The organism is Nocardiopsis sp. N85 (assembly GCF_028882275.1).
Lineage (GTDB): Bacteria > Actinomycetota > Actinomycetes > Streptosporangiales > Streptosporangiaceae > Nocardiopsis > Nocardiopsis lambiniae.
In genome coordinates this window covers 1-115,343 of the sequence record NZ_JARBUT010000017.1, presented here as the reverse complement: position 1 = coordinate 115,343, position 115,343 = coordinate 1, and the positions used below count along the sequence as shown (strand labels likewise).

96 protein-coding genes, 1 tRNA gene and 2 pseudogenes (1 of these 99 running past the window's edge) are annotated in these 115,343 nt (G+C 70.3%); 51 read left to right on the top strand and 48 right to left on the bottom strand.

The window, feature by feature from the left end:
- Together PWG71_RS21615 and PWG71_RS21610 are read left to right on the top strand one after the other, a co-directional pair.
- On the top strand, positions 1–815 hold the 3' portion of the coding sequence (locus PWG71_RS21615; RefSeq protein WP_274811755.1) for an amidase. It extends 640 nt beyond the left edge of the window; 815 of the gene's 1,455 nt are visible here — the last part of the coding sequence; its start codon lies off the left edge, out of view; it ends in the stop codon at positions 813–815.
- A 182-nt stretch (positions 816–997) separates the two neighbouring features.
- Positions 998–1,669, top strand: coding sequence for a response regulator (locus PWG71_RS21610; RefSeq protein WP_274811754.1), 672 nt, complete (start codon positions 998–1,000; stop codon positions 1,667–1,669).
- Between the two features lie 162 nt (positions 1,670–1,831).
- On the opposite strand, the gene PWG71_RS21605 is transcribed toward PWG71_RS21610, so the two are convergent.
- Positions 1,832–3,580 (bottom strand): sensor histidine kinase, encoded by a 1,749-nt coding sequence (locus PWG71_RS21605; RefSeq protein WP_274811753.1) that lies wholly within the window; start codon positions 3,578–3,580, stop codon positions 1,832–1,834.
- A gap of 324 nt (positions 3,581–3,904) precedes the next feature.
- On the opposite strand from PWG71_RS21605, the gene PWG71_RS21600 reads away from it, so the two are divergent.
- Positions 3,905–4,735 (top strand): hypothetical protein, encoded by an 831-nt coding sequence (locus PWG71_RS21600; protein WP_274811752.1) that lies wholly within the window; start codon positions 3,905–3,907, stop codon positions 4,733–4,735.
- A gap of 300 nt (positions 4,736–5,035) precedes the next feature.
- Positions 5,036–6,469, top strand: coding sequence for a hypothetical protein (locus PWG71_RS21595; RefSeq protein ID WP_274811751.1), 1,434 nt, complete (start codon positions 5,036–5,038; stop codon positions 6,467–6,469).
- A 195-nt stretch (positions 6,470–6,664) separates the two neighbouring features.
- On the opposite strand, the gene PWG71_RS21590 is transcribed toward PWG71_RS21595, so the two are convergent.
- The 3 genes from PWG71_RS21590 to PWG71_RS21580 form a co-directional block, all read right to left on the bottom strand.
- Entirely contained in the window at positions 6,665–8,422 is a 1,758-nt protein-coding gene (locus PWG71_RS21590; protein WP_274811750.1) for an LCP family protein, read from the bottom strand.
- Positions 8,423–8,872: 450 nt separating this feature from the next.
- Positions 8,873–9,583, bottom strand: a complete 711-nt coding sequence (locus PWG71_RS21585) for a hypothetical protein (RefSeq protein WP_274811749.1) — start codon at positions 9,581–9,583, stop codon at positions 8,873–8,875.
- Between the two features lie 245 nt (positions 9,584–9,828).
- On the bottom strand, positions 9,829–11,019 hold the full coding sequence (locus PWG71_RS21580) for an ROK family transcriptional regulator (protein WP_274811748.1): 1,191 nt from the start codon (positions 11,017–11,019) through the stop codon (positions 9,829–9,831).
- Positions 11,020–11,233: 214 nt separating this feature from the next.
- Between PWG71_RS21580 and zwf the strand changes: the two genes are divergently transcribed.
- Genes zwf through PWG71_RS21565 form a run of 3 tightly spaced genes read left to right on the top strand, consistent with a single transcriptional unit; the run spans position 11,234 to position 15,185 of the window.
- Positions 11,234–12,706, top strand: coding sequence for a glucose-6-phosphate dehydrogenase (gene zwf / locus PWG71_RS21575; protein WP_274811747.1), 1,473 nt, complete (start codon positions 11,234–11,236; stop codon positions 12,704–12,706).
- Entirely contained in the window at positions 12,706–14,526 is a 1,821-nt protein-coding gene (edd, locus tag PWG71_RS21570; RefSeq protein ID WP_274811746.1) for a phosphogluconate dehydratase, read from the top strand. The genes zwf and edd overlap by 1 nt, the downstream gene beginning before the upstream one ends.
- A 26-nt stretch (positions 14,527–14,552) precedes the next feature.
- Positions 14,553–15,185: a bifunctional 4-hydroxy-2-oxoglutarate aldolase/2-dehydro-3-deoxy-phosphogluconate aldolase gene (locus tag PWG71_RS21565; protein ID WP_274811745.1), complete on the top strand. Its 633-nt coding sequence runs from the start codon at positions 14,553–14,555 to the stop codon at positions 15,183–15,185.
- A gap of 37 nt (positions 15,186–15,222) precedes the next feature.
- Here the strand turns inward: PWG71_RS21565 and PWG71_RS21560 are convergent, their stop codons facing one another.
- The 3 genes from PWG71_RS21560 to PWG71_RS21550 all read right to left on the bottom strand — a co-directional run bounded on the left by PWG71_RS21560 (position 15,223) and on the right by PWG71_RS21550 (position 17,562).
- On the bottom strand, positions 15,223–15,927 hold the full coding sequence (locus tag PWG71_RS21560) for a class I SAM-dependent methyltransferase (protein ID WP_274811744.1): 705 nt from the start codon (positions 15,925–15,927) through the stop codon (positions 15,223–15,225).
- Positions 15,928–16,207: 280 nt separating this feature from the next.
- The gene (locus PWG71_RS21555; protein WP_274811743.1) at positions 16,208–16,834 is read right to left on the bottom strand and encodes a DNA-3-methyladenine glycosylase I; all 627 of its coding nucleotides are present in this window, start codon (positions 16,832–16,834) and stop codon (positions 16,208–16,210) included.
- A gap of 272 nt (positions 16,835–17,106) precedes the next feature.
- A complete protein-coding gene (locus PWG71_RS21550; protein WP_274811742.1) occupies positions 17,107–17,562 on the bottom strand; it encodes a nuclear transport factor 2 family protein in 456 nt (151 codons plus the stop codon).
- Between the two features lie 158 nt (positions 17,563–17,720).
- On the opposite strand from PWG71_RS21550, the gene PWG71_RS21545 reads away from it, so the two are divergent.
- Positions 17,721–18,734 carry a GlxA family transcriptional regulator gene (locus PWG71_RS21545; RefSeq protein WP_274811741.1) on the top strand — a complete coding sequence of 338 codons (1,014 nt, stop codon included), beginning with the start codon at positions 17,721–17,723 and terminating at the stop codon, positions 18,732–18,734.
- 279 nt (positions 18,735–19,013) lie between these two features.
- Here PWG71_RS21545 and PWG71_RS21540 read toward each other — a convergent pair whose 3' ends face one another.
- The 6 genes from PWG71_RS21540 to PWG71_RS21515 all read right to left on the bottom strand — a co-directional run bounded on the left by PWG71_RS21540 (position 19,014) and on the right by PWG71_RS21515 (position 26,921).
- Positions 19,014–20,753, bottom strand: coding sequence for an ABC transporter ATP-binding protein (locus PWG71_RS21540; RefSeq protein ID WP_274811740.1), 1,740 nt, complete (start codon positions 20,751–20,753; stop codon positions 19,014–19,016).
- 205 nt (positions 20,754–20,958) lie between these two features.
- Positions 20,959–22,650, bottom strand: a complete 1,692-nt coding sequence (locus tag PWG71_RS21535) for an ABC transporter ATP-binding protein (protein WP_274811739.1) — start codon at positions 22,648–22,650, stop codon at positions 20,959–20,961.
- Positions 22,651–23,002: 352 nt separating this feature from the next.
- On the bottom strand, positions 23,003–24,205 hold the full coding sequence (locus PWG71_RS21530) for an MFS transporter (RefSeq protein WP_274811738.1): 1,203 nt from the start codon (positions 24,203–24,205) through the stop codon (positions 23,003–23,005).
- Positions 24,206–24,344: 139 nt separating this feature from the next.
- Complete coding sequence (locus tag PWG71_RS21525) at positions 24,345–25,004, bottom strand: hypothetical protein (RefSeq protein ID WP_274811737.1); 660 nt, start codon at positions 25,002–25,004, stop codon at positions 24,345–24,347.
- 16 nt (positions 25,005–25,020) lie between these two features.
- A complete protein-coding gene (locus tag PWG71_RS21520) occupies positions 25,021–25,626 on the bottom strand; it encodes a hypothetical protein (RefSeq protein WP_274811736.1) in 606 nt (201 codons plus the stop codon).
- Between the two features lie 713 nt (positions 25,627–26,339).
- The gene (locus PWG71_RS21515) at positions 26,340–26,921 is read right to left on the bottom strand and encodes a TetR/AcrR family transcriptional regulator (protein WP_274811735.1); all 582 of its coding nucleotides are present in this window, start codon (positions 26,919–26,921) and stop codon (positions 26,340–26,342) included.
- Positions 26,922–27,023: 102 nt separating this feature from the next.
- Between PWG71_RS21515 and PWG71_RS21510 the strand changes: the two genes are divergently transcribed.
- Positions 27,024–27,461, top strand: coding sequence for a DoxX family protein (locus PWG71_RS21510; RefSeq protein WP_274811734.1), 438 nt, complete (start codon positions 27,024–27,026; stop codon positions 27,459–27,461).
- A gap of 8 nt (positions 27,462–27,469) precedes the next feature.
- Here PWG71_RS21510 and PWG71_RS21505 read toward each other — a convergent pair whose 3' ends face one another.
- Positions 27,470–27,904, bottom strand: a complete 435-nt coding sequence (locus PWG71_RS21505) for a MarR family winged helix-turn-helix transcriptional regulator (RefSeq protein WP_274811733.1) — start codon at positions 27,902–27,904, stop codon at positions 27,470–27,472.
- Between the two features lie 53 nt (positions 27,905–27,957).
- On the opposite strand from PWG71_RS21505, the pseudogene PWG71_RS28860 reads away from it, so the two are divergent.
- Positions 27,958–28,524, top strand: a pseudogene (locus PWG71_RS28860) (MFS transporter); the annotation flags it as partial.
- A gap of 64 nt (positions 28,525–28,588) precedes the next feature.
- On the top strand, positions 28,589–29,452 hold the full coding sequence (locus PWG71_RS21500; RefSeq protein WP_274811732.1) for an MFS transporter: 864 nt from the start codon (positions 28,589–28,591) through the stop codon (positions 29,450–29,452).
- Positions 29,453–30,021: 569 nt separating this feature from the next.
- Here PWG71_RS21500 and PWG71_RS21495 read toward each other — a convergent pair.
- Entirely contained in the window at positions 30,022–30,714 is a 693-nt protein-coding gene (locus PWG71_RS21495) for a hypothetical protein (RefSeq protein ID WP_274811731.1), read from the bottom strand.
- A gap of 169 nt (positions 30,715–30,883) precedes the next feature.
- Here PWG71_RS21495 and PWG71_RS21490 point away from each other — a divergent pair, with 169 nt between their 5' ends.
- Positions 30,884–31,696, top strand: coding sequence for a CPBP family intramembrane glutamic endopeptidase (locus tag PWG71_RS21490; protein WP_274811730.1), 813 nt, complete (start codon positions 30,884–30,886; stop codon positions 31,694–31,696).
- 96 nt (positions 31,697–31,792) lie between these two features.
- Here PWG71_RS21490 and PWG71_RS21485 read toward each other — a convergent pair whose 3' ends face one another.
- Positions 31,793–32,938, bottom strand: a complete 1,146-nt coding sequence (locus tag PWG71_RS21485; RefSeq protein WP_274811729.1) for a DUF418 domain-containing protein — start codon at positions 32,936–32,938, stop codon at positions 31,793–31,795.
- 275 nt (positions 32,939–33,213) lie between these two features.
- Between PWG71_RS21485 and PWG71_RS21480 the strand changes: the two genes are divergently transcribed.
- Positions 33,214–33,822 (top strand): hypothetical protein, encoded by a 609-nt coding sequence (locus tag PWG71_RS21480; RefSeq protein ID WP_274811728.1) that lies wholly within the window; start codon positions 33,214–33,216, stop codon positions 33,820–33,822.
- A gap of 934 nt (positions 33,823–34,756) precedes the next feature.
- Here the strand turns inward: PWG71_RS21480 and PWG71_RS28855 are convergent.
- Both PWG71_RS28855 and PWG71_RS21475 read right to left on the bottom strand, forming a co-directional pair.
- Positions 34,757–35,485 (bottom strand): annotated as a pseudogene (locus tag PWG71_RS28855) (zeta toxin family protein); the annotation flags it as partial.
- Complete coding sequence (locus PWG71_RS21475; protein WP_274811727.1) at positions 35,418–35,711, bottom strand: hypothetical protein; 294 nt, start codon at positions 35,709–35,711, stop codon at positions 35,418–35,420. The pseudogene PWG71_RS28855 and the gene PWG71_RS21475, both read right to left, overlap by 68 nt.
- A gap of 693 nt (positions 35,712–36,404) precedes the next feature.
- Here PWG71_RS21475 and PWG71_RS21470 point away from each other — a divergent pair.
- The 19 genes from PWG71_RS21470 (at position 36,405) to PWG71_RS21375 (ending at position 63,909) form a co-directional block, all read left to right on the top strand.
- Entirely contained in the window at positions 36,405–37,271 is an 867-nt protein-coding gene (locus tag PWG71_RS21470; protein WP_274811726.1) for a hypothetical protein, read from the top strand.
- A 112-nt stretch (positions 37,272–37,383) separates the two neighbouring features.
- Positions 37,384–39,738 (top strand): hypothetical protein, encoded by a 2,355-nt coding sequence (locus PWG71_RS21465; RefSeq protein ID WP_274811725.1) that lies wholly within the window; start codon positions 37,384–37,386, stop codon positions 39,736–39,738.
- A gap of 89 nt (positions 39,739–39,827) precedes the next feature.
- On the top strand, positions 39,828–42,959 hold the full coding sequence (locus PWG71_RS21460) for a hypothetical protein (protein WP_274811724.1): 3,132 nt from the start codon (positions 39,828–39,830) through the stop codon (positions 42,957–42,959).
- Between the two features lie 251 nt (positions 42,960–43,210).
- Complete coding sequence (locus PWG71_RS21455; RefSeq protein ID WP_274811723.1) at positions 43,211–43,534, top strand: hypothetical protein; 324 nt, start codon at positions 43,211–43,213, stop codon at positions 43,532–43,534.
- Between the two features lie 166 nt (positions 43,535–43,700).
- Entirely contained in the window at positions 43,701–44,996 is a 1,296-nt protein-coding gene (locus PWG71_RS21450; RefSeq protein ID WP_274811722.1) for a hypothetical protein, read from the top strand.
- Between the two features lie 339 nt (positions 44,997–45,335).
- Positions 45,336–46,886: a phage tail tip lysozyme gene (locus PWG71_RS21445; RefSeq protein WP_274811721.1), complete on the top strand. Its 1,551-nt coding sequence runs from the start codon at positions 45,336–45,338 to the stop codon at positions 46,884–46,886.
- Between the two features lie 98 nt (positions 46,887–46,984).
- Positions 46,985–47,974: a hypothetical protein gene (locus PWG71_RS21440; protein ID WP_274811720.1), complete on the top strand. Its 990-nt coding sequence runs from the start codon at positions 46,985–46,987 to the stop codon at positions 47,972–47,974.
- Positions 47,974–48,624 (top strand): hypothetical protein, encoded by a 651-nt coding sequence (locus PWG71_RS21435; RefSeq protein WP_274811719.1) that lies wholly within the window; start codon positions 47,974–47,976, stop codon positions 48,622–48,624. Before PWG71_RS21440 ends, PWG71_RS21435 begins: the two co-directional genes overlap by 1 nt.
- 139 nt (positions 48,625–48,763) lie before the next feature.
- On the top strand, positions 48,764–49,744 hold the full coding sequence (locus tag PWG71_RS21430) for a hypothetical protein (RefSeq protein ID WP_274811718.1): 981 nt from the start codon (positions 48,764–48,766) through the stop codon (positions 49,742–49,744).
- Positions 49,744–50,385 (top strand): hypothetical protein, encoded by a 642-nt coding sequence (locus PWG71_RS21425; protein ID WP_274811717.1) that lies wholly within the window; start codon positions 49,744–49,746, stop codon positions 50,383–50,385. The genes PWG71_RS21430 and PWG71_RS21425 overlap by 1 nt, the downstream gene beginning before the upstream one ends.
- A 41-nt stretch (positions 50,386–50,426) precedes the next feature.
- Positions 50,427–50,933 (top strand): hypothetical protein, encoded by a 507-nt coding sequence (locus PWG71_RS21420; RefSeq protein WP_274811716.1) that lies wholly within the window; start codon positions 50,427–50,429, stop codon positions 50,931–50,933.
- A gap of 40 nt (positions 50,934–50,973) precedes the next feature.
- Positions 50,974–52,017: an AAA family ATPase gene (locus tag PWG71_RS21415; RefSeq protein WP_274811715.1), complete on the top strand. Its 1,044-nt coding sequence runs from the start codon at positions 50,974–50,976 to the stop codon at positions 52,015–52,017.
- A 198-nt stretch (positions 52,018–52,215) separates the two neighbouring features.
- Positions 52,216–54,000 carry an AAA family ATPase gene (locus PWG71_RS21410; protein ID WP_274811714.1) on the top strand — a complete coding sequence of 595 codons (1,785 nt, stop codon included), beginning with the start codon at positions 52,216–52,218 and terminating at the stop codon, positions 53,998–54,000.
- 104 nt (positions 54,001–54,104) lie between these two features.
- Positions 54,105–56,384, top strand: coding sequence for a hypothetical protein (locus tag PWG71_RS21405; protein WP_274811713.1), 2,280 nt, complete (start codon positions 54,105–54,107; stop codon positions 56,382–56,384).
- A 164-nt stretch (positions 56,385–56,548) separates the two neighbouring features.
- Positions 56,549–60,550: a type IV secretory system conjugative DNA transfer family protein gene (locus PWG71_RS21400; protein ID WP_274811712.1), complete on the top strand. Its 4,002-nt coding sequence runs from the start codon at positions 56,549–56,551 to the stop codon at positions 60,548–60,550.
- A 264-nt stretch (positions 60,551–60,814) separates the two neighbouring features.
- Positions 60,815–62,407: a hypothetical protein gene (locus PWG71_RS21395; RefSeq protein WP_274811711.1), complete on the top strand. Its 1,593-nt coding sequence runs from the start codon at positions 60,815–60,817 to the stop codon at positions 62,405–62,407.
- A 49-nt stretch (positions 62,408–62,456) separates the two neighbouring features.
- Entirely contained in the window at positions 62,457–62,744 is a 288-nt protein-coding gene (locus PWG71_RS21390) for a hypothetical protein (RefSeq protein ID WP_274811710.1), read from the top strand.
- A gap of 110 nt (positions 62,745–62,854) precedes the next feature.
- Positions 62,855–63,169, top strand: coding sequence for an HU family DNA-binding protein (locus PWG71_RS21385; protein ID WP_274811709.1), 315 nt, complete (start codon positions 62,855–62,857; stop codon positions 63,167–63,169).
- A gap of 560 nt (positions 63,170–63,729) precedes the next feature.
- Positions 63,730–63,909, top strand: coding sequence for a hypothetical protein (locus PWG71_RS21375; RefSeq protein WP_274811708.1), 180 nt, complete (start codon positions 63,730–63,732; stop codon positions 63,907–63,909).
- On the opposite strand, the gene PWG71_RS21370 is transcribed toward PWG71_RS21375, so the two are convergent.
- Complete coding sequence (locus PWG71_RS21370) at positions 63,891–64,865, bottom strand: helix-turn-helix transcriptional regulator (protein ID WP_274811707.1); 975 nt, start codon at positions 64,863–64,865, stop codon at positions 63,891–63,893. The two genes, PWG71_RS21375 and PWG71_RS21370, sit on opposite strands and share 19 nt — an antisense overlap.
- 228 nt (positions 64,866–65,093) lie before the next feature.
- Here PWG71_RS21370 and PWG71_RS21365 point away from each other — a divergent pair, with 228 nt between their 5' ends.
- From PWG71_RS21365 to PWG71_RS21355, 3 genes are all read left to right on the top strand, one after another.
- Positions 65,094–65,501: a VOC family protein gene (locus tag PWG71_RS21365; protein WP_274811706.1), complete on the top strand. Its 408-nt coding sequence runs from the start codon at positions 65,094–65,096 to the stop codon at positions 65,499–65,501.
- A 594-nt stretch (positions 65,502–66,095) separates the two neighbouring features.
- On the top strand, positions 66,096–66,269 hold the full coding sequence (locus PWG71_RS21360) for a hypothetical protein (protein WP_274811705.1): 174 nt from the start codon (positions 66,096–66,098) through the stop codon (positions 66,267–66,269).
- Positions 66,270–66,395: 126 nt separating this feature from the next.
- Positions 66,396–67,160, top strand: coding sequence for a transposase family protein (locus PWG71_RS21355; protein WP_274811704.1), 765 nt, complete (start codon positions 66,396–66,398; stop codon positions 67,158–67,160).
- 148 nt (positions 67,161–67,308) lie between these two features.
- On the opposite strand, the gene PWG71_RS21350 is transcribed toward PWG71_RS21355, so the two are convergent.
- From PWG71_RS21350 to PWG71_RS21330, 6 genes are all read right to left on the bottom strand, one after another.
- The gene (locus tag PWG71_RS21350) at positions 67,309–67,662 is read right to left on the bottom strand and encodes a hypothetical protein (RefSeq protein WP_274811703.1); all 354 of its coding nucleotides are present in this window, start codon (positions 67,660–67,662) and stop codon (positions 67,309–67,311) included.
- Positions 67,659–68,129, bottom strand: coding sequence for a hypothetical protein (locus tag PWG71_RS21345; RefSeq protein ID WP_274811702.1), 471 nt, complete (start codon positions 68,127–68,129; stop codon positions 67,659–67,661). Before PWG71_RS21345 ends, PWG71_RS21350 begins: the two co-directional genes overlap by 4 nt.
- A gap of 905 nt (positions 68,130–69,034) precedes the next feature.
- Positions 69,035–69,123 (bottom strand) — tRNA-Ser (locus tag PWG71_RS21340).
- 75 nt (positions 69,124–69,198) lie between these two features.
- Complete coding sequence (locus tag PWG71_RS28850; RefSeq protein ID WP_446725073.1) at positions 69,199–69,504, bottom strand: MmyB family transcriptional regulator; 306 nt, start codon at positions 69,502–69,504, stop codon at positions 69,199–69,201.
- 8 nt (positions 69,505–69,512) lie between these two features.
- The gene (locus PWG71_RS21335; RefSeq protein ID WP_274811701.1) at positions 69,513–70,031 is read right to left on the bottom strand and encodes a SigE family RNA polymerase sigma factor; all 519 of its coding nucleotides are present in this window, start codon (positions 70,029–70,031) and stop codon (positions 69,513–69,515) included.
- 163 nt (positions 70,032–70,194) lie between these two features.
- Positions 70,195–70,317 (bottom strand): hypothetical protein, encoded by a 123-nt coding sequence (locus tag PWG71_RS21330; RefSeq protein WP_274811700.1) that lies wholly within the window; start codon positions 70,315–70,317, stop codon positions 70,195–70,197.
- Positions 70,318–70,651: 334 nt separating this feature from the next.
- Between PWG71_RS21330 and PWG71_RS21325 the strand changes: the two genes are divergently transcribed.
- Together PWG71_RS21325 and PWG71_RS21320 are read left to right on the top strand one after the other, a co-directional pair.
- Positions 70,652–71,623, top strand: coding sequence for a hypothetical protein (locus tag PWG71_RS21325; protein ID WP_274811699.1), 972 nt, complete (start codon positions 70,652–70,654; stop codon positions 71,621–71,623).
- 1 nt (position 71,624) lies between these two features.
- The gene (locus tag PWG71_RS21320) at positions 71,625–72,620 is read left to right on the top strand and encodes a MauE/DoxX family redox-associated membrane protein (RefSeq protein WP_274811698.1); all 996 of its coding nucleotides are present in this window, start codon (positions 71,625–71,627) and stop codon (positions 72,618–72,620) included.
- A 19-nt stretch (positions 72,621–72,639) separates the two neighbouring features.
- Here PWG71_RS21320 and PWG71_RS21315 read toward each other — a convergent pair whose 3' ends face one another.
- Entirely contained in the window at positions 72,640–73,407 is a 768-nt protein-coding gene (locus PWG71_RS21315; protein WP_274811697.1) for a hypothetical protein, read from the bottom strand.
- 108 nt (positions 73,408–73,515) lie between these two features.
- Here PWG71_RS21315 and hisC point away from each other — a divergent pair, with 108 nt between their 5' ends.
- Positions 73,516–74,598, top strand: a complete 1,083-nt coding sequence (gene hisC / locus PWG71_RS21310) for a histidinol-phosphate transaminase (RefSeq protein WP_274811696.1) — start codon at positions 73,516–73,518, stop codon at positions 74,596–74,598.
- An 82-nt stretch (positions 74,599–74,680) separates the two neighbouring features.
- Here the strand turns inward: hisC and PWG71_RS21305 are convergent, their stop codons facing one another.
- The 8 genes from PWG71_RS21305 to fbaA all read right to left on the bottom strand — a co-directional run bounded on the left by PWG71_RS21305 (position 74,681) and on the right by fbaA (position 83,934).
- A complete protein-coding gene (locus tag PWG71_RS21305) occupies positions 74,681–75,163 on the bottom strand; it encodes a hypothetical protein (RefSeq protein ID WP_274811695.1) in 483 nt (160 codons plus the stop codon).
- Between the two features lie 162 nt (positions 75,164–75,325).
- Positions 75,326–76,591: a transcriptional regulator gene (locus PWG71_RS21300; RefSeq protein ID WP_073380156.1), complete on the bottom strand. Its 1,266-nt coding sequence runs from the start codon at positions 76,589–76,591 to the stop codon at positions 75,326–75,328.
- A 251-nt stretch (positions 76,592–76,842) separates the two neighbouring features.
- On the bottom strand, positions 76,843–78,138 hold the full coding sequence (gene murA, locus PWG71_RS21295) for a UDP-N-acetylglucosamine 1-carboxyvinyltransferase (protein WP_274811694.1): 1,296 nt from the start codon (positions 78,136–78,138) through the stop codon (positions 76,843–76,845).
- Positions 78,139–78,522: 384 nt separating this feature from the next.
- On the bottom strand, positions 78,523–79,428 hold the full coding sequence (locus tag PWG71_RS21290) for a phosphoribosylaminoimidazolesuccinocarboxamide synthase (RefSeq protein WP_274811693.1): 906 nt from the start codon (positions 79,426–79,428) through the stop codon (positions 78,523–78,525).
- 42 nt (positions 79,429–79,470) lie between these two features.
- Positions 79,471–80,721 carry a phosphoribosylamine--glycine ligase gene (purD, locus tag PWG71_RS21285; RefSeq protein ID WP_274811692.1) on the bottom strand — a complete coding sequence of 417 codons (1,251 nt, stop codon included), beginning with the start codon at positions 80,719–80,721 and terminating at the stop codon, positions 79,471–79,473.
- Positions 80,722–80,773: 52 nt separating this feature from the next.
- Positions 80,774–82,057: an adenylosuccinate synthase gene (locus PWG71_RS21280; RefSeq protein WP_274811691.1), complete on the bottom strand. Its 1,284-nt coding sequence runs from the start codon at positions 82,055–82,057 to the stop codon at positions 80,774–80,776.
- A 200-nt stretch (positions 82,058–82,257) separates the two neighbouring features.
- A complete protein-coding gene (locus PWG71_RS21275; RefSeq protein ID WP_274811690.1) occupies positions 82,258–82,674 on the bottom strand; it encodes a DUF3151 domain-containing protein in 417 nt (138 codons plus the stop codon).
- Positions 82,675–82,911: 237 nt separating this feature from the next.
- A complete protein-coding gene (gene fbaA / locus PWG71_RS21270; protein WP_274811689.1) occupies positions 82,912–83,934 on the bottom strand; it encodes a class II fructose-bisphosphate aldolase in 1,023 nt (340 codons plus the stop codon).
- A 447-nt stretch (positions 83,935–84,381) separates the two neighbouring features.
- Here fbaA and PWG71_RS21265 point away from each other — a divergent pair, with 447 nt between their 5' ends.
- Positions 84,382–84,729 carry a RodZ domain-containing protein gene (locus PWG71_RS21265; protein WP_274811778.1) on the top strand — a complete coding sequence of 116 codons (348 nt, stop codon included), beginning with the start codon at positions 84,382–84,384 and terminating at the stop codon, positions 84,727–84,729.
- A gap of 113 nt (positions 84,730–84,842) precedes the next feature.
- On the opposite strand, the gene pyrE is transcribed toward PWG71_RS21265, so the two are convergent.
- Positions 84,843–85,376, bottom strand: a complete 534-nt coding sequence (pyrE, locus tag PWG71_RS21260) for an orotate phosphoribosyltransferase (protein WP_274811688.1) — start codon at positions 85,374–85,376, stop codon at positions 84,843–84,845.
- 67 nt (positions 85,377–85,443) lie between these two features.
- On the opposite strand from pyrE, the gene cutA reads away from it, so the two are divergent.
- The 3 genes from cutA (at position 85,444) to PWG71_RS21245 (ending at position 87,180) form a co-directional block, all read left to right on the top strand.
- Positions 85,444–85,824 (top strand): divalent-cation tolerance protein CutA, encoded by a 381-nt coding sequence (gene cutA, locus PWG71_RS21255; protein ID WP_274811687.1) that lies wholly within the window; start codon positions 85,444–85,446, stop codon positions 85,822–85,824.
- Positions 85,821–86,408 (top strand): hypothetical protein, encoded by a 588-nt coding sequence (locus PWG71_RS21250; protein WP_274811686.1) that lies wholly within the window; start codon positions 85,821–85,823, stop codon positions 86,406–86,408. Before cutA ends, PWG71_RS21250 begins: the two co-directional genes overlap by 4 nt.
- A gap of 112 nt (positions 86,409–86,520) precedes the next feature.
- Positions 86,521–87,180, top strand: coding sequence for a GNAT family N-acetyltransferase (locus PWG71_RS21245; protein ID WP_274811685.1), 660 nt, complete (start codon positions 86,521–86,523; stop codon positions 87,178–87,180).
- A 563-nt stretch (positions 87,181–87,743) separates the two neighbouring features.
- On the opposite strand, the gene PWG71_RS21240 is transcribed toward PWG71_RS21245, so the two are convergent.
- The 5 genes from PWG71_RS21240 to PWG71_RS21220 form a co-directional block, all read right to left on the bottom strand.
- Positions 87,744–88,346, bottom strand: a complete 603-nt coding sequence (locus PWG71_RS21240) for a hypothetical protein (protein ID WP_274811684.1) — start codon at positions 88,344–88,346, stop codon at positions 87,744–87,746.
- 76 nt (positions 88,347–88,422) lie between these two features.
- On the bottom strand, positions 88,423–89,961 hold the full coding sequence (locus PWG71_RS21235; RefSeq protein ID WP_274811683.1) for an RDD family protein: 1,539 nt from the start codon (positions 89,959–89,961) through the stop codon (positions 88,423–88,425).
- A gap of 256 nt (positions 89,962–90,217) precedes the next feature.
- A complete protein-coding gene (gene eccCa / locus PWG71_RS21230) occupies positions 90,218–94,195 on the bottom strand; it encodes a type VII secretion protein EccCa (RefSeq protein ID WP_274811682.1) in 3,978 nt (1,325 codons plus the stop codon).
- Between the two features lie 118 nt (positions 94,196–94,313).
- Positions 94,314–95,738, bottom strand: a complete 1,425-nt coding sequence (locus PWG71_RS21225) for a DUF6177 family protein (RefSeq protein ID WP_274811681.1) — start codon at positions 95,736–95,738, stop codon at positions 94,314–94,316.
- A gap of 120 nt (positions 95,739–95,858) precedes the next feature.
- The gene (locus PWG71_RS21220; RefSeq protein WP_446725072.1) at positions 95,859–96,209 is read right to left on the bottom strand and encodes a hypothetical protein; all 351 of its coding nucleotides are present in this window, start codon (positions 96,207–96,209) and stop codon (positions 95,859–95,861) included.
- 31 nt (positions 96,210–96,240) lie between these two features.
- Between PWG71_RS21220 and PWG71_RS21215 the strand changes: the two genes are divergently transcribed.
- A complete protein-coding gene (locus tag PWG71_RS21215) occupies positions 96,241–96,381 on the top strand; it encodes a hypothetical protein (RefSeq protein ID WP_274811680.1) in 141 nt (46 codons plus the stop codon).
- Between the two features lie 75 nt (positions 96,382–96,456).
- Here PWG71_RS21215 and PWG71_RS21210 read toward each other — a convergent pair whose 3' ends face one another.
- From PWG71_RS21210 to PWG71_RS21180, 7 genes are all read right to left on the bottom strand, one after another.
- Positions 96,457–96,903, bottom strand: coding sequence for an immunity protein YezG family protein (locus PWG71_RS21210; protein ID WP_274811679.1), 447 nt, complete (start codon positions 96,901–96,903; stop codon positions 96,457–96,459).
- A 3-nt stretch (positions 96,904–96,906) separates the two neighbouring features.
- On the bottom strand, positions 96,907–99,882 hold the full coding sequence (locus PWG71_RS21205) for a DNA/RNA non-specific endonuclease (RefSeq protein WP_274811678.1): 2,976 nt from the start codon (positions 99,880–99,882) through the stop codon (positions 96,907–96,909).
- Positions 99,883–100,386: 504 nt separating this feature from the next.
- Positions 100,387–100,758, bottom strand: coding sequence for a DUF6507 family protein (locus PWG71_RS21200; protein ID WP_274811677.1), 372 nt, complete (start codon positions 100,756–100,758; stop codon positions 100,387–100,389).
- Between the two features lie 127 nt (positions 100,759–100,885).
- On the bottom strand, positions 100,886–101,167 hold the full coding sequence (locus PWG71_RS21195) for a hypothetical protein (protein WP_274811676.1): 282 nt from the start codon (positions 101,165–101,167) through the stop codon (positions 100,886–100,888).
- A gap of 339 nt (positions 101,168–101,506) precedes the next feature.
- Complete coding sequence (locus tag PWG71_RS21190; RefSeq protein ID WP_274811675.1) at positions 101,507–101,833, bottom strand: hypothetical protein; 327 nt, start codon at positions 101,831–101,833, stop codon at positions 101,507–101,509.
- Positions 101,830–102,042: a hypothetical protein gene (locus PWG71_RS21185; protein ID WP_274811674.1), complete on the bottom strand. Its 213-nt coding sequence runs from the start codon at positions 102,040–102,042 to the stop codon at positions 101,830–101,832. The genes PWG71_RS21190 and PWG71_RS21185 overlap by 4 nt, the downstream gene beginning before the upstream one ends.
- Positions 102,043–102,948: 906 nt before the next feature.
- Complete coding sequence (locus tag PWG71_RS21180) at positions 102,949–103,302, bottom strand: hypothetical protein (protein WP_274811673.1); 354 nt, start codon at positions 103,300–103,302, stop codon at positions 102,949–102,951.
- A 209-nt stretch (positions 103,303–103,511) separates the two neighbouring features.
- Here PWG71_RS21180 and PWG71_RS21175 point away from each other — a divergent pair, with 209 nt between their 5' ends.
- The 6 genes from PWG71_RS21175 (at position 103,512) to PWG71_RS21150 (ending at position 109,930) form a co-directional block, all read left to right on the top strand.
- Positions 103,512–103,841, top strand: coding sequence for a hypothetical protein (locus PWG71_RS21175; RefSeq protein ID WP_274811672.1), 330 nt, complete (start codon positions 103,512–103,514; stop codon positions 103,839–103,841).
- Positions 103,842–103,860: 19 nt separating this feature from the next.
- Entirely contained in the window at positions 103,861–104,154 is a 294-nt protein-coding gene (locus tag PWG71_RS21170; RefSeq protein ID WP_274811671.1) for a pore-forming ESAT-6 family protein, read from the top strand.
- 49 nt (positions 104,155–104,203) lie between these two features.
- Positions 104,204–105,181, top strand: a complete 978-nt coding sequence (locus tag PWG71_RS21165; RefSeq protein ID WP_274811670.1) for a TNT domain-containing protein — start codon at positions 104,204–104,206, stop codon at positions 105,179–105,181.
- Between the two features lie 53 nt (positions 105,182–105,234).
- Complete coding sequence (eccD, locus tag PWG71_RS21160) at positions 105,235–106,560, top strand: type VII secretion integral membrane protein EccD (protein ID WP_274811669.1); 1,326 nt, start codon at positions 105,235–105,237, stop codon at positions 106,558–106,560.
- Between the two features lie 11 nt (positions 106,561–106,571).
- The gene (locus tag PWG71_RS21155; RefSeq protein WP_274811668.1) at positions 106,572–107,450 is read left to right on the top strand and encodes an ATPase; all 879 of its coding nucleotides are present in this window, start codon (positions 106,572–106,574) and stop codon (positions 107,448–107,450) included.
- 1,403 nt (positions 107,451–108,853) lie between these two features.
- Positions 108,854–109,930 carry a hypothetical protein gene (locus tag PWG71_RS21150; protein ID WP_274811667.1) on the top strand — a complete coding sequence of 359 codons (1,077 nt, stop codon included), beginning with the start codon at positions 108,854–108,856 and terminating at the stop codon, positions 109,928–109,930.
- Between the two features lie 265 nt (positions 109,931–110,195).
- On the opposite strand, the gene PWG71_RS21145 is transcribed toward PWG71_RS21150, so the two are convergent.
- The gene (locus PWG71_RS21145) at positions 110,196–110,906 is read right to left on the bottom strand and encodes a hypothetical protein (protein WP_274811666.1); all 711 of its coding nucleotides are present in this window, start codon (positions 110,904–110,906) and stop codon (positions 110,196–110,198) included.
- A 198-nt stretch (positions 110,907–111,104) separates the two neighbouring features.
- Here PWG71_RS21145 and PWG71_RS21140 point away from each other — a divergent pair, with 198 nt between their 5' ends.
- A complete protein-coding gene (locus PWG71_RS21140) occupies positions 111,105–113,906 on the top strand; it encodes a sigma-70 family RNA polymerase sigma factor (RefSeq protein ID WP_274811665.1) in 2,802 nt (933 codons plus the stop codon).
- 194 nt (positions 113,907–114,100) lie between these two features.
- Positions 114,101–115,343: NYN domain-containing protein (locus PWG71_RS21135; RefSeq protein WP_274811664.1), on the top strand; the 1,243-nt coding region annotated here is incomplete at its 3' end.

Here is a 115,343-nt window from a genome sequence, read left to right as displayed (position 1 = left end):
GGCTGGTCCCGCACTATCCGGCCAGTCCCTTCGGCTCGCTCGCCCACACCGGGCCGATGACCCGTACCGTCGGCGACACCGCTCTCATGCTGGAGGTCATGACCGGATCCGACCACCGGGACTGGGCCGCGCTGGCCCCGCCGGGGCCGGGCCTGGGCGATGTGCGCCTGCGCACCGAACCCGGGGACCTGGTCCGGGGGACGCGGATCGCGCTGGCCCCCACCCTGGGCGGGCTCGCCGTCGATCCGGAGGTGACGGCGGCGGTCCTCGCGGCCGCCGACGTCCTGTCCGACCTGGGCGCGCACGTGGTGGAGGCCGACCCGGGGCTGCCCGACGCCCGGTGGGAGTTCCACGTGCTGTGGTACGCGGGCGCGGCCAAGGCCACCGAGCGCGTCACCGGCCCCGACCGCGAGCTGCTGGACCCGGGGCTGCGGGAGATCATCGAGGAGGGGCTCGCCTTCTCGGCGCAGGACTACCTGACCGCGATGGCGTCGCGCATGGAGATGGGCGCCCGGATGGGACGCTTCCACACGGAGCACGACCTGCTGCTCACCCCGGCGACCCCGTTCCCGGCGTTCGAGGCCGGTCGGGAGTGCCCGCCGGAACTCGCGGGGGAGCGGTGGACGGCGTGGGCGGGGTTCAGCCACCCGTTCAACATGACCCAGCAACCGGCGGCGAGCGTGCCGTGCGGGTTCACGTCGGCGGGACTGCCGGTGGGGCTCCAGGTGGTGGGTCCGCGTCACGCGGACGCCCGGGTCCTGGCGGCCTGTCGCGCGCTGGAACTCGCGCGACCGTGGTCGGAGCGCCGCCCCTGAGACCGGACCGCTTCGGAGTTTTCGCCCTCATCTTGGGTGATATGTCCGCGTGCAGGACCTTTGTCGGAGGAGTTCTGTGTCATAAGGCCCCCGCGTGGCCCCGCGTACGTACTACCGTCTATCCCGGAGACGTGTCCGAGGCGCGGTGATGCGGGGATGGCACAGGAATGAGGATGAACGGGATGACGGGCGGTGCACCCGAGAACGCTCGGAAGCCGATCAGGGTGTTCCTCGTGGACGACCACGAGGTGGTCCGACGCGGGGTCGCGGCCCTGCTGGAGACCGAGGAGGACATGACCGTCGTCGGTGAGGCCGGCACCGCCGAACAGGCGTTGGCCCGCATCCCCGTCGTGGTACCCGACGTCGCCGTCCTCGACGTGCGCCTGCCCGGCGGTTCGGGCGTCCAGGTGTGCCGGGAGATCCGCTCCGACCACCCCGAGATCGCCTGCCTCATGCTCACCTCGTTCGCCGACGAGGACGCCCTGTACGACGCCGTCATGGCCGGGGCCGCGGGGTACGTGCTCAAGCAGATCCACGGCGCCGACCTCGTGGGCGCCGTGCGCACCGTCGCCTCCGGCGGCTCCCTGCTCGACTCCGGCAGCACCGGCGCCATGATGGAGCGGCTGCGCGGCGCCCAGGCCGAACCCGACCCGTTGGCCGAGCTCACTCCGCAGGAGCGCCAGATCCTCGACCTCATCGGCGAGGGCATGACCAATCGTCAGATCGGCGAACGCCTCTATCTGGCGGAGAAGACCGTCAAGAACTACGTGTCGGCCCTGCTGTCCAAGCTCGACCTCAAGCGTCGCACCCAGGCCGCCGTCCTGGTCGCCGAGCTGCGGGGCCGTCGCTACTGAGTCGTGCGCCCGCCCGCCGCCCCCACGGGAGGCCGCGGCCTGCGGCGCTACCGCGATCGGGCTCCCGGAGAACGGGGGTCGGGTTCGAGGCACGGTCGCCGCCGGTGCGGCCTCCTCGTCCGCCCGTCGTCCCCACGGCCCTCCGCGGACGGCCTTCGACCGTCAATGGAACGTGTCGAACGGCGGTGTCCCGTCGTCGGGCACCGGCACCTTCCAGGTGAGCACCGTGCCGCCGGTCTCCCCGCGCCGCGCGGAGAAACCACCGCCCAACGCCCGGGCCCGTTCGTCCATGTTGCGCAGTCCGCTGCGCCGCCCCTCCTCGGGCAGCCCCACCCCGTTGTCGGTCACGGTGAGCGTCAGCGTGGTGGGCCGACCGGTCGTCGCGGTCTCCTCCACCGTGACCGAGACGTGCACCTCCGTGGCCCGCGCGTGTCGGGCGACGTTGCTGAGCGACTCCCCGAGGACCGCCAGCAACTGCTCTCCGACCTCGTCCGGTACCGAGGCGTCGATCGGCCCGTCCAGGCTCACCCCGGGGTGGCACCCCAGGCTGTAGGCGGTGTTCTCGGCGAGTTTGAGGATGCGTCCGCGCAACGAGGTGTCCTGCCGGCTCGGCGGGTTCTGGAGCGCGAAGATCGTCGACCGGATCTCCCTGATCGTGGCGTCGAGTTCGTCTATGGTGCGCTGCACCCGTTCTCCCGCCTCCTGGGAAGAGATCAGCCGCATCGTGCTCATCAGCGTCATCGCCGACGCGAACAACCGCTGGATGACCACGTCGTGCAGGTCCTTGGCGATCCGGTCGCGCTCCTCCAGCACCACCAGCCGTTCGGTGTCCTGACGGGCCTCGGCCAGTTCGAGCGCGATGCCCGCCTGGACCGAGAAGGAGTGCAGCATCCGGCGTACCGTCGAGGGGAACGGCGCCCGCTCCGACAGTTTCCCGAGCAGCAGGACCCCCCGCGTGTTCCCGGGGGTGCCCAACGGCACCAGCAGCCCCGGGCCGTAACCGCGCTGGGTGAGCATCGGGCAGTCGACCAGCCGCAGGTCGGGGATGCTCATCGGCTCTCCCGACTCGTAGACCCGACCGCACCCGGTTCCGTGGATCTCCACGGGGGTGCCCAGGATCTCCTGCGCGATGGGGCCGTCGGCGATCTCCGCGAACAGGTGGTCCCGGGCACGAGGGTCCGGCAGCAGGATCACGGCGGTGTCCGCGCCTCCGATCTCGCGCGCCTGCGCGGCCATGTAGGTCAGTACCTCTCCGGTGGCGGCCCCGGAGAGCAGACGCGTGGTGATCTCGGTGGAGGCGGCCAACCACCGTTCGCGCAGCCGCGCCTCCTCGTACAGGCGGGCGTTCTCGATGGCCACCCCCGCGGCCGTGGCGAGTGCGAGGACGACCGACTCGTCGTCCTCGTCGAACTCGCCGCCGTCGGCCTTCTCGGTCAGGTACAGGTTTCCGAAGATCTCGTCCCGCACCTGGATGGGCACCCCGAGGAAACTCGACATGGGCGGGTGCCCGTCGGGAAAACCCCCGAAATCGGGGTGATCGCGCAGGTCCGCCAGGCGCAACGGGGAACGGTCGTGCAGGGGTGCGCCCAGGACGCCTTTGCCGTGGGGGAACCGGGAGATCCGTTCGGCCTGTTCCCGGCCGATCCCCACCGGGATGAACTCACTGAAACCACCGTCCCCGTCGATCACCCCCAGCCCGGCGTAACGGGCGCCGACCAGTTGGGCGGCCATCTCGGTGAGCCGGCGCAGCACGGTCGCCAGATCGAGGTCGCCCCCGATGGTGAGCACCGCTTGGAGCAGGGAGCGCATTCTGGCCTGGTCGGACATGTCCCGATGCCGGCCGTGCGCATCGGTGAGGAGGTCTTCCAGGTGGCCGGGGGACAGCCGGGGACTCTGGGGGAGTTCGGTCATGTTTGGGTCAACCTCCGCAGAGCCGATCGGGCGGTCTCGCAATGCGTGCTTTTCCTCGGACGTATATAGATGAATTGTCGTTGTTTTTTTCCCGGTTTGCCACATCTGTCCGTACAGACGCCATCTCACCTGGGCGGGAATTGCCGCGGAATCGAACCACGGCCTCCCCAATTCATGCTAACGTCGCCGTCAGTCGACGTAGGAAGGGTCTCCCAGACCCCGCGTCCGACCCCCGACGAGCCCGCGATGCCCAGGTGTCCACGACACCGGAGGCCCGGCCCCCATCGCGCTCCCGGATCCCCGTCCACGGTGGAAGGAACCCCGGTGTTCACAGCCCACGGCATCGCGAGCGCTCACGGCGCCCGCTCCGTCGTGTGCCCCGCACCGGTGCGTCGGGCACTACTGCTCGCCGCTCTGGTGGCGGGCGTGCTGTGCGCCCTGTGGCTGGCCGGCGCCGAGTCGGCCGGGGCCGCGGAGGGACCGGGCACCGATGTCACGGTACCCGTCGGGGTCGTCGATCCGCGCCACGGTGCGGCCGTCGCCGAACTCGGACGACCGCTGACCGAGACCGTCTCCACGGTCGGCGCCGAGGTCGAACGGACCAGGGCGGTCCTGGAGGAGTCCGCGGCCGCGACGCCGCAGGCGCCCGCCGGAACCGAGGACGTCGCCCGCCACCTCGACGAGGCCGTGCGACAGGTCGTCACCGCGCCCATCGCGGAGGTCCCGATCGCCGGATCGCCCGAGGTCGTCCCGTCGGACACCGCCGTGGAGACCGTGCCGTCCGCAGAACGGGACGACGTCCCGGCGCCGGAACGCGTCACCGACACCGGAGCCACCGAGATCACCGAGGTCGCGCCGGACGTTCCGGTCGTCCAGGTCACCGCCGTACCGCCCTTCGTCCAGGGCGACACCCCGGTGCGGACCGCCGACGCCGGCGGCACGGTCGCCTCGGCTCCGCTCGGCGTCACCGGCGGCACCACCTCCGCCGCCTCGGCCACCCCCTCCGGGGTCACCCAGGGCGGCGCGTTCTTCGCGGGCTACCTGCCCGCCTCCGGGGCTCCGGCCCCGGCTCCCGGCCTCGTCCAGGCCGCCTGGCACGTCCTGCGCTCGGTTCCGGCCGAGGACGCCGACGAGCCCACCTTCTCGCCCGACTAGAGCGGCGTTCCCGGTCGCACGTCGACCATCCCTGGCACACCCTTCCCAGCCGCGGAACGCCCATGGTCCCTCACGTCGAGTGATCTCCTCCGCACCCTTCTGGGGATTGATGTGAGCCGCGCGTCCTCGCGAGGTTCACATCAGTCGACGGCCCGCCAGGTCGATCACTGAGAAACCGAGCACCTCCTTCTTGGCCAGGGGAGGGGCTCTCCCCGGGCGGTGGGAACCGACACCCGCCCACCGCCCACTCGACAGGACACATCACGAGCCGCACCACGCGGCCACCTCGGAAGGACACTCATGTACACCACCGCCCGCACTTCAGCCAAGACCCTGCTGGTGGCCGCCGGCGCGGCGGGATTCATCGCCTTCGGCTCCGGCATCGCCGGCGCCGACACCCTCGGCGGTGTCACCGACGGCCTTCCCCTGAACGACCTGGGCGGGCAGTTGCCCGCCGTCCTCACCGAGGGCATCGGCTCTCCGGTCGGCGACCTGGCCAAGGTGCAGCCCGGAACCATCTCCGCGGCCCCCGACGTCCAGCACAACTCCGCCCCGGTGACCGGCTCGCCCCTGGGCGCCTCCACGTCCGAGCTCGCCCCCGTGTTCGACGCCGTCGAGGGCTCGGGGGTCACCGACGCCCTGCCCGCGGGCGTTCCCACCGTGCCCCAGAGCGGCGCCGTCACCCCCGTGACCGACTCGCTCACCGACGCCCTGCCCGCCGACGCCCCCGTCGCCCTCGACGGCAACAGCACCGACCTCGGGCTGGACGCGGTCACCGGATCCCTGCCCGTGGACGTTCCGACCGTTCCGCAGAGTGACCCGTTGGGTGGTGCGGTCGGTGGGCTGGGCCTGCTCGACGGGCTCGGGGGGCTCGGCCTGGGTACCGGTGGTCTGCTGCCGTTGTCCGCGCCGACCGTTCCGCAGAGTGACCCGTTGGGTGGTGCGGTCGGTGGGCTGGGCCTGCTCGACGGGCTCGGGGGGCTCGGCCTGGGTACCGGTGGTCTGCTGCCGTTGTCCGCGCCGACCGTTCCGCAGAGTGACCCGTTGGGTGGTGCGGTCGGTGGGCTGGGCCTGCTCGACGGGCTCGGGGGGCTCGGCCTGCTCGACGCGGTCGGCCCGAACACCGGCGGCACGCTGCCGCTGAGCCACCCCGCCCAGAGCCCGCTGTCCATGGAGGGCACGGTCGGGCAGCTCGACGGCACCGTGAACGAGCTGGGCGCGGCCGTCGGCCAGGGCACCCACGAGGCCGGTGCCGGGTTGACCGACCTGGACGCCGCCGACCTGGGCGCGGTCGTCCCGATGAACGGCCCGGTCCTGCCCGTCACCGGCCAGAACACCGACATCAGCGGCGGCGCCGCGGACATCGTCTCCGATCTGGTCCTGGGCTCCGACGCCGTCACCCTGCCCCAGGCCGCGCCCGTCGGCGGTCTGCCCGAGCTGTACCTCACCGACGACCTTCCCATCGCCGGCACCCTGCCGGTCGACGGCGTGCTGCCCCAGGCCGCCCCCGACGACACGCTGTCGGAGCTGCCCGCCGTGGTCCTCGGGGACGACGCCTCCGTGCTGGTCGAGGACGCCGGTGCGAACGACCTGCTCGCCCTGGCCTCGCCGACCGACCTGCCCGCGACCCTGCCCGCCACCGACTCCGTCGGCGGCGACCTGGTCGGCGTGAACGGCCTGCCCGCCCTGGGTGAGCCCACCGTGGCCGACACCCCGATCGGCGACCTCGTCTGAAGCCTCACCGGATAGTGCGCCCGCAGGTCGTGGCGGGCGCACACCGTCCGGGGCGATGAGCGGGATCCGTCCGCGCAGGTGACACCGAAGGACTGTGGGGGTTCCTCGGCGCACGACGCGGGAGCGGGATCACCGCCGCCCCGGGCGCACCGCGGCCCCGGACGCCCATGGGCGTCCGGGGCCGCTTCTCGTCGTCTACTCGAACTCGTCGCTCGTACCGAAACCCAGACCGTCGGAACACGGGTCGGAGGTGGCGTCGCGCCCCTCGCCGGCGCGGGCGGCCGGAAGGTCCGGCGACGGCGAGGCCACGGCACTGGGGGAGTCCACCGCGCTCGGCGAGGCGCCCGGCGGCTCCAACGGCACGGGCGCGTCGTCGGCCGCCACGAGCGACGGCAGCGGCCGGTCCTCGCGCACCGCCTCGAACAGTTCCGCGGCCCGGTCCTCGTACCAGAGGATGCGGTTGGGGTCGAAGGGCGCCTGGTACCAGGGCACGGTGTGGAACTCGATGTCGCTCAGGTCGACGTCGGACAGCGACACCGCGATCGACAGCATCCGGTCCAGGGTGAGCTGCTCGTCGGTCGCGCTGTGCTGGGCCACCGCCGTCAGAATGCCGTGCAGCCTGCTCGGGTTGCCCAGGACCTCGCCCCGCATGGCCTGGTCGGCCAGCGCGGCCATGAACATCTGCTGGCGGTCGATCCGGCCGATGTCGCCGCCGTCGCCGATCTCGTAACGGGCCCGGACGAACGACAGCGCCTGGTCCCCGTCGAGGGTCTGTTCCCCGGCGTCCAGGTCGAGCTTGGAGCGTTCGTCTTCGATCGGTTCGGGGATGCAGATGTCGACTCCGCCGATGGCGTCCACCACGTCGCGGAAGCTCATGAAGCTCAGGTGCACGAAGTGGTCGACACGGATGTCGGTGAGCGTTTCGATGGTGCGGACCACGCACGGCGGGCCGCCGTGGTACATGGCGGCGTTGATCATCCCGAAGTAGCCGTAGGTCCCCTGCGCGGTGCCGTAGGGGTCGCACTGCGGCAGATCCACCAGGGAGTCCCTGGGGAAGCTGATCACCGAGACGCGGTCGTCCGGCGAGATGTGCGCCAGCATGATCGAGTCCGAACGCTCGCCCTCGAACTCGCTGTTGTAGGCGGTGCTGCCCTCCTCGTACCCGTCCGATCCCATGAAGAGGATGTTGACCGCGTCGTTGATCTTCTCCGGGCGTTCGCCCTCGTCGAGGGCGGCCTCCAGGTCGTGCCGCACCATGCCGGAACGCAGCGAGTGATAGTAGCCGTAGGCGGTGGCGACCCCGGCGGTCAGCACCACGGCCAGCCCGGCCGCGGTCCACGCCACGGCCCGCCGCAGGCGTCGTCGGCGGCGTCCGTCCCCTCCTCCGCCCCCGGGGGCGGCCGGGACGGGGGCGCCCGGAGGGCCTTCGCCGCCGGACCCGCCGGGCCCGCCCGGCCCCGCGGGCGGGACCGGTTCCCCGTGCCCGGCGGCCCGACCGGTCGCCTGTGCCGAGGAGGACGCGTCGGCCTTCGCGTCATCGGTGCCGCCGTTCTCGGACGCGTGCTTCGGTCCGGACGCGTGCTTCAGCCCGGGGGCGTCGTTCCCGGCTCGCGCGTCGGTGGTCGCGGTGGCGTTGACGAGGGCCATCACGTCGTCCTCGTCGTAGCCGTCGTCCGGTGCGTCCCCGACCCGCTCCAGCCGGCCGGAGCGGCCGATCCGCCAGACCGGCTCGGCGCGCTTCGGGCCTTGCGCGGGTTCCGGACCGGGCGCGGGCTCCGGGTCCTGCCGGGGTCCGGTCTCGGCGGTGGGGTCGACCCCACCGCCGGACTCCGTCACGGACGGTTCCGGGTCGGGGGGTTCCCCGGCCCGTTCGGTGGTGTGCGCCGGATCCTTCTCGGGTTCCGGCAGGGTGTCCGCTCCTGCTGTGGCGGAGACGTTCTCGTCAGCGGTCATCGTGCAATCTCGGTGAGTTCGGACGGCGGGACGTGCCAACGGTCGGACGTCGGCCCCAGGGGAGGGCCGTGAGTCCGTGTCCGGGGAGGGTGGAGGTCGCGCGTGATCTGATCGCGGGATGCCATGGGCGGTGGCGGTGCGACGTGCGGTGGCCTCGGGGGACGAGGGTGCGCCGAAGGGAGGGCACGGCCGTCGACGGGGGAACCCGCTTGTGGTGGTGATCCTAGGTGAAGTTCTCGCGGAGTGCGCGCTCAAGATGTCCGAGCGCGGGGCTGGTGACCACAATTGCGCCGCACAATTCCTTCGCCGGTATGCGCCGTCGGTCGACGCTCGCATGCCCGACTTTCTCACCGATGCCCGCAAAGAGCACTTCCGACCCGCCTCCCTGACCAAGCCTTGGCACGGGCGGCGGGTCGGGAGGGTTCGGTACGAACGATCCGTGCGCCGGGATCAGTCGTCCCAGAACGCGCTGTCCTTGCCGGGCTGCTCGTCGGTCGCGGCGGTGGTCTTGGCCGCGGACTTGGCGGTGCTCCGGCCGGTCGTCTTGGTGCTCTTGCGGGGGGTCCCGGAGGTACCCGAGGCACCGGACGCACCCGAAGCACTCGGGGCCTTGGCCCCGGTGTGCCGGGGGCGCGGGGTGACCTGGCTCTTGGTGATGGGTTCGGCGGGGGCGACCGGGAGCGCCTTGTCACCCGAGCGGATGTTGAGCGCCTCCTCCTCCACGCGCAGCATCTGCTTGACCTCGGCGGGCGTCTCGGGCAGTCGCTCGGAACGCAGGTGGGCGCCCAGCACCTCCAGGGCGTGCTCGCACAGCAGCAGGCGCGCCCGGTCGGCCCGGACACCGCTCAGCTCCTCCAGTTCGGGCATCGCACGCTCGCGCAGGAGGCGCAGGATGGAGGTGAGCCGCTCCCGCGTCTTGCGTTCGGTCATCGACATGACCGTCATCTCGGCCTCGGCGAGGAAACCGTCCGTGGGGTCGGAGGAGTCGCGTTCGGCGATGAAGGTGCTGGTGAGCCGGCGGGCCGAGGCCCGGGAGGCCTCGCGGACATCGTTCCGGCGCAGCAGACGGGCCTGGAAGCCGGTCACGACGACGCTGGTGACCAGGCTGATCACGGCGCCGAGCAGGATCAGGACGATCGGGTTCGCTAGGACGTCTGGCACGGGTTCGGAGACCTTTCCGGGCGGGGATCCGCACGGTGGGGGGCGGGGAGGCGTGCGGTAGCGGGGCCGGGTGGTGGGTGACTATTCGGCACGCAGGGGGTGCTTGTCAAGTGCCGTCGCGGGCACGCGGCACGGAGGCGACGGCGTCGTCGCAGGTGGAGGGGCGGGGCGCGAGGGCGCCGTCGGTCACGGTCGGTGGGCTCGGTGCGGGACCACCGAGAGGGGTCTTCCCCTCGGTGTGGGATCTATCCCGCCAGGAATTTGTTCACCGCTTCGGGGGAGAGGATCTCCTCGGCCACCATGGCCGCGCAGCCACGCACCCCCGCGTCGTCCCACAGACTGCTGGCCACCACCCGCAACTGCCGGGTGGCCAGCGCGGTGCACCGTTGGAACACCATCTCCCGCACTCCCGCGACCAGGTGATCGTAGGCCTCGGACAGGTCGCCGCCGAGCACGACGACCTCGGGGTTGAGCAGGTTGACGGCCCCGGCGAGGGCCTCGCCGAGTCGTCGGCCGGCCTCGCGGACGAGCGTCACCGCGACCGGATCCCCCGCCGCGGCCAAGGCGACCAACTCCTTGATGCTGTCGAGTTCCCGGCCCTCCTCCGCGGCGCGCTCCAGCAGACGGGGACCGCCCGCGACGGCCTCCAGACAGTCGGTGTTGCCGCAGCGGCAGGGCAGTCCCTGGCCGTCGCGGACGGGGATGTGGCCGATCTCTCCCGCCGCGCCGAGGGCGCCGCGCAGTAGTCGGCCGCCGGAGATCAGGCCGGCGCCGATACCGGTGGAGACCTTGACGAAGACCATGTCGCCGGGGTGACCGTGACCGCCGGCGAGGTGTTCGCCCAGGGCCATCACGTTCACGTCGTTGTCGACCATGACGGGCACGGGGAAGCGTTCGGCGATGAGCGGGGCCAGCGGTACTCCGGCCCATTTGCCGAGAAGGGGTCGGTCGTCGGCGCGTCCGGCGTGGAACTCGACGGTGCCGGGCAGGCCGATGCCGGCGCCGCGCACCTCGGCGCGGTCCCGGCCCAGGGAGGTGAGCTGCTCGGACCAGGTTTCGAGCAGCCAGGGGACGGTGGCGTCGGGGCCCGAGGCCATGTGGGGGGAACCGGGCGTGCGGACGAGGATCTCACCGTTGAGGTCGCAGACGGCGGCCTGGCTGCGCGCCATGCCCAGGGCCGCGGTGAGCAGCAGTCCGCTGTCGGCGTTGAACTCCAGGAGCGACGGGGGGCGACCGCCGCTGGACACGGTGCCGCTGCCCTCGATCACCAGGCCGCTGTCGATGAGCTCGGTCAGGCGGAGGGCGACGGAGGGACGGGAGAGCCCGGTCGCGCGGGAGAGCTCGGACCGGTTGGTCGCCGCGCCGGTGCGGATGAGCTCCAGGAGGTGACCGCTCGTCGTGGCAGCGGAGGACAGGCGTCCCGGGGTTCTGGCCATATCTCATTCAACCACTCGGTCAGGTTTCCGAACATGGGATCTTCTGTAAAGAAGTGTTCTGAAGTGTGCTTGGTTTTTTACCATATCGAGGATTAAGGTCGAAAGGGACGAACGGACCACGCCGCTCGGAGGACCTCCCGCGTCTCCCGCTCGGCGAACCCCGCACGCTTTCCGTCCCTTCCGTCACCTCATCCCCACGCTGGAGCACCTCGACATGCCGCAGCAGTCCGCGCCCCGCCCCACCGATCTGGTGGTCTTCGGTGGCACCGGTGACCTGTCCATGCGCAAACTCCTGCCCTCCCTGTACCTGCTGGACCGCGACGGCCACCTCCACCCGAGCACCCGCGTCATCGCGGTCTCCCGCGACGGGCTCACCGACGCCGATCTGCGGCACAAGGCCGACGCCGCGGTTCAGGGCCACCACGCCGTCCAGGTCCCCGAAACCGCCGTACTGCGCCGGTTCCTGGATCGGCTCTCCCACATCACCGTCGACGTCGGCGGCGACCCCACCGGCTGGACCGAGCTGACCGACACCCTCGACCCCGACCGCGACCGCGTCTTCTATCTCGCGGTCCCGCCGATGATCTCCGGTGCCATCTGCCGGGGCCTGGCCGACGCCGGCCTGGTCACCGTCGACTCCCGGGTCGTCATGGAAAAGCCCCTGGGTCGCGACCTCGCCTCCGCGCAGGCCGTCAACGCCGAGGTCGGCGCGATCTTCACCGAGGAGCAGACCTACCGGATCGACCACTACCTGGGGAAGGAGACGGTGCAGAACCTCCTGGTGCTGCGTTTCGCCAACGTCTTCCTCGAACCCCTGTGGAACTCCCGGTGGATCGACCACGTGCAGATCACCGCGGCCGAGACCGTCGGCGTCGGTGGCCGCAAGGGGTACTACGACACCGCCGGGGCCATGCGCGACATGGTCCAGAACCACCTGCTGCAACTGCTGTGCCTGACCGCCATGGAGCCCCCGGCGAGCTATGACCGCGAGGCCGTGCGCGACGAGAAGCTCAAGGTCCTCCAAGCCCTCAAGCCCCTCGCCGGCGAGAACGTCCGCGAGGACACCGTGCGGGGCCGCTACGGAAGCGGTGTCCTGCACGGCACCGAGGTGCTCGGCTACCTCGACGAGCCCGGCGGCCCCACCGACAGCACCACCGAGACCTACGTGGCGTTGCGCGCCGAGATCGCCAACTGGCGCTGGGCCGGCGTGCCCTTCTACCTGCGCACCGGCAAGCGCATGGACCGCGCCCGCTCGGAGATCGTCATCCGGTTCCGGGACGTGCCGCACACGATCTTCCCCGGCGCCGCGACCGGCGGCGGCAGTCTCGTCATCCGCCTCCAGCCGGACGAGGGCATACACCTCACCATGCTGGCCAAGACCCCCGGCGCGGGCGCGCTGCGGTTGCGGTCGGTCCCGCTGGAGCTCAGCTTCGCCGACACGTTCGCCACCCGCTCTCCCGAGGCCTACGAGCGGTTGCTCATGGACGTGCTGACCGGCGATTCCACCCTGTTCATGCGCCGCGACGAGGTCGAGGCCGCCTGGCGGTGGACGGATCCCGTCATCGCCGCCTGGGCCGACCTGGACCTCGTCCCCGAGACCTATCCGGCCGGGAGCGCCGGCCCCGCGGGCGCCGACCGGCTCATCGGCCGTACCGGCCGTACGTGGTACGAAGAGGAGCAAGCCTGATGACCGCGCACATCCCCACCGTCCACCCTGTCGTCGCCGAGGTCACCCGTCGCCTCGCCGACCGCAGCACCGAATCCCGATCCGCCTACCTGGCCAAGATCGCCGGTGCCGCCGGACAGGGACCCGCCCGCACCGCGCTGGGCTGCGCCAACCTCGCCCACGGATTCGCCGCCTGCGGAGTCTCCGACAAACTCGCCCTCGCCGGGGACGTCACCCCGAACCTGGCGATCGTCTCCTCCTACAACGACATGCTCTCCGCGCACCAGCCGCTGGAGACCTACCCGGCGACCATCAAGGCCGCCGTGGCCGAGGCGGGCGGCGTCGCCCAGTTCGCCGGTGGCGTGCCCGCCATGTGCGACGGCGTCACCCAGGGCCGCGCCGGGATGGAACTGTCCCTGTTCAGCCGCGACGTCATCGCCATGTCCACCGCCGTCGCCCTGTCCCACGACATGTTCGACGGCGCCCTCATGCTCGGTGTGTGCGACAAGATCGTGCCCGGCCTGCTCATCGGTTCCCTGGCCTTCGGACACCTGCCGGTGGCGTTCGTGCCGGCCGGACCGATGCCCTCCGGTCTGCCCAACAAGGACAAGGCGCGGGTGCGCCAGCGCTTCGCCGAGGGCAAGGCCGACCGGCGCGAACTCCTCCAGGCCGAGTCGGCCGCCTACCACTCGCCCGGCACCTGCACGTTCTACGGCACCGCCAACTCCAACCAGATGCTCATGGAGGTCATGGGCCTGCACCTGCCCGGCGCGAGCTTCGAGCAGCCGGGCACCCCGCTGCGGGAGGCGCTCACCGCCGAGGTGGGACGCCGGGTCCTGGCCCGCACCGCCGTCGGAGACGGGTACACGCCGCTCGGCGAGCAGATCGACGAGCGCGCCATCGTCAACGCCGTGGTCTCCCTGCTGGCCACCGGCGGCTCCACCAACCACACCCTGCACCTGGTGGCCATCGCCCGTGCCGCCGGTATCGAGCTGAACTGGGACGACTTCGCCGCACTGTCGGAGATCGTGCCGCTGCTCACCCGTATGTACCCCAACGGCGCCGCCGACGTGAACGCCTTCCACGAGGCCGGCGGCATGGCCTTCCTCATCGGCACCCTGCTCGACGCCGGGCTGCTCCACGAGGACGTGCGCACCGTCATGGGCGCGGGACTGGGCGCCTACCGCCAGGTCCCCGAACTCCGGGACGGCGTTCTGACCTGGGTCGACGGGCCCAAGGAGAGCGGCGACACCTCGGTGCTGCGCAGCGCCGACGACCCCTTCGCCTCCGACGGCGGCCTGCGGATGCTCGACGGCAACCTCGGGCGCGCCGTCATCAAGGTGTCCGCCGTGGACCCGTCCCGGCACGTGGTGGAGGCCCCCGCCCGGGTCTTCGCCGACCAGGCCGAACTCCAGACCGCCTTCTCCGCCGGCGAGCTGACCGGTGACTTCGTCGCGGTGGTGCGTTTCCAGGGACCGCGCGCCAACGGCATGCCCGAACTGCACAAGCTCACCCCGCCGCTGGCCGTCCTCCAGGACCGGGGCCAGAAGGTGGCCCTGGTCACCGACGGCCGCATGTCCGGCGCCTCGGGCAAGGTGCCCGCCGCCATCCACGTCTCCCCGGAGGCCGAGGCGGGCGGCCCGCTCGCCTACGTCCGCGACGGCGACATCGTCCGCCTCGACGCCCGGACCGGCACCCTGGAGGTGCTCGCCGACCTGAGCGGTCGCGAGCCCGCCCGCCCGAGCGTGGACTCCTCCACCGGCACCGGTCGGGAGCTGTTCACCGCCCTGCGCGCGGCCGTCGGCCCCGCCGAGGCCGGTGCCGGGGTCTTCGGCCACTGACCGCGATCGAACAGGAGAACCCTTCCATGACGACGACGCCCCGATCGGGCGGCGACATCCTCGCCCTCGCCCCGGTGATGCCGGTGGTGGTCCTGCACGACGTCGAGACGGCCGTGCCGATCGCCCGCGCGCTGGTCGCCGGCGGCCTGCCCGGGATCGAGGTGACGTTGCGGACCCCCGCCGCGCTCGGTGCCATCGAGCGGATCGCCGCCGAGGTCCCCGAGGCCGTGGTGGGGGCCGGCACCGTGGTCACCCCCGACCAGGCGCGGGCGGCCGAGAAGGCCGGATCCCGGTTCCTGGTCAGCCCCGGCTGCACCGACACCCTGGCCTCCGCGATGACCGACACGGGATTGCCGTTCCTGGCCGGTGTCGGCACCGTCTCCGAGGCCATGGCGCTGCTGGAGCGCGGTCTCACGGAACTGAAGTTCTTCCCGGCCGAGGCCGCGGGCGGAGCCGCCTTCCTCAAGTCCCTGTCCGGGCCGCTGCCGCAGGTGCGGTTCTGCCCGACCGGTGGCATCACGTCCGCCTCCGCCCCCACCTACCTGGCCCTGCCCAACGTGGGCTGCGTGGGCGGCAGCTGGCTGACCCCCGCCGACGCGGTCGCCACCGCCGACTGGGACCGGATCACCGAGCTGGCCCGCCAGGCCGCCGCCCTGTGACCCGCACCGCCCCGGCCGCGTGGGCCGGGGCGGGCGGTCAGGGCTTGGGCATGCGGAAGAAGATCATGGGGTTGCGGGTGCGGTCGCGCACCGGCTCGCCGAGGCCCAGCTCCTCGCGCAGTTCCATGAGCGCCGTGTAGGGAGCGGGCGCGCGCCGGCGCGAGACGGTCAGGTGGTCCGTGTCGGTGCGCCGCAGCCACGACAACACGACGGCCCCCTCGGTGAAGGGCAGGGCCCATCGGCCGTGGAACACGTCGTGGACGCTCACCGGGGTGCCGGGGGCCACCTTGGGGAAGAGCTCGGACAGGTACCAGCGGGCGAACCGGCCATTGTGCGCGGCGTCCACGAACAGGTGGCCGATGTCCGTCGGCACCCGGTCCAGGGACTCCCTGATGTCGCCCTGGTGGAAGTGCCAGCGACCCTCGGCGAGCTCTTTCGGCACATTCGAGACCACATGGTCGACGATGTCGAAGGAGTGCAGGGTCCCGGTGCCGTTGTCACGCAGCGCCGACAGGATCCACGTGGTGGACCAACCGTGGAAGGTGCCCAGCTCCATCACCGTCTGGGGCCGGTTCTCGCGCAACAGCAGGTAGGTGATCTCCGCTTCGAGGTCGTCCAGCTGCGGTGTCATCCTCCCCGCCGTCGCGCGCAGGAACGCGCGCTGCTCGTCGCGGACCTTCGCCAGCGGTGTGCGGTACCTGCGGTACAGGTCGCCGACCAGTGACAGATCGATGTCCTCCACGGGCGGCCCTTTCGGTCGTGCGTCGTGATCCGTTCCCCTGCACCGTACTCCCGGGAGTGCCCCCAGGAACCGCCCGCAGCGCTGTCGCGGGTGTTTTTCCCCGCCCCCTCCGAAGCCGGGCCGACCTGCGAGGGCGTGTTCGTTCCGAGGGGCGCGCCGACGCCGCGCTCGGCTTCCTCCGCGATCCGGCGGACGGGGCGGGGCGCTGAGGCGGTCACCGTCCCGCGCCGACGGTTCCGGCCGGCGGCGGTTCAGCCCCGGGTGACGAAGGCCCCGTCGCTCACCCGCCGGACGGTACGGTCTCGACCGGTGCCCCGGTCGAGGCCGCGGAGGCCTCGGGGTCTCCGGCGGGTTTGGCCGGGCAGCCCACCAGGTGATCGTCCACCACCCCCGTGGACTGGAGGTAGGAGTAGACGATGGTGGTGCCCACGAACGTGAACCCGCGCTTCTTGAGGTCCTTGCTCACCCGGTCGGACAGCGGGGTGCTCGCCGGTACCTCGGCCTGGTCGGCGAACCGGCCGATCAGGGGGGTACCGTCCACCCAGGACCACAGGTAGGCGGAGAAGGTGCCGTGTTCCTCGCGCACCCGCAGGAACGCCCGAGCGTTGCGGGCCAGGGAGGCGACCTTGAGCCGGTTGCGGATGATGCCGGGCTCGGCCAGCAGGGCCCGTTCGCGGTCCTCGTCGTATTCGGCGATCCGCGTGTAGTCGAACCCGTCCAGGAACGCGCGGTAGTTCTCGCGTTTGTTCAGTACCGTGGCCCAGGACAATCCGGCCTGCGCGCCCTCCAGCACCAGCATCTCGAACAGGTGCGTGTCGTCGTGCGAGGGGCGTCCCCACTCCTCGTCGTGATAGGCGGTCATCAGGTCCGGCGCGTTACGCGCCCAGGCGCAGCGCTGCTCGGTCATGGGAACTCCTCGGTGCCGGTGGTGCCTGAGGGTCATTGTGCCCGCCCGCCCCGACGAACGGCCGGAAGCGGTGACGGCGTACCTCCATCCCCTCGAAGCCGCGGTGGTCGGGGGAGACGGGGCCCACGATCCGGGGAGCGCCGCCGCCGGGTACGCCGTCACCCGCGACGATCCGTCCGTTCTCCGGCCACCGGCGCCTCCACTCCCGCGACCCCCGGACGATCGGCCGGGGGCCTCCCTCCCGGCGACACCCGACCCCGAGCCGAGAACCGCTACGCCAGGGGGAAGGGGACGCCGTGCTCGTCCCGGGGGCGCGGGCCGAGGATGCGGCGCTCCCGCGCGGTGATGGACACGTCGTTGATGGAGGCCTCGCGGCGCCGCATCAGCCCCTGGGCGTCGAACTCCCACAGCTCGTTGCCGTAACTGCGCCACCAGCGCTCCCGGTCGTCGTGCCACTCGTACTGGAAGCGGACGGCGATGCGGTCCGCGCCGAAGGCCCACAGCTCCTTGCGCAGGGCGTAGTCGAGTTCGCGCTTCCACTTGTCGGTCAAGAAGTCCCGGATCCGGTCCCGCCCGGTGAGGAAGCGGTCGCGGTTGCGCCAGACGGAGTCGGGTGTGTAGGCCAGGGACACCTTGTGGGGGTCACGGGTGTTCCAGGCGTCCTCGGCGGCCTGGACCTTGGCTCGTGCGTCGGCCTCGGTGAAGGGCGGCAGGGGCGGGCGGGTCATCGCGGTCTCCTCGTGGGTGGTGGTCGTGGTCGGCGTCCGGGGCCGTACCGGCGCCTGTGGGACGTGTCCGAGCCTGCCGGTCCGGGACGGTCCGCCGCCATGTCCTCTGGGACGACGACCCCACACATTCGGACACGCCCGACCCTTAGTCTCGGGTCATGACCAGACGCGCCATCGTGATGGTGGCCTATGACGGTGTCCGGCTGCTGGACGTGACCGCCCCCGTGGAGGTGTTCACCACGGCGGCCGGGCAGGGTGGGGAGTACACGGTGTCCCTCTGCTCGCCCACCGGTCGGGACGTGCTCACCTCCGCGGGCACCCGCCTGGGGGTCGACACCGCCGTCCACCGGGTGCGGGAAGCGCACACCCTGATCGTGCCCGGTTCCCCCGACCTGCCCCGCCGTCCCCGGCCCGAGGGACTGTCGGAGGCGGTCGACGCGTTGGCGGGGCGCAGCGAGCGCGTGGCCTCGGTGTGCACGGGGGCCTTCGTTCTGGCCGACGCGGGGCTCCTGGACGGCCGCCGGGCGACCACGCACTGGCGCCACACGGCCCTGCTCGCACGCACCTTCCCACGGGTCCGGGTCGAACCGGACGCGATCTACGTCCGTGACGGTCGGATACTGACCTCGGCGGGGGTCAGCGCGGGCCTGGACCTGTCGTTGGCGCTGGTGGAGGAGGACGAGGGGTCCGCCCTGGCCCGCGAGGTCGCCCGCGACCTGGTGGTCTTCCTCCAGCGGCCGGGCGGGCAGTCGCAGTTCTCGGTCACCGCACGGACCTCGCGCCCGCGCCAGGACGTGCTGCGCCCGGTCCTGGACGCGGTGGCGGCCGATCCGGCGGGCGACCACTCGGTGCCGGCCATGGCCGGCCGGGCGGGGATGAGCACCCGTCACCTGAGCCGGCTCTTCCGCGAGCGCCTAGGCGGTACGCCCGCCGCCCACGTGGAGTCGGTGCGGCTGGAGGCGGCGTGCGCGCTGCTGGAGGCCGGGGAGAGCGTCACGGGGGCGGCCGAGCGCTCGGGCCTGGGCAGCGACGAGTCGCTGCGCCGGGTGTTCTGGCGGCGCCTGGGCCTGACGCCCTCGGCCTACCGGGACCGTTTCCGTACCGCCCGGCGCGAGCCGAGGCCCCCGGAGCAGGACCGCGCTTCCTGGACGGTACGCGGGAAGGGTTCGTGAAGGGCCGGGGCTGCGGCACGGACGCGACGGGGGCGAGTGTTCTTCACCCGTCGGCGCCGATCAGCGCCGCACCCTTGCCGTGAAGCCTCTGCGTATCGGGTGTTCTGTCCTGAGAGGTCGGGGGACACGGGAGGCGGAGGGGCCGCCGATCGCGATGTGGGACCGGTGCCGATCGTGGTGGCGCGACTCCCGTGAACGCCTTCCGTGGTCCGCCCTCGGAACGCCTCCTCCGGACCGGCGGAGGGGGCCGGTCCCCTCCGGGCTTCCGCCGCTCTCCGTTCAGACGCCGTGCCAGGACCGCCACAACGCCGCGTAGGGGCCGCCCGCGTCGACGAGCGCGGCGTGGGACCCCTGTTCGGTGATCCGGCCGTCCTCCACCACCGCGATCCGGTCGGCGTCGTGCGCGGTGTGCAACCGGTGCGCGATCGCGATCACCGTCCGCCCCTCCAGCACCGCCGCCAGCGAGCGTTCCGCGTGCCGGGCCGTCGTCGGATCCAGCAGCGAGGTCGCCTCGTCCAGGATCACCGTGCGCGGATCGGCCAGCACCACCCGCGCCAGTGCCACCCGCTGCGCCCGGGCCGGGTCCAGAGCCACCCCGCCCGGACCCAGTGGGGTGTCCAGACCCCCGGGCAGCGCCACCGCCCAATCGGGGTCCACCACCGTCAACGCCGCCGCCAGGGTCGCGTCGTCGGCCTCCTCGGCCGCGATCGCCAGGTTCTCCCGCAGCGTTCCCGCGAACACGTGCTGCTCCTGGCTCACCATCACGATCCGCTCGCGCGACTCCCGTGGGCCCAGATCGGCGACGGGGACCCCGCCCACCAGCACCCGGCCCGAACGCGGTGCGTCCGACCCCGCCAACAACCGGCCCAGGGTGGTCTTGCCCGCCCCGGAGGGCCCCACGATCGCCCACCGCTCACCCGGACGCACCGTCAGATCGATCCCGCGCAGCACGTCCCGGCCGTCCACATAGGCGTAGTGGACGTCGCGGACCTCGATCCGATCGTCCACCGGAGCCGGGCCCTCCGGCCGTGGCCCCCCGGCGACCTCGCCCACCCCGAACACCCGGGCGAACGACGCCCCGCTGCGCTGGAGCTGCTCGATCCAGAGCATGATCCAGCCGGCGGCGTCCTGCAACCGGAGCATGTACAGGCAGCAGGTGACCACCACACCGAGCGCCACCCGGCCGTCCAGGTACAGCAGCCCGCCCACCAGGAGGGCGACCACCGCTGGTACGGAGAACGCCAGATCGGTGACCGGGTACAGCACCGACCTCAGGCGCAGCGTGCGCCGCCGGGCCCGGTACACCTCCACCGCGTCCCGGTCGGCCCGCGCGACCCGCCGGCCGCCCAGAGCGAACGCCTCCACCGTGCGTGCGCCACGCACGGTCTCCGTGACCCCCTCGACCGCCGTCGAACCGGCAGCGCCCTCCGCCAGATAGGCGTCCCGGGACCGGCGCAGGTACCAGCGCACCGCGAGCCAGGTCGGTGGCACCCCGATGAGCACCGCCGCCCCCATCAGCGGACTGAGCCAGAACACCCCGGCGAGCAGGAACAGGATCCGCAGCGACGCCGGGACGATGTCGGGCACCGCCGTCCGCAGTGTCGTCCCCACGGCGGCGATGTCCGCCGTCACCCGTGTCGTGAGGTCTCCGGTCCCGGACCGCTCCACCACCCGGGCGGGCAGTGCCAGCACCCGGTCCACGAAGTCCTCGCGGAGCCCGGCCAGCGCCCGCTCCCCGAACCGGAAGGCGCTCAGCTTCGCGTACCGGTTGAGCACCAGGTGCGCCATCGCGCACACCACGGCCACCACCGCCAACCCGTCCACCGCCGACACCGTCGCGGTGCCCGCCTCCAGGAGGTCGACGATCCGCCCCACCAGGTACGGGCCCGCCAACCCGATCCCGGAGGCCGCGCAGGTGACGAGCAGCATGCGCAGCAACGGGCCGCGCTCGGCCTCCATCAGCCGACGCAGCTCACCCCGCACGACCTCGCGCGAGGCCACCGGCAACGCCGCCGTCATCGTCTCTCCTCCCGGCCCCCGCCGCCCGGCCTCGGGCGGGCCGGCCCGCCCGAGCGCGGCGCGGCGCCGTCCGCGTTCGTGCCGCGCGACACCGGGTTCACCGACGTCCCCGCTCCGGTCCCGTCCTTGACGGTCATCGACCCTTCTCCTCCGTGCGCGCCGCGGGGCATGGGAGCCCTCGGTGCCGCCGCCGTGTCCCCGCCGGTCATCGGGTGTCCTCCTCGTCCGCGCCCCGCAGCACCAACGCCCGGTAGTCGGCGCGGTCCGCGACCAGTTCCCCGTGCGAACCCTCCGCCGCCACCCGACCTTCGACCAGGAGGACCACCCGATCGGCGCGGTCCGCCACCAACGGTGAGGTACCGACGATCACCGTGGTGGCACCCCGGCGTTCCGCCCACAGCCGACCGGCGATGGTGGCCTCGGTGTGCGCGTCCACCGCCGACGTCGGCTCCACCAGGATCAGCACCTCCGGATCGGCCAGCACCGCACGGGCCAGCCGTACCCGTTGTCGTTGCCCGCCCGACAGATCGCGCCCCTGCGCCTCCACCGGCGAGTCGAGCCCGTTCGGCAGCGCCTCCACCACGTCCGTCACCGCCGCCGTGCGCAACGCCGGACCGATCTCGGCCTCCTCCCGGTCGCCGTGCACGTCGACGACCTCCCGCAACGACCCGGCGAACAGGTGGGCGTCGTTGTCGGACACCAGGATCCGTCGACGCACCACGGCCCGGTCCACGTCGCGCAGGGGAACCCCGTCCCAGGTCACCGACGAGTCGACGTAGCCGCCCAGCCGATCCGCCACCTCGGCCGCCACCGCCGGATCGGCGCTCACCAGCGCGACCATCGACCCCACCGGCACCCGCACCCCCGACTCCGGGTCGACCAGCTCGCCGGGGCCCTCCGGCGCCGGTGCCGAGCCGTCGCCGAACCTTTCCGGCTCCACCCGCAGCAGCCGCAGCACCCGTGTCAGCGACACCTGGCCCCGACTGGCGTCCGTGGCCGTCTCGACCAGGGAGAACACGGGAACGATCAGCACCGCGGCGTACCCGTACACCGCGACGGTCTCGCCCACGGTGATCTCCCCGGCCACCGCCAGCCGGGCGGCGACCCAGGTGATCACGGCCGTGAACACCACCGGAGCGCACCCGCTGATCTCCTCGAACCAGCTCGTCGCCGATCCCAGCCGGTACCCGGTGCCCACCAGTTCCCCGGACCCCTCCCGGTACCGCCGGGCGAACCGCTCCTTCCCGCCGATCCCGCACAGGACCCGCAGCCCGCCCACGATGTCCCCGGCCAGAGTGGTGAGCGCGCCCTCCCGTTCCCGGTGTTCGTTCTGCCGCGTGTGCATCCGTCGCAGGAACGGCGCCAGCACCGCCGCCGTGAGCGGCAACCCGACGATCACCACCAGTGCCACCAGTGGCGAGAAGCCCCACAGGATGACCGGTACGACCACGCAGGCCACGACGCTGCCGACGCCCGGCCCGAACAGGGTGAGGATCTGCCCGATCCGGCCCGCGTCCAACGACTGCGCCACCGACAGGTCACCGGAGGAGGTCCTCCGCGACAACGGCGCGCCCACCCGGACGGCGTGCCGGGCCAACGCCCGTGTGGTGTGCAGGGAGGCGTGCGTCCGGACCATCGTCATGGTGCGGTGCCGCATGATCGAGGTGATCGCGGTGACGACCAGGACTCCGGTGAAGGCGCCGGTCCACCACAGCAGCGCCGCCCGGTCGCCGGCCCGCAGCCCCTCGTCCACGGCCCGGGAGATCAGATAGGGCGGTGCCAACAGGCTGAACGTCCACACGATGCCCCAGAAGGACCCCAGCGCCACCCGCCCGGGTTGCGCCCTGGTCAACCACCACAGGTAGCGCACGGGTCCGCGTGTGTCGGGGTCGCTCACCTCCGCCAGCGGAGACCGACCCGGCGGGGACCGGTCGGGCACGGCCGACCGGGGGGCTCGGGTGTCGGTTCCCGTCACGGTCCCACCTCTTTCCCGGAGATCCCTTTCATGGAACCAGTGCCGTCCGTTCACCGGAAGACGCCCCCGGCTCCTGTGGATGAAGCCCGTCGAACCCATCCCGGTGTTCTCTCGGGAGTCACACCCTCACCAGGGGATGGTCGAATTCGCATCCGAGACCCGGGAACCCGCCCCGAACCTTCGAGATCTCGCGGAAGGGCACGCGCCCGATTCCGTTTCCGGAAGACCGTGAAGACCTCACCGTAGGGCCCGCATGACGAGATCGCCGTCCGCGTCACGGACCGGACGGTTCTGAAACCGCGGTGGACCCCCCTCGGAACCGGGCCATCGCGATCGCGCCGATGATCGGTCCCGGAACGAGCGCCAGGAAGGCGTACCGCCAGTGCGTCGCTTCGGCGACCAGCGGCACCAGCTGGATGCTGAACACGGTGAGCGCGAAGCCGATGGCGGTCTGCGCACTCAGCGCGGTGCCGACCATGGACCGGTCCGCGACCTCGGACAGCGCGGTGGAGAACACGCCGGAATCGGCGATCACCGATGCGCCCCACAGGGCGCAGAACACCGCGAGCACCGGGGCGGGTGAACCGAACGCCAACGGTGACAGGACACAGCAGGCGCCGCTGACGGCGAGCGCGGTGACGGCCGCCCGGCTCCGCCCGTAGCGGTCCGCCGCCCACCCGCCGACCAGACACCCCGCGAACCCGAACACCCCCATCGCCACGAACACCATGACCTGCTGGTATCCGGCGAACGAGGCGGAGGCCGGGGCGTGGAGCACGAAGACGGGAATCCACGTCCACAGCGCGTAGAGCTCCCACATGTGCCCGAAGTAGCCCAGGTTCACGAGCCGGGTCTCCCGTTCGGACAGCATGCGCAACGCGTAGCGGGGGCGCAGGACGACCGCCCGGCTCGCGAAGTGGGGGCCGGCGCGCACGGCGGTGAGCGCGATGACCGCCCCCACGCCGCCCACGACCGCGGTGGCCTGGAGGACCTCCCGCCATGGCAGCACCGCGAGGCCGCCGATGAGGTGCGGTAGTGCCGAACCGAGGGTCAGGGCACCGATGAGCAGACCCATGGACAGGCCCCGGCTGGAGGAACCGGCCCAGGAGGCCATCAGCTTCATGCCCGTGGGGTACACGCCCGCCAGGAACACGCCGGTGAGGAACCGCAGCGCGATCATGGACGGCAGGTCCTGGGCGAAGAGCGCCACCACGGACGTGCAGGCCGCCGCCAGGGCCGCGCTGGTGCCGAGCAGCAGGTGCACCGGCATGCGGTCGGCCAGGTTCAGCGCCGTCGAGGCGAGTGCCCCCGTCACGAAGCCGAGCTGTACCGACCCGGTCAGCCACACCGACGCCGTACTGGAGATCCCCAGATCGTGCTGCACGCTCGGCACGACCGCCGACACCGAGAACCACACGGCGAGCGCGAGCACCTGCGTGACCGCGATCAACCCCCGCTGCGCGCCTGACGTCCTCATCGAATCCCCTCGCTCGGTCCGCGAGCCGTACGGACACGGCGGCCTTGGGACACCGTCTCAAACCCGGCCGGAGGACCCCCGGACCCGGCTCGTACGAGCGCCCCGTGTCCCGGCCGGGGCCCGGTCGTGGACCGGCCCGCTACCGACCCGTCCCGGGGGCCGGCCGCTCCCGTTCCGCCTCGCCCAGAGCGTCGAGGAAGAGGCGCGCGTCCTTCCTGCCCCGAGCCGTCAGCGGCAGGGCCACGGTCAGCAGGGAAGCGAAGAGCACGAAGCCGAGGAGGTTGCCCCACGGGACCGCGAGGATTCCCTCCGGCCAGGGGAACCGGTCGAGGATCGACCACGCGTTCGTACCGAAGCCGACGAGGAAGACGATGAGGGGAAGACGCAGGGTGAGCCAGGGCGACCGCCGGAGAACGTTCTCCGCGGCGACCCGGGCGGTTCCGTCCACCGGTGTGTCCCCGGTGGGCCGATGCCGCCTCACCGCCCGTGCGGCGGCCCGCCGCGTCGCCGTGGTCGCGCCCGGTGGCGGGAACCCGGCCTGACCGCCCATGGCGTGCCACATGAACAGGCCGAACCCCATCCCGCAGAAAAGCCCCGTCAGCAGGAAGACCACCACCACCCACACCAGGGGCACACCCTCACCCGTCAGGGAGCCGGATCCGAGGAAGACCATGGTCACCGCGAACGTCACGCCCATGGCGAGGCCGAACCCGCCCGAGCAGATCCACAGGACGAGCATCCGCCCGCGCCGTGCCGAGGCCACCCGGTCCGGTGCGGGAGGAGAGGGAGCGGGGGTCAACGGTCCTCCTGGAGGTTCAAGGGCTCGACGAGAAAAGGAAGAGCAGGGCGCGGGCCCGCCTCCTGCGGTGCGCGATCAGCGGAAACGCCACGACCAGGTACGACGCGCACACGGCGGCTGAGGTCAGGTAGGTGGTGGCGAACCCGAACGACCCCTCGCCGATCCGGGCCACACCCAGAAGGGTGAAGAGCGGTACGGCGAAGCCACAGAGCACGCCCTGCCAGGGGTGCCCCACCGGTGCGCTCATGACCGATCGCGCGTACCGCGCCGCCGCCCGATCGACCTCCGCGTCGCCTCCGAGGCGGCCCAGGCGGACCAGGCGCTGAGCCTCCCGGAACCGCTCGCGGTCCCCGTCGAAGATCGCCCGCCGCACGTCCGATTCCGTGCTCCAGACCCCGATCACCACGGACGACACCGCGCAGAGGGCACCGACCAGCCACGGCACCGCGTCAGGCAGCCCGAATCGATCCTCGGTCGATATCGGCACGGTCAACAGAACCGTCACCAGCCCCGTGACGGTTCCGATGATCGCCCCGTACGAGCGCGGGTGGTCCTGGGCGAACCACTGCACCGCCGGCGGCATCAGGTGCCCGGGCAGGAGCCGGGACGGAGCGCCGCTCATCGGCCGGACCCCCTCATCGCGTCTCCGGCCCGCACTCGGGCCATCGCCGCCCCCACTCACGCAGTGGTCCCGCCCTCGGGCAGGTCCCGCGGTCGAAGGAACGAGGACACGAGACGGAGGAACAGCAGGGCTTGGAGGACCAGCGGTCCGCCCGCGAGGAGCCCACTCGGGTATTCCGCGGATGCCACGACCTCTGGCCCCGGCGTTCCCACACCGAACCGGGCCGGGGTTTCCGGGACGCTCGGGTGGAACTTCGCCAGGAAGGGGAGGACCGCAGTGCTCGCCGCCGCGCCGATGAGGTGATAAAGGGGGATCGACCTGCGGAGACGCCATTTCTCACAGCTCTCGGAAGCCACCACGGGCACGGTCGTGGGCTGGGGCAAAGGGGGTTTCCCTCCGGGCCCGGAAGGGGGATGCGGGGCGGTCGGGCCGTCACCGCGCCGCCGTCCATTCCAGGGAACGCGGAAAGCGAGTCCCACGACGTACTCCCTCGCGGATGATCGAACCCTCGTATCACGACTCCCCGTTTTCGGTTGACCGGGTCAACGGTCATCGTCGTGCCTTTTCGTGCGGATCCGGTGCGGCCCGATCGGCGTCACCGAACCGTCGTCGACCCCGGTCGCACGTCCGTCGCCGGCGTTCTCGTCGTCCCGGTGGTGCCCTCGGCCGGTCCTTCGGCCGTTCCCTCGGCCGGTTCGGCACCGCGTGGTCCCTTATCGGTCCGCTTCCCCGTCCCTGTCGAAGAGGACCCCGATCACCGAACGCGCGAGGAACTCGGGGTCCCCGTCCGCGCTCTCCGGAAGAGAGCCGCTCAGCCAGAGTTCGGCGAAGCCGTGCGCGAACGACCACGCGGCGATCGTGGTCGCCCGGACCCGTTCGGGATCGGGCGACAGCGCTCCGGCACTGGCGGCGAGCGCGGCGGCGGCGCGTTCGCGGGCCGGCCGCATGCTCTCGTCGTCCATTCGGTAGAGCTCGGGGCGGAACATCACCTCGAAGTGGGAACGGTGGTCGATGGCGAAGCGGATGTAGGCCAGGCCGACCTCCACAGGTTCCCCGGCCGCCGCTTCCAGGGCGTCCGCGAACAGCGCGAAGCCCTCGGCGGCCACGGCCGTCAGCAGTCCCGTCTTGTCGCCGAAGTGATGAGCGGGGGCGGCGTGCGAGACACCCGCGCGGCGGGCCAGTTCGCGCAGGCTCCACCCGGTCGGGCCGACTTCCCCGGTCGCCGCCAAGGCGGCGTCGATGATGGTGCGCCGCAGGTCACCGTGATGGTAGGTCCGCTGGGCGATCCTTCCCACCTCCCCGTTCCGAAGGTCGCGCTAGCGGATCCACCCTATCTTGCCATTGACAAGATTCAAGCGTGGCGGCAATCTTGTCACTGGAAAGATTGGAGGCCGCACATGGCTCCCCTCATCGCCTTGATAGGTGGTACCGCGTTCCTGTGGCTGCTCGGCCTGGCCGGAGTGGAGGCGCTGGACTGGCAGACCGCGTTGCGCGGCGGTCTGGCCCTCATGTTCGTCCTGACGGGGGTGGTGCACTTCCTGCCCTCGTGGCGCCGCGATTTCGTCGCCATGATCCCGCCGACGCTTCCGTATCCGTCCTTGCTGGTCACCGTCACCGGTGTCCTGGAGCTGGTCGGAGCCGCCGCCCTGCTGTTCCCGCCCACCGCCCGGTTCGCGGCGATCGGTCTCGCGCTGCTGCTGCTCGCCATGTTCCCGGCCAACGTCTCGGCGGCCCGCCGGGGTGTGTCCCTGGCGGGAAAGCCGGCGACCCCGCTGCCGGCCCGCACGGTCATGCAGGTCGTCTTCGTCGGCGCGGCGGTGCTCGCCGCCGTGTGAGTCACGGCTCAGGCGGTGCGCGCGCCCAGCAGTCGGGTGACCGGGGAGTCCTCGCGCGCCGCCCGGTCCAGGACCTCGACGAGGGTCACCGAGGCGGCGGCGTGGACCTCCCGGCCCCGGGGGGTGAGGCGGATGCGGAACGCGCGGCCGTCGCCGTCGACCCGGGCGCGGTCGACGAGCCCCTCATCCTGCATCTGGGTGACCAGGCGGGAGATGCGGGGCTGGGAGCGGTCGACGGCCCGGCACACCTCCGCCAGGGGGGTCCACCCGCCGTCGTCGGACAGCAGGCGCATGATCTCGTAGGCGGTCAGGCAGATCGCGTGGTGCTCCCCGAGGGCGGACTCCAGGGCGGCACCGATCGCCTCGACGGGGCGGGCGATGCCGAGCCAGGAATCGAGGGCGCGCCCTGCGGCCTCGGTGTCGGGGGCGTCGTGCGAGGTCACAGCCGGTTCCTTTCGCTGTCCTGGTGTCGCCGGGGCAAACAATATGCGCGGGCATGTACTCTAGCGGACGCAGAAATATGCCCGCGCATATAAATGTGCCGGGTGCCCTGTCTCCGACCCGAAAGGTCACCCCCATGACGGAGCCGACCCCCGCCGAGACCTCCCCGGTCCACCCACCCTCACCCACGTCCCCGGCCTCGCCCGCCTCCCCGCCCCCGGCACCCCCGAACTGGTCGGCCCTGGCGATCGCGGGCATCGCACAGATGCTCATCATGCTCGACTCGACCGTCGTCAACGTCGCCCTGCCCTCGATCGGCCGCGATCTCGGCGCCGGGGCCTCCGCGCTCCAGTGGACGGTCGGCGGCTACGTCCTCACCTACGGCGCGCTGCTGTTGTTCGGCGGCAGGCTGGCCGACACCATCGGGCGGCGCAACGCCTTCCTCATCGGCCTCGCCGTGTTCGGTGCCGCCTCCCTGGCCTGCGGCGTCGCCGGGAGCGCACCGGTCCTCGTCGCCGCTCGCCTGGGCCAGGGCGCGGGCGCCGCGATGCTGTCGGCCGCGGCGCTGTCCATCATCGTGGCCGACTACGGGCGCTTCCCCGCCCGCCCGGGAACCGCCCTGACCGTGTGGAGCGGGCTGGGGGTCGTCGGCGCGACCGTCGGGGTCATCCTGGGCGGGGCTCATCGTGCAGTCTCTCTCCTGGCGGTGGGCGTTCCTCATCAACGTCCCGATCCTCCTGGCCGTCCTCGTCGCCGCGCTCGCTCGGCTCGCCCCGATGCCGGGAGCCGCGGGAACACGGTTGCGCCTGCCGACCGCCGTCGTCGCCACCCTCGGGATCGGGCTGCTGTGCTTCGGGCTCACCCGTCTGCACGAGGGGCCCGCGGAACCGTGGCCCTGGCTCGCCCTCGCCGCCTCGGCCGTGGTTCTCACCCTGCTCGTGCGGCATCAGAACCGCGCAGACGATCCACTGCTGCCGGTGTCCCTGCTGCGGGTGCGGGCCTACGCCTGGGCCGGGTTCGGGCTGCTCCTGGCCGCGACGCTCATGCTCGGAACCCTCTACCTGGCCAGCGACCACCTCCAGAACACCCGCGGCCTGTCCCCGCTGGAGACCGGGCTGGCCCTGCTACCGCTGTGTCTGGGTTCCCTGGTCGCGGCCATCGCGATCCCCTGTCTTGTGGACCGCGTCGGGATGGCCCGGGTCCACCTGAGCGGCGTGGTCGTGCAACTGGCCGCTATCCTCGCGATCGTCGCCGCCACCTCCGAGGGGGACACCGCAGTCCTCATCGCCGCGTTGGGGGTGTTCGGCCTGGGCCTGCCGACGATGTTCGTGCCGCTGTACACCGCCGGGTCCACGCCGATCCCCCCGGAGCGGGCCGGTGTCGGGTCGGGACTGCTCAACACCTTCAACGAAGCCGGTGCCGCCGTCGGCCTCGCGGTCGTCGCCCCGGTCGCGGCCGCCTCCGGGACGCACGCGGGCTTTCTGGCGCTGGCGGTGGTCGCCCTGCTCGCCGGTGTGACCGCGATCGCGCTGGGACGAACCGAGACCTGACTTTCGTCGGATGTCCGCGGGGGTGCGGTGGGCTACCGTCCCCGGTATGCGCACTCCCCGGATTCCGCCCGGCCACGCGGTCCTGATCTGCGCGGCCGTGGTCGCTCCTGCTGCTCACCGGCCGCCTGTCCACGGACCCGCGCCTCGCGGCCGTCGTGTACACGACCGGGGCGACGGCCGGGGCGGTGTGACTGCTGTGGTCGGGCCGGCCCGCGTGCATGGGGATCACCGGTGGCGTCCTGGTGCTGTTCGCCGTGCCGCTGCCCTGGTCGGCGGGCCGCTACCTGCGCAGCAGAGCCTCTCCGGAGAAGGCGGGCTGGAAGTGGGCGCGCATCCTGGAGAGTGAGGCCGGGCTGGTCGCCGAACGCGTCCGGCTGCGCGAACACTCCCGGATCGCCGGGGAGCCGCACGACGTCGTCGGCCACGAGCCGGGCCTGCTGTCTCCGCGCGCGGGCGTCCTGAAGCCGATGGTCGACCTGCCCGACCTGCCCGACCTGCCCGACCACCGCCGCGCCGACCGACGGGCTGCCACCCGGACGATCGACAGGGTCGGCACGGCGTCCGATCCCCTACTCCAGGTTCTCGTTCACGAGGGGGAGGCACGCCAGCACGTCGTCGCCGACCGCCTGTTGGAGGTCTTCCGCGTGGGCGGCGTGCTCGTCCGCGTCGTGGTCGGCGAACGAGACCAGGTACTGCGCGTAGTCCCCGTAGACCCGGGCGTTCGGGGTGTCGGTCTGCCCCAGCACGCCGTAGCCTTCGACCATCGCGCCGTTGATCTGCTCCGGGCCGGTGACGAACCCGGTGGCGGGCGCCGTCTCGGCGACCTCGCCCAACACCCGGCAGAACTCCTCGTCGACGAGCCCCAGGCTGGGGCTCTCGGCGATCGCCTGGCGCACCTGCTCCCGGGTCTGCTCCTCGGCGACCGCCAGCGCCTCGATCCGGGCCACCTCCTCCCGGTGGGACAGGTAGAGGAGCACTCCGCAGGCGCTCAACGCGGTCATGGTCCACCCGGCCGCGATCGCCAGCCGTGACAGGCCCAGCCGCCAATAGGTGCGCCGCACCGCGAAGTGGCCCAGCACCGCTCCCACCGGCGGGGCGAGGAACGCCAACACCGCGGCGAGCGCCGGCAGCCCCGTGGGCCTCAGGTCCTCGGCGAGTTCCCCGGCGTCGCCGGTGCCGTCCTCGGGCGCGGGGCCCTCACCGGGGTTCTCCGCGGTCCGCTCACCTGAGTCCTGGTCCGTCTCGTCGCCCCTGTCCGACATCGCCATCCCCTCGTGCTCTTCCCCGTGCGCTGCACCACGAGCGAACGATGGGAGCCATCATGGCACCTGGGAAATAGGGCGGAAAGCGGCCGACGCAGGCCCCGGACGCGCCGGCGACGTACCGGTGAGTGGAGGACGAACTGCCGTGGTGAACCGAAGACCCCCATCGGTGACGCGATCCACCTGGTGGCCGAAGACCTGGACCAGTGCCCACAGTGGCCGATCCCGCTCCTGGGCGGCGATCATCGCCCAGTGCGCCGCCGGACTCGTCCTCTACGTCACCGTGTCGTTCACGGTCGGGCTGCTCTCGGGTTCGCCGGTGCTCGGCGCGGCCGTCTCAGGCCCCGTGGTACTCGGCGCGGTCGCGATCTGGCGACGCCGGACCTTCGGCTCGGGGGCGTCCCGGCCCGTTTCGGAGCAGGCGCGGGAGGCCGGGTTCTGGGTGTTCGCCCTCGCCGGTCTGATGCTGTGCTTCCTCGGGGGCCAGTCACTGGCCGTGTGGCTCTACGCCGAGTACGGTTCGCCCGTCTTCGACGCCGCCCAGAGCGCCCAGAGCGCGGTGCCGGTGGCGCTGCTGCTGTTCGCCCTGGTCGTGGCGGCCCCGGCGGGCGAGGAAGCGCTCATGCGCGGCCTGGTCTACCCGCTGCTGCGGCGCCGCTGGCCGGTGGTCGTTTCGGCGCTGGTCAGCTCGGTGGTGTTCGCCGCTCTGCACGGCAATCCCGTGCAGATCGCCGTGGCACTGCCGTTGGGGATGCTGCTGGCCTTCGTCTACGAGCACGTGGGCAGGCTCTGGCCGGTGATCGCCCTGCACGCGCTGTTCAACCTCGCCTCGGTTCTGGTGCCCGTGCACCTGGTCGAAGCGATGGCGACCCCCGTGGTGTTCTCCACCATGCTGGTGGGCGCGGCCGCGGCCCTGATGATGCTGTACCCGGCCCGCAGCGACGGCGAGCGCGAAAAGAAGACCTCTTCTCCGCAGACATGAAGAAGGGAAAGGAGGCGAACGCCACACCGTTCCTATGGCGATTGGCCGGTATCGGCCACACCATTCGCACCGGTCCGGTCATTCCCCGAAAGGCCGTCATCGGCGCACGCCCGCGGCCACCAGGCCGCGCAACGCCCGCTCGGCGGGCCCCTGGACCCCGTGGCGCTCCATGAGGGAGCAGGCGAGCACCGAGACCGACCAGACGGAGGCCGCGACGAACATCTGCCATGCCAGGGCCAGTGCCTCGACACCGCAGACGCGCAGCGCTCCGGCCGCCAGTGCCAGGAGCACGGTCTGCGACAGGTAGGCCGACAGGGAACGCTTCCCGGTGGCCGCCAGCGCCCGGCCGAGCACTCCCGTGCCCGCTGCGCGGTACGAGGCGGCCAAGGTGACGAGCGCCAGGAGACCGGCTCCGGCCAGCAGCCCCGCCACGCCCTGGTGCCAGGCGATCAGGACCCGCGCGAGGACGCCGGTGCCCTCCACGCCCACCCAGAGCACCGCGAGGGCCGCGGTGGGCACGACGAGTCCGGCCAGGACCGCACCGGCCAGTCCTCGCCGGTGCCGGTGCGGCTGCTCGATCGGCCCCCGGCCCGCCAGCCACGCCCCCAGCAGCGCGCCGGGCAGCACCATCGAGGTCAGGACCGTCGCCGGGGTCGCGACGGTCCAGATCACCAGGTTGGCCGCGATCCCGGCGAGGCCCTCGTCGAACAGGGCCTGAGCCGCCAGACCGTGGCTGCGGGCCAGGACCGCCTCGGGTCCGGCCACCGCCAGGAAGGACGTCGACAGCGCACAGATGAGGGCGGCCGATATCAGTGCGGCCCGTCGGCGGCGGGAGACCATGACACCGGCGATCACCACCGTGACGAGCCCGTAGGCGCCCGGGATGTCCTGGGCGAAGACGAGGGCGTGCACGGAGCCGAAGGCCAGCAGGCACAGGCCCCGCTTGCGCAGCAGCGCCGTGGCCCGTCGCTCGGCCTGCTCACGGTCCAGGCCCGCGGCCAGACCCGCGCGGATGGACCCGTGCGCGCTCCGCGCCAGGCCGAAGCCGAGCAGCAGCGCGAAGACCGGGTAGGCCCGCCCGTCGACCAGCAGGTGCAGCAGGTCCGAGACGAGGTTCTCGTAGGTCCGGGACGCGTTCGGGTCCTGTCGGAACCAGTAATGGGCGTTGGCCGCGGCGATGAGGAGCAACGCCGCCCCTCGTGCCAGGTCCGGCACGAGCAGGCGTCCTCTGGATTCGTCCATCGTGCCCGGTACGGGTGTTTCTGCTCGTTTACCAGAGCACATGGCATGAAATTATCAAATGTGCCCGCCCTGGGTCCGGGCCTGGGGCGGGCGTGCGGCAGGACAAAGGCCGAAGAGCGTCCCCAGCGAGGAAATCCCCGGCCCTCGTGAAGCCTCCGAGTCCGGTGTGGCATATTCGATGCGCCATGTCCACATTGCCGAGAGTGCTTCGGTGCGACGAACCGGGCAGTGTTGAGAACCCCTGGATTGCCGGTCGAATCAAGGAGACCCCCAGCGTGACCTCCCTCAAGACCCCTACCAAGTCGCTCGCGGTCGCGAGTGGTGCGGCTCTGCTGACCCTGACCGCGTGCTCGGGTGGCGCTGCCGCCTACGAGTTCGCCGAGCCCTTGACGGAGCCGACCCAAAGGATCGAGTTCCGCGTCCCCGAAGAGTTGGTCGAGCTGAACGAGGAGTACGCCGAGACGCGCGTGCTCGAGTCCGTCACCGTTTCTTCGACCGAGTCCGAGGAGCCCGGGCGGTGCTCTGTGGAGTTCCGGTTCGAGTATGTCGACGGCGGTCCGGAGCGTCTGCTCACGTTCCTGGAGGAGACGTCCGAGGGTTCCGCTCCGGAGGAAGACCGTATGGCGAGCCGACTGACCGGCTCGGGGCCGGACTCGATCGAGTTCGGTGAGAATTACGGTTCCGCGGTGGTGTCCCGGGGGTGTGCCACCTCGCCGACCGATGACGAGACCACCGTGGAGGTGAACTTCCCCATGCTTGAAGACGGTTCGTTGGACAACTTCGCTCAAGCCGAGGTTTCCGTTATGCAGGGCGGCGAGCTGTTCATCCACGAGCCGGAGATCGACGACTGGCAGCTCGACTCCAACGGCAACTGGATCCAGTAGGACCAGTTCGTACGGGTTTCTCTACCTTCGAAAGATCGCCTGGCCGCCTCCCGGGGCGCAAGAACGTGGACGTGTGCGATGCGGGAGCACGGCCGGTTGTTCCGTTCGGTGGGAACGCCTCCGCGACCTCAGGTCGCGGAGGCGCCAGGGTCCACGGGGACGTGCACGATCGCCTATGGGGCGTTATTCGCCGTATCCCCGGTCGCCCGACTCGGCTTGGTACTGGTCGCGTTCGTAGGTCGTGCCCGTGTCCGGGTGCAGCAGCTTCTGGTAGATGCCGGGCGCCTTGGACGGCGTCTTCACCGTGATGAGCGGCTGAAGCCTCGCGTAACCGTGCGGGTCGTCGTAGAGCGCCTACTGGGTGCGGTGCTCGGCCATCGACGCGGTCGGCGGCTTCGGTGTCTCCCAGATCTTGCTGGAAGTCCTCTCCGCCGTCCGGGTGTCCGTGTCCCGGTGGCGTTCCGAGGCTTTGTCGGGTGTGGTGATCGGTGACCCGGGCTCCCGGGCGGGCTCCGGGCTTGCGGTCGGCTCCCGCACCTTCTCCCGGGCGGCCTCGGGCGTGATCGGTCGGGCTCCGATGCGAGCCTCCCGTTCCCGTGCGGTCTCGGGTTTGCCCAGTGCCTCCCATGCGAAGATCGAACAGGATCACCCGTTCGGCCGGCTCACGATCCGGCTCCTGTCCACGCGGTGAAGCGACAGCGATCGGTCCGAGTGCCTGAGTGGCTCGTTCGTCCAACGCGGTGAGTGTGGTGTACCAGTCCGGGCCGAGCTTGGCCGCGACCTCCGGTGTGGGCGGGTTCCTCATCTCGTCCTGCATCTGCACGAACGCGGTGGCCGTCTCTGGAGTCCAAGGCCGTTCCTCGCGTTCGTAGGCCAGTGTGGCGGCCAGGCGCGGCTCCTGGACCCACCGCCCGTTCTTCACCGCGTTGTCGTAACAGGGAACGCCCTTCCTGCGGCGGAAGAGCCGGGCCCTATCGACCAGGTCGGGTTGCTCGTCGATGAGACGGCTCACCCCGGTGACTCCCTCATAGGTCTGGTCGGCGTTGGCCTGCACGGTCAACCGGCCGGCCCCGCGGTCGCGAACCTGTTCGAAGTAGCGGTACTGAATGCCCTGGTCGCTGATCACCTTGGGGACCGCCATCCCCACGGATTCGACCTCATATCCCGCCCCACGGAAGTCACGCATCATCGTGGCGCTGTGCCCGGGATCTTGGGAGGTGTCCTGCACGATGACGTTGATGCGGTTCTCGATCGCGTATTCCCGCGCCTTGGCCATCCATTCGCGGCCGTCGGTACGCGTGGCCGCGGTCATGAGTTTGTCGTCGCGCTGCATCAGCTCGTCGTATTTGTCGTGGTAGGGCTTGTACAGATCGCTGTCGAGGTCGATGTGGCCGCCGCTGTCATTTGGCTCGGGGTCGATCTCCTTCTGTACACGGCTCTTGCCCGAGCCCGGTTGGGAGATGAGGAAAACCGCCCGAGGGCGCTCCTGCGGCTCCCGCCCCGTTAGAAACTGGGGACGATTCGCTTCCGGAAGATGTAGTCGTTTCTCTCGGGCTTGAGCTTGAACTGTGCGGGGTCGAAGCCGGCGTCGCCGCTCACTGGTGTGTCCGCCTGACCTTCTCTGCCAACTCGGTGAACTCGGCACGGACCTGCGCGACCTCATCGGCGTCCGCGGGGTCGAGTTCTTCACGTCGGCGGACGCACGCACGTTGGCCTTCTTCGGCCTGTTCGATCACCTGCTGGTCGGGATTCTCCGTGGCCTCCTCCCGGGCGATCACGGCGCTATAGGCGCCCACGGCGCCGTTGACAGCCTCCAAAGCGGCTTCGTATCGACCGGCCTCGGCTCCGGTCCATGAGCGCCACTCCCTGCTGGAAGAGGTGCCATTCATGTTGTCCGCCTTTCTGGTACGGCTTCTGAAAGGTTGGAGAGGACGTAGGCGACCGGGGTTTCGTCACGGTTTTCGGTCGATGTCAGCCTTGCAGATATTTCCAGATGGTGCGTGTGGGGTTCGCGTCTTCTTCGACGGGGCGATGCCCGTGCCTTGGGCAGGGGAAGGCGTCTCGGAACCGGGAACGGAAAAGGTCATCTCGGCTCATGGAGGAGGAACTCCTCGGCCTGGTCGCGGTTGTCCTCCTCCCGGTCGCCGGGCTACTGGGAGGAGACGAAGGCCTCGTCAGCGGCCGCGGCCGGTTCGATCTTGTGGAGCGTCGGACCAAGCCGTTCCATGAGTTCGGTCAAGATCGGATCTCCGTTTCGTTCCCTTTCGCCGAACTATCGCGCAGACTTCGGCATCTTCCTTGGAGCAACCCGATAGTCCCTACCTCCACCCCCCTGTCCCCCGAATCGCCGTAGGAGACACCCGTGCCTCCCCGGGAACGTGAACCAGAGACGCGAACTGTTCCGATGTCCGGACCATGTGGCCCCATCCGCCGTAGCGGCTGATCAGCCCGCTGATCGGCCTGGGACAGGCCGCCGGACGGTCGGATATGCCCCTGGCGCACACGTTGGTGAGCATCTGTCACTGTCCGACCGCAACTGTAAGGTGTTGCTCGTAGACGAGCAGAAGTGGAGTATCCGAACGATGGCCAAGAGCGTCTTCAAGATCCCCACCAGCCTGGATCGGTCGTTCCTGGACCACGAGGTCGCGCTGGCGGGTGGCGGCTGGCAGATGCGGCCGCTGCCGATGAAGGTGATCCTGTTCTGGGCCGGTTCCCTGATGCTGCTGTTCTGGGTCACCACCTCCACGTTCGTCTCCAGCGCCGACTGGTGGCTCATCCTCCTGGTGGTCATCTGGTGGCTGGCGGCCACCGCCTTCTTCGGCCAGTACTCCAAGACCAAGGAGATGCGCTTCTCGTCCCTGCCCGCGCTCCTGGAATACCTGCCGCGGCCCGCACGCCGCGTCATCACCCGGCGCGGATCCAACCCCAGCGGCTTCTACTCGGTGCTGGGCGTCAAGAGCGTCGACGAGACCGGCTACATCGAGTGGCTGGACGGCACCGTCGGCCAGGCCTACCTCGTCGTCGGGTCCGCCTCGGTCCTGGTCTTCGACGAGGACAAGAAGGCGATCCTCAACCGGGTCGACGCCTTCTGGCGCAAGGTCGACACCAACGCCGAGTTCATCTGGGTCACCACCAAGGAGCCCCAGCGGGTCTACCGGCAGCTCGGCAACCTGGAACTGCTCAACCGCGACCTCGAAATCCGCGACCCCGAGCTGTTCGACCTGCTCGACGAGCGGTACTCGATCCTCAAGGACTACGTGGGCGGGCAGTTCACCTCCATCCACCAGTACCTGGTGATCAAGGGCGACAACCTGGAGGCGCTGCGCCGGGCGCACGCCCTGGTACGGGCCGAGGTCGAGGGTTCCAGTCTCATGATCAAACAGGCCGTGATGCTCAGCGCCGACGACCTCTACGACATGCTGCGGACCGTCTACACCGCCGTGCGGTAGAGCGGTCCCGGCGACGCACGGGCGCCGGGACACCCCTGCGGTCGCGACGGGGTCGTGGGCCTGTGGAGTGCCAAATATCTGCTGGTATATGAGGAGAAAGCGAAGGGCACGGATGACCGGCTCACCGTACCGAAGCAGCGCGACCGGAACCTCGCAGGGGCACCTACCCGGTGCGCTCTCGCAGAACGCCCGCGCATCGGCCCAGGCGGACGGTGCCGGCTCCGATGCGTATGAGAACGAAGACAGTGCCGCGATCGCCCCGCTCCCCGGCACCCTGTTCTCCAGGTTGAAGGAGAGCGGGAGGCCGGCGTCCGAACAAGAGGACACCGAGGACGAGCAGGACGAGGACCCGTACGCGGGGATGAGCGCCGCCGAGCGCCGTGCCGAGCGGAAGAAGGAGCGCCAGCTCGGCGGCACCTTCGACGACCACCCGCACCTGCTCGCCCTCAAACCGCGTGAGCGCTACGTCTTCCGCAGCGACTACTTCGAGATCGACGACCACCACGCGTGCGTCCTCGGCTTCTTCCACGACGATGGGGCCCGCGACGACTTCGGCGCGTTCTGGGGCATCAACCGCATCCCCACCGGGCTGCCCGAGGACGTCACCGTCGTGGTGCTCGAACAGGTCCGCCGCATGGGTGAGAAGTGGATCGAGGAGCGGCTCAAGACCGCGGAGAAGCTCGACCGCCTGGAGGAGGGCGAACAGGCCCAGTCGGGCACCATGAGCTCGCGGCGCAAGGCCGCCAAGGTCAGCGACGACATCGAGATCGTCGCCGGTGAGCTCCAGGACGGCGCCAGCTACCTGCACGTGCACGACCGCCTCCTGGTCAAGGCCCCCGACCTGGAGGTCCTCGACGACGCCGTCGAACGGATCGGACGCCTGTACATCGACCGGTTCGGCACCCTCAAGGTCGCCGCCTACCCCGGCGAACAGCGCCAGGAGCTCACCAACCTTCTCGGCAAGAACGAACGCAAGCGCGGCAAGGGCTTCCACTTCACCAGCGTGGAGTTCGCCGGATCCCACTCGCTGGTCACCAACGGGCTCAACGACCCCGCGGGCGAGTACGTCGGCTTCATGGTCGGCGACGTCAACAACTCCGCGGTGCTCTTCGACGTCAACGCCTACGACCACCACGTGGTCGTCGCCGACAACACCGTCAACCCGGTGCTGGACCGGGCGCACGTGCCCGACATGTGGGGATCGAAGATCTCCCAGGCGGCCCTGCTGTCCAACGCCCGCACCGTACACGTCGTCCTGGACGGGGCCCGCCTGGACGACCTGGGACCGCGCCTGGACGCCCTCACCGCCCGGTTGGACATGAACTCCGGCGACATCAACATGTTCGAGATGTTCGGAGACCAGGAGAACGAGCTCAGCATCTTCCCGGCGCACCTGGAGAAGGTCGTCCTCATGGCCGAGCAGGCCTACGAGACGACCGATCAGGACCGCTCCATCATCCGCGGTTCGCTCAAGGAGACGCTGACGCAGTTCTACATCGACAAGGGCATGTGGGCGCGCAACGCCAAGCACAACCGGAACCGGCTGCGGGTGGTGGGCGTGCCGCACACCCAGGTGCCGCGCCTCCAGGACATCGTCACCTACTTCGACACCCAGTACCGCGCGCTGGCCAACTCCACAGCCCGTGACGACGAGGCGCTGCACGCCTACAACATCCTGCGGCTGGTCTTCAAGGACCTGCTCGACAACAACGGCGACCTGTTCAACACCCACACCAACGACGAGATCGACGGGGTGGCCGACGCCCGCCGCGTGCTCTACGACTTCTCCCGGCTGCTCAAGCGCGGCAAGGGGGTGGCGATGGCCCAGCTGGTCAACGTCATCGGCTTCGCCGTCGACAACCTGGGCCTGGGCGACACGGTCATCATCCACGGCGCCGAGAACATCGACGACCGCGTCAAGACCTACCTCACCGAACAGTTCGAGCACCTGTTCCTGCGCGGCGGCCGGGTCGCCTACCTGTACAACGACGTCGACAGGATGCTCGCCGACTCGGCGTTCAACCGCTTCGACGCCGCCGACTGGACGGTGCTGGGGCCGATGCGCGACGCGACGGTCACCGAGTACCAGCGCCAGTTGCACCAGGACATCCCACCCGACCTGGAGCGCCTGGTGACCACCCGCGGTGAGAACCTCGCCTACCTGCGGCGGGGGCACACCAACGTCGTGTTCCACCTGGACCTGGCACTGGGCGTCAACCCGGCCCGTGCCGAGCGGCGCGCCGAGCTCTTGGAGGCCGGCCGGCGCGGGCGGGCCGAGCGGGAGCAGTCGTCGGCGGTCATGGCCGCCAAGGGAGAAATAGCCGAGGAACGCGCTCGGCGTGTGGCCGAGACGGGGGCCGAGGCGCGGCTGCGCGCCGAGCGCATGACACCGGGCAGGAAGCCGGACCGGCGGGCGGGCAGGCAGGACCGGACCACGGCGAGTGACCGCATCGGACGCGACCGGTGACCGACGCGAGAGTGAAGGAACGGATGATGGAGCAAGGCGCTCCTGTGCGCGCACGGCTCGGCGCGCCTGCCCGTGGGGAGGGCTTCAGGGTGCTCGCGCGCCTGGCCGCGTGGGCGCTGGTACTGGCGTTCCCCTTGACGTTGTTGCTGGGGTCGACGGGCACGGCGCACGCCGACGACGACGAGGACATCCTCGGCCGCCTGTCGTTCTACCGGCTCTCCTCGTCGATGACGGCGCTGTTCTCCACGGCGCAGGAACCCGGCAGCGATATCGCCCTCGCCGATACCGAGTGGGAAACGCTCCTGGACAACCCGGCCAGTGCCGGGTCGATGCTCGGCTACGCCGACTCGAACTACAACCCGATCATGGGATGGCTCAACTCCCACATCGCCCAGTCCTCGGACAGCGTCGGCTACGACACGCTGAGAGGCAGCGAAGACGCGGGACTCCAGGGAGTTCAGGGTGCGCATGACTACGCGTTGTTCGGCGCCACGCTCAACGGGCTGGGGCTGGACTCCACCAGCACGGGGCTCTCGCTGGGGTTCTTCAACGCGATCGCGGGCGGGATCATCTTCCTCCTGTACATCACCTCGGCGGCCATCGATGTCCTGTGGTCGGTGCTCATCTCCGCGCTGACCTGGCTCAACCCCTTCAGGTTGTTCTACTGGGCGATCTTCGCGCTCAACCCGGACTTCGCCAACGGCATGACCGGCGGTGAGCGGCCGGAAGGTGCCCTGGCCGGCCTCGCCCAATGGATCGGCTCCTGGTACCTGGTCCTGGTCGAACTGTCGTGGACGGTCATGGTCCCGCTGTTCATCGGTACCTTCCTGTTCAGCGTCGTGATGTTCAAGAAGCTCGACAAGGGCTCGGCACTGAAGAAACTCTTCATCCGTTTGCTCTTCATCGGTCTGGGCCTGCCGCTGCTCGGATCCATGTACACCGGCATGCTCAACGCCATGGAGCAGGCCACCGACGAGGGGAACTCGGGTTCCACGCGTGTGGTGCTCTCCACGTTCGTGGACTTCGAGGGCTGGGCGATGCAGCAGCGCCTGCGTGTGCCCGAGAAGGGGGACCACGATGTGTACATCGAATGGGACCACAACCGGAACGCCCCCTCCGGGCGCTCCCAGGCGAGCGTGCGGGAGTTGGCGCTGCTGATCAACGCCCAGGTCCTGGGTCTGGAAGGCCGGATCGACCCCGTGAACGCCGGGGCCGGCTCGTGGGGCCAGACCGCACTGGAGCCGGCCGCCGAATCGGTGTTCACCGAGTCGAGGTACGCCGAGGTCACGGACATCCTCTTCCGGTACATGGGCAACGCCCACGTGTCCGCCTCGTCGTTCGAGACCCAGTCCAAGGCGACTCTGGACTGCGACGCGGACAACTGTAAAGCGCGCCAATGGTTCGATGATTACATCGGTGATCCGGACGAGGTCGTGCAAGTCGAGAGCGAGGTGAAAATCCACCAGAACCCACTGATCTGGGTGGAAGAAGGCGTGGGCCTGAGCACGTACAAAGAGCTGCCGCCGGAAATGCAGGAGGAGGACACCGATTTCTTCGACTTCTTCTCCTTCTTCCGCTACACCAGCTTCCACACCAGGGGAGACGTCAGCGACTGCGGGCTGAGACTGGCCAAGTCCGACGGTTCTCCCGAGGCGTGCAACCTCTCGCCGCTGGCGATGTACAACTACCTCAACACCGACTTCGGCCCGACGTCGTACACGGCCTACTCCTCCGGCAAGACCACCAGCGAGGCGACCCGGTCCATTCACAACTCGGTGTCGATGGTGGGCACCGGAACCATGAGCTTCGTGTACTGGGTCAACGCCGTCGTGCTGCTGGGCGCGTTCATCACCATCGGCTTCGGTTACGCCATCGCGATGGTGATCGGCAACATCCGCAGGAGCTTCCAGCTGATGACGGCGATTCCGTTCGCGACGCTGGGTGCGATGGCGGGCATCGCGAAAGTGATCGTCTATTCGATCGCGATGATCATGGAAGTCGTGATCACGCTCTTCCTGTACAAGTTCGTGCAGGAGTTCCTCCTGAGTATCCCGAGCATCATCGAGATCCCGTTCTCACAGGTGCTCAACGAAGGCGGTGAAGGCGATACCACGGCGATGGTCGCCTTCCTGGCCTCCGGAGGGTTCATCAGCATGGTCGTCACCCTGGTGTCGATCATCGCGGTCATCCTTTTCACGATCATGGCGATGCGCCTGCGCAAGACGCTGGTCAAGGCCGTGGAGGAGGCCTCCACCAAGCTGGTCGAGAAGCTCACCGACGCCCAGATCGCGCCCCCCGGCGGCGGTGGCCAGGGCCAGGGCATCATGCCCGCCCTGGGCCGGGGGGCCGCCGCCGGTGCCGGTGCGGCGGCGGCCAACCGGATGATCGGCGGCGGCGGTTCCCAGGGCGGAAAGGGCCCGAACGCGGGCGGCACCAACGGCGGCGGTCCCGAGGGCATCAGCACCTCGGCGGCGAGCAGCAACGACACCAGGGTCGGCGGCGACGTGGACACCGACGGCACGCTGGAGGGGCCCGACGGGTCCGGCGGTGGCGGGGACGACCGCCGGCCGGGTCCGGGTCTGGACGCCGGGGGTCTGGGTGGAGACGCCGAGCGGGAGGCCGAGCTCGGTCGACGCGTCGAAGCCAACGGCCTGTCGCTCCCTCCGGGCAGCGACGCCCCCGGGCCTTCCGACCCGGACAACCCGCGGGTCGGCGACGGCGATGCGCTGGACGTCGCGGCCGCCTCCGCCCAGCACTCCGCCGACGAGTACAGGAAGTCCGACCGGGCCAAGGTCGGTGCGGTGAAGGACGGTGTCGAGGCGGGCGCCCACGCCGGGATCGCCGCCGGCCGCGCCGCGGCCGGCGACGGCGCCGGTGCGGCCAAGTCGGCGGGCAAGGCCGCGGAGAAGGGCGGTTCGGCTGTGGCGAAGAACGCACAGGCCGCTCAGCACAAGGAACAGGCCGGGAAGTCCTCCCTCGACAATCAGGCCCCGAACCCCACGCACCAACAGCGCATCAAACAAGGACAACAGATCTCGCAAACCGGACGCGCCGTGTCCAACACCGCAGGCATGGCGAGCGGCGGTACCGGGGGCAAACCCGGAGGTGCCGGTGGCAAACCCGGTGGCGGTGGACCGAAGCCGAGTGGCTCGACTCCCTCGGCCGGCCAGAAGGGCGGAAACGCGGGTAAGTCGGGCCAAGACAAGAACAGGAGAAAGTAAGCGCTGATGAGGACCGAGAGCGGGGCCCTCCCCGCCCTGAACAGGTGACGTTTACCCTCATCTTTCAGCTAACCATGCGCAGAAGAAAGTTGTTGACGGCTGTGCCCGATGGCTAGAATCTACGCAGAACCCCCCGAACACACCCGTACCCCCAGTGACCCCCAGCAGATCCCCATCGGACTCCGTCGGGCCCCGCCGCGTTGTGCACTGCCCAGCGTCAGGCGTCGGACCCGAACAGGACAAGGACAAGCATGAACATCACCAACCTCCCCGCTGCGGGGTGGGACCTCGTCTCCTTCTTCGAGAACGCCCGCAATTACGTGGGTACGGCAGGCGGTGGCCTCCTCGCGCTGATGGGCACCGTCGGCGTCGTGTGGGGCGGCGTCCTGCTCATCAAGAAGCTGATGGCCTCGCAACAGGACCAGACGAGCTGGATCAAGATCCTCGGCCTGGTCCTGGTCGGCGGCGCTCTCATGGTCGGCGGATTCTCCCTCATCTCCAACATCGCCGCGGGCGGCCGCACCACGATCGAGGATCTGGGCGGCGGCATGATCCTCCTCCAAGGCCTTCTCTGATCCATGGCCCGGCCGGGTATCGATCGGCGAACGCGGGAGGGTCGGTGGCCGACGAGGCCGTCGGCCCTCTCTTGCGTCCAGGGGACCCCCTCCGCCGCCGAGGCGACGCCGCCTGGGCGGCGACAGACCAGGTGCACCCGAACAGCGGAGCAGCGGAAAGGCTTGCATGAAAGAGACCGCGAAGACATACGCGGCGAAGCTGAAGCTGGGGCCCCACCACGCCATCGAGCGGTTCGGGGTCGTCACCGGCGTCGTCGCCATCACGTTCGCGATGCTGCTGGTGGGAACCATCGCCTCGGCCACGGCCAACAACAGGGCCCGCCTGGACGAGACGGCGCTGTACACGACCTCGTTCACCACCTCCAAGACCGAACTGACCGGCAAGGTCCACGGGGTGTACACCAACGACGGGCGTACCCGCGCCCTGGTCCTCATGCGGTTCGACGGCTCCGCCGCCGGATCGTTCTCGACCGACGCCGCCAACTACCAGGCGTTCCTCACCGGCTCCAACGAACAACTCGACACCCAGGCGCTGGCGACCTCCATCACCGGCTCGATCGTCGTGTTCGGCTCCACCGGCTACCTGGGGGTGGTGCTCGACTCCGACGCGCCGTTCGAGCAGCAGATCGCGAGCCTGACCCTGCGGGCCAACAGCGAACTGGTCTACAAGGAGGACTCCGGGCGCGAGCTCCGCGAGGACCTGCAGGACGACGGCAGCTTCACCGAGTTCGACCAGTGGCGACTGTTCGTCAACCCCGGAGCCTCGGGCACCGAAGAGGCCGCCTCGCTGGGCGGCGAGCGCATCGACCCCGCCGCCCTGTACTACGAGCTGGTGGTCGCCGCACAGGAGCAGGAGATCCGTGAGGCGATGGACGGGCAGCTCATGGAGATGCGCGCCGTCCTCAACCGGATCGACGAATACAACGGCGAGATGAGCAGGGTCAACGTCGACGGGGTGTTCATCGAACCCCCGGAGGTTCCGGTGCAGGTCGCCGGCGACGCCGTGACCGGCGAGCCCGCCGACGCCGAGGCCGAGTCCACACTCGCGCTGGAGGCCGACTGGGTGGACCCGCGCGGCTACGACTTCGACTGGCGCTCGGGTTCGGTCGAGGAGGGCTACCTGGACGCGATCATGCCCGCGGGCGAGACCTCCTACGTCACGTTCCTTGGCGACAAGGCCCGGGCCGTGGACGAGGAGAACCCCGGGTTCGCGCCCAACGACATGGCGTGGCTCCTCACCGATGGCAACGACCTGAAGGAGCACAGGCAGACGAGCCAGGCGATGGAGCCGCTGACCAACATCATGAACAACACCACGCAGGCCTACCAGGACTACCACCGCCTCAAGACCGCCTACCAGGTCGACTCCTACAGCGAACTGCTGGACCTGGAGGTGGCGCTGCGCGGCGTCGACTCATCCGGGTCGGTCAACGCAGGCGAGGAGGCCCTGCTCACGTACTGACCTGAAGCGGTACGGGCGAAGCGCAGGGAACGCGGACGAAGGCGTCCGGAGGCGAGAGGAGAGGGCGCCATGGCGGGGACCGGTGGTGGGGCAGGGGGCGTGCAGCCTCCGGGCCTCGGTTCGGGTGCGTCGGACCAGGTCGGTCAGGCCGCCCAGAAGGGGGTACCCGATTCCGGTGATGCCGCCCGGAACGGTGGGGCTCAGGGCGGATCGGGAGCAGGAGGGGCGGGCCCGGAGCAGGCGAACCCGCTGAAGGGTCCGGTCGGAGACAAGGGGGGCCTTCCCGCGCTGGGCGCCGGAGGCACTTCGGCGGCACCCAAGGGCGGACCCGAATCCGACATGAAGGGTGTCGCCAAGGGGGCGGGCGTGGCCGGCGCGGTCCCGGCCGTCGGCGTCGGCGCCCAGCTCATGGTCCTCCTGATGTTCCTCAACTGGCTCAAGGGCCTGTTCGCCATGATCGCCGCGCTGATCATGAATCTGCTGAACCTGCTCTGGATGATGGTGGTCGCGGCCGTCAAGGCCGTGGTGGGCTTCGTTCTCGGAGTGGGCGCGGCCATCGCCTCGGCCGTGGGAGGAGCCATCGGCGCGGTCGCCGGTGCCTTCGCCGCGTTCGGTGCGGCCACCCTGGCCGTGGTCAGCCTGGCCGTCGGTACCGTGTACACGGTTCAGGAGACCAACGCCATCGCTCAGCGCGACGCCGTACCGGTGGACTGCCGTCCCATGACGGAGGCGACCGTGCGCGAGATCGACGACAACACCCGGTCCGGGGCCGCTAACGCGGACATGGAGGCGACGGCCGAGGAGGTGTACTCGATCCTGGCGGGCATGGGCATGCAGGACGAGAACATCGCGGGTGTCCTGGGCAACTTCCAGCACGAGTCGGCGATCGACCCGACCGCCGTCGAGACGATCTACAACGAGCCCTACAAGATCGGCCCGCGCAAGCAGGAGGCGCAGGAGAACGGTTTCCAGGTCGAGCTGATCGATGCCGATTACGCCGCGAGATGGCCCGCCATCGATCTGGTGGGCATCGGTCTGGGGCAGTGGACCAACGGCCGCAACTCGATGCTCACCGACTACGCCGACAGGACCGGCGGGGAGTGGTGGGAGCTCGAGACCCAGCTCAGTTTCATGATCTCCGACGACGACCCCGCGCGCGTGCGGTTCGTCAAGGACCTCATCGAGGACCCCTCCGGCTCGGTCAATGACTCGACCCGGGACTGGATGGTCAAGTGGGAGGGCCTGTCGCTGGACGTTGCCGTGAACCGGCCGCGGCTCACCGAACGCCAGGAGCACGCCGCCATTTGGTTCGCCAAGTTGGACGCCTGGGAAGCCGATGAGGGGCGGGCCGCCTCCATCCTGGACCAGGCCCAGACCACGGTCGTCGCCGCCGACCAGGACCGTCGCAACGCCGTGGTGCAGGAGTGCCGCACCGCCAACGTCAACGGATCCAGGGGCGGCGTGGTCGCGGCCGGCGAGCAGATCCCCTGCGACTCCCTGGGGCGTATGCACCCGGACGCCTGCCGCCTGCACGAGCACCTCCAGGAGGAGTTCGGCGGCTTCTTCCTGGCCGCACACGGTCAGCGCAACGAGGCGGGCAGCAACCACAACAACGGTCAGGCCATCGACTACATGATGGCGCCGGGAGGTTCCGTTCCCAGCCAGGAGATGTACGACTCGGCGATGACGATCATCGACTACCTCATCCCGCGGGCCGAGGAGTTCAACATCAAGGGCATCCTGTGGGACCACCGCAAGTGGGCCGCCGGGAACGACCCGGTCGGGCCATGGAGCGACGAGACCACGCGGTCCGCGGGCGAGCGCGGGAACAACACGCAGAATCACGTCGACCACATCCACATCAGCGTGGGGCCCGACGATTTCGCCTAGCAGGGTTCAGGGCGGACCGGCGAACGCAGGGACACGGTGGAACGGGCCGGGGCCTTCTCCGCGTCGGGACCGGAGACGATCAGGGAAGGAGCGTGGCGATGGCCGACGAGGGCGCACCGGACAGCGGTGACGGCGCTTCGCGGGAGGCCGCCCCGAAGAAGCCCTGGAGCGCGATGAGCCGCGAGGAGGTGATGGAGCGCCTCGACGCCTACCAGGCCAAGCAGCGCGCCAACCGCAGGCGGATGACCGGTGACGACGTGCAGGAGATGCTGCGCGAGCGCCGCGCCAGGCGGCGGGAGCGCAGGGAACGGCGTGGTGGCGACCGGGCGCTCCGGCGCGACGCGGGCCGGATCGCGCGCCTGAGCCTGGGCGGGGCCCTGATGGTCGGCGCCATCGGGACCGGCGCGCTGGCCGCCTCCAGCACCGACATCACACAGGTCCGAAGCGAGGCCAACGACCGGGAGATCGCTCTGCTCGAAGGCGAGATCCGAGCCCTGGAAGCCGCCTCGTGGGACGAAGAGGACGCCGCCGCGCTCGAAGAACAGCTGGACGAGGCCGTGGCGCAGGCCCGGCGGAAGGGTGAAGAGGTCGCCGAGCTCCAGAACACCTACCAGGAGATCCTCGCCGACCTCAACGACGCGGAGCCGTCGGGGGACGGCGGCGCGGGCGACGCGTTCGCGCCCATGGCGGAACACCGCAGGGAGCTCGTCGACTACTTCGACGCGTCGGCCCGGGTCATCGAGGACGAGGAGGCCTACCGCCCCGGCGCGGACGTCCCCTATGGCCCCGGCGACATCGACGTGCTCTTCCCCTGGTACATCCGCTACGCCGACGAGGGCCGCAGTGAGTACGCCGAAGCGTCGCTGAACTCCTGGGAACTGGCCTCGGCCGTGCCCCGCGTGGAATCCCCGGGGACCGTCAGCGTGGCCTGGCTCAACCGCGACGGCTCCACCGGCGAGCTGCTGGCCTGGGCCCGGGGCACCTACGACGCCGACACGGGCACGTTCCACAGCCTGTACGTCGGCCAGACCACGATCGGTGACCTTCCCGCGGGCGGGGCCGGCACGGGCGGGGAGGGCCGGGACTGATGGGATTCGTCCAACGCAACGCCTTCCCGCTGACCGCGGCCGCGCTGCTGCTGGTGGCGGGTGGCTCCTTCGCTGCCACCCGGGGTGCGCAGGAGGTGTCCCTCACCACCCAGGAGCAGCGGATCGAAGAGCTCCTGCGGCGCAAGGCCGAGCTCGAAGAAGCGCAGGACGAGAAGGCGAGCGAGATCGCCGGCCAGGCCCTGGGCGCCGGTCACACACGGCTGGACGCCGACGAAGAACTCATCGAACAGGTGCTGGACACCGCGCTGACGTGGGAGAGCCAAGCCGAGTACGTCGACGCGCGCGCCGCCATGATGAACGTCTACGGTCTCGACGAGAACTCGGCGTTCATGACCGTGTTCCTGCCCGAGCCGACGGTGAACGTCGACGCCGAGGGCACCGAGTACGCGCTCATCGACCTGCTCGGACTGAACTCGAGGGTGGCCGGTTTCCGCACCGAGCTGCTGTCGGTACAGGGCACCGAGTACAGCTACCTGGTCCTGGTCGATGTGAAGAGCACCTCCGACGATGGGCGGGGCAGTGCCCAAAGCACGTCGACGGTGCTGCTGACCACCGACGGCGACGGCGGTGTCTCGGGTGTCGAGGGCTATGCCTCCACGTCCCGGGTGCGCTCCTCGGGCCCTGACTGATACGGCGTGGACCTGGCGCCGCAGCACCCCCTGACCCGAGGCTCGGCACGAGTGGGGTGTCACCCTGCGGTGCTAGAATTTTGTTGGTATACGAGGAAAATCTGAACGTTATTCTCGCTGGCGAAGGGAGGAGGTCGACGTGACCGACGGAAGGAACGAGCCCGGCGGGTCCCCCGCCCCGGACCAGGGCAGCCGCCTGGCCCAACGCCTGGTCGCGGCCCCTCACGCGCAACAGGAGCAGCAGGGGGAGGACCCCTCGCCGCGGCGTTCGACCTCTGGGCTCAGAGTCCTCCTGATCCGCATCGGGTACTGGTCGGCCACCGTCCTGGCGGCGCTGGGCGCGTTGGTGCTGATGGCCGCGGCGGGCGCGATCAGCGCCCAGCACCGGGCCGGACTGCAAGAACAGGCCCAGGACGGCTTCGACGCGCAGGACCGCATCACCGCCGCCCGGCAGGACGTCGGAGGCCTGCCGGACAGAGCCGAGGCCCAGCGCTGGCTGCTCCAGGCCACGACCGCGGGCGAGAGCGTCGCCGCGGCGCAGAACACCTACCTGGAGCATTCCGGGCCGATCAACGTCGACGACCTGCCCGCCCGGACGCCGGGACTGGGCGAGCGCGACGAGTGCACCCCCTATGTCGGCGACCCGCCGATCACCACGCGTGAATACACCGAAGAGGAGCACACCACCTGTGCCGAAGGGCTGCGCGAGAGCGCCGTCGGCGGCCTGGAACGGAAGCTGACACCGCACTTCGCCGCCGGCGCCCGCGACTCCGAAGGCTTCAGCGCCGTGAGCCCGTGGCACCTGTCGGTCGCCACCTTCGACGAAGACGCCTCACTGGCCGGATACACGTGGACCGCCCACCGGGCGCGGGTCTTCGAGGAGGACACGGCGATCCGCATGGTCTGGATCCTGGTCGAGGACGAGACGGGACGGACCGCCGCATGGCTTCGCGGTGAGTACGACCCGGTGGTCAAGAAGTTCGACGACCTGGTGCTCGGCACCGTCGCCGGCGTCGAAGACGATGAAGACGATGAAGACGGCGATGAGGACGACACCGACGATCCTGTCGAAGACAACGGCGAAGACGTGCAAGGCGACGAGCCCGAAGGCGGTGAGTGATGAGCCTGGCCGAGTTCGAAGCCTACGAGCGCGAGCGCCGGCTCCGCCGCCAGAGGATCCGGCGCGCCGTGTCCTGGGCGCCACTCGGGGTGGCCGCCCTGATGCTGGCCGTGGGCGGGCTGTCCGTGTGGTCGGCCTCCTCCGGTCACGACGCCGACCGCGCCGAGGTCGCGGCCCTGGTGGACGAACGCGAGATCGAGGCCGAGGAGGCCCGGGAGGAGCTCCACACGGCCTGGTCCGACGTGCTGGGTCGCTCGTCGGTGGTCCGCGTCGAACGGCTGGAGAACGACGGCGAAGCGATGCACGCTCTGCTGCGCGAGACGGTGATGGAGGGCGCGGCCGTCCCGGCGGCACTGGTCGCGACGGACGACGGGGAACCCCCGGCCCTGTTCGAGGACCTGGCCCGCGACGGTGTCCCCGGTCTGGACGGCGCCTCGCAAGCACGGCTGGGACCGTTCGAGCCGGTGCTGGTCGATATCACGGGCGTCACCTACTCCTACTTCGCCTTCGTCGAGGTCCACGACGCCGACGTCGAGGCGGATCCGGTCGCGACGCTGTCGGTGGAGTGGTCGACCGACAGTGGGGGCGCGATCACCGGGATCGACGCCCACTGGACCGAAAGGGTCCCCGAACGCTCCTAGCGCACGCACACCCGAAACGTCACTCCCAGACAGGAGAGCCGATGAGCACCACCGCCACCGGGTCCAAGGACAAGCGGAAGCCACAGGCGAAGAAGAGCGCCGCGCAGCGGGCCGCCGAAGCCAAGCAGGCGGCCGAGGCCAAGGAGGCCGACACCGGCGGCACCGCGGTGCCGCTGGGAGCCCGCATCCGCGCGCGCGTGGGGGAGTCGGGGGCGCGTTCGGTGCTGGTGGCCGTGCGCGCGGGTCTCATGATCGGATCCGGCCTGGCCGGCTATGTATTGGCGATGTTCGTGGCGGTGACCGTGGTGCCCAACCTGTTCGTCGTGGTGTCGACCGGGACCGGAGTCGGCCCGACCTCTCCGTTGGAGTTGCAACTGGTGCACTGGCTGGCGCCGTCGTTGTTCCTCATCGGCCTCGTCTTCGTGCTGGTGCTGGTCGCTGTGCGCTCACTCTGGCTCGCCCAGCGCCGCCTGGGAGAGAAGGCCCGGCGCGCGTTGCTGGGCGATGCGGAGGACACCGCTCTGACCACCGACGGCGCTGGCCGCTGACAGGTCAGCAGAACCCCGACACGAAAGCGAAACTCCCCGCATGAAGATCGCGCCCCTGCGGATCACCGACCCCTGGTTCCACCGCTTGGCCCGGCACGGCAAGGCCGACGTGCAGACCCTGCGCGCCGTGCCCTGCGACATCGCCGTGCGCATGGAGGCGGTGTCGATCCTTCACCATGGCATCGATCAGAACTACCGCCCCTACCTGCACCTGCGGGGGCGGCTCGCCCAGGTCCAGCCCGACGTCGAACTGCCGTACGGCATCACCGAACTGCCGTTCCGCCGGGGGGCCGAACCCGTCGCCGACGCCTTCTACGAGTTCGATTCCGCCCAGCTCGCCGAACTGGTCCGCAAGGGCTACTTCGGCACCCGCTTCCGCGTACCCGAGACGATGGTCGGCATCGTGTGGGAATTGCCCGCCGAGGCGGACTTCCTCGTGGTCGCTCCGGAGAGCACGGCGCAGCCCCCGGTGGTGTTCGTCGGCGTGCGCGACCAGAACAACCTCGTGCTCACCGAGGAGACCAGCGGCTACAACCTCGCCGACTACTTCCCGGACTATTCACTCGAAGACTCGGTGCAGGCTTCGGCTGGGAACGAACTCCCGGTGCCCACGCACTCGGGCGCGATCCAGGACCTGTTCGCCGATGAGAAGTTCGAGGACGCCGACCACCGCCGGCCGGCGGGGTCCGCCCGCCGCGACGCGGCTCCGGGGCGTACCGTGCAGGCCCCCCAAGGCTTGTTCGACAAGCTCATGAACGAGGTGGAGGCCGAGCGCCTGGCCCAGGGGGGCACCGAGAAGCCCGGAGTGGACTACGACCCCGACACCCCCGAAGGCGTGCTGCGCGAGTGGATCACGCCTGGTGTGGAGCAGGCGCTGTCGAGCGGGGCCCGGGAGGCCGTGGTCGACTCCCCGGAGCACGGCACCGAACACACGCGGGCCACGGCCTCCGAGACCGGCTTCCTCGACTTGGAGGAGGCCGACGAGACGGCCGGGGTCGGTGTCGCCCCGGTCCGCACGAGCATCTACCAGAGGGCTGCGAGCGATCGACAGGATGAGGCGGACGATTACCAGCCCGGTGTCTGAGGTTCCTCCCTTTCTTGGCCCGCACTCATTCGAGGACCGTCTCCCGCCTGTGAGGAAGGGGCCTTGGCCGTGTTTTCGGTCATGACCAAAAGCGCTTTGCGCCCGGTGTCGACTATGCGTAAAATGTTCAGATAATGCTGATTTATGAGCAAGGGCGAGATGAGTTCGTGTTCCTCCCGTCCGCGGAGGCGGTAGCAGTTGTTCACCAGGTCTGACGGTTCCCTCGACGACAGGCTCAACGAGCACTACCCGAAGCTGGCCAAGTACAGCGACCACCTCAAAGCCCCCGAGCGCGAGATCGTCGGCCGCGAGCATGAGATCTCCCAGCTCATGGCCGCCATGGCCCGGCCTGAATTGTGCAACGCCCTCCTGTTGGCTCCGGCCGGAGCGGGAAAGACCGCTTTGGTCCAGGCGGCGATGCTCAAAGACACCGAGCGGGTGTACCTGGAAGTGGACCTGGCCCGGATGATCGCCGGGCTGAGTACCCCCGACGAAATGGCGGCGCTACTCAAGGGCCTGTTCGATGAGGCCGAAAGGTTCAGTGCCGACGAGCACATCGAGCTGGTGCTGTTCATCGACGAGTTCCACCAGGTGGTGCAGCTCAGCGCCGCCTCCGTCGAAGCGCTGAAGCCGGTTCTGGCGGCCTCCGGAGCGCGCGGCATCCGCGTCATCGCGGCCACGACCTTCGATGAGTTCCACAAGTACGTGGCGCCGAACCAGCCGCTCATGGAACGTCTTCAGCGCATCAATGTCAACCCGCCCGACCAGAAAACCACGGTTGAGATCCTCAAGGGGATGGCCAAACGCTACGAGGTGGCCGAACAGTTCTACGATGACCATCTCTTCGAACTGATCTACGAGTACACCAACCGCTATATCCCGGCCTCGACGCAGCCGCGCAAGTCGATCCTGGTGCTCGATTCGATGGTGGGTTGGCATCGCTACACCGGCCGCCCGATGGACCGGGATCTGCTGGCGGACGTGTTGATGGAGTCGACCAACGTCAATGTGGCCTTCCGCGTCGACGCGGTGCAGATCAAGAAGCAGCTCGACAGTGCGGTTTTCTCCCAGGACTTCGCCACCAGTGTGGTCGCGAAAAGGTTGCAATTGTGCGTCGCGGATCTGAACGACAAGACAAAGCCCATGTCCTCCTTTCTTTTCACGGGCAGTTCCGGTGTTGGAAAGACGGAGCTCACCAAACAGCTGGCCCGGTTGCTTTTCGGGGACGATCAGCGCCACCTCATCCGCTTCGACATGTCGGAGTTCGCGCGCGAGGAATCCTTGGACCTGTTCCGCTCGGAGTTGACCAAGCGCGTGTGGGACATGGGGCACGCCGTGCTGCTGTTCGACGAAATCGAGAAGGCCGCGTCGGCGATCACGCGTGTGCTGCTCCAGGTGCTCGACGACGGCAGGCTCTCTGATGACAACGGGCGTCAGGTGTCGTTCCTCAACACCTACATCGTGCTCACGACCAACGCGGGATCGGAGATCTACGAGACGATCGCTCAGTACAACGTGGATGACAGCGGATCCGGCAAGCAACTGGTGGAGAAGATGAAGGAGATCCGTCGTTCCATCTCCACGACGCAGGGCGACAACAAGTTCCCGCCCGAATTGTTGGGCCGTATCGACGCGATCGTCCCCTTCCAGCCGCTCTCGCGCGAGACCCAGCGCAAGATCGTGAAGAACAAGCTGCGCCAGATGCGGCGCGAGGTCATGGTCAAGCACGGGGTCAGGGTCGAGATCGCCGAACGGGTCCTCCAGTACCTCATCGACGACCACGCCGACACCGACTCCAACGCGGGCGGCGCGCGTGCGGCGATCGCGAAGATGACCGACGAGGTCACCACCGCCATCGCCGCGTTCGTCAACGCACACTCGTACGAAAGGGTCCTGCGGGTGGACGTGCACGGCACGATGCGCAGTGAGGACAAGGGCCTCCTCAAGAGCGAATCCCACATCGAGGTGGCCGCCGCACGATGAGGCGGCATGTGGGGTGACAACGGACCACCGGGTGACGATCACCCGATGTGGCCTGATGAACCAGCTGAATCGATGTGTCATGGTCAGAACGAGAGGATGCGCCGATGGGACTCATCGACGGCATGTGGAAGAAGGGGCCGGGCGACGACACGTCCTCCGGCGGTTCGGAAGAGGCGGCCCCGTCGAACGGTGACGCCAAGAAGCGCGCCAAGCGGCGCAAGCCCGAGGAGATGCTGGCGAGCGTGGTGCGGGAGAGCACCGTCAACGCCGCGATCGACCTGCTGGGCCGCAACGACCCCTTCATCCTGCCCGGGGGCAACTCCTGGGTGGCCTTGGCCCTGCCGGTGGAGAACATCGGCGGACTGAGCAAGAAGCACCAGAGGGATGAGGCCAAGGGCTCGCTCATCGAGCTCATCAACCATGACCACATCCAGACCATCACCACCCGTCAGCTCCTCGACGAAGAAGTCCTCGGCATCGTCCCCACCCCCCAGACACTGGAGCGCATGGGGGAGTACTCGCTGCTCACCGGCGCCACGTACTACTGGATGGTCCTGGGGCCGAGCCAGGACCGTCAGGAACTGCTGGTCAACGCCGTCATGGTCGAGGAGATCTCCTACGCCGAGGTGGTGAGCGTCTCCAACGGCAGCCGGAGGCTGGCCGACCTGCTGCCGCAGGTGTGGGCCTGGACCCAGGCCATCGAAACGACCACGACCCCCGCGGGCACCGAGAACAGCGCCGCCGCCGATTCGTTCGCCGCCGCCGCCCGGACACCGCGGCCCGCCCCGGCCGCCGTCGAATACGCCCCCCCGGCCGGTCCGGCGGTCGCGGGGCCCGCCCCGGGCGAGGGCTTCGACCACGGCGAGCCGGAAGACGATCCCCTGGCCGACGGCGAGTTCTCGGCGGACCTGTTCGACGGGGAGCCGAGCGACGACGATATGACGCCGTCGTTCTTCGAGGGCTTCGACGACGAACCCGGCGGCCATGCCGAGGTGGACGACGAAGACGACGAACCCGGCGGCTACGACGACGAGGTGGACGACGACGAAGGCCCCGTTGCAAGGGGCGAAGGGGGGCAGGCTCCCCCCTGGCAGCACTATGCCGAGCAGAACCGGGACCGGGAGTTCACCGAAGAGCAGGTGCGGCACACCATCGCGCGGCGCTTCCTCCCCGACGACCTGGGCCTGGAGATCCCGTTCGCCGAGTTCGAGGCCACGTTCGACACCCGGGCACCGTCGGTGCGGCTGGAGTTCGGTGACAACTCCACCGACTGGCTCGGCGAGCAGGTCGCAGTCATGGCCGAACAGGCCAACACCGAACTGGAGAAGCTGCACAGGGATCACCGCGAGGAGCTTCGTCAGTTCTTCGTCGAGACGATGAGCCTGCACGCCGAGTCGGTCATGCGCGAAGTCGACGAACAGCGCGAAGGCTCGGTCTATCGCATGCTCTCGAAGGCGGCCGAGCAGGAGTTCGCCCAGCTCACGTCCAGTGCGCGCCAGGAGGTCAGCGCCCAGCGCGCGGAGATCACCCAGCGCTACGAAAAGGACGCCAACGAGCGGGCCGAGGTCGCCGCGGCCCAGGCCAGGCAGACGTTCTGGGATCGGTTCCGCCCGGAGCTGGAACGCAAGCTCGCCGACGTGGCCCCCGAGATCGAGCGCCGCAACGAGGAACGCTACGCCCACCAGCGTCGACTCGTGCTGGAGATGCGTCGCAAAGACGCGCACACGCGGATGCAACTGGGCACCACACGCGCCCTCCGTCTTCTGTCCGAGCGCGAAGCCAAGCAGCGCGAAGCGGAGATGGAGCTGCTGAAGCAGTGGAACGCCAAGGTGACGCGCTTCATCGACGACAACCGCAAGCACGACATCGTCCGCGCCAAGGCGCTGGCCGAGCAGCTGCGGCTGGACAACCGGGTCGAGGAGCTACAGGCCGAGCACACGAACCGGGTGGAAGGCCTCAAGACCGAGAAGGAGCAACAGGCGCTCAGGTTGGAGGCCGAACTGGAGCGTGACCGCGAGCGGGCCAAGACGCGGCTGCGGGAACGCGAGGGGGAGTGGAAGCACGAGATCGACATCAGGGATGAGAAGCTGCGCTCGGCCCACCAGCTGTACACGGACCTGCACACGCAGATGCAGGAGATGGCCGACGGCATGCACCGGCAGTACCGCGGCAGGATCGAGGAGCTGGAGGGCCACAAGCGCGCCTACGTCGAGGAGCTGAAGCGGACCAATCACATCCACGGCCGCTTCAACAAGCTCATCCTGGTCCTGGCGGCGGTGCTGGTACTGATCTCCATCGCCGTGGGTCTCATTCTCGGCTGGACGATCGGATACGGGTCGACCGGTGCCGCCGGCGCGATGATCCTCCCCGTGTGGTCCGTCTAGGGCGCCGCGCATCACGGTGTATCTCGGAGTAGGGCACCGCCTTCGGCGACGAAGGCGGTGCCCTGTTCACATTGGTCGCGGCACCCGGGCAAGATGTCATATCTACTGATAAATCAATAGAATTGGCGCATCGTAGCGCATATGTGAACAGAAAGGCACGCCTCATGGCCAGGAGGAGTTCCAGTCCCAAGGCGAGCGCGTGGGACAAGCTCTCATCGCGCGAAGCCGGGGAGACGCTCGCCAATCGCGACATCTACGAATCCCAACAACTCGACCGCTCCCGCATCAAACGCAAACGGACCCGCACTTCGCGCACCATCCTCGCCATCGTGGCAGGAGCCCTCATCGCCGTTCTGGTGTGGGCGCTGTGGTCGGTGGGCCAGTTCACCGCGAGCGCCGTGGTCACCTCGTTCGGCGGGCCCACGGCCCCCGCCTTCGTCGAACGCGAGAGGCTGTCGGCGGCCCAGTACTGCTACCGCGTCCTCGACGAGGCCGGGCAGGCGGTCTCCGGCCAGCCGTGCTACGACACCGAGACCGAAGCCCTGGAGAACCCGCCGCAGTGGGTGCTCGACGACGTCGCCGCGCAGCAGGCGGAGTACGAGGCCGCACGCGAGGGCGAGCCCGACGCGCCCCTGGGGTGGTTCTTCCACCTGACCTGGCTCAAGCTCGCCGCCTCGCTCGGCGCGGGCATGCTCACGTTCGGCGTGCTGTACCTGTGGCTCATGCGCAACCGGGACGCGCAGAACCTGCTGCACGACACCAGCGACATCAACCAGTACCACGGCGACCAGCACATCGCCCTACCGGAGGAACTCGTTCGCAAGTTCGACTGGTTCCCCGACGTGGGCGCGCACAGCTCCGTGCAGCCCTCCTCGATGATCAGCCACGTCATGGCGGGCCGCAAGGGCCTCAAATCGATCGAGGTCGCACAGCGCGCCGCCGAAGACGTCCTCGACTCCGACGGCGACGTCGAGTACGTCAAGGGCGAGATCCTGCGCGACGACGATGACCGGGCGATCAGCAAGAAGATGCCGATCATCGACGAGAAGTTCGGCGACGACCTGTTCGAGGCCTCCGGTCTGCCGAAGGACAAGAACATCCGCAAGCGGTTCGACACCACCAAGATCCCCTACAACCCCGGCGGCAAGGACCGCGACAAGCTCGGAGAGCACAGAACCGTCGCGGACATGATCAACGCCGACTGGGAGTTCCCCGAATACGAGGTGCAGCGCCCGGCCGGCGCCTACATCGTCGACACCGCACCGGTCAACACCATGGTGCTGGCCATCACCCGCGCCGGTAAGGGCCAGACCTACATCGAGCCGATGATCGACATGTGGCTGCGCGAGAAGCGCCCCAACAACATGGTCATCAACGACCCCAAGGGCGAACTCCTGGTCAAGCACTACGTGCGGGCGACCATGCGCGGCTTCCAGGTGGTGCAGTTCAACCTCATCAACGCGATGAAGACCGACATCTACAACCCGCTCGGCATGGCCGCCGAGGCCGCCCGAGAAGGCGACTCGACCAAGTGCGCGATGTACATCGAGAACATCGCCGACGTCTTCTTCCCCCTCGACGGCGGTGAGGACCCGGTGTGGCCCAACGCCGCCAACAACGCCTTCAAGCGCGCCGCCTACGGCCTCATCGACTACTACCTGGAGGAAGAGCGCGAGCTGCGCGCCTACGCCGCCCGGGTGGACATGGACCCCAAGGTGCTGGAGACCAAGCTCGACGAGAAGTGGGGCAAGGTCACGCTGTACAACTGCTACCAGCTGTTCGTACAGCTCTCGGCCAAGAAGGTGAAGAACCCGGTGGGCCTGGTCGAGGAGAAGATCCAAAGGGGTGAGTTCGGGAACCTGGAGGACGGCACGTTCCGCGAGGCCGAGGCCGAGGCCGCGCTGGAGGAGGCCGAGGGCAAGCAGTTCCTATGGGAGGACAAGAAGGAGCTGGACATGCTCACCTTGTTCTTCAACGCCACCAACGGGCTGCCGACCAACTCGATGCGCACCCTGGTCGGCAACGCCGACAACGCGCTGCGGGCGATGGGCGCGGCCGAGAAGATGCTGGCGAGCGTCTACGGTATCGCGATCACGGCGATGAGCTTCTTCACCGACCCCACGATCTCCACCCTCACCTCGGGCACTCCCAGCCAGAACACCGATCTGGGGGGCCTGAGTTTCCCGCGCCGCATGGGCGTGCGCTTCGCCGTGAACTACCTCAGACGCGACCATCTGGTCGGGGCTCAGGCCAAGTGGGACGCCTACGCCGACGCGAAGTACGAGCAGGCGCTCGGCGGGGACTTCGAGCACGAGGACATCGTTTCCCGCGAAGGCTGGGCCCGGTACTACTTCAAGGGCACATTCCCCGGCAACGTCGCCTACATCCGGCTGCGGTTGGTGAACCCGCAGACCGGGATGCTGATCCGCACCTTCTACTTCAAATTCACCAAGGACCACCAGACCTCGCTCAACGGCCGGTTCTACGTCACCGACCCGGTGACCGGCGAGAAGATCATTCGCAACGGCATCCTGCTGGAGCTGAAGGCTCAGGCAGACGGCTCGTTCGCGCCGGGGCACACCACCTACCCGCAGATGCGGCTGACCAACATCACGGGGGACCTGCCGCAGAAGGAGATGGGCCGGGCCAACGCGATCACGCAGACAATGGTGCGCTATTCGGAGCAGCCCAAGGTGGTGTTCCTGGTGACGCCGCCGCACCTGATGAAGTACGCCAAGCTCATCCTCATCCTCATCAAGCAACTGGTCGATCTGAACTTCGACAAGTCGTACATGACCAAGGAGAACCAGAAGCCGCTGTACAAGACCCGGTTCATGCTCGACGAGCTGGGAAACCTCCAGTCGGAGGGGCACGGTATCTCCGGTTTCGAGACGATGCTCTCGATCGGGCTGGGCCAGGAACAGCAGTTCACCCTCATCCTCCAGACCCTTCAGCAGCTGCGCGACGTCTACGGCGAGTCCGTGGACAAGATCGTGCAGGGCAACACCTCCAACATCGTCTTTCTCAAGAGCACCGACGACTCGATGCTCGACACGCTGGAGAAGATGTCCGGCAAGCGCCACACCACCTACATGGACTCCAAGACCGTGACCCAGGACAAGGGCCACCTGGTCAAGGGCCTGAGCGTGGAGGGCAAGGTCTCCTACACCATGTCGACCAAGGAGGAGCCGGTCATCTCCTACAACGACATGGCCTTCATCTCCGAGCGCAACTCGATCGTCTTCCGGGCGGGCGACCCGCCCGTGTGGAACCGCAACGAGACGATCCTGCCGATGTCGTGGCGCATGTTCGAGGACACGATCGTGCACCCCGGGCACGACTACACGCTCCAGACCATCCCGACGCTGTCCAGCGCGGTGGACTTCGACGTGCGCATGAACCAGCCCGACTTCGAGGCGATGCTGGCCAAGCGCATGCAGCAGGCCCAGCTGACCGTCGAATGCCGCGAGAAGTACAGGAGGGCGCACGACCTCACCGAGGTCGACGTCGCACGACTGGACCCCGACACCTACGCCGACGAGGTCATGGAGCTGGTCGACGCCGCCCGGGGCGAGACCTACGCGGAGAAGCACGACCTGGGCGGTGCCGACGAGGTCGACCTGGAAGACCTGGAGGGCGCCATCGACCTGGACATGCCCTGGGAGTACGACGTGGCGACCCAGCAGGCCGTCGACGGCCAGAAGGCGAGGATGGACGCGTTCCGTCAGATGCGCTACGCCGACAGGCTGATCAGCCGCGACATGCTGGTCCACTTCTCCTCCGACCCCGCACGATCTCACGCGGGCGCGCTGGAAGGTCCCCTGGACGCTCAGATCACCCAGGCGTACAAGGCGGTGCGGACCGCTCTTGAGCGGGACGGCGCCCACTTCTCGGTGGGTGGTGACGGCTCACTGCGCAGCGCCGACGGCTCGCGGGTCTACGTCTCGCGACAGGACGAGTCCGAGGCGATGCAACGGCTCCAACAGGCCAGCGAGAACGCGTCCGAGAGGGTGTTCGCCGAGGACCCGGAGCACCTGGCCGACCTGCACGGATTCCACGTGCACGGAGCGTTCTACGAGTTCCTCGCCGAGCAGGAGAGCTGGCTGGGGCTGGCGCGCGGCGAGTTCGAACGGGCGATGGCCGCCGTGATGCGCGACCAGGGATAACCGGGAGACCGACGGGCAAGAGCGCGAGGCCCGGCGCGGGCCCCGCGCCCTTGTTCCGCCCTTTCTGGTACCGGTGGGACCGTGTGCGCAGCCCGGGGTCAGGGTAAGGTAAAAATGCCGAATCCGCTGATAGACGAAGAGAAGTCGGAGGGCACATCGGCGCGGGTCCAGGTGATGGGCCCCCACGGCGCAGACCGAGCAGGGGCGGGTCACAGCACACGGAGACGGGCCGCCACCGGGCTGAGACGAGAACAGGAGAGGGCCGTGGCGACGGGGAAGAAGAGGACGCTGGGCGCCCAGAGGCACCCTGGCCCGGACGAGACCGCCGGTGAACGGGTGCGGGAGCCGCGGCAGCGCCGCAAGGAGCTCAAGGTCGACGCCCCGCGGGAACAGCGCAGGCGCTACGACCGCGAACGCGCCCGTGAACAGCGGCAGACCATGCGTGACGCGGCCGGGCCCGACGGCGATCCGATCGCTCGACTCAAGCTCCAGACGCGGCTCGCGCAGGATCGGTTCATCGACCACCTGCGTGCCTCGGGTATCACCTCGCCGGGTGCGTCCAGGACCGCCCAGCGCGAGAAGCTCGGTGACCTGCACCAGGCGTACGCCTCGATGATGGTGCTCCAGTGTCTGAGCCCGCTCCAGCGAGGACTCAGCGCAGAGAACGTACTCCGCACCGTGGGCATGGGTGCGGCGATGTGGTTGCTCTCGCCCAACTTCCGCACCCAGATGGGGGAGTACGCCGGTCAGATGGCCACCGCCATCGGTGGCCGGCTGGACATGCGGGACCGGCGCGATGCGCAGATCGCCGCCAAGGGAGAGAAGTCACGTGAGAAGGAGGCCCGGCACTTCGACCGGACCGGCCAGGGCCGCGAAGGCATGCGGGGCCTGTCGGGATGGCGGCACCGCAGGCGCCTGGAGCGCATCGAACGGATGGAACGCGGTGACCGCGACCTGTTCACCGAGCACAGCGCCGCACTGACGCACGTGGGTATCGCCCAGAACGCCTACGACGAGATGCGCAGACCCGGAGCCGACCGGGAACTGGTCAGGCAGAACTACGAGAGTGCTCTCAGCGCGCTCTACGGCTACGTGGACGACGACGGACTGGATCGCAAGGCGGTGGCACGCAACATGCGCATCATCGTCGGCCGGCTCATCGAACGCGACCCCGAGCAGGCGGCGGTGTTCACCGAACTGGGCCACGGCCGGTTCGTCAAGACCGAACCGCGGACGGTCGTCCTGCCGGGCACCACCCGGTCGGCGACGGCTTGGACCGGTGACTACGTGGACGCCTACAACGGCGATGTGATCACCGGCGGGACCTTCACGCTTCGCGAGCCGATGGGTGTCGACGAGCACCGTGCCGCGGTGGCCCGGACCATGTACGGCGAACTCACCAGCGCGAAAAGCCCGGCCGAGTTCAGCGAGGTTCTGGAGCAGTACGTCATCGGTTCCGCCACCCGCGATCATCCCGAAGCGGTCGAGCTGACCAGGGATGCCACGGCACGCGCGCGACTCGACCGCTCCAGGGCGATGTTCGCGTCCATGCGTGGTGACGGGCTCAGCGAACAAGACCAGAAGCTGGTCTACGTGGGCGGGTTCATCGAATCCCTGCAAGCCCTGGACCGCACCCACCCGCAGGTGGTGGCGCGGTGGCGCCGGAGTCTGGGGCCCGAGTGGGAACAGCGGATGCGCGATCTGATCTCGGAATACAACGACTTCGGCGGGCAGGCGTCCCATGTCCACGAGCAGCAGGGTGCGTGGGTCCGGGCCGAACCAGGGCAGGCCTCCGTCGGCAAGATGCCGTCAGTGGTCGCTCCGGAGCGGGAGAACGAACCCGAACTCGGCGGCTGAACAGTCACCGGGGCGGGGATGGCGAAGAAAAATTCCAGGAGGAAAAGCAATGGCCGAGATCGATTGGGCACAGATGTTCGGTGTCGAGCCCGAGGACCGCGAACGCTGGGAGAAAATGGAGGCCGCCGCGAAAAAGCGCATCGAGCGTGGGGGAGGTGTCGATCGCATCGCCAGGGAGGTGGTCGAGCCGGGCCTGAACCTGGCGCAGCATGCGACCAGATCGCGGATGCAGGCGGCCCAGATCGCGGGGCGTGACGATGCCCGTACAACGCGACGGAAGCGCACGGTGGTGGAGGAGCAGACGGAGTTCATCGACGACGAACCCGAGTTCGGCTGAAACCCCACCGGCGCGCCGAGCAGTGTTTTGACCCTCCAGGGGAGGGCTGGATACACTCGTATACGAGTAAAACCATGGCATGATGCCCTGATCGACACGAAGGACCGGACATGGCGGCGACCCAGCCCCCCACAGGCTCAGGACGTGTGACCAAGCGCGAGTACATCGCGTCGGTGGCGCGCCGCGCCGGACTTCCGAAGAACGTCGTCTCTCAAGTCTACGACGCCGCCATGGCCGAACTCCTGGACGTGGTCAGTCAGGGTGATCGTCTTGTTCTCACCGGTTTCGGTAGCTTTGAGAGGCAATGGCACAAAGGTCACCCGGTGAGGTTCACCAAGGCCGATGACACCAGGGTCGACGATTACTCCGTGCTGAAGTTCAGCGCGACCCGCCAGACCAACCAGCGCATCGGCCGATCTCAGTGATGGCGAAATCGTAGCCGCTTGAGGCCTACGTTAAAAGGTTCTCCGAGGAAATGTATCCGCGTGGGAGTCTTTTGGTGTGTGAATAACGATTTGCCGTTTTTGTCGCCAGGAGTGCCATTGCTGATCTGATCAGCGAGTGTTCGAGGCGCGCGAGGTCGAGCTTTACCGCCGACGTCCATGGTGCTGTCCTGGGCGGTGTCGCAGCGTCGTAGCAACACCTCAGGTCAAAGGGGTTGCCGATGGAGACACGACGGATGCTCCTCATGGAGGAAGGTGAGGAGACCGCGCTCGGGGTGAGGATGTCCGCCGCATCGCCCTTGCCCTGGGTCGACGCCCATCGGTGGTCAGCCGCGAGACCCGACGCAACGCCTCCAATCGCGGCTACCGGGTCACCACCGCCCACAAGAGCGCCAAGGCTCGTCGATCCCGCCCCTCGGGAGCGCCGTCCGGACACCGACCCGCTCCTTCGTGAGCGCCTGATCGACTGCCTCGCTCGGGGCCGCACCCCCAACCGGATCGCGGGCCGGTTGAAGCTCGAAGCCGACGACACAGTGGGGACCATGGCAGGCTCTCTCCCCGCCGATGGCTCCCGCACCTCACACGAAGCCGTCCATACCTGGACCTACGACCCGAACAAGGGCGAAACGGCCCGGCTGGGCATCGTGCTCCCCTTCCGGCGTACCGCTCGCCACCCCCAGCGCAAGGCGGAACGCGACGACGCTCACGATGACGCTCCGTAGCGGATGGCGATCGCGGCGGCGCGATCGCGCAGGGAGGCGCGCAACCACTGCGGGGCCAGGGCCTCCGCGTCCGTGGCGAGCCGCCACAGCGCCCATTCGGCGTGCCTCGGATCCTGGAAGGTCACCTCCAGTCGCAGCCGACCCTCCTCGTCGGCCTCTTCGGCGAGGACGGCCAGCGCGGTGTCCACCAACTCCTCCCGCCGTGCCGGGTCCACCCGCACCAGCACGGTGACCTGGTCACCGCCGGTCCGGAACCGTGCGCCGCGTTCCTGCCAGGCCCGGTCCAGATCGACCCGGTCCGGTCGCTGCGCGGGTTCGGTGAGTTCCTCGGCGGCCAGCACCCGGGACAGCCGGTAGGTGCGGTCCGCGCCCGACCTCGTGGCCAGCAGGTAGCCCTGGTCGCGTACGGTGACCAGCCCGATCGGGTCCACCGTGCGCCACTTCGGGGGCTGGTCCACGGCCGCGTAGCGGATGCGCAGCCTGTGTCCGGCGAACACCGCGCGCCGGATCTCGGCCACGATGGCGTCGGACACCTCCTCGACGGCCGGTCGACGGGAGAGGAGGTCGGTCTCCGGGTCGATGAGCAGGCGCTCGGCCACGTCTGCCGCGGCGTTCCGATGGCTTTCGGGCAGCGCGTCGACCACCTTGAGCATGGCCGAGGCGAGCGCGGAGCCGAGACCGAACGCCTGCGCGCCGCGTCGGGATCCGGCGACCAGGAGGGCGAGGGCCTCGTCGTGGTTCAGTCCGGTGAGTTCGGTCCGGAAGCCGGGCGACAACGCGAAACCGCCGTGCCGACCGCGTTCGGCGTAGACCGGGACGCCGGCCGCGGACAGCGCCTCGATGTCGCGCAGCACGGTGCGGGTGGACACCTCCAGCTCGCGGGACAGCGTGGCCGCGGACAGCCGGCCGTGCCGGCGCAGCAGCAGGACCAGCGATACCAATCGGTCCGCGCGCATGCGAGAACTTTACAGGAATACACGACAGAGGATGTCGTGATTTGTTGGGAGGCTCAACGGAGTGGCCCCTCGGACACCCCGAGCGGTCACTCCCCACGGTCCGGGTGCGCGGACGGTTCCCGCGGGGGTCGAACCCCGGCGGTCGAGCGACTCCGGGTTCGGACCACCGTCGATTCCGGCCGCCACGGTCCCGGCCGTTCGCGATCCACGCACACGAAGGAGCATCGGATGGGGTCTCGACTCAACCCTTACATCGGTTACAAAGGGAACGCGCGGCAGGCGATGGAGTTCTACCGGGAGGTCTTCGGCGGCGAGCTGGAGATGGGCACGGTCTCGGATTTCGGCTCACCGGACTCGCCTGACGCCGACAAGCTCATGCACGCCCGGCTCGACACCCCGGACGGCTGCACGCTGATGGCCTGGGACGTCCCGGAGGGGGTGCCCCACCACCCGGGCGACAACGTCGCGGTCTACCTCGGCGGTGACGACGAACTCCGCGTCCACTTCGAGAAGCTGTCCGTCGGCGGCACCGTGACGATGCCTCTGGAGAAGCAGGCGTGGGGTGACGAGGCCGGCGCGCTCGTGGACCGCTTCGGGATCAGCTGGATGTTCAACATCACCGCTCGGCGATCCTGATCGACCACGGAGTCACCGCGCTCGAAATCCCGAACCGGTCCGCCACGGAGCCCTTCGAGTCCCGGACGGGCCCCGGGTCGCTCCTGGAGCGTTGCGAGCCACTGGGACCGGCACTTGTGCCGTCTCTGACGGTCGGTCACACGCAGTCAGCGGCCCGGACGGGCGAGCCTGAGCGGGCCGCTGCTGCTTGCTCGCCCGGTGCCGCGATGGGTACCGGGTTCGGGGTCTTCATCACACCTGGAACAAGACACACCGGGCCTTCCTGACCGCCGATCCACCAACCGGCCGAGGTAATCCGGTCGGCGGGAGCGACGATTCCGCCCGACAGGGGCCGACCAGTGGGGACGATTGCCGCGTGAGGGGCCGGACGGTGATGATCCGGGCGAGCTGATCGGGTTGACCGTCAACGAGATCCGCCGTCTGCACGCCCACTACCACCGGCCCGATCATGCCTGTTCGCATAGGGTTCGTTGGTCGTGGTGGAGACGCCGCCACCAGGCCCCGGCCCGCCGCTGCCACTACCAACGGCAGAGACGCCTCATCGATCACTGAGTAAATTCAACAGCGAAACCTGAGCAGAGAAGGACGGATTCCATGCGAATAGCTGTAGAAGGCATCGACGGCATAGGCAAGAGCACCGCCCTCTCCTACTTGCGGGACCGGCTCGCCACCGATCGAAGCCTGCTCACCACCACGATGGCTCCGATCACACTCGAACTGATGAAGAGATTCGGTCGTGACGTGTACGGTGCCGAGCAGGCATACTGAGCCTTTTTCATCCTGAAGGTGCAGGTCACAGCCCTGTGCCGGTCTCCCCGCGCCTCTTCCGAACAGCAGGAAGCCCCTGGTAGGTGGGTTAACAACCACGAAAACCTGCCACACCAAGGGCGCTGCATGCTGTTCTACCGTTCCGCGCTGCCGTTGTCACGCCGCACCCTCAACCTGATCGCCCGCACCATCCGCGCCCACCGCGCCACGACCGGGTCCCGATGGCGGCGCCTGGACCCGGCCACCCAGGCCCTGCTCGTCCTGGTCCACCGGCACAAAGGAGAGACGTTCACACAGGTCGCGGCCGGGTTCGGCGTCGGCACCACGACCGCCTGGAGATACGTGCGCGAGACCACGGCCCTGCTCGCCGCCCAGGCGCCCACCCTGGAACAAGGGCTGCGCCGGGCCCGCCGCAAGGGCCGGGGGTACGTGATCGTGGACGGCACGTTGATCGCCTGCGACCGGGTGGCGGCCGACCGGCCCTTCCACTCCGGCAAGCACGAGCACCACGGCATGAACATCCAGGTCGTCGCAGCCCCGGACGGCGAACCCCTCTGGACGTCGTGGTCGCTGCCCGGAGCGGTGCACGACACCAGGGCCGCCCGGGTCTGGAAGATCGCCGAGCGCATCGAGGGCGCAGGCCTGCTCGGGCTGGGCGACAAGGGACACGTGGGGCTCTCGGACGTGGTGTTCTGCCCGTTCAAAGGGCGCGGCAAGCCGCAGTGGAAGAAGGACGCCAACGCCGCCCACGCCAGGCTCCGCTCACCGGGCGAACGCGCGATCGCCCGGCTCAAACAGTGGGACATCCTGCGCCGCCTGCGCTGCTGCCCGCAGCGGGCCGGCCAGATCACCCGCGCTGTTCTGGTCCTTCAGCTCCGAGAAGCAGGATGAAAAGGCTCAATGAGCTTTCTTGAAGGCTCAGGGCACAGCCCCGCACCGGCCTCCCGAAACCCCTCGGGGACAGCAAGAAGCCCGTCGCAGAGGAGTTAACGACCGAGAAAACCCGGCACCAGAGCATCACGGCCCGGGCGAACCGGCGTCACCGGTCAGTGTCCTTGGGGTGGCGGGGTGAGGCGTAGACGAGCCAGAGGGTGCGGTCGTCGTCAATGGCGTAGCGGACGCGGCCGCCGCTGGTGACCTCGTACTCCCACTGTTCGAGATCGGCACCGTTGTGGCGGTGAGTTCCGAGGTCGCCGCGGAGGCGGTGCTGCCGGTCTGGACGGGCACGTGAGCGGGGTCCGGTGCGTAGGTCCTCGAAGCAGCGTCGGGTGTTGGCCAGGGCCAGACGGCACAACCCTTCCCAGCCGCGTACCGCGTCGGTGGTCGCGAAGCGGATCTCCCAGAGGCCGTCAGGGGCGGGAACGGTGACGCGGTCGCCACGCTTAGGGCTCACGCGACGACGTCCACGGTGCCGAAGTCTCCGTCGGTGGGACGCTTCGCCTCTCGGTAGGCGTCGGGGTCGGCCTTGATGCGGGCGGTGGCGCGCCAGCCGGCAACGACTTCTTCGGCGTTGCCGTCCGTGCCGAGTTCGGCGGCGTCGGACAGGGCCCCGACGAGTTCGACGGTGAACTCGCGGACCTCCTCCTCGGTGAGATGGCGGACCCAGGGGAAGACCTCGGGCATGGCCAGGAGCAGGGTGCGGGCTGTGGGGTCCTGCCGCATGAGGGCGAGGAAGAGCCGAGAGGCAGTCGTCAGCGACTGGTCGCGGCTGTCGGCCTTGTCAGCGGAGGTGAGGTAGAAGTCCGCCGAGTCGCGGTGGGTGACGCGGACCCGGCCGAGCCGTGCGGCCCGCGCCGCCACGTCCTTGGGGTGGCGGGAAAGGTCGGAGAAGGAAACGGTGTCCGGGTCGGTGACGGGCATACTGAAAAGATAGTTCAGAACGTGTTCTGATTCCAGGGGGGTGGGGTTCTGAAAGTGGCGCCTTGACGGGATCGGCCTGCACTCGCGCGCTGCATGACCCGCACGGGAGCGGTTCTGATCTGCGCGCTGGCGGCTGGTGCGGGTGAGTGACCAGATCATCGAGGTAAGCCGGAACCTCTTGCCGAGTGGCTGTCCCGATTCTGGAACGGATCAATGGCCGTGCAGCCGGGAAGAGTGTGGGCCGCGGAGCAGGCAAGGCTGTTCCTCGCCTTAGCCGAGGAGGAGAGGCTCTTCGCTCTGTACGGGCTCGCCATGCTGCGAGCTCCCCGCCGCGGTGAGCTCATCGGTCTGAGCCGGGCGGACGTCGATCTGGACAACGCCTCCACCCTGATCCGCGAGACCTACGACGGTGAGCCGAAGACGGAGGCCCGGGCATCGCCACATCGACCTCGACGCGGGCACCGTGAAGGCACCGCGCGAGTGGCGTGCTCGCCAGCACCGGCAGTGAGACACCGTCGGGCGTCGTGGAAGGAACGCGGCCTGGTGTTCATCACGGAGCTGGGAGAGAGCCTCTGCCACCGGGGAGCGTCACGCGGTGGACGGTCGATCCGGTGCGTCGATCCGGCCTTCCATCGGTCACCCTGCACGGCCTCGGGCACGAGTCCGTCACCCTGGGACGGGCGGCGGGGGTGAGCATCGAGGTCATCAGCAGGACGCTGGGTCACGCGAAGCCGAGCTTCACCAGTGATGTCCACGGAAGTGTGCTGCCGGCTATGGAGCGTGAGGCCGCCGAGGCGACGGGCCGGTGCCTCGACGGTGGTGCCGAGCGGGGCCGACGTGCGTGCTGAACACCGCATAAAAAGACCTGGGGTCTTCCAGCATGTGGAAAACCCCAGGTCGGAGCGCGGAGGATCGGGGATTTGAACCCCGGATGGGCGTAAACCCAAACCGCATTAGCAGTGCGGCGCCATAGACCTGACTAGGCGAATCCTCCTGGCTGCCCCAAGGGTACAGACACGTGGGCCCGCTGTGCAAAACGAATCCCGCCGATCGGTTCCCGGGGTGGTCCTCAGGCTCCCGCGAGGCGGAGCCGGCGGCTCGTCGCGGGTGGGTCCGCGGCTGCGCACAGCGTCCACAACGCCGGCTCGGACGGGCTTCCCGGCCCGGCGCCGTAGGTGATGATCCGCTGCCCCGGGCCTCCCGGTATGTCCAACGTCTCGAAATCCTTCTCCATCCGGCCCACCGTCGGGTGATCCATCCGTTTCACCCCGGACGTGCGGTGGCTTCCCCGTGCGGGCCGACGAATCCCATCGAGGACGACCTGTCGGTGTCGGTCAGTCGGTGAGCCGGACCCGTCGGAGAAACCACCGCACACCCTTCCGGTCAGCCGGTGGTGCGTTCGATGATGAGGTCGGCGTCCCGGCGCAATCGGTCGACGGCCCGGGAGAGCGTGCTCTTGACCGTGCCGAGGGTGACGCCCATCCGTTCGGCGATCTGGGCCTCGGTGAGGTCCTCGTAGTAGCGCAGGATCACCGTCGTGCGCTGGCGGTCGGGCAGTTTGTCGATGGACCGGCGCACCACGTCCGCGAGGTCGCTGCGCCAGGTGGGGTCGTCGACCCGCTGCTCGGGGATCTCGTCGGTGGGGTACACGTCCAGGTGGTTGCGACGCCATTCGGAGATCCGGGCGTTGACCATGGCCCGGCGCACGTACCCGTCGCGGGCGCGCGGATCGACGATGCGGTCCCATGACAGGAACGTCTTGACCAGCGCGGCCTGGAGCAGGTCCTCGGCGTCGTTGTGGCTACCGGTGATGGACCTGGCCATGCGTAGCAGTGCGGGTCCGCGTTCGGCGACGTAGCGGCTGAACTCCTCGTACCGGGGTGTCTGCTTGGTGCCGGCCACACGCGTTCACCGCCCTTCACCGTGTGCGCCCTGGAAAGGCCTGTGGCCTCAACTCTCACACAGCGCACGCAAACTCCCGGGAACCTACGGCCCACGCGCCGACAAACGGCGCGGCGGGGAGGCTCCCGTCCTCCCCGCCGCGCCCGGCGGCGGGCCGCTACCGCTACGACAGGCCCAGGAACGCGAGGCCGTCGCCGAGGGCGGGCTGCTCGGCGGTCACCGCGAAGGGTCGGTCCGCGGCTCCGGTGATGGGGGCGAACTCGGTGGCGCCGGCCGGGGAGGGCACCCCGACCAGGACCAGGAGCAGGGGAACGGCGACGGTGGCGAGGGTGCGGAGGCCCTTGTCCGCCTTTCGTGCTCTTTCCTGATTTTCTGGGGTCTATCGGCAACCGTGTGGCCACAGGCCGCACTCGGAAGATCGCATGACGTGCCGGTCCCGGGGCGGTTGACATGGAGTTCTTCTTTGGTTGCACAAGGTGCCTGTTTTGTCGCGCTTGGCAATATTCGGGACATGCCATCCACATGAACCGCCGAGCTTCGGCGTGTGGTCCGCAGGTCGGGCCCGCAATCGGGAGAATGGGCACAGAGGACGAGTCGGGCGACAGGGGGACGCGAGCGACATGTCACTGATCACTGACAAAGAACGCGATCGCGCGCGGTTCACCGCCGCGCTGTTGGGTCCCGAGAGCACACCCGCGCCCACACCGCTCAACGGTCGGGTCGCCCGCGGTGTCGTCGTCGACGTCACCTCCTACATGCTCTGCGTGGCCACACCGCGCGGGGAGGAGCGCTTCCTCTACGAACGCGCCACCTCCTTCTGGCGCGGAGGCGAGGTCCCGGTCGGCGAACTGCGCCCCGGCGATGACGTCGTGGTGCTCTGCTCCCACGATGGACGCCTGGTGGCCGAACGCGTCTGGGCGCAGGCCGCCCGTGCCACCGGGGTCATCACCGCCCGCGACGACGACACCCTGGAGGTCGACCCCGGTCACGGTCGTCCCCGGCTCACCGTCGTCCTCCCCTATCGCACCTCGGGCCGCATCACCGTGCGCCATCCGCGCCTGGAACCCGGGTACCTGTTCGACGCCGTCGGCATCTGGCGCGAGGGCGCGGTGTGGGCGGTGCGCCCGGCCACCACCCAGCCGCCCTACCCGCGCTCCGCCACCCCGCGACGCCCGCCCGCGACACGGCGCTCCGCCACCCTGAGCGGTATCGCCACCTGGTACGACCCCGCCTCGGGGCGCGCCGCCCACCTGGATCCGCGCGCCCACATCGAAGGGCTGGCCTACCCCGCGCTCGACCGGGCCGGCCACTCCCGCGACTGCGACCGGCGCACTTCCTGCGTGCCCCTGCCGCTGCTGTCCACCGGTGCCACACTGAGCCTGCGCAACGACTGCGTGCACAGGTCCGCGGTCCTGCCCGTCGTCGACTGCGCCGCCGCGGACGGCTGGATGTGCGACCTGTGCCCGAGCTGTGGCGGCCAGGGGGCCGGGCGCCTGGCCTCCCTCACCATGACCTCCTTCGTCGCCCTCGGCGGGCGGCTGGAGGACGGCTGCTTCAACGCGACCGTGACGGTCCACAACGGAGAGGTGTGACATGCCGTCGGAGATCCTTGAAGCGCTCCGCGAGGTCCAGCTGCCGCTCTTGGCGGTGCTGCTCCTGTTCGGCGCCCTCGCCAAGTTCACCTCCCGCGAAGCGTCCTCGGGGTTGTCGGTCCTGGTCCCCGAACGACTGCGCCGCACGTCCGCGCTCGGCACGGGGCTGGTGGAGACGGCCCTGGCCGCCGGCCTGATCCTGCTCTCCGGGGCGCTCGGCGACGCGGCCAGACTGCTCACCGCCCTGGTGTTCGCCGCGTCCATCGTCGTCCTGCTGCTGGTCCGCCGTCGCGACCCGGAAGCGGGTTGCGGCTGCTTCGGCGGACTCAGTCGCGCGCCGATCGGGTGGCGCACCCTCGCCAGGGCCGGACTGCTGTCCGTCGCGGCGCTGTTCACCCTGGGGGTGGAACCGAACGCCTGGCGGGTCGTCCTCGACATCGGCCCGGCGCACGTCGCCGTCCTGGGCGTCGAGCTGCTCCTGCTGGCCCTGCTCAGCCCCGAGCCGCGCGAGATGGCCCGGCGCCTGCGCCACCGTGAACCCTGCGAGCTGCGCGAGGTCTCCGAACGCTCCGTCCTGCGCAGGCTCCGCCGCAGCGACATGTGGCGTACCAACGCACCGCTCCTGCTCGACACCGAACCCATGGACACCTGGCGGCACGGCTGCCGACGGTTCCTGCGCTACGACGGGCTGCGCCACGGACGGCGCGTCGACGTGGTCTACGCCGTGCGCGTCGACGGACCTCGGCGCACCGCCGTGCGCTCGGTCGTGCTCGATCGGGAGAACGGTCGCGTCATCGCCTCCTTCGGCGCGATCTCCATGCGGGAGCTCCAGGGGCCGCCGCGTCGTCTGCCCGGGCCGCGTCAGGCGGCGCGCCTGGACGCCGAACGCCGTGACGAGGCCCGGGCGGCCGCGAGCCTCGACGAGGCGAGGGAACATCCCCTGGGGCGTTCCGGCACCTGGCCCAGCGAGGACCTGGAGGCGGAGGTCACCGGGTGACCGCTCGTGGGCCCCGGTCTCAGCCGAGTTTCTCGTTCTGGCGTTCCACGGAGGCACGGGTGAACCCCACCAACATCTCCTCGTAGTCGTCGATGCCGCCGGGGCCCATGATCGACGTGGTGCCGACCAGCCCGCCGTTGCGGTACATGACGCTGTACATGTGGTTGCGATCGTCACCGGTCTCCACGTCCACGGCGAAGGCGCGCGACTCGTCGCCCAGCTCCGGCAGCTCCGTCAGGTCGCGCACCCCGTAAGCGGAGGAGGTGCCGTCCTCGTAGGTGGCGGTGTAGGTGTCGCAATCGGAGGGCGGCCGGGAGGCCAGGGCGGCGGCCGCGCCCTCGTCGTCCAACCGGACCAGGAGATGGGTCAGGGAACCCTGATCCCACTGGTACGAGGTCAGGGACGCGGGCGCGGCCTTCACGGACTCGGTGTCCGCCCACCGGTTGGCGGCGTCCAGACAGGCGGGCTTGTCGAGTTCGGTGGAGGCCCGCACCTGCTCGCTGTACCGCACGGTGACCAGTTCGGAGTAGACGCCGGCCTCGCTGCCCTCGGGCATGAGTTCGGCGCCCTCGAACGTGATGAGCTGTGCCTCGTGCAGCAGCGCGACGTCCTCGGCGTCCCCGCCGGTGTCCTCCTCGGCCTGGCCGCCGCAGGCGCTCAGCGCGAGGACGAGAGGCAGGCCCAGAGAAAGGGCCCATGATCGGACGGCCTTGCGACCGCCGCCGTCATAGCGGCTCTGACCAGGGACGACCCGGGCTGTTGTGGTGGGTTCCGGACGCGAACACATGGTGTTGTCTCCTCGTTTGTGCGATATTTCCGCTGGGAGCGGTGACCGACCCGGACGCGAGATCGCTGAGCGTGTCGCGGGGTTAGCACAAAGTATTGAGGAAGGACAATGGTGTCGGAGTCGAAATCGCCATATCTGCGGTCGGTGCTGGAGAGCATCCCCGCCTACAAGCCCGGCAAGAAGGTCATCGGGCCCGACGGGCGATCGATCAAGCTGTCCTCGAACGAGAGCCCTTACGGGCCGCTCCCGTCGGTGCGCGAGGCCATCGCCCGCGCCGCCGCCGAACTCCACCGCTACCCGGACCCCGGGGCCACCGAGCTCACCGCGGCCCTCGCCCGCCGGTCGGACGTCCCCGAGGACCACATCGCCCTGGGCGCCGGCTCCGTCGGCCTGCTCCAGCAGCTCCTCGAAGCCGTCGGTGAACCCGGCGCCGAGGTCGTCTACGCCTGGCGTTCCTTCGAGGCCTACCCACTGCTCGCCGAACTCGCCGGGGTCACCTCCGTCCGGGTCCCGCTGCGCGACGAGACCCACGACCTCGACGCCATCCTCGACGCCATCACCGAGAACACCCGCATGGTGCTGGTCTGCAACCCCAACAACCCCACCGGCACCACCGTGCGCGAAGCCGAGCTCACGGCCTTCCTGGACCGGGTCCCCGACCACGTTCTCGTGATCCTCGACGAGGCCTACCGCGAGTACGTGCGCGACCCGCGGGTCCCCGACGGCGTCACCCTGTACCGCGACCGCCCCAACGTCGCCGTGCTGCGCACCTTCTCCAAGGCCTACGGCCTGGCCGCGGTACGCCTGGGCTTCCTCGTCGGTCACCCGCCCGTCGTCGCCGCGGTCCGCAAGACCCTGGTGCCGTTCGCCGTCAACCACCTGGCCCAGGCCGCGGGCATCGCCTCGCTCTCGGCCGAGGACGAACTGCTGGAGCGGGTGGCCGCCACCGTCGCCGAACGCACCCGGGTGCGCGACGCCCTGATCGCCGCCGGGTGGACCGTCCCGCCCACCGAGGCCAACTTCGTGTGGGTGCGTCTGGACGAGGACACCCTCGACTTCGCCGCCGAGTGCGCGAAGGTCGGCGTGTCCGTGCGCCCCTTCGACGGCGAGGGTGCCCGCGTCAGCCTGGGCACCCCCGAGGAGAACGACGTGTTCCTGTCGGTCGCCCTGGAGTACGGCAAGCGTCGCTGAGGCCCGCCGGTCCGCGCGGACCGGCGGGACGGGGGCGTCGTCCGGCCTTGGACGGCGCCCTTCCCGCTCTCGGGCGCGACCCTCAGGGGCGGCGGGCCGTCCGCGCCAGGTCGCGGGCCAGGTGGGACCGGCGCGGCCGCCGGGTGCGCAGCAGGCGACCCAGGTCGGCGCGGGTGTCGTGCATCAGTTGCACGTGGAAGTAGTTGACGTGCTCCACGATCGCGAACAGTCCCAGCGCCACGCCCACCGCCGCCCGGGTCCAGTGCCCGCCCTCGACCACGGTGACCGCCACCAGTGCGCCGGTGAGCGCGAACAGCGCGACGTTGATCCACCGCAGTACCCGGAACACCGCCATGCCCGCGGGCGTGCGCCCGCCCCCGGCGGTCTGCCGGAGCTTGAGCCACCAGTAGGCGGACCCCTCCGCCAGCAGCAGCGCGAACACGCCGAACCCGGCGAGGTTGGCGGGGGAGGCCGGGGCGCCGAGCACCCCGAACAGGGCGAACGCGAACAGGGGGATGTTGACGAGTTCCAGTACGGCCAGGGAGAGCAGTCGTCGGCGGATCATCGCAGGATCCTCCCAGAACGGGAGCGTGCCGCGCTTCGGGGGTGCGGGCCGGGGCGCCGTTCGGACGGCGCCCCGTCGTGCCGGTCCTCGGACGCCTTCCCGCACGGGGAACACGCAAGGGGCGCCTCCCGGGGGGAAGGCGCCCCGTGTGCGAAGCCGCGGCTACTTGCCGGCGGCGTCCTTGTCGAGCTTCTCCACGATCAGCCGGTACAGCTGGCGGGGGCGCCCCGGCTGGAGCGTGCGGTTGGGGGGCAGGGGCCAGGCCAGGCCCTCCTCCACGAGGGTGCGCAGCAGTCGACGCGCGGTCCGGGAGGTGACGCCGAGCATGCGACCGGCGTTCTCCGCGTCGACGACGAGGGGACCGTCCTCCTCCGCGATCTTCTCCGAAAGCCGGATCAGGGTCTCACGGCCCTTGGTGCGCAACGGTTCGGAGGATTGCCGTGAGGGCGCGCGCTGGGCGGGGACCAGGGAACGCCCCTCCCGGTCCACCGCGAAGCTCTGACGGGACGCCTGAGCGCGGTTCAGGGCCGCGCGTGCGTGCGCCTCGGCGTCCTGGGTCGTGCGACCCATGCCGATGCCCACTTCGATGGCGATCCCGAGCTCCGCCTTGATGCGTTCCACGAACGGCGGCTGCCGGAACCCCTCGGTCGCCGTCACCAGCGAACCCCGGGTCGCGGTGATCATGAACGAATGGTCGTCCAGCCGGTGCGCCGTGGCGTTGATCCGGTGCGCCTCCTGGAGCAGCAGCCGGTGCAGTGACAGGCGCAGCTCCTCTCGCCAGTACCGGGGGGTCGACCGCCGCGAGGAGTCGCGCAGCGTCGGCACGTCCACCACGACCACACCCAGCTGCGCCTCCTCCAACCGGTGGTGGGCGCCCAACAGACCGGCGGTCTGCAAAGCGCTGCGCACCCCGGCGTTGGTCGGCCGCAACCGGATGACGGGGACACCGATGGCCTCCAGCCGCTCCGCGACGCCGCGCACGCACGTGATGGCCATCTTCGTGGCCTTGCGCCGCCACAACCCCTCGTGGAACGAGGTGAGCTGGGCGGTGTTGGTCAACTCCTCGTGGACGTGGATCCCGTCCACGGGCAGGTCCACCTCGGAATAGGCCTCCACGACGTCGGCGCGACTGAGCACGTCCAGACTGGCTCTGGTCGGGTCGTAGCGCTCGTCCAGGGTGGCGCGCAGTAGGGCTTCGTGCAGGCTGGCACCCCCGAGCGGCACGTAGGTGGCGGGCATCGTCAGCACGCCCGCCTTCCGCGCGAACTCGTAGGGCACCGGGCTGGCGAACAGGTACGCGTCGATCGCCGAACCCAGCCTGACGACCTTGTCCGTCGCCTCTTGCTCATCTCGGTATGCGGCGGCGATGAGTCTGGCGTTGAGGGGTCCTGTGGACCCGGGACCCATGAGCATGACCCGCTCGACCACCTCATGGGGACCTATGACGCCGATCGTCAAATCGCCAGTACGCTGGGCACTCACCTCGGGTTGCTCCCCGCTACCATTCCACGCTCTTCACTATGTGCGCCCACTGGTTTCCCGACCCGATCTCTGTCACGGCATGATTGCCGAGATCGTACCCATTGTGCGGGGCCAAAGAAGATCGTTTTCCATATCAACGCCGAAAGCCCGGGTGGGAGACGGGCTCCCACCCCGGCTTGAACTGCGCTTTCGACCCGCTACGAGGCGACGACGCGCTCCACGTCGGCGCCTAGCGCGGCGAGCCGTGTCGCGAACTGAGCGTGACCGCGGTCCACCAGATAACCAGGCGCCACGATTGTCTCACCTTCGGCGACCAGTCCGGCGAGGACCAGGGCCGCACCGGTGCGCAGATCGTGTGCGATCACCTCGGTACCGCGCAGGTGGGTGGTGCCGTGCACGATGGCACGGGTGCCCTCGACCTCGATCTTCGCGCCCATCTTGTTCAGCTCGTCGGCCAGCGCGAAACGACCGTCGTAGATCGCCTCGTGGATGTAGCTCTCGCCCTCGGCCAAGGTGGCCAGGGCCATCAGCGGCGACTGGAGGTCGGTGGCGAAGCCCGGGAACGGCGAGGTGACGGCGTTGATCGGACGCAGCGGCACCGCGGGGTCGCGGGTCACGTGCAGGACCGCGCCCTCCTGCGAGAACCCCACGCCCATCTGCTCCAGCTTCCAGCGGGCCACGCCCAGGTGGTCCAGGTTGGCGCCGACCAGGCTGACCTCGCCACCGGTGGCCGCGACGGTCATCGCGAACACGCCGGCGTCGATGCGGTCCGACATGATGGTGTGCTCGACGGCGGTGAGCTCCTCGACGCCCTCGACCGTGATGAGGCCGGTGCCGCCACCGCTGATCTTGGCGCCCATGGCGCTCAGGAACGAGATGACGTCCAGGACCTCGGGCTCGAGCGCGGCGTGCTCGATCACCGTGGTGCCGGGGGCCAGGACCGCGGCCATGATGAGGTTCTCGGTGCCGGTGTGGGACGGGGTGTCCAGGTAGAGGCGACCACCGCGGAGGTTGGAGGCCTCGACGTTGATGTGGTTGCGCTCCAGGTCCTCGGTGACCTCGGCGCCCAGGCGCGCGAAGCCCCGGTAGTGGAAGTCCAGGTTGCGGCTGCCCAGGTTGCACCCGCCGACACCCTCGATCCGGGCGCGGCCGGTGCGGTGCATCAGCGCGGGAACGAAGAGCACCGAGCCGCGGAAACGCGCGGCGATGTCGGCGGGGAGAACGGCCCGCTCGGGGTCGTTGAGCCTGGAGGCGTCGATGACGACGGTCCGCTCGGCTTCGTGGAACTCGACCTTGGCACCCACGTGCTCGGCGAGTTCGAGCGATCGGTAGACGTCCTCGATGACGGGGACGTTCCGCAACACCGTGCGTCCCTTGGCCGCGAGGAGAGCGGCCCCGATCATCGGCAGGACGGCGTTCTTCGCGCCTTGGATGAACGCCGTACCGCTGAGGGGGCGTCCGCCGCGGACGCGGTAACGAACCTCCTGGCCCATGCTCATGTGCTCCTTCGTGAGGCAGATGTGAAAATAGGTCACCCTCGTCGGGTTTCGCCTATGTGCGTTTTAGACGCGGGTTTCCCCTGGAACGTTCGACGATCTTGCGTGTGACCTGCACGGCCAGCGAACCGGGTGTTCGGCACGACTCTATAGCACCCTGTGGTCCGTACCGGTCCAGAACGTGGTATACCCCCGGAACAGGGATGGAGTACCGCCAAACGGCCAAAGAGGCATCCGTTTAACGGAAAGTACCGGGGTGGATGTGGGGACGCCGTGCGAGTGGCCGGACACCTCGATATGTCCCGCACAACCCCACCACCATACGCGCTCCGGCGAGCGATTCCGAGATCGCGTGCTCGGAATCACTGCGCCGGACGCGCGTCACAGCTTGGGTTCGGCTCCGGTCAGCCGCGTGTAGATGTCCACGTAGCGGGTCAGCGTGCGTTCCACCACCGGCCCTGGAAGCTCCGGCGGCGGTGCGTCGGCCGCCCGGTCCCACCCCGACCCCGCCGAGGTCAGCCAGTCCCGGACGATCTGCTTGTCGAAGGACGGCTGCGCGCCGCCCGGAGCCCACTCGTCGGCCGGCCAGTACCGGGACGAGTCGGGAGTGAACACCTCGTCGGCCAGGACCAGGGCGCCGTCGGTGTCCCGGCCGAACTCGAACTTGGTGTCCGCCAGCAGGACGCCCCGATCGCGCGCCAGCTCCCGGCCGCGCGTGTACACGCGAAGGGTGAGGTCGCGCAGCGCGCCGGCGAGTTCCGCGCCGTGCCGGTCCACGACCGTCTCGAACGACACGTTCTCGTCGTGCTCGCCCACCTCGGCCTTGGTGGCCGGTGTGAAGATCGGCTCGGGCAGCTCCGAACCGTCCACCAGGCCCTCCGGCAGCGCCACCCCGCACACGGTGCCGTCCACGCGGTACTCGGCCAGGCCGGAACCGGTCAGGTAGCCGCGGGCCACGCACTCCACCGGCACCATGTCCAGCCTGCGGCAGACCAGGGTCCGCCCGGCCCAGTCGGCGGGCGCGCCCGCCGGCGGCACGTCCGAGACCACGTGGTTCGGCACCAGGTCGGCGAGCCGGTCGAACCACCACAGGGACAGCTGCGTCAACAGCCTGCCCTTACCGGGGATCTCGGTGGGCAGCACCCAGTCGAACGCCGAGATCCGGTCGCTGGCCACCATCACCAGTTCACCCGAGGCGGTGGCGTACAGATCGCGCACCTTCCCGGTGTGCAGGTGTGTCAGGCCGTCGACGTGGACCGGCTCGGGCCGGACGACGAAACCGCTCATGGTGGATGCGGTCCTTTCCTTGCTACGGTTCGGCGCTCGCCGCTACGACTCTGCGGCGGCGCGCTCGGCGATGTCGGTCCGGTGGAACGACCCGCGCAACTCGATCCGCGACACCGCCGCGTAGGCACGCTCACGGGCCTGGGCCAGGTCGACACCGGTGCCGACCACGCTGAGCACCCGGCCGCCCGCCGACACCACGTCGCGCGCGTCGCTCCAGCCGGTACCGGCGTGCAGCACGTAGGCGCCCTCCAGGGCGTTGGCGGCGTCCAGCCCGCCGATCACATCGCCCTTGACCGGGTCGCCCGGGTAGTTCTCGGCGGCCACCACCACGGTGACCGCGGCGCCCGTCTTCCACTGGAGGGAGCCGATCGAGCCGAGCCCGCCGGTGTCGGTGGCCTGGAGGACCGCGCCGATCGGGGTGGCCAGCCGGTCCAGCACCACCTGGGTCTCCGGGTCGCCGAACCGGGCGTTGAACTCGACCACGCGCGGTCCCTCGGAGGTGAGCGCCAGGCCCACGTACAGCAGGCCCTGGTAGCGGGTGCCGCGCCGGTTCATCTCCTGAAGGGTGGGTCGCACGACCGAACCCATGATCTCGTCCACCAGACCGGCCGGTGCCCACGGCAGCGGCGCGTAGGCGCCCATGCCACCGGTGTTGGGACCCTGGTCTCCGTCGTAGGCGCGCTTGAAGTCCTGGGCGGGCAGCAGCGGCAGCGCGTGCACGCCGTCGCTCAGCACGAACAGGGACACCTCCGGGCCGTCGAGGTACTCCTCGATGACGACCCGGCCGCACTCGCGGGCGTGCTGCTCTGCCAGGGCCCGGTCCTCGGTCACCACGACGCCCTTGCCCGCCGCCAGCCCGTCGTCCTTGACGACGTAGGGGGTGCCGAACTCGTCGAGCGCCTCGGAGACCTGGCCCGCGGTGCGGCACACCCTGGCCTTGGCGGTGGGCACGCCCGCCGCCTCCATGACCTCCTTGGCGAACGCCTTGGAGCCTTCCAGGCGCGCGGCCTCCTTGTCGGGGCCGAACACCGGGATGCCCCGCTCGCGCAGGGCGTCGGCGACCCCCGCCACCAGCGGTGCCTCCGGTCCGACCACGACCAGCTCCGCGCGGATGCGCGCGGCCAGCTCGGTCACCGCCAGCCCGTCGGTCACGTTGATCACGTGGTTGTCGGCCATTTCCGAGATCCCCGGGTTGCCGGGGGCACAGTGGATACCCGTGACACCCGGGTCGAGGGACAAGGCGCGGACGAGGGCGTGCTCGCGGCCTCCGCCGCCGAGGACGAGGGCTTTCACTACTGGGGGCCTCTTCGTGTGGGAGACGGACAGCGGACAGGTGGACGCCGGTTCAGACCAGCGAACGCAGTTCGAGGGTCTGGTCGCGACCGGGACCGACACCGATGGCGGAGATCGGGGCTCCGGACATCTCCTCCAGAGTACGCACGTACGCCTGGGCGTTCTTGGGGAGTTCGTCGAATTCCCGTGCTCCGGTGATGTCCTCCGACCAGCCGTCGAGGTACTCGTAGACCGGCGTCGCGTGGTGGAAGTCGGTCTGGGTCATCGGGATCTCGTCGTGGCGGACACCGTCGACCTCGTAGGCGACGCAGACCGGGATGCTCTCCAGGCCCGTGAGCACGTCGAGCTTGGTCAGGAAGAAGTCGGTGATGCCGTTGATGCGTGTCGCGTACCGGGCGATGGGCGCGTCGAACCAGCCGCAGCGGCGGTCGCGCCCGGTGGTGACGCCGTACTCGTGGCCCTGGGTGCGCAGCCAGACGCCCTGCTCGTCGAGCAGCTCCGTGGGGAAGGGACCCGAACCGACCCGGGTGGTGTAGGCCTTGAGGATGCCGACGACCTTGGTGATCCGGGTGGGGCCGATGCCCGAACCGGCCGCCGCGCCGCCGGCGGTGGGCGAGGAGGAGGTCACGAACGGGTAGGTGCCGTGGTCGATGTCCAGGAGGGTGCCCTGGGAGCCCTCCAGGTAGACGGTCTTGCCCTCGTCCAGCGCCTTGTTGAGGATGAGCGAGGTGTCGGCGACGTAGGGGCGCAGCCGCTCGGCGTAGCCCAGGTACTCCTCGATGATGGGCTCGGCTTCGAGGGAGCGCCGGTTGTACACCTTGGCGAGGAGCTGGTTCTTGTCGTTGAGGGCCAGCTCGATCTTCTTGCGCAGGATCTTGGGGTCGAACATGTCCTGGACGCGCACGCCCTGACGGGACACCTTGTCGGCGTAGGTGGGGCCGATGCCGCGGCCGGTGGTGCCGATCTTGCCCTTGCCGAGGAAGCGCTCGCTGACCTTGTCGAGGGCCCGGTGGTAGGGCATGATCAGGTGCGCGTTGGCCGAGATGAGCAGGCGTGACGTGTCCACGCCGCGGGCGTTCAGGCCGCTCAGCTCCTCCAGGAGCACGCCCGGGTCGATGACGACGCCGTTGGCGATGACCGGCACCACGTTCGGGGAGAGGATGCCCGAGGGGAGCAGGTGGAGGGCGTATTTCTGGTCGCCGATGACCACCGTGTGCCCGGCGTTGTTCCCGCCCTGGTAGCGGACCACGTAGTCCACGCGGTCGCCCACAAGGTCGGTCGCCTTGCCCTTGCCCTCGTCGCCCCACTGGGCACCCACGAGCGTGATCGCCGGCATTGGTCTCTACCTCTTCGCTCGACACCTGACCGGGGTGTTCCCGACCCCGAACATGGAAGAACCCCTGGCGCAAGGCAGCGACAGGGGCCGTTGCGTATTGAGGGTACACGACCCGTCCGTCCCGGTTGAGTGGCGCCCGAGGTGGGATTTCCTCACGTCGGGGACGGCGGGCGCCCCGGTCCGGGGCGCCCGCGCGGGAGTCAGGAGTTGAGGACCTTGTCGGCCTCGGCGCTGGAGTCGCGCAGGAAGGTGGCGCAGCGCTCGGCCTCGGCGGTCTCGCCGATCTGTTCGGCGGCCTTGCCCAGCGCGTGCAGGGCGCGCAGGAAGCCCTGGTTGGGCTCGTGCTCCCAGGGGACGGGCCCGTGCCCCTTCCAGCCCGAACGGCGCAGCTGGTCCAGCCCTCGGTGGTAGCCGGTGCGCGCGTAGGCGTACGCGGTGACCGGCTCGCCCGCCGCCAGGGCGTTCTCGGCCAGGCGCGCCCAGGCCGCCGAATACCCGGGGAACCGGCCGGCGACCGGGGTGGGGTCCTCGGAGGCGGCCAGCGCCTCGCGGGCCTCGGGGTCGTCGATGAGGCGGGTCTCGGGCGGCTCGTTGAGCAGGTTCTGGTGCAGGTTCATGTCCTCCATCCTGCCACCCGGACGGGTCCGGAGATCGGTCGTCCACAGGCCGGATCCCGGCCTCCGGGCCTCGGCGGCCGAATCGGGGCCCACCCGCCCGCCGTCCCGTTCCCCGCTCCGGCGCTTCGACGCGGCCCCCGGACCTCGCCGGGCGGCTCCCGCCGCGCCCCCACCCGGACGCACGGCGCCCGGTGACCGGCATCGGCCACCGGGCGCCGCCCGCGTCGAACGCGATCGCTACTTCATCTTGTTGCCGGCGGACTTCAGCTGCTGGGCGGCCTCCACCACGCGGGCGGCCATGCCGGCCTCGGCGGCCTTGCCGTAGGCGCGCGGGTCGTAGATCTTCTTGCTGCCGATCTCGCCGTCGACCTTCAGCACGCCGTCGTAGTTCTTCAGCATGTGGTCCGCGATCGGGCGGGTGAACGCGTACTGCGTGTCGGTGTCGATGTTCATCTTCACCACGCCGTACTCGATGGCCTCGTGGATCTCCTCCAGGGTGGAGCCCGAACCACCGTGGAACACGAAGTCGAACGCCTTGGCCTTGCCGTACTTCTCGGCCACGGCCTCCTGGGCCTTCTTCAGCACCTCGGGACGCAGCTTCACGAAGCCGGGCTTGTAGGAGCCGTGCACGTTGCCGAAGGTCAGGGCGGTCATGTAGTAGCCCTTCTCCCCGAGGCCGAGGACCTCGGCGGTGCGCAGGGCGTCCGCCGGGGTGGTGTAGAGCTTCTCGTTGATCTCGCCGACGATGCCGTCCTCCTCGCCGCCGACGACGCCGACCTCGATCTCCAGGATGGCGTGGGCGGCCTTGGAGGCGGCCAGCAGCTCCTCGGCGATCTGAAGGTTCTCCTCCAGCTCCACGGCCGAACCGTCCCACATGTGCGACTGGAACAGCGGCTCCCGGCCCTGGGCCACGCGCTCCTTGGAGATCTCCAGCAGCGGACGCACGAACCCGTCGAGCTTGTTCTTCGGGCAGTGGTCGGTGTGCAGGGCCACGTTCACCGGGTACTTGGCCGCCACCACGCGGGCGTATTCGGCGAAGGCCACCGAGCCGGTGACCATGTCCTTGATCGTGGAGCCGGACAGGAATTCGGCGCCGCCCGTGGAGATCTGGACGATGCCGTCGCTTTCGGCCTCGGCGAAGCCCCGCAGCGCGGCGTGCAGGGTCTGGCTGGAGGTCACGTTGATCGCCGGGTAGGCGAAGCCCTCGGACTTCGCGCGGCTCAGCATCTCGGTGTAGACCTCGGGGCTGGCGATGGGCATGGTTTGACTCTCCCTGGAATCGGACCTGGAGCGATCGGCCGACGGTCGCGCCGACGGCGCCCCACGTGCGTTGCCCGGTGGAACGGGCCGGTCGTCGGGGGCGGCCCACAGGTCGGGCCGTGCGTCCGGACGTGTCCACCAGGTGTCACCCAAGTATCGCGAACCAACAGAGCCGATGGAAAGGTCTAGACCAAATTACCGAGGTTTCCCGGCCGCGACATCGTCGATTCGCTGGGCGATTTGTGAAGTTCTCTACCTCATCGCGGGAGCTTGTGAAGTTCCGTGTGCGCGTGACCGAATTGTGGGAACCGGGGAGGTTGTATGCGATCACTGTCGCTTTTTGCCGTGATACACGCTACATTCAACGCCGTGGGAAGGCATAGGAATGATCCTCGCGGCGTTGGCCAGGTAGCGGCCATCGTCGGGGCAGTCGTGCTCCTGATCGCGATGCTCGCGCTCGGCGGGTTCTTCTTGTACCAGTCGCTCCCCGGCAACTCCGGCTCCAGTGTGAGTGCCAACGCCTCCGGAGCGGCGGCCGAGGGAGAGACCCCCAAGGGCGCGTTCTACGTCCGCGTCATCGGTGAGTCCAGCCGGGTGTTCGTCCGCGTCCCCGGCGGCGACGTCCTGCACGACCAGGACGTGCGGCAGGGCAGTTCCCTCCGGTACGCCGACATCCCCGAAGGCGGCCTTGAGGTCACCATCGGCGACCCCTCCGCGGTCGAGCTCTACGTCAACGGCAGCGAGCGCGACATCGCCGACCGCGGCCCGGACTACAGCTTCACCATCGACGGCTGAGCCGTCCCCCGCGACACCCCGCACGCCGGAGGGCGCGCGTCCGTGTCCGCGTCGTCCCGAGCCCGCGCGGCGGGGACGAACGCCCCGCCGCTCTGTCATCGGTCCCGGGCGCCCTAGATGTCCAGGTCCGACACCTCGTAGACGGCCCGGTACTCCAGGCCCTCCTTCTCCACGCGCTCGCGCGCCCCGCGGTCCAGGATCAACGCGACCGCCACGATCTCGGCACCCGCCTCCCGCAGCGCCTCCACCGCGGTCAGCACCGAACCGCCGGTCGTCGAGGTGTCCTCCAGCGCCAGCACCCGGCGGCCGTTCACGTCCGGGCCCTCGATGCGCTTCTGCAACCCGTGCGCCTTACCGGCCTTGCGCACCACGAAGGCGTCCAGCCTCCGTCCGCGCGCGTGCGCGGCGTGCAGCATCGCGGTGGCGACCGGGTCCGCGCCCAGCGTCAACCCGCCCACCGCGTCGAACTCCAGGTCCGCGACGTTGTCCAGCATGACCGACCCGACCAGCGGCGCGGCCTCCCCGTCCAGGGTCACCCGGCGCAGATCCACGTAGTAGTCGGCCTCCTGGCCGGAGGACAGGATCACCTTCCCCCGCACGACCGCCTTATCGTTGATCTGACGCAGGAGTTCATCACGTTCGCTCATGATCCATGAGCGTAGAACACCGGGCGACACCGCACGTCATCGGCGGCGCCCGGACGGAGGGACCGCCATGCCGCACACGTCGACGCCGGGGATCGTCCGGGTCGAGGTCACCGTCGACACCCGCGACGGCGCCGACCGCCTGGCGGAATCGGTGGTCGGACACCGGCTCGCCGCCTGCGCCCAGGTGGGCGGCCCCGTCACCTCCCACTACCGCTGGGAGGGGGAGGCGCGGCGCGACGAGGAGTGGACCGTGGTGCTCAAGACCGCCGAGGACCGCCTGGACGACCTCACCGCGCGCATCGTCCGCGAACACCCCTACGACGTTCCCGAGGTGGTGGCCGTGCCCGTCGTCGGCGGCAACCCCTCCTACCTGGCCTGGGTCCGCGACGAGACCCGCCCGGCGGAGGCACCGGGGGCGGTCGGCGAGGGTCGGGGCGCCGCCGAGTGATCGCCGTCCTCCTTCCCCCCACCCTGGGTCGCCCCACCCGCCTGCCCGCACTCGGGGACGAACTGTCCGAGGCCGGCCCCACGCCCGTCCGGGTCACCGTCACCGGCGACGAACGGCCGCCCCACGCCGCCCGGTACGTGGCCGGCGCCAGCCTGGAGATCAACCGTCTGGTCGCTCCGGACGCTCCCACGGCCCTGGTCGTCGAGGGGGACGCCGGGCCGCTGGCGGCGGCCCTCGGCGCGGCACAGCGCGCCGCGCACCGGCCCGTGTTCGGGTACGTGCTCGTCGACGCCCTCCTGCCGCAGCCGGGCCTCGCCACCCGCGCCGACCTGGACCGGGCCCAGAACCCGGAGGGTGCGCCACCTCCGCCCGCCGTCGGGGAGCCGGACGGTTACCGCACGGAGCCCCTGCCGCCCTCCGCCGACTGGCCGGACGCACCGTGCGGGTACCTGCTCACCGACCCCTCCCGCGCGCACACCGCCCGACTGGCGGGGATGCGCGGCTGGACGGTGCGCGAGTGCGCACCGGAGGACGCCTCCCGCGTCCTGGCCGCGCTGCTGATCGACCTGCGCGGCATGGGCTGACCCGTCGACCGGCCCGCGCCGCGTGCCGGGACCCTTTCCCGCCTCTTCTCCTCTGTTCCCCAGTCGGCGAAAACGGGCTGCGGATCCCCTCCGGCCACGGCAACATCGCCCTATGATCACCGACCACTTCCCGATCCTGGGCCTGCGGGTCCGCACACCCCGCCTGGAACTGCGGCCGCCCTCGCTCGACGACCTCTCCGCGCTGGCCGACCTCGCCGCCGACGGGGTCCACGACCCGGCCGTGATGCCGTTCCTCGCCCCGTGGACCGATGAGCCCCCGGCCCGGCGGGCCCTGTCGGTGATCCAGTACAACCTCGGCGTCTACTCCCGGTGGACCCCGGAGAAGTGGCACCTCCCGCTCGCGGTCGTGCACGAGGGCCGGGTCGTGGGCATCCAGGACATGACGGCCCGGGACTTCGCCGTCACCCGCCAGGTCTCCACCGGCTCATGGCTGGGTCTCGAACACCAGGGCAAGGGCATCGGCACCGAGATGCGCGCGGCCGTCCTGCACCTGGCCTTCGCCGAACTCGGTGCCCGGGAGGCCGCCTCGGGGGCCATGGAGGGCAACACGCCCTCCGAGCGGGTCTCCCGTCGGCTCGGCTACCGCGACGACGGAACCGCCCTCTTCGCGATCCGGGGTGCTCCGCTGCGCGAGCGGCGGTTCCGCCTCACCCGGGAGGACTGGGCGTCGCACCGCCTCGACCTGTCGATCACCGTCACCGGGTTGGAGCCCTGCCTGCCGTTCTTCGGTGCGGAGGACCGTTCGGAGTGACGCGGTGGGACGGCGTCGTCACGCGTCCGGTACGGTTCTGCACCGACAGAGCCATCGGAACCGCCTCAGGGCGGGCATCGGTGACGAGTCGGAAGGAACGTCTCCGTTGTACGAGAACCGACCCCCCGCCGATCGGGCGGTGACGGCTTCGCTCCCCCCGGGACTCCAGTTCCCGTACGCGATCCGCAGACCCGACCCGTACGAGTCCACCGGCCCCCGCCCGGTCCGGGGCGGGGTCGGTGTCCCCGGTCCCCTCCCTCGGGCGATGACGCCCCCACGGGGTGCGCCGAGGGCTCTGCCGCACGACCAGGGCCCGCCTCCGAACCGACCGCGCCCGCCCCGCACCCGGGTGGCGGACGCGATCGCCGCCGCGTTCCTCGCGGGGGAGTCCCGTCCGATGACCGGTCCCCGGCAGGGGACTCCGCGCTCCTGGTTCGACGTTCCGGGTGAGGGGCCGTCCCGCCCCTGAGTGCGAGTCGCGCGTACGCGTCACCGGGCGTGCGGGTCGGGGACGTCCTCCGCCCGCCGACGCCGTCCCTTCCGGCCCTCGCGCCACCCCTCCTTCAGGAGCGGGCGGTGCCGCCGACCGGCTCCCCGTTCGCCGCGCCGTCCCCCTCGCTCCGGGAGGCGCGCAGCATCCCCGCCATGCCCACGAGAATGCCCGCCAGCATGCCCACGCCGCTGAGGACGCCGCTGACGAACGGCACCCACTCCGCGAAGCCGACCGCCGCCATCACCAGCCCGACGGCGCCCAGCGCGGAGAGGTAGACCGCGACGCCCAGGATCTGCCCCATGCGCCAGTACCAGGCCAACGGCAGGAAGTGCAGACCCACGACCAGGGCGATCCAGGCGACGTTCGCCTCCATGGGGGCTCCCAGCGCCCGGAGGACCTGGATGCCGCCGAAGAGGAGGACGACCTCCAGCAGCACGACGATCCCGTAGAAGGGACCGAACCGGAATCGGGGGGCGTCCTCCGTACCCGGGGCGGGGTCGACCTCGCCCCGGCGCGACAGGATCACCGCCGCCGCGATGACGGCCACCATCGCGCCGACCGCGAGGAGGCGCAGGATCAGACCCGCGGCCGACGGCAGGGGCGGTCCGGCGTTGGCCAGCACGAAGGCCGTTCCGAAGCCGCCGCCGATGAAGAAACCAGTGAATTGACGCATGATGAGAACCTAGCGGGCGAATGTCCGATCGCGGGGTGATCGGGCCGTATGCGGTCAACCCGAGACCGCGGACCGTTCAGCGCGGGGTCTGGACGACCACCGAGCGGGAGAACCGGTCGTGCAGGCACTGCCTGCGCTGCTTGTCGCGCAGGTGCCAGAGCACGTTGGTGAGCGACCACGGCAACAGCAGGTTGACGAGGTTGAAGACCCCGGGGGCGAAGCACAGCGCGCGCAGCAGGGCCCGGCCCGCGGGCAGCTTCCGCTTGCCGCCTTCCGTGGGGACGATCCACAGGCCGAGGGCGATCTTGCCCAGGGACCGGCCCCACACGGAGACCTGGAACCACTCCCACAGGATCGGCAGCAGGAAGAACGAGAAGACGTATCCGATCGCGAAGCCCGTCTCCGAGGGCCCGTCCACGATGTCGCCCCCGCCGATGGCCACGGCGGTGAGCGTGGAGGCCATCATCGACAGGAACCACAGCACCCCGACCGCCAAGGTGTCCAGGAACCGGGCGAGGAAGCGCTGCCCGGAGTCGGCCAGCCCCACGGTGGGGTTGTTCGGATCCCATTGGGCGGGGTCGGAGAGCCGGACCACCGGTGTCCCGTACCCGGCGCCCGGGTGACCGACGGGGTATCCGGGATGTCCACCGGGGTGCACCGGGTACCCGGCCGGGGGGACGGGGTATCCGGCGAACGGCGGAGCCGGGTGGCCGTGGGCGGGCGTACCCGCGGGCGGCATCCCACCGCCGCCGTAGGGGGCACCGGGAACGGGGTGCCCGGCGGGGCCCGCCCCCGTCGGGTGGGCGGGCGTCGCGTACGCGGGCGGCCCCGGCGGGGCGAACTGCGGGCGGGGCGGTCCGCCGTCGGTCCCCGTGATCGCCGGTGCGGTCGGCGGAGCGTCCCCCGACGGGGGCGGCTCCGACGCAACCGCCTTCGCGGACGGGGCCTCCGGCCGCGGGGCGGGCGGGACGGTCGGCAGAACGCGCGGCTCGCCTTCGCCGTTCGCGGGGGCCGCGGTGATCGTGTAACCGGCGTAGCGCCGTGCGGGCGCGGCCTCCTCGGCACCGCCACCGTTCGGAGCGGTCTCGGGGACCTCCCGACCGATGTCGTCGAGGGCGTTGAGTTCGGTGTCGGTCTCGGGGGCCCTGGGGGTGTCTTCGAGGTGGTGGAGCAGGGTGCCGCGGTGGATGCCGGCTCCGTCGATGTCGATGGTGCCGGTGGTGGAGAGGGAGAAGCCGCCGCCGCGTTCGTACATGCGGATGAGGGGTTCGAAGGGGTCGGGCAGGTCCGGTAGGGGCGCCCCGGCGTCGCGTGCGGCGGCCAGGTGCAGTGCCCAGACACAGGTCTTGCCGACGGTGGGGAACTGCCGCACGATGTCGGGGTTGTCCTTGACGCCTTCGAGGACCTCGTCGGTGGCGCGGATTCCGGGTGCGGCGAATTCGGCGAGGTCGTAGAAGGGCCAGCCCCTGGCGTCCAGTGTTCGGGTCCAGAGCGCCATCCGGCGCAGGTACTCGCGCATGAGCAGGACGCGCGACCGGGTGTGATCGAGGTTCCCGTTCCAATCGATCGCGTGGATACGGACGGCCAGGGCGTCGACCGCGGTGGCACCGCTCATCGGGCTCCTCCCATGGTCGGAGCCGGGGGAAGGGCCGCCGCTGTCGGGGTGCTGGGACGGGGGCTGCATGCTACTCCTGCCGCAGGTCATCGGATGATCTCTAGGCGTGACGTCATCAGGGCGCCGGTGTCCACCCGGGCGTGGCCCGGCGCGCATCCCTTCCGATGCCGCAAGGACCCGGGAGGTTTCGGACCCGAGGCCACACCTGTCCCATCGGCCGGGACGGTCCGGAACCCGCCCCGGCCCTCGCCGCGCCTCAGTCCCGCAACGCCGTCTGGATCAGGTGCGTCGCACCGCCCCGGGTCACCCACTTGCCGCGACCGGGCGGCTGCGGGGCCGCGTACACCCGCGGCAGCAATTGACCCTCCGACCGGTCGCCCGACATCACCAGCGCGCTCGTGCCGATCTCCCGGACCGCCTGCACCAGCGGTTCGTACATCCCCCGACCGGATCCGGCCACCCGCCTGGCCAGCACGAAGTGCAGACCGATGTCCCGCCCGTTGGGCACGAACGGCACGAACGGCGCCAGCGGCTTCTGCCCGGCCGTGGTGAGCACGTCGTAGTCGTCGGCCAGGACCACGATGCGCGGCCCCTTGAACGAACCCGGCTCCAACGAGTCCAGGTCACCGTCCTCGGGGATGCGCGACTCGACCTCCTTGGCCACGCCCCCGGCCAGCCCGGCGCACACCTTGGGGGTGCTCGCGTACCCGCCCATGTACTCCTCGGGCACCACGTTGCGCAGGGTGCGACGCGGGTCCATCACCGCGAACACGACCTCGTCGGAGGAGTACCGGGCCACCAGCCCCTCGGCCACCAGCCGCAGCAGGTTGGTCTTGCCGCACTCCCCGTCGCCCAGCACCAACAGGTTCTGGTCCCGGTCGAACAGGTCCAACAGCACCGGGTCCAGCGCCCGCTCGTCCACCCCGATCGGCACCAGCCTCGGCTCCGACTCCCGGGTGGGCAGGGTCCGTGCCGACAGCTTGTGCGGCAGCACCCGCACACCCGGCGCCCGGCGCCCGCCCCACGCGCCGTCCACGGCCCGCACGGCCTTCTCCACGGCCTCGCCCAGGTCCTCGTCACCGTCGACCCCGTCGATGCGCGGCAACGCCACCTGTCCGAACAGCTCGTCGTCGGTGAGCGCCCGGCCGGGGGCCTTGGCGCTGATGGTCTCGGCGAGCTTGCGGTCGATCGTCGACTCGGAGGCGTCGTTGAGGTGCAACTCCACCTTCTGTCCGAAGTTCGACTGCACGGCGATGCGCACGTCGTTCCAGCGCAGCATGCCCGCCACCACGTGGACACCGAACCCGCCACCGCGCTGGAGCAGCTCGTTGACCATGCCGTCGATGTCCTCGAAGTCCTTGCGCAACGCCCCGAACCCGTCGATGACCAGCAGGACGTCGGCGCTGGCCAGCTCGGGCACCTCGCCCCGGGCGTGCATGCGCCGCAGCTGGGCCACCGAGTCGATGCCCCGCTCCCGGAACACCTCCTGGCGGTGCTCCAGCATCCCCCGGATCTCCTCGACCGTGCGCCGCACCCGCTCGGTGTCGGTGCGCCCGGCCACCCCGCCCACGTGCGGCAGGGAGGACAGCGATTGCAGACCGCCGCCCATCAGGTCCAGGCAGTACATCGCCGCCTGCTGCGGGGTGTGGGTCATCGCCAGGGACAGGACCAGGGTGCGCAGCAGGGTGGTCTTCCCGCTCTGCGGACCGCCGATGATCGCGACGTGACCACCGGACGCGGTCAGGTCCAGCCTCCACACGCCCTGCCACTGCTTGGTGGCGTCGTCGAGCAGACCGATCGGGACGCTCATCCGCGGGTGCTCGCCGGGAAGCCGCAACCCCAGGTCGGTCTTCTCCGGGGCGCCCGCCATCGTGTCCAGGGCGGCGGCCGTGGGCAGCGGCGGCAACCAGATGGACCGGGTGCGCTCCCCGTGCCGGTCGAACTGGCCGACCATCACGTCGAGCAGGGTCGGGCCCACCGATCGCGACGGCATCGGGCTCTCCTCGGCCGCCGACACCGCGCTCACCCCCGGTTCCTCCGGAGCCGTGTTGTACGCGGTGTAGGGGCGCACCGACACCGACGCCTCCCTGCTCTCCTCCTCCGCCACCGGACCCCGGTAGGGGCCCGACACGTACCCCGCCTTGAACCGCTGGTACACGCTGGTGTCCACCTTGAGATACCCGAACCCGGGCAGTGACGGCAGGTGGAACGCGTCGGGGGTGTTGAGGACCGTGCGGCTCTCCTCCTCGGAGAACGTGCGCAGACCCAACCGGTACGACAGATAGGTGTCCAGGCCGCGCAGCTTGCCTCCCTCGATGCGCTGGCTGGACAGCAGCAGGTGCACGCCGATACTGCGACCGATCCGGCCGATCGACAGGAACAGCTCGATGAAGTCGGGGCGGGCGGTCAACAGCTCGCCGAACTCGTCGATGATCACCAGCAGGTGCGGCAGCGGCGGCAGGCTCGGGTCGTGTCGGCGCTTGTAGGCGTAGTCGCCGATGTTGGGCACGTTCCCGGTGTCGCGCAGCACCTGCTGGCGGCGCTGCACCTCACCGGACAGGCTCGCGTACACCCGCTCGATGAGCGCGGCGTCGTCCTCCAGGTTGGTGATCACACCGGCGACGTGCGGCATGTCCTCGAACGGCGCGAACGTCGCACCGCCCTTGTAGTCGACCAGCACCATGCTCACCCGATCCGGCGAGTGCCCGGCCGCCAGCGCCAGCACCAGGGTGCGCAGCATCTCGCTCTTGCCGGAACCGGTCGCGCCCACGCACAACCCGTGCGGGCCCATGCCGAGCTGCGCCGACTCCTTCAGGTCCAGCACCACCGGTTGGCCCATGTCGTCCATGCCGATGGGGACCCGCAGGAACGCCCGCTCGCTGCGCGGCGCCCACAGCCGCTGCACGTCCATCGCCCCCGGGTCCTGGACGCCCATCATGGAGGTGAAGTCGACGCTGCCGCCCTCCTGGGCGGTCTCCTCCACCGACTCCGGGGACAGCCGGAGCGGCGCCAGCATGCGGGCCAGGCCCATGAGGGTGGCGGCGGGGACGTCGTCCACGGTGCCGACGGTGACCACCGGGTCGGAGCCGCGCAGCTCCTCCACCCTCACCTGGTCTCCCTTGACGGTGACGCGCACGTTCACGTCACCGGGTTCGTCCACCTGCCGGGACACCAGGTGCAGCACGGTCACCGCGAGCGCGCCGGGGTCCACCGCGTCGTCGGGGCGCACCAGCTCCGCGGCCACCTCGCCGTGCGTGTCGTGGACGACGAGCAGGCGGCGCATCATCTGGTACGCCTCCCGTTTGCCCATGCCCCGACGGATCTCCGAAGCGAAGTCGGTACGGGCGCGCAGTTCGTCGGCGAGCAGCCCGCCCAGCTTGGCGGGGGTGGGGGCGATGAGCCGCACCGCGGCGCCGCCCTCACGGCGTTGCGGGTCCAGCACCTGCGGCAGCCACGGCAGCCATTCCCAGTCCCGGGCGCGGTCGGCGGGGTAGGACACCGCCAGACCGGCGTCCTCGGGGGCGTGGAACGCGCCGAACTGGGCGACGAGCGCCCGCATCAGGCGCATGACGTCGGCGCGTTCACCGATGACGCTGACGTTCCCCGCCATGTCCAACGGCAGGGCCAGGGGCATCTCGGGGATGGTGGAGAACCGGCGGATCGCCGCCTGGGCCTCCGACAGCATGAACGGGTCGGTGGGGGTGAGCGCGGTGCCCTGTTCGGCCAGCCGCATCGGGCGGCCCTCGGTGAGGCCGGTCCCCACCCGCACCCGCAGGAAGTCGCGGTGTCGACGTCGGCGCTCCCACAGCCGGGTGGGGTCGCGCACCACGTCGTACAGGGCCTCCGGCGGCGGGTCCAGCAGGCGGGCGTGCGAGCGGGTGGACTGCTCCCACTCGGTCAGCTCCTCGCGCAGCTCCTCCAGGTACTGGAGGTAGAGCTCGCGCTGGTTGCGGCGCTGGCGGCCCACCTGGCCGCGACGGGAGAACAGCATGCCGACCGCGGCCAGCAGCGCGATGACGAGGACCACGCCGCCCAGCGCGATGAACGCGGGGTTGCGCATGACCATCATGATGGTCATCGACCCCATCATGCCGACCATCGGCAGGATCGTCATGAGCGGATTGCCCTGCGCCTTGCCGTCCGGAAGGGTCGGCGGGGCCTCCACCTCGTGGGGTTCCTGCGCCGGGGCGGGATGCACGGTTCGTGTCGGCCGGTGCACGACGCGAAGGCTCATCGGCGTTCCTCTCGGCGGTGCAGGGGTGGAGGGGGAGACGGGGGCGCTCGGGGTCCGTGAGAACCCTACCGAACACGGACGCAGCGGACCTTTCGGTGAGCACGGGCGCCAATGGGCATCAAACGGTGGCGGGTTCGCCGTCGGGGTGCAGGTGGGCCATCAGCTCACGGAACCGCGTCCACGCGTCGTCCTCGGTCCCGTCGCCGATCCGGTACCAGAGGGCGGGGGTCATGGGCGGGCCGAACGGGATGCCCCGCACGGGAGCGGACAGGGCCCGCTCGGTGCCGATGGAGGACACGCCCTCCACGCCCACGGCCATGCCCACCGGAAGCGGCAACCCGGTCCAGTGGGGGGCGTAGGTGAGGTCCGCGCGGCCGCCGGCGCGTCGCACGCTCATGGTCCGCAGCACGTCCCGGTCGGTGAGCTCCTTGACCAGGGACGCCAACGCAGACAGATCCGGCTCCTCGCCCTCGGCGTATCCGACGGCGAACGTGATCGCCTCGCGCACCCCGGACACGGTGCGGCTCACCCGCACCGTGCCGGCGAAGGGGCGCACCCCGTCCTCGCGCACGCCCTCGGGCGGGCCGGCGATCACCGCCCAGGTCTGGCCGGGGGCGCGGCCGCGGGCCAGCCGGGTGAACACGGCCCGCTTCCACTCCTGCGGCAGGGGCTCGGCGGTACCCCACACGGACGGCGCCGCGCCGCCCAGACGTTCGGCCAGCAGCTCCACGGAGGTGCCCAGGACCAGGCCGTTGTCGGCGGGGTGCTCGACGTTGAGGTCGACGTGCACCTGGCAGCCCCGATCGGCGTCGTCGGCGCGGAACGCCTCCGGAGGCCCGTCGGGGCGGGCGTCCTCGTCCACGACGAACGCCTCCCGGTCGTCCCAGCGCAGCGGAATGCCGGAGAAGCCGTCGTAGTAGGAGCCGTCGGGGGTCTGGGCCACCCAGCGGGCGGTGGGCGTCATCAGGATGGAACGCAGGGCGTGCGTGACGCGCGAGGTCGAGGGGGTGACGACCTGGAGGCGCAGGCCCTGGCGCCCGTAGCGCGCCATCGCGTCCACGAGCCAGGGGGACATGGGGACCAGGGGGCGGTCCTGCACCACGACCACGGTCTTCTCGGTGCGGGTGGTGACGGCGGGGTGTTCGGTGGCGCCCTCCAGGAAGGCGTCACCTCGGACCAGTACGGGGGAAGGTTCCCACACGGCGCCCCCGAGCCGCTCGGCCAGGTCGCGGACGAACCGCCCGACCATTCCGGCCGTGTCCGCGTCCGACAGGTCGGCGCCCCGGGCCTCCACCCAGTAGGGCTGGGCGGGCAGTTCGTCGGCGATGTCGTCGGTGAGCAGCCGCTCGGCCTCGGCCGACAGGGCCAGGCGCTGTGCGGCCTGCATGGCGGCGACGACCCGGTCATCGGAGTCGAGGAGTTCGACCAGGGCGCCGTCCGCGGCCAGGCGTACGCGCAGGTCCGGGCCGGCGGCGACGAGTGCCCTGGTGAGGGCTCTCCGGTCGGGGGGATCGGCCAGCAGGGCGACCGCGTCGTGGCTCAAGGGGTCTCCTCAACACTCGTGGGGGCCGGACGGGTATCGAGTGGGATACACGGAGTGTCCGGAAGGTTCGCGTTCGAGGGATTCCCGAGTGTCCGCAGTGTTCCTCTCCGCCCCGGGGCCTCACCCGGCGGCGGTGCCCCCGGCCTCCTCGCGAAGCTTCTCGTTCAGCCGGTCGGGGAGGTACTCGGGGTCGCGGGGGAAGTATTCGAGGTCGTTGGTGAAGGCTTTGGCTGTGGCGAAGGTCGGGCCGGGGTCGTCGTCCATCGCTCGGAGGCGATGCGCGCTTTTTTCGCCGTTCGTGAATTCGATCTCCACGAGGCTGTTGGTGGCCTCGATCAGCGCACTTCGTGTGCAGATGATCCGTTCCCAGCCATTCGGTGCCTTGCCCAGGATCTTCGATCCGGCATTGGTGAGGATCTCCTGCTGCTCCGCCGGCCCCGGATGCCCACGCTTGAAAGCGTGGTCCACCAAGGGTTTTCACCTACTCGGGGAAGGGGGGTTCTTGTATTGGATTCTCTTCGTGGCGACGCCGTTGAGCGACCACTCGACGACGATCCTGCTCGGTGGCGAGAACACGCTCCACCATGACGCCCTCGCCCAAGGCATGCGTGGCGTCCACGGCCGTCGGCGGACGCGCTGGTGACCGCTGTCCCGCCACGGGGCCGGGTACGGGATGATCCATTCGCACCCGGCCCTTTCACCCGGGAAAGACCGGCGTCTAACCCTCCCGGGTGGCCTCGTCCAGGTGCTCGCGCAGCCAGTCGGGGAGGTTCTCGTCGGCGCGGGGGAAGAACTCCAGGTCCAAGGCGAAGTCCGACGCCTGCGGATAGAAGGTGAAACCGGGCTGCCCGTCGTAGTCGTAGTCGACCTTGAACCTTCCGGGCCTGCCGATGACGTACGTGAGAGTGAACCAGGTGCCCTTGCCCTCCCGGTACATTCCCGCGCGCAGCTCCTTGACCATGTCGATCACCCCGAGAGGGATGCGCTTGCGTTCCGTCGTCCCGTCCGCACGCCTTTCCTCCAGCTGCTCGGACATCTGACCGATGAGGGCCCGGACGGTGTAGGTCACGGTCTCCCACTCGTCGCCCACGGCCGTGAGCAACTCCACGCCGATCTTCTGGAGGAGTTCCTGCTGCTCCTGGGGTCCCAGGTGGCCACGATCCATCGTCTAGCTCCCGCTCGGTGGGGTCGGTACGGTGTCGGGGATGTTGTGGTAGGAACGACGCTCTTGTTCGATGCCGTTGAGGGACCACTCGACGATCACTTCGCCGGGCGGCGGTCGGAGGACGTCGACCACGTTACCGTTGTCGTCCAGCACGTCGATGGGCTTCAGATCCGGGTGATCCATGGTGGTGATCCGCACGTGGATGTTCGGCGGCTGTGGCCCGTTGCGAATGATCTTCTGCCATTCGGTTATCGCGGCGTCCCAGTTCGCGGCGGGCACGCCTTCGCGCTTTTCGACCTTGCGCAGCTCGGACCAGTTCCCGTTCAGGAGATTGTCCCAGGTTTTCTCCATGTTGCGGAAACTGCCCTCGATACCCGGGAAGGCGTTGCGTCGCTGGTTCACCACTTCGAGCATGGGGATCTGGTTGAGTCGTTCGCCCACGCCACCGAACTCGTTCGCGCCGATCAGGTGGCCGCCGTTCCATCGGCCGTTGGCGTACTGGTATCCGGAGCCGTTCGCCTCCAACTGTTCGTTGAGGGCGGCGAAGTAGTCCTTGGCGGACTTGTTGACGGCATCCTGCTCGTCCACGTTGCGAGGGTGCCTGTCCGAGATCAGGTCGCCCTCGACGGATGTGGTGCGGCCACCGGAGTCGGTGGTGTAGGAGTACTCGTACGGTCGCTGGGACACGGTCCCGTCCGGGTTGGTGACGTCGACGATCTTGTCCGGATCCCGGACCACGTAGGTGGTGTCGGGTCGTGGGTCCAAGAACTCCGGGTTTTTGGAACCGGCCCGATCGGGGACCGTCTCGACACGAGTGACGTTCCCGTCGGCGTCCGTCGTGTAGGTGCCCCGCCAGTGTCCGTCGGAGTTCTCGATGCGGTAGGTGGTGTCGGGGTCCAGGTCGACGCCGTCGCCGAAACGCTCCTTCGGTCCGGGCATGAGGTCGGTGAAGCGGCTGTCGGGGTCGTTCGGACGGATGACGTGCGGGTTGTCCCGGCCACCCGGGCGTGTGCGGTCGCCATCCGGGGTGTTCGGCACATCGCCTCCACCACCGCTTCCGCCTCCACCGTTACCGCCGTTGCCCCCGCCACCACGCACCGGCAGGGAACCTTCGGAGGAGTGCGAGCCGCCGCCTCCACCACCGGTGCCGCCGCGGCCCGACCCGGAGTCCACGTCCACGACGGTCGTGCCGCCGCGCGGGGTGTCCAGACCGTCGGTACCGCCGACGCTGTTGTTGACGGTCGTGTCGTTGTGACCGTTGATCTCGTTGCCCGCGCTGTCGACCTCGACCCGCTGCTCCACGTCGGCCTCCACCCGGGACGGCTCGCTTTCGTAGCGCTGCACCGGGGTGTCGTTGACCGAGGAGATGTCATCGGGCACGGTCTGTCCGGCGACCCAGCGATCCTGTTCGCCGTTCAACCCCTCCCCCAACGAGCGGCGGGACTCCGGGTCGATGCCGTCGAGGAAGTCCTGGCTCGCGTCGAGCTGCTCGGTGGTCGGGTGGACCGGCTCCCGCTCGGTGTCGGTGTCCGTTCCGTCGCGGTCGTCCGCGGTGTCGGTGCGCCGCCGCTCGGTGCCCTCCGGCGTCGACTCGGTGCGCGTCGTGGTGGCGCGCGGCGAGGACGTGTCGCCGGGGGTGTCGGGGGCGTCCGCGGTGACCGGTGCGCGTCGCCCGTCGGTGCCGCCCGGCGTTCCCGACCCCTGACCGTTCCCGTTGTTGTTGGTCGAGGCGTTGAGCCGCTCCAAGGCCTCGTTCATCCGGCCGAGGTCGGCACCGTCGATGTCGAGGTCGGCCACACTGCCGAGGTCCACCGGCGTGATGGACCCGTCGCCGAACCTGGGCACCCGGGCCAGCAACGCCGGATCGATGCCGCCCGGCAGGTCCGCAGCGTCCGGGACGTCCGGGGTACGGCTGCCGCCCACCGAGTTCACGATCTTGGCGCCGCGCCAGGCCATCAGCGGAACACCGACGACCGCGCCCACTCCGGTGGCGGTCAGGAGCGCGCCGCCCACCACCGCGCCGACGTTCAGCAGCGCCGTACCGATGGTGTACCAGGGCCGCTCGCCCCACTCCTCCCACGGCACGACCGCGTGCGCGGCCTCCTTCCAGGAGTTGCCCATGGTCGACCAGGAGAAGCCCCAGTCGCCGTTCTCGTCCTTGCCGACGCCCGCCAACCCGGCCAGGCCCTCGACGGTGCCGCCCCAGTAGTCCCAGAGGTTGTCCCCCCAGTTCCCGGAGAACCACCCGTTCGGACCGTGCGCGCCGACCATGCCGCCCGCGTCCTCGGCGATGCCCACGAAGAAGTCGCCGACGGCGTCGCCGAAGTCGTTGTACCAGGCGTGGTCGGTTGTCTGCGGCGCCCCCCATTCCATGGGGACGCCCTCCAACGGCTTGTCGAACCCGTACACGAACTCCTTCGAGCCCGGCTTGACGGACCCCTCGGAGTTCTGGGCGATGAACGTCGTGCCGCCGAACAGACCGGTGATGGCGTTGGCACAGGTGCGCTCCGCCTCCTGGAACTCGTGCAGGAGACCGGCCGCCCGGTTGAGCAGTTCGTTGTGCTCGCCGACCTCGGCGCTCTCGGACTTCCACCAAAGGAAGCCGCCGCCGTCCCGCCAGCCCTCTTTGTCGCCGTTGTCGATCTTGCGGAGGAACTCGTTGGAGTCGGTTCTCAGGGTGGCCCAGCGCCCCTTGATATCGCGGACCTTCTCGGCGAAATCGCTGAGCGCGTTGGAGGTGCTGGACAACGCCGAGGACACGTCCCCGGCATCGCCGGTGATCGGCTTGAGGACGTTGAAGAGCGTCTCGTCCTCGGGAGCGGAGTAGATGCCGTCCAACCCCGCCCACGCGCCGGTGATGTCACCGGCGGTGTCGGTGAGGTCGGTGCCGTCGGTCTTCAGCTTGGCCGCCACCGCGTCCAAGGCGTAGGTGAGGGTCTTCGGGACGGGAAAATTACTCGGATCGATCAGGTCGGACAAGGTGGACCACCGTTACCTGTTCCAGGGGAGGCCGCGGGCGGGGTCGAGGGCCGTGGCGGTTCCCAGGGTTCCGTACGTGTCTGGGGGTGGATCCGTGCGGCGCGTTCGTGGGGGCGGACGGCGCGGATCCGGGGGCCGGTGGGGTCGGGCACCGGGGGAGGGGCGGGGATCGGGAAGTCTGGTGTGCGGGGCGGCGCCGGATCAGTCGTCGAGGGCGTAGAAGGGCCGGCCCTTGGCGTCCAGCGACCGGGTGTGATCGAGGTTCCCGTTCCAATCGATCGCGTGGATACGGACGGCGAGGTCGCTCACCGCTGTGCTCATCAAGGGATCCCTTCACTTCCAGAGCGGAGGACGGCCGGTGGTGGCCGCCGATGTCTTCTCCCGGTCGAGGATGCCGTGGATCCGGACGCGGATCGCACGACCTCCTCGACCGTTCTCGACGTGGGGGGTGTGGTGGGGCGTCGGGTCGGTCACGCGTTCACGTGTCCCCGGACCACGCGGGTGTCAGACCGCCAGGTTGGGACCGTGATTGCGGGGCGGCTCGGGCTCGGGGACCACCCCGGCGTTGCCCTGGGCCTCCTCCGCCATCTCAAGGTTGCCGTTGACGTAGTGGGTGGTGGCCTTGCTGGCGCCGGACACCGCCGACATGGTGAGGGAGGCCATGTCGCCCATCGTCTTGAAGTAGTGCGTGGCGAACTCGCCCAAGGCCATGCCGACCACGCCGCTCTGGGCGCAGTCACCGCATTCGCCGAGGTGCTTCTCGATGTTCTCCATGACACCGATGAGGCCCTCGCCGCTCCCCTCCTCACCGAGGTGACCGGCGACGGTGGTCAGGACACCGCCCACCGCTGCGGGCTGGATGTTCCACTGCGACACGGACTGCTCCTTTCACGTGTTGGTCGGCTCTCGGGCCCGTCGGTGCGTGGGTGACCGGGGCGCCGTGCCGACGTGTCGATGATCGAGGTCGGGGGTCGGGGGTCGGGGGCAGGGACGAGGGGGTGCGTCAGGCATTGCGTGAGGAGAAGGCTCCGGGGCGGAAGTTCGCGGGGGTCACGGAGTCGGCCGGGAGGATCACGGACTCCTCTGCCTGGACGGAGGTGATGGTCTCCCACATACGGCCCAGGGCGGACTGAAGGGCCTCCCTCTCCAGACGAAGGCGTTCGCGGGCACGGTCGGCGGCGGCCCGGACGGGGCCGACGACGGCCTGCGGCGGCTCGGGTGCCTCGAACCGAGCGGTCTGCGGCGGGTCCTCCCAATCGAGAGGTTCGACCAGCTCGAACTTCACGGTGTTTCCTCCGGCGGCGGTTCAGTGCCCTTCGTTGGCTTTCGTCCGCCTGTGAGGAGGCGGACACGGGTATGGGATGTTCGTTCGGCGTCGATGGTTTCACCGACCGTGGCGCGAAGGAAGGTCATGACCGGGGAGGGATTTCAGGCACGCCGGTGACCTGCGGTCATGCGGATGGGAGTGGCCTCGGTCTCAGCGGGGGCGTGGTGCGCGCGGGGACCGCGTACGCGCCACGGGTGCCCGTGGGGCGGGTGGAGGGCCGGAGGCGCGCGGAACGTGCGGAGCGCCGAGGACGCGGGCACACGAGAGGACCTCTGGGGGCGGGAGGTCGTCGGCGGGTCACAGGGCCGAGTGCGCGCGCAGCCGCTCTTCGAGTTGTTCGGGGGTGGGCTCGACCTCCGTGCGCCAGGGTGCGTCGGGGTCCCGGTGAGTGGCCATCCACAACGATCCCGTCCAGGCGATGCGATGGGTGCGCCCCCACGTGGACCTGAGCCGTTCGAGGGTCTGCTCCGGCGGCTCCCAGGTCTGCCCCTTGGCGTCCTCGTGCGGTCCGCTGTGTCCTGCTTCCAGCAGGCAGACCCGCCGGGCGCAGGCGTGGTCGAGTCGGGCCTCTCCGCACAGCGGGGCGACATAGGGGGTGGAGGGAAAGGGAGGGGGCGCGGTCACGGAGCGGGCTCCTTGCCTTCGTGGAGCCTCCGGTCCAGGAGCCCGACGGCGGCGTGGGCGTCGTCGGTGTCCCGCGCGCGACGCAGGGCGTCGCGGACGGCCCGAACACACCGTTCCTCCTCGGCCCCCGGGGCGGTCCGGGCACCGCCGCGGTCGAGTGCGTCCGCGGCGGTGGCCGGTGGATCGTCGAGATGGATGCCGTTCATCATGGGAAGCTGTTCCCTCTCCGGCGATGAAAATGCCGATGTGCCGTGAGTGGGCTCGTGAGGTTTCCCACGCGATCACTGTGACCTGCGAAATCGACGTGCGATCAGTGGTGTCGGGTTTCTCGGGGACGAAAGATCGACGTCGGGAACGGCGTGTGGATTCTCTGCCGTGAATCTTCGGGGATTCCCACCGGCCCTCGTGGAAGTCGTCGTGGTGGCCGACATGGTGAGAGGTTTCCGTCGGAGTCCATGGCGGGCGGCACAAGGGAACCGGGTGACCGGAGCCCACGATGGCGGGCGGCCGGTCCCGGCGGATTTCACCGAACGCGCCGGCCGGCCTCCGTCCGGTCGAACGACAGCGCTCAAGAGCCGGTGACCTCCTCTGCCGGGCACATCCCGTTTCCTGCTCGGCGGGTTGTGAATTCTTTCAAATCGAATCAAAGACCCATGTCGGCTATTTCTTCTCGGCCGCCTTCAGGCGCAGGCCGATGGGCGGAGCGGCGGCGTGGTCCACTCCTCGTGCGGGATTCGTCCACAGGCTGTGGATAACTTTTGCCGCATCCGCGGAAGGCTCCCGGGTGCCACGTCCAGGCCGTCTCCGGACCCACCACCGCCACCTGGACCACCGACCGGGCACGGGGAGACGCCTTCACCCACCTCGGCCTCATGACGCGAATCCTTCCCGCGCACCCGCCCCTCGGCCGTGACCGGGGCCGACGACACACCGAAGCCGTCCGACGCCGGATGCCCGCCGGAAGGGACTGCAAGGACACGGTTTCAAAGGAGGCGCGCCCTTCCATCGGCGCGGCCGGGAGATGACCGCTCCGCTCGGCCTCGGCGAGGCCCTCCCGCCAGGGGGCGAAGGTCGACCGGCGTCGGACCCGGTCGATCTCGGTGGCGGTCGCCACCTCATTCGTGCTCGCTTCCATCAGCCGTGGGGGTGGGAGGGGCGACCGGTGAGGAAGGTGCGGGAGAGACGCGGAATTCGGTGGGGGCGACGGGGCTCGTGGTCGAAGTGCTGTGATGAGGATCACTTTTTGCTGCGGCGATCGCCGACCACAAATTTCCGATGGCTGCCCGGGTGGCCGCGATATCCGCTTTGACCTGCGAATTCACCTGCTCGGCGATGAGTTCGATCGGATTGCGTTCCTCGGCGGCCCGACTTTCTTTCCCGGGCTCGGGATCGGCCTCGGCGGACGTATCCGTCCCGCCGTCGGGTGGTACCTCGTCCCAGTCGTCGGACTCCACGACCTCGAACTTCACGTGCCCTCACCCCTTTGTCCACAGGTAGCCGACTCGTCTATTTCTCGGACCGTGACCGCTTGTAGTATGCAGATCCTCCTCATCGGGTGTATCGGGTCCCTTGTACGGCTTCGTGGTCGTTCTTCTGAACTGTCGGCACGCTCTGTGCATCCTCTCTCCACGGGAGGCGACAGCCTCGCGAGGACCCCCGAGAAAGAACAGGTGAACGGATGTCACGTTGGGAAGTCGGCGACACCACGCTGGCCACTCTGGGGCAGAGCACCGCGGGCTCGGGCGACGAGCTCAGCTCGCTCATTCAGCAACTCGTTCAGGCGGCCGAACCGCTCGTCGGCAAGTTCGACGGCGCCGGTAAGGCCGCGTTCGACTCCTTCAAGACCCGGGCCGACGGGATCACCGCGGACCTGCGCGCGGGACTCGGCTCGATCCAGGTCGGCCAGGAGGGCATGAACACCGCCTTCACCGGTGGTGCGGACACCATGGCCGACGACGCCAACACCAACATGGGCGCGGCCAACTTCGACGCCGCCAAGTTCCGCTGATCCCCCCGAGGAGCCTCAGATGAAGAACGCCTACGACATCGGCGCCTCCCAGGAGGCCCAGGGCAACATCAACACGATCATGAACCGGCTCGAAGCGATCATCGGCGAACACGACACCGACGTCAGCGCCGCCATGTCCGACTTCGAGGCCACCGGGGTCTCCGAGGAGTACAGCGCCAAAGAGCTCAAGTGGCACAACGCGGCCAACGAGGTCCGCGAGATCATCCGCCTCGTGCGGGAGACCCTGGAGACCAACGACTCCACCGCGCAGGAGACACTGAGCCGCGCCAACTCCGCGGTCCAGAACATCTGACGCGCGGAGCGGAGCACCGGCCGGGAACGAGAAGCGACGAGGAGCACGCGTGGCACGCGACTACGACAGTCAGTTGCTGGAGTCCGTCGCCGTACGCCGACAACGCCTGCGGGAGGCGGTGCTCTTCGGGGGACAGCGCACCAGGCGCCGTCTCGACGAGAACATCACCAAGGTGATGATCAGTGCCTGCCTCGCCGCGGTGATCTGCGGCGGGACGGTCGGCTGGTCCTTCGTCAGCCACCAGCTCGGCACCCAGCGCGTCGAGCGGGAGCAGGCGGCGTCCGGCCCCACCACCAAGGCGCTCCCGGCCACTCCCGGTGCCTGGGTCGGCACCGAGGTCACCTTCGACCAGCTCCGCGCCGAGCTCGACGCGGCCGGGGTCCCCGAGAGCCTGTACGTGCTTCCCGGGGACCCGCGGCCCGAAGCCGGCACCATCGACAGCTACTACCTCGTCACCGAGGACGCCGACGGTTATCCGGCGGTGTCCGTCATGGACCACGACCAGGGCCGCCCCGGCCCCGGGTTCAGCACCGAGGACGAGACCGCCCGCTGGCTCCACCGCGAACTCGCCACCACCGAGGCCGCCCCCGAACCCCTCACCGCGGCCGAGGAGGCCGAGATGGCCGAGACCTCCTCGGAGCTCGTCGAAGAGGTCCGCGGGAACCTCGAACAGCGCAGCGGCGGCTCCTACCTGCACACCCTCGAACCCGGTGACGTCCTGGACGCCTTCGGCCAGGAGAGCGGGCGCCACCTCAACCCCGACGGCACCCCCTTCGCCGAACGCGGTCTGCCCGCGTACGTGCGCACCGACGCCGACGGAGAACCCCTCTACCACCGGTACCGGGTCATCCACCCCTTCCAGGTGACCGCCACCACCGCGCCCGCCGACGGCGACGCGACAGGTGGCGGGATCCGGTTCACCCTCGACACGGCCGGGTTCGGTGAGGTGCCGCCCGTGCCCACGATCCGCTGGCTCATCGGCAACGGCTACGTCGAACGCGTCGCCGTCACCGACATGCCCGGCTGACCCTCCATCACCCACCGAACCCGACACAGCGAACACAGCAGGATGGGAAGGCAATGACCGCTTGGAGCCGCGTCACGCTCGTCGGCGAGGAGCGCAGGGTCGACGCGGTCCTGCCCGCGGGCGAACCCGTGGGCGCGCTCATGCCGGAGGTGCTCGACCTCCTCGGCGACCCCGTCGAGAACCCGGCGCGTCTGAGACACCTCGTCACCGCGTCCGGGACCGTTCTGGAAGGTGACACCACCCTCGCCGAACGGCAGATCGCCGACGGTGCGGTCCTCCGCCTCGTCCGGGCCGAGGAACCGGTGCCCGCACCGGTCGTCCACGAGGTGCCCGAGGCGGTGTCCAACGCCATCGACGACCATCGGGGGCGCTGGAACCCCGACGCCGCCCGGTGGACCGCCACCGGTTCTCTCGTCGCCCTCTCCCTCGTCGCCGCGTGGATCGCGCACCTGTACGCGCCCTCCACCGGCGGCATGGTCGGGCTCGCCGTGGCCGCCGCACTGCTCGTGGCGGTCGGTGCGGCCATCGGCCCCACCTGGCGCGAACCCCTGGGCACGGCACTGGCCATCTCCGGCGCGGCCGTCGGCGGCCTCACCCTGTGGCTGGCCTGCGACCTCTTCTCCTGGCCCGAATGGGCGCGCTGGGGCGGCCTCGCCGCCCTCATCGCCGCGCTCGTGCTGCTGCTCGGCCTCACCTCCGGCCTCGGCCGGGGAGGCCTGACCGGTGGCGGGGTGGGCCTGGCCCTGGCCGTCGTCTGGTCGGTGGGCGCCGCCTTCGGCCTGCCCGCGTACCAGGTGGCGGCGCTCATGACGGTGGCCTGCGTGGTGCTGCTCAGCCTGCTGCTGCGCCTGGCGCTCATGCTCTCCGGGCTGGCCGTGCTCGACGACAAGCGCAGTTCCGGTGACGCGGTCGCCCGCGGCGACGTGCTCGCCTCCGTGGCGGGAGCCCACCGCAGTCTCGTCATCGCGACCGTGGCCGTCGCCGTGGCCACCGCCATCGCCGGCATCGGTCTGGCCGGCCACTTCGACCCGTGGACGGCGGGCCTGTCCACGGTGCTGGCCATCGTCGTGGCCAGCCGGGCCCGCCTGTTCCCGCTGGTCGCCCAGAAGGCGGCGCTCACCGCGGCGAGTCTCGTCGTGCTGGCGGCCTTCCTCTTCTCGTGGACCCAGGCCTACACGTGGGGGGTGTGGCCGGCGCTCGGCATCGCCGTCGGGATGGCCGCCATCCCCGCCGTGGTGCTGTCCGTGGAACAGCCCGAACACGTGCGGGCCCGGCTGCGCGGGGCGACCAGCAGGTTCGAGGCCGTCGCCGTCGTCGCGCTGGTGCCGTTGGCCATCGGCGCGTTCGGCACCTACCAGCGCCTCCTCGGCACGTTCTGAGCGGGGGACGGATGAACGTTCGACAGACCGACCCCAAGCCGATGACCGGCGACGGGTGGACCCGGAGGGTGGGGCGGGCCGTGCTGCGGCCCTTCCGTCCCGTGGACGAGGTGGCCCGCGCCATCGACCTGGGGGTCGGACTCCAACGGTCCACGGCCACCGGGCGGCGGATCGTCGTGGACGACCTGGGCACGGGCTCCGACGCCACCGTGGTGGCGGCACTGATGGCCCGGGCCTTGGCGCACTTCCGGCACGACCGGGTGCTGGCGGTGGACGCCACCGGGCGAGAACCGTCCCTGGCCACCCGGCTGGACGTCGAGGAACCAGGTGACCTCGCCAAAGCCGACGGGACCGCCTTCGAGACCGTGTGCGAAGGTTTGGGCGATGTCACCGACCGGCTGTGGACGGCGCGCACCGATCCCGCCGACCCCGGTGCCTACGCCGCCGGATTGCTGCCGGTGTCCCGATTCTTCGGGGTGACCATCGTCGTGGGGGAGACCGGCGGGGGATTCCTGGAGACCGTGGCGGCGGGCGCGCACTCCCGGGTGCGGGTGGTGCGGGCGACCCGGGAGGCCGCGTTGCGCGTCGGTCGCGAACTGGACGTCCTGACCGCGCAGGGGCGCGAGGACGAGGCCACGCGGACCGTGGTGGTGGTGTTCGACCAGGAACGCGGTGAGGACCGGGGTCTGGACGTGGAGCGCACGGCGCGGATCATCGCCGGCAGCGGTGCCGAGGTGATCGCCCTGCCGCACGACCGCCACCTGGCGCAGGGAACGGCGGTGCTGCCACGGCGGATCGCCGAGAGCACCCACCGGCTGGTGCAGACGGTGGCGCTGGCGGCACTGGACCGCGCGATCGACGGCGGCCCGAACACGGGGAGCGGACGATGAACCGGTACGACCAGGATCCCGAACCGGACGACGAGGGATCGGCCGAGGCCGTTCCCGAGGGCGGCGTACCGCCGGTCCCGCCCCCGGCGTACGCCCAGCCGCCCTCCGGCGGACGGGCGCCCTACACGCCGGGGCGTCCGTATCCGGGCACGCCGCCCGCCGACCGGCCGGGGTGGGACGCTCCCTCCGGTGGTCGGCCCGCTCCGGGGTATCCGAACCCGGACGGTCCCGGCGGTCCCGGCGGTCGGGGGGTTCCCGGCGATGCCTCGGGTGGTCATCCGGGGTGGGGTTCTCCTTCGGGGGGCCGGCCGTCGCACGGTGCCCCGTCCGGTGGTCATCCAGGGTGGGACGCTCCCTCTGGTGGTCGGCCCGCTCCGGGGTATCCGAACCCGGGCGGTCCCGGTGGTCGGGGGGTTCCCGGTGACGCCTCGGGTGGTCATCCGGGGTGGGGTTCTCCTTCGGGGGGCCGGCCGTCGCACGGTGCCCCGTCCGGTGGTCATCCAGGGTGGGACGCTCCCTCTGGTGGTCGGCCCGCTCCGGGGTATCCGAACCCGGGCGGTCCCGGTGGTCGGGGGGTTCCCGGTGACGCCTCGGGTGGTCATCCGGGGTGGGGTTCTCCTTCGGGGGGCCGGCCGTCGCACGGTGCCCCGTCCGGTGGTCGGCCGGTCCGGGAGCCTTTTGGTGACGAGGGCGTGGCGAGGCGTCCGTACCCGGGTGTTCCCGCCGGTCAGGGGACTCCTGCCGGTGGTGATCCTTCGGGTGGGCGTCCGGGATGGGGTGATCCCTCTGGTGGTCGGCCCGCTCCGGGGTATCCGAACCCGAGTGGTCCCGGCGATCACTCCGGACCGAATGCGCCTTCGGGCGGCCACCCGGGGTGGGAACGGCACGACCCCTCCGGCGGTGGGCCCGCCTGGGGCGCGCCTTCCGGCGGACAGACCCCGCCCCCGGGACGGGGCGGGCAGGGGCACGCGCAGCCGGGAGGCCCCGGAACCCATGACCACCAAGGCTTCGTGCCGGGGCGGCAGAACCCGGACCACGGCGACCGGGCGGAGAGCGGGCCCTGGAGCGGCTTGCCGCCCACGCCCTACGCGATGGACTCCGGAAACGAACGTCCCTGGCCGGGCCGGTCCGGGCCACAGAACCCGCGCACCTTCGCCCAGGACTCGGTCGCCGAGGCCTTCCTCTCCGGTACCCCCATGCCCCAGCGGGAGAATCCGCAGTGGGGCCCCGAACCCGTGCCGGGACCACAGTCGGCGGCCGCGCCTCCCGTGACGCCGCCCGCGTCGCCCCGGCAGCCGGGTCCGGCCCCGGAACAGTGGTGGAGCGGCCCGGCGCAGTCTCGGCAGGGTCCTTCGGGCGCGCAGGAGCGTCCCGACACGGGCGGATGGACACGCGCTCCGCGTGTGGTCGGGCCGCCGCGCCCGGCCGACCCGGCGGTCGTCAACGTGTGGGGGGAAGAGGAGCCCACCAACCCGGACGCCGAGGAGACCGACGTCTTCCTGGTGCTCGGAGCCGACCGGCGTGCCCGAGTGGAGAAGAAGAAGGAAGAGGAGGAAGGAGAGGAGGAGCCCCGGGCCGAGGCCGAGGAGCTGCGGATCGGACCTCCCGCCCCGGATCCCGCTTCCGAATCCGAGGGTTCCCTGCTCTACCGGGGCGTGTCGCTGTTCGCTCCGGAAGCGGGGGAACGGCCTCTGGGCGCAGCCACCGCCGATGAGGCACCGGAGGGGGGACCGGTCGACGCCGCCGGTTCCGTGGACGCCGTCTCGGTCGTACCCCGGGACCGGTACCGGGCTCCGGAGACCGAGGAATCCCTTCCCGCGTCCGGCGGCACCGACGGGGCCACGGGCACGTCGGCGGAGAAGCCCGCCGGTCTTCCAGCCGAACACTTCGACACCGATGTGACACCCGCGGCCTCTGACGCCCCCGAGCGCCCTGCGGGCGTCGCCGGTCTCGGCACCGCGGCGTCGGTCGCCCCTGTCGACGAGGGTGCGGACACACCTTCGGTGGAGCCGGCCGCCACCGCCGACGACCCCCGTTCCGCCGGGTGGACCGGGGGCCACGGCCTCGCCGCTCCGGAGGGGCGAGGCGAGCCCGGTACCGGGGTTCCGGGTGACCGTGGGGTCGGTGGGGCGTCCGTGGACGCGGACGACACCGCCGGGGCCTCGGCCCCGGCGGCACGTTCCAATGACCTCGGCTCCGTGGAGTCGGGTGAGCATGAGGTGCCCGCCGCCGGTGGGGCGGACAGGGGCCTCGGGGTGTTCTCCGGGGGAGACCTCGGGCGGATGCCACCACCCGGGTACGCGACGGCCGACGCCGCGTCGGCGTTCCTGACCGGGCGGGTCGCGGGCACCGGCTTCTCGCCCGCGTACGCCGCGCCCGGCGGATACGAGCAGCGCATCGCCGCGGTCAAGCCCGTCCCCGTCTCCGTCTGGCGGCGGGCCGTCTTCACCGTGACCCGGGGCCGCGTCAACCCCGGTTGATCCCGTCATCGGTTCACAGGGTGAAGGAGGCGCGCCCACACTCCCCTGTGCGGACGCGCCTCCCGGGGGCGCCGACAAGGGCGCTCCCCCTCACCGGACGGCGCGGACCGCCCCCTCCCGGGGCCAGAGGGTCCGCCATCGTCGTCCGGCGGGGCCGACCGGCGGTCCGTCCCCTCAGCGGAACCCGTCGATCGGCCCGACCGCCCGGCGCCGGGCCCAGCCCCCCTCAAGGCGGGCCGCGCGACGCCGGACGGCGTTCATGTGGTCACTGCCGTTCCCCCAACCGGTCGATCAGGGTCAACGCCTCCCGGTGGCCCGCCGGCAGTGGCGTCCCCCACACCGCCGCCCCCTGCTCCCATCCCGGCCCCGTGCGCAGCCGGTCCAGGTCGCTTTCGAGGGAGGGCGTGTCCGGGGTGAGCACCCCGATGCGCCCCTTGCCCAGCAGGCACACCGATTCCCCCCGGGTGAAGAAGCGGGACAGCTCGTAGCCGAGCACGATCATGCGGGCCGCCCGGCGCCATGGGTCCAGCCCCGGGTCGAGCATCACCACCACCAGCCAGTGGGAGACCTCGTCGGTGTGGCGGTACAGCTCTCCCAAACGGGTGCGCAGGTACTCCGGCGTGCCCAGCCCGGTCAACGGGTCCAGGTGGGTCCTCCGGTCCCGTCCGGCCTCCGCCCAGCCTTCGGCCAGGGCGCGGACCAGCTCCAAGGGCGGTTCGACCCGGCTCGCGACCTCGGTGAACGCGGCCAGGTCGGTGATCGCCCGACCGATCCCGATACCCGAGCGCGCCCGCGCCTCGCCCAGCCGCGCGCACGCCCCCGCCAGGTCGCCGCCCGTGACGAAGGTCGTGCACACCAGGTCCACGGCGGGCGTCCACCAGTCCTCCGGCGACGCCCACCCGGTCTCCCGGCTCCGGCGTTCCCACGGGGTGCGCAACCCTCGGGCGGAAACGGTGCCCGCTTCGGCCTCACCCATGGTCTCTCCCCTCCCGGCTCACGGTCGGGCCCGCGCCCCCGCGACGGGCTCTTTCGTGCGCCCTCACCCCTGATTACGGAGATCGGTGGCGCCTATGACGTGGATGCGGGATATTTCTTTGACGTGTTCTCACGAGGCCGGAAATCCCCATCTCCTCCGGCCCCTCCACAGACGGCTCCGCGCAAGAAGGGACGTTGGGTGACCAACGCCGAGGTAGATCACACAGAGGTACTCACGGGTGACTCTGAGTTCATCCGTCGTGTCCGTGATGGGGAGACCTCCGCCTACGCCGTCCTGTACGAGCGCCACGCCGCCTCCGCCCGCGGTCTGGCCCGCCAGCTGCTCAGGAGCGACGCCGAGGTCGAGGACGCGGTCGCCGAGGCGTTCACACGGGTGCTCAGTGTCATCCAGCGGGGCGGAGGCCCCGCCGACTCCTTCCGGCCCTACCTGCTCACCGCCGTGCGCAACGCCGCCTACGACCGGGGGCGCGGCGAGAAACGCCAGGTCGTCACCGACGACATGGAGAGTCTGGACCCGGGCGTCCCCTTCGTGGACCCGGCACTGGAGGGCCTGGAGCGGTCGCTCATCGCCCGCGCCTTCCTGTCCCTGCCCGAACGTTGGCAGGCGGTGCTGTGGCACACCGAGATCGAGGGCGCCAAACCCTCCGAGGCCGCCGCCATCCTGGGTCTGAACGCGAACGGTGTCGCGGCCTTGGCCTACCGCGCCCGGGAGGGGCTGCGGCAGGCCTACCTCCAGATGCACCTGGCGGGCGGCGCGGTCGCCGAGCCCTGTCGTCCCACGGTGGGTCTGCTCGGCGCCTACGTGCGGGGCGGCCTGTCCAAGCGCGACACCGCCAAGGTCGACGGTCACCTCGACGGTTGCGCGGACTGCCGTGAGGTGTACGCGGAGCTGATGGACGTCAACGTCGGCCTGCGCGGGGTGGTCCTTCCCCTGGTGGTCGGCGTCGGTGCCACGGGTTACCTGGCCCTCACGCCCGGTGGCGCGGCCACGAGCGCCTGGTGGAGCCGGATGTCGCGTCGGCGGCAGCAGGTGACGGCGGGGGCCACCGCCGCGGCCGGTGTGGCGGTCGCCGTGGCGTTGGCGCTGGTGGGGGCTCAGGGCCCGCTGCCGCAGGACGGGACGGCCCCCGCCGCGGCCCCGCCGGTGCTCCCCCCGGGAGCGGACCCGGACGCCCCGCCGCCGGCGGACCCGCGACCGGACTTCCCGCCCGCCGAAGATCCACCCGCAGCCGATCCGCCCGCCGCGGACCGGCCCGACCCGGCTTCCCCGTCGGACCCGCGCCCTCGCCCGCGGCCCGGCGAGCCCGCTCAGGCGGTGTCGCCCGCGGACGTCCCCGAAGAGGAGGTGCCGGCGGAGGAGGCCCCCCGAGCGTTCTTCGCGGTGGGCATCGACCCGGTGGGCGCGCTGGTCCCCGGTGGCTCCGGGATCATGGTTCTGGACGTGCGCAACCTGGGCGCCCCCACCGTGACCGAGGTCATCGCCATGATCACGCTGCCGCCCGGGGTGGAGATGATCTTCTCCGGCGGCGCGGGCAACGGCGTGCCGATGGCCGACGGCGAGGGCGACTGGAGCTGCGCGGCGGGCGGTGTCGGCGGCGAGTGCGCGCGCTCGGCGATGGGCGCCGGTGAGAACAGCACCTACTTCTTCGACGTGCGGGTCTCCCCCGACGCGGAACTCGACGTCCCGGCCACGGCGACCATCTCCTCCGGTTCGGTGAGCGCGGTCGCCAGCGGCGAGCGGGGCGTCACCACCGAAGGGGTGCCCGCCCGGTACGCCACCGCGGGCCGGGTGACCGCGGAGACCGTCGGCAACTCCCTGATGACCTGTGTGGAACCCGAGGACGAGGGCGGATGGCCGTGGCCGTGGTGGGAGCGGCCGGTCGCGCCCGGTACCGGTACGGAGCGGGAATCCGCGCCCACCCCGGAACCGGACGAGGACGCCGATCTGGCCCGTGCTCCCGAAGACCCGGAGGCCCCCGCCCCCGGAGCGGCCGACACCTCGGTGCGGGAAGGGGCGGAAGAGGCCGATGAGCCCCCAGCGCCGGAGGTGATCCCGTCGGCCCCGGAGAGTGCGCCGGATGACGATGCGGTCACGGAAACCGGCGAGGACGCGCCCCAGGGCTACACGCCGGAACCGAGTCCCGCACCGGAGGTCGGGGAATCCCTCTCGGACGGCCCGTGCGCTCAGGCGCGCGCCCGCGAGGGCGAGGGACGCGACAACGACAACTGGGTGATGGCGCCCCGCGACGACGACTGGAACCCGACCACCCTCTCCTCCAGCGCCGCCACCTGGGCCCTGCCCGAGGGCGCTCGGGTGCGCTGGGCCGGTCTGTACTTCTCGGCGGCCGGTGCGCACGACTCCTACACCGCGCGCGTCAAGGGCCCCGCGGAGGACGTCTACCACACGGTCACCGCGATCGACGTGAGCGTCGTCGACCTGCCGGGATTCCCCGCCTACCAGGCGTTCGCCGACGTCACCGGGTTGGTGCGAGCGCAGGGCGGCGGCCAGTGGTGGGTGGGTGACGTCCCGGCGCTGGAGGGCCGCGCCCTCTACGCCGGGTGGAGCCTGGTGGTCGTGATCGAGGATCCGTCGATCGGCTCCTACAACCAGGCGATGGTCCTGGACGACGCCGGCGCGGTGTTCCACGACTCCGTCGGGCTGGGCTTCCCGGTGGCGGGCCTGTTGCCGGCCGCGGTGCCCGCGCGGTTGGACGTGGTGGCCTGGGAGGGCGACGCGGACCTGGGCGGCGACCGGGTGACCGTGGACGGGGCGGTGGCGACACCGGTCGGCGGGTACGGGACGGCCGACAACGTGTTCGCCGGTTCGGCCCGAGGCGCGGTGGGCGACCCGTTGGCCTTCGGTACCGACGTCGTGCGATTCGCCCCAGTGGTGGGAAGGAAAACGGATATCCGAATCGTCTCCGAACAGGACGCCGTGCTGGCCGGCGTGATCGCCCTGGTGGCACCGATGCGCACCTGAATCCCCTCCCGCACGGGGGCCGCGGTGTGATGGGGAGCGTACGGGGGAGTCCCCCCACCGGTTCTCCTTACTCCCGGTTCTCCGAACCGTGACTGTCCGTGTTCGCAAGGGGCACGCAAAACCACACAGACTTGGCTAGGCTGTGCCCCGGCCATGGATATGGCCCCAGAGTCAACAGGGAAGGGGGCGATGTCGTGGACCGTTGCGCGTTGTTCGTCGACGCGGGGTACCTTCTCGCGGACGGCGCGATGGCCGTGCACGGAACCCGCAACCGGGACTCCGTCTCCTGGGACTACTCCGGCCTCGTGCAGTTCCTCAACGAGGTCGCGCGCGACCGTACCGGCCTGCCCTTGCTGCGCTGTTACTGGTACGAGGCGGTCTCCGACGACCGCCGCACCCAGGAGCAGGAGGGCATCGCCGACATCCCCGGCGTGAAGTTCCGCGCCGCGCGGATCAGACCCGGTCGTCGTGAGGGTGTCGAGAGCTACGTCCAGCGCGACCTCACCACCCTGGCCCGTAGTGGTGTCCTGTGCGACGCCGTCCTGGTCAGCGGGGACGAGGACATGGCCGCGGTCGTCGCCGACGTCCAGGACATGGGGGTGCGCGTCACCGTCGTGCACGTCTCGGTCGAGGGCAACTGGACGATCTCACGCGCGCTGCGCCGGGAGTGCGACGACCTCATCGAGATCGGCGCGGGACACCTGCGCCCGCACGTCAGCCTGCTCTCCAGCAGCGGCGCGCCCCAGGAGACCGCGGCCAAGACCACCACGCCGTTCGCCAACGGGCGGGGTCGGTCGGCCCCCGAGACCCCGCGCCGCCCCGTCGCCACGGCACAGCCCGGGGGCTCCCGGGTCGAGCCGGTCGACGCCTCCACCGGCGACCTGGAGGCGATGTTCGCCGGCACCGGCGGACAGTCGATCGCCCAGGGCAGCGCGATGGAGCAGCTCCGCGCGATGCGGCGGACCCTGGCCCAGCAGCGCGGCGGTGGCGATCACCTCGCCGGGGCGGGCAACGACGGGCGCGGGAGCGGCGGGACCGGCGGCATCGACGCCAACGGTTTCCCCTCCGGAGGTCAGTCCTCCGTCACCGGGGCCCCCGGATATCCGGGGGCGGCCGGTCACGGATACCCGGTCACCGGAAGCCATCAGTCGCTGCGCGGCGACCAGGGCGGGTACACGATGCCCGGCGGCCAGGACCCGGGGCGGTCGATGACCGGACCCCAGCAGTCGTTCACGAACGGCACCGGCCCCCAGCAGTCGTTCGCCTCCGGGACCGGCGGCCAGGACCCGGGGCGTTCGATGACCGGACCCCAGCAGTCGTTCGCCTCCGGGACCGGCCCCCAGCAGTCGTTCTCGTCGGGCACGGGGCCACAGCGCTCCTTCGCGGAGGACGGCCGTCAAGGCCACGCGCCACCCAGAACGGGGCGACCACAGGACC

Excerpts from the sequence above, each read along its gene's own strand:
- PWG71_RS21610 (WP_274811754.1), top strand. The coding sequence starts at position 998 with ATGACGGGCGGTGCACCCGAGAACGCTCGGAAGCCGATCAGGGTGTTC.
- PWG71_RS21605 (WP_274811753.1), bottom strand. The coding sequence starts at position 3,580 with ATGACCGAACTCCCCCAGAGTCCCCGGCTGTCCCCCGGCCACCTGGAA.
- PWG71_RS21595 (WP_274811751.1), top strand. The coding sequence starts at position 5,036 with ATGTACACCACCGCCCGCACTTCAGCCAAGACCCTGCTGGTGGCCGCC.
- PWG71_RS21590 (WP_274811750.1), bottom strand. The coding sequence starts at position 8,422 with ATGACCGCTGACGAGAACGTCTCCGCCACAGCAGGAGCGGACACCCTG.
- PWG71_RS21580 (WP_274811748.1), bottom strand. The coding sequence starts at position 11,019 with ATGGCCAGAACCCCGGGACGCCTGTCCTCCGCTGCCACGACGAGCGGT.
- zwf (WP_274811747.1), top strand. The coding sequence starts at position 11,234 with ATGCCGCAGCAGTCCGCGCCCCGCCCCACCGATCTGGTGGTCTTCGGT.
- edd (WP_274811746.1), top strand. The coding sequence starts at position 12,706 with ATGACCGCGCACATCCCCACCGTCCACCCTGTCGTCGCCGAGGTCACC.
- PWG71_RS21565 (WP_274811745.1), top strand. The coding sequence starts at position 14,553 with ATGACGACGACGCCCCGATCGGGCGGCGACATCCTCGCCCTCGCCCCG.
- PWG71_RS21555 (WP_274811743.1), bottom strand. The coding sequence starts at position 16,834 with ATGACCGAGCAGCGCTGCGCCTGGGCGCGTAACGCGCCGGACCTGATG.
- PWG71_RS21550 (WP_274811742.1), bottom strand. The coding sequence starts at position 17,562 with ATGACCCGCCCGCCCCTGCCGCCCTTCACCGAGGCCGACGCACGAGCC.
- PWG71_RS21545 (WP_274811741.1), top strand. The coding sequence starts at position 17,721 with ATGACCAGACGCGCCATCGTGATGGTGGCCTATGACGGTGTCCGGCTG.
- PWG71_RS21540 (WP_274811740.1), bottom strand. The coding sequence starts at position 20,753 with ATGACGGCGGCGTTGCCGGTGGCCTCGCGCGAGGTCGTGCGGGGTGAG.
- PWG71_RS21530 (WP_274811738.1), bottom strand. The coding sequence starts at position 24,205 with ATGAGGACGTCAGGCGCGCAGCGGGGGTTGATCGCGGTCACGCAGGTG.
- PWG71_RS21520 (WP_274811736.1), bottom strand. The coding sequence starts at position 25,626 with ATGAGCGGCGCTCCGTCCCGGCTCCTGCCCGGGCACCTGATGCCGCCG.
- PWG71_RS21510 (WP_274811734.1), top strand. The coding sequence starts at position 27,024 with ATGGCTCCCCTCATCGCCTTGATAGGTGGTACCGCGTTCCTGTGGCTG.
- PWG71_RS21495 (WP_274811731.1), bottom strand. The coding sequence starts at position 30,714 with ATGTCGGACAGGGGCGACGAGACGGACCAGGACTCAGGTGAGCGGACC.
- PWG71_RS21485 (WP_274811729.1), bottom strand. The coding sequence starts at position 32,938 with ATGGACGAATCCAGAGGACGCCTGCTCGTGCCGGACCTGGCACGAGGG.
- PWG71_RS21475 (WP_274811727.1), bottom strand. The coding sequence starts at position 35,711 with ATGAATGGCACCTCTTCCAGCAGGGAGTGGCGCTCATGGACCGGAGCC.
- PWG71_RS21470 (WP_274811726.1), top strand. The coding sequence starts at position 36,405 with ATGGCCAAGAGCGTCTTCAAGATCCCCACCAGCCTGGATCGGTCGTTC.
- PWG71_RS21465 (WP_274811725.1), top strand. The coding sequence starts at position 37,384 with ATGACCGGCTCACCGTACCGAAGCAGCGCGACCGGAACCTCGCAGGGG.
- PWG71_RS21455 (WP_274811723.1), top strand. The coding sequence starts at position 43,211 with ATGAACATCACCAACCTCCCCGCTGCGGGGTGGGACCTCGTCTCCTTC.
- PWG71_RS21450 (WP_274811722.1), top strand. The coding sequence starts at position 43,701 with ATGAAAGAGACCGCGAAGACATACGCGGCGAAGCTGAAGCTGGGGCCC.
- PWG71_RS21445 (WP_274811721.1), top strand. The coding sequence starts at position 45,336 with ATGAAGGGTGTCGCCAAGGGGGCGGGCGTGGCCGGCGCGGTCCCGGCC.
- PWG71_RS21440 (WP_274811720.1), top strand. The coding sequence starts at position 46,985 with ATGGCCGACGAGGGCGCACCGGACAGCGGTGACGGCGCTTCGCGGGAG.
- PWG71_RS21435 (WP_274811719.1), top strand. The coding sequence starts at position 47,974 with ATGGGATTCGTCCAACGCAACGCCTTCCCGCTGACCGCGGCCGCGCTG.
- PWG71_RS21425 (WP_274811717.1), top strand. The coding sequence starts at position 49,744 with ATGAGCCTGGCCGAGTTCGAAGCCTACGAGCGCGAGCGCCGGCTCCGC.
- PWG71_RS21420 (WP_274811716.1), top strand. The coding sequence starts at position 50,427 with ATGAGCACCACCGCCACCGGGTCCAAGGACAAGCGGAAGCCACAGGCG.
- PWG71_RS21415 (WP_274811715.1), top strand. The coding sequence starts at position 50,974 with ATGAAGATCGCGCCCCTGCGGATCACCGACCCCTGGTTCCACCGCTTG.
- PWG71_RS21405 (WP_274811713.1), top strand. The coding sequence starts at position 54,105 with ATGGGACTCATCGACGGCATGTGGAAGAAGGGGCCGGGCGACGACACG.
- PWG71_RS21400 (WP_274811712.1), top strand. The coding sequence starts at position 56,549 with ATGGCCAGGAGGAGTTCCAGTCCCAAGGCGAGCGCGTGGGACAAGCTC.
- PWG71_RS21390 (WP_274811710.1), top strand. The coding sequence starts at position 62,457 with ATGGCCGAGATCGATTGGGCACAGATGTTCGGTGTCGAGCCCGAGGAC.
- PWG71_RS21385 (WP_274811709.1), top strand. The coding sequence starts at position 62,855 with ATGGCGGCGACCCAGCCCCCCACAGGCTCAGGACGTGTGACCAAGCGC.
- PWG71_RS21375 (WP_274811708.1), top strand. The coding sequence starts at position 63,730 with ATGGCAGGCTCTCTCCCCGCCGATGGCTCCCGCACCTCACACGAAGCC.
- PWG71_RS21370 (WP_274811707.1), bottom strand. The coding sequence starts at position 64,865 with ATGCGCGCGGACCGATTGGTATCGCTGGTCCTGCTGCTGCGCCGGCAC.
- PWG71_RS21365 (WP_274811706.1), top strand. The coding sequence starts at position 65,094 with ATGGGGTCTCGACTCAACCCTTACATCGGTTACAAAGGGAACGCGCGG.
- PWG71_RS21360 (WP_274811705.1), top strand. The coding sequence starts at position 66,096 with ATGCGAATAGCTGTAGAAGGCATCGACGGCATAGGCAAGAGCACCGCC.
- PWG71_RS21355 (WP_274811704.1), top strand. The coding sequence starts at position 66,396 with ATGCTGTTCTACCGTTCCGCGCTGCCGTTGTCACGCCGCACCCTCAAC.
- PWG71_RS21345 (WP_274811702.1), bottom strand. The coding sequence starts at position 68,129 with ATGCCCGTCACCGACCCGGACACCGTTTCCTTCTCCGACCTTTCCCGC.
- PWG71_RS21325 (WP_274811699.1), top strand. The coding sequence starts at position 70,652 with ATGTCACTGATCACTGACAAAGAACGCGATCGCGCGCGGTTCACCGCC.
- PWG71_RS21320 (WP_274811698.1), top strand. The coding sequence starts at position 71,625 with ATGCCGTCGGAGATCCTTGAAGCGCTCCGCGAGGTCCAGCTGCCGCTC.
- PWG71_RS21315 (WP_274811697.1), bottom strand. The coding sequence starts at position 73,407 with ATGTGTTCGCGTCCGGAACCCACCACAACAGCCCGGGTCGTCCCTGGT.
- hisC (WP_274811696.1), top strand. The coding sequence starts at position 73,516 with ATGGTGTCGGAGTCGAAATCGCCATATCTGCGGTCGGTGCTGGAGAGC.
- PWG71_RS21305 (WP_274811695.1), bottom strand. The coding sequence starts at position 75,163 with ATGATCCGCCGACGACTGCTCTCCCTGGCCGTACTGGAACTCGTCAAC.
- murA (WP_274811694.1), bottom strand. The coding sequence starts at position 78,138 with ATGGGCCAGGAGGTTCGTTACCGCGTCCGCGGCGGACGCCCCCTCAGC.
- PWG71_RS21290 (WP_274811693.1), bottom strand. The coding sequence starts at position 79,428 with ATGAGCGGTTTCGTCGTCCGGCCCGAGCCGGTCCACGTCGACGGCCTG.
- PWG71_RS21280 (WP_274811691.1), bottom strand. The coding sequence starts at position 82,057 with ATGCCGGCGATCACGCTCGTGGGTGCCCAGTGGGGCGACGAGGGCAAG.
- PWG71_RS21275 (WP_274811690.1), bottom strand. The coding sequence starts at position 82,674 with ATGAACCTGCACCAGAACCTGCTCAACGAGCCGCCCGAGACCCGCCTC.
- fbaA (WP_274811689.1), bottom strand. The coding sequence starts at position 83,934 with ATGCCCATCGCCAGCCCCGAGGTCTACACCGAGATGCTGAGCCGCGCG.
- PWG71_RS21265 (WP_274811778.1), top strand. The coding sequence starts at position 84,382 with ATGCTCGCGCTCGGCGGGTTCTTCTTGTACCAGTCGCTCCCCGGCAAC.
- pyrE (WP_274811688.1), bottom strand. The coding sequence starts at position 85,376 with ATGAGCGAACGTGATGAACTCCTGCGTCAGATCAACGATAAGGCGGTC.
- cutA (WP_274811687.1), top strand. The coding sequence starts at position 85,444 with ATGCCGCACACGTCGACGCCGGGGATCGTCCGGGTCGAGGTCACCGTC.
- PWG71_RS21245 (WP_274811685.1), top strand. The coding sequence starts at position 86,521 with ATGATCACCGACCACTTCCCGATCCTGGGCCTGCGGGTCCGCACACCC.
- PWG71_RS21240 (WP_274811684.1), bottom strand. The coding sequence starts at position 88,346 with ATGCGTCAATTCACTGGTTTCTTCATCGGCGGCGGCTTCGGAACGGCC.
- PWG71_RS21235 (WP_274811683.1), bottom strand. The coding sequence starts at position 89,961 with ATGAGCGGTGCCACCGCGGTCGACGCCCTGGCCGTCCGTATCCACGCG.
- eccCa (WP_274811682.1), bottom strand. The coding sequence starts at position 94,195 with ATGAGCCTTCGCGTCGTGCACCGGCCGACACGAACCGTGCATCCCGCC.
- PWG71_RS21210 (WP_274811679.1), bottom strand. The coding sequence starts at position 96,903 with ATGGATCGTGGCCACCTGGGACCCCAGGAGCAGCAGGAACTCCTCCAG.
- PWG71_RS21185 (WP_274811674.1), bottom strand. The coding sequence starts at position 102,042 with ATGATGAACGGCATCCATCTCGACGATCCACCGGCCACCGCCGCGGAC.
- PWG71_RS21175 (WP_274811672.1), top strand. The coding sequence starts at position 103,512 with ATGTCACGTTGGGAAGTCGGCGACACCACGCTGGCCACTCTGGGGCAG.
- PWG71_RS21170 (WP_274811671.1), top strand. The coding sequence starts at position 103,861 with ATGAAGAACGCCTACGACATCGGCGCCTCCCAGGAGGCCCAGGGCAAC.
- eccD (WP_274811669.1), top strand. The coding sequence starts at position 105,235 with ATGACCGCTTGGAGCCGCGTCACGCTCGTCGGCGAGGAGCGCAGGGTC.
- PWG71_RS21155 (WP_274811668.1), top strand. The coding sequence starts at position 106,572 with ATGAACGTTCGACAGACCGACCCCAAGCCGATGACCGGCGACGGGTGG.
- PWG71_RS21145 (WP_274811666.1), bottom strand. The coding sequence starts at position 110,906 with ATGGGTGAGGCCGAAGCGGGCACCGTTTCCGCCCGAGGGTTGCGCACC.